General features: G+C 71.2%; 109 protein-coding genes, 1 tRNA gene and 1 other RNA gene (2 of these 111 cut by a window edge). 70 read left to right on the top strand and 41 right to left on the bottom strand.

Features of this window, described 5'->3' with window-relative positions; all coding sequences use genetic code 11:
• The 5 genes from mtrA to raiA form a co-directional block, all read left to right on the top strand.
• Nucleotides 1-503: the 3' portion of an MtrAB system response regulator MtrA gene (gene mtrA / locus ABZ406_RS02185; protein WP_030331519.1), read on the top strand. It extends 187 nt beyond the left edge of the window; only the last 503 of its 690 coding nucleotides appear in the window; its start codon lies beyond the left edge, outside the window; its stop codon occupies nucleotides 501-503.
• 12 nt (nucleotides 504-515) lie between these two features.
• The gene (mtrB, locus tag ABZ406_RS02180) at nucleotides 516-2,270 is read left to right on the top strand and encodes an MtrAB system histidine kinase MtrB (RefSeq protein WP_357755408.1); all 1,755 of its coding nucleotides are present in this window, start codon (nucleotides 516-518) and stop codon (nucleotides 2,268-2,270) included.
• Nucleotides 2,267-4,078, top strand: a complete 1,812-nt coding sequence (locus ABZ406_RS02175) for an LpqB family beta-propeller domain-containing protein (RefSeq protein WP_357755407.1) — start codon at nucleotides 2,267-2,269, stop codon at nucleotides 4,076-4,078. The genes mtrB and ABZ406_RS02175 overlap by 4 nt, the downstream gene beginning before the upstream one ends.
• 4 nt (nucleotides 4,079-4,082) lie before the next feature.
• Entirely contained in the window at nucleotides 4,083-4,781 is a 699-nt protein-coding gene (locus ABZ406_RS02170; protein ID WP_357755406.1) for a ComF family protein, read from the top strand.
• Nucleotides 4,782-5,027: 246 nt separating this feature from the next.
• The gene (raiA, locus tag ABZ406_RS02165) at nucleotides 5,028-5,663 is read left to right on the top strand and encodes a ribosome-associated translation inhibitor RaiA (RefSeq protein ID WP_357755405.1); all 636 of its coding nucleotides are present in this window, start codon (nucleotides 5,028-5,030) and stop codon (nucleotides 5,661-5,663) included.
• A 54-nt stretch (nucleotides 5,664-5,717) separates the two neighbouring features.
• Here the strand turns inward: raiA and ABZ406_RS02160 are convergent, their stop codons facing one another.
• Nucleotides 5,718-6,830 (bottom strand): GNAT family N-acetyltransferase, encoded by a 1,113-nt coding sequence (locus ABZ406_RS02160; RefSeq protein ID WP_357755403.1) that lies wholly within the window; start codon nucleotides 6,828-6,830, stop codon nucleotides 5,718-5,720.
• Nucleotides 6,827-7,978, bottom strand: a complete 1,152-nt coding sequence (locus ABZ406_RS02155; RefSeq protein WP_357755402.1) for a GNAT family N-acetyltransferase — start codon at nucleotides 7,976-7,978, stop codon at nucleotides 6,827-6,829. The genes ABZ406_RS02160 and ABZ406_RS02155 overlap by 4 nt, the downstream gene beginning before the upstream one ends.
• Nucleotides 7,979-8,146: 168 nt before the next feature.
• Here ABZ406_RS02155 and secA point away from each other — a divergent pair, with 168 nt between their 5' ends.
• Nucleotides 8,147-11,074: a preprotein translocase subunit SecA gene (gene secA, locus ABZ406_RS02150; RefSeq protein WP_357755400.1), complete on the top strand. Its 2,928-nt coding sequence runs from the start codon at nucleotides 8,147-8,149 to the stop codon at nucleotides 11,072-11,074.
• Between the two features lie 766 nt (nucleotides 11,075-11,840).
• On the opposite strand, the gene ABZ406_RS02145 is transcribed toward secA, so the two are convergent.
• Complete coding sequence (locus ABZ406_RS02145) at nucleotides 11,841-12,443, bottom strand: Rv3235 family protein (protein ID WP_357755399.1); 603 nt, start codon at nucleotides 12,441-12,443, stop codon at nucleotides 11,841-11,843.
• 325 nt (nucleotides 12,444-12,768) lie between these two features.
• Complete coding sequence (locus tag ABZ406_RS02140; RefSeq protein ID WP_091393976.1) at nucleotides 12,769-12,996, bottom strand: helix-turn-helix domain-containing protein; 228 nt, start codon at nucleotides 12,994-12,996, stop codon at nucleotides 12,769-12,771.
• A gap of 217 nt (nucleotides 12,997-13,213) precedes the next feature.
• Between ABZ406_RS02140 and ABZ406_RS02135 the strand changes: the two genes are divergently transcribed.
• Nucleotides 13,214-13,723 carry a hypothetical protein gene (locus ABZ406_RS02135; protein ID WP_357755398.1) on the top strand — a complete coding sequence of 170 codons (510 nt, stop codon included), beginning with the start codon at nucleotides 13,214-13,216 and terminating at the stop codon, nucleotides 13,721-13,723.
• A gap of 131 nt (nucleotides 13,724-13,854) precedes the next feature.
• On the opposite strand, the gene ABZ406_RS02130 is transcribed toward ABZ406_RS02135, so the two are convergent.
• Complete coding sequence (locus ABZ406_RS02130; protein ID WP_357755396.1) at nucleotides 13,855-15,021, bottom strand: hypothetical protein; 1,167 nt, start codon at nucleotides 15,019-15,021, stop codon at nucleotides 13,855-13,857.
• Between the two features lie 383 nt (nucleotides 15,022-15,404).
• Between ABZ406_RS02130 and pruA the strand changes: the two genes are divergently transcribed.
• From pruA to ABZ406_RS02080, 10 genes are all read left to right on the top strand, one after another.
• Nucleotides 15,405-17,033 (top strand): L-glutamate gamma-semialdehyde dehydrogenase, encoded by a 1,629-nt coding sequence (gene pruA / locus ABZ406_RS02125; RefSeq protein ID WP_357755394.1) that lies wholly within the window; start codon nucleotides 15,405-15,407, stop codon nucleotides 17,031-17,033.
• Between the two features lie 176 nt (nucleotides 17,034-17,209).
• Nucleotides 17,210-17,725, top strand: coding sequence for a PadR family transcriptional regulator (locus ABZ406_RS02120; RefSeq protein WP_354941392.1), 516 nt, complete (start codon nucleotides 17,210-17,212; stop codon nucleotides 17,723-17,725).
• Nucleotides 17,726-17,846: 121 nt separating this feature from the next.
• On the top strand, nucleotides 17,847-18,968 hold the full coding sequence (gene prfB / locus ABZ406_RS02115; RefSeq protein ID WP_357755393.1) for a peptide chain release factor 2: 1,122 nt from the start codon (nucleotides 17,847-17,849) through the stop codon (nucleotides 18,966-18,968).
• Between the two features lie 118 nt (nucleotides 18,969-19,086).
• On the top strand, nucleotides 19,087-19,767 hold the full coding sequence (gene ftsE, locus ABZ406_RS02110; protein WP_357755392.1) for a cell division ATP-binding protein FtsE: 681 nt from the start codon (nucleotides 19,087-19,089) through the stop codon (nucleotides 19,765-19,767).
• Between the two features lie 67 nt (nucleotides 19,768-19,834).
• A complete protein-coding gene (gene ftsX, locus ABZ406_RS02105; protein ID WP_357755390.1) occupies nucleotides 19,835-20,710 on the top strand; it encodes a permease-like cell division protein FtsX in 876 nt (291 codons plus the stop codon).
• Between the two features lie 148 nt (nucleotides 20,711-20,858).
• Nucleotides 20,859-21,338, top strand: a complete 480-nt coding sequence (smpB, locus tag ABZ406_RS02100; RefSeq protein WP_357755389.1) for an SsrA-binding protein SmpB — start codon at nucleotides 20,859-20,861, stop codon at nucleotides 21,336-21,338.
• Nucleotides 21,339-21,442: 104 nt separating this feature from the next.
• Nucleotides 21,443-21,818: a transfer-messenger RNA gene (gene ssrA / locus ABZ406_RS02095) on the top strand.
• 463 nt (nucleotides 21,819-22,281) lie between these two features.
• Complete coding sequence (locus ABZ406_RS02090; protein WP_357755388.1) at nucleotides 22,282-22,428, top strand: hypothetical protein; 147 nt, start codon at nucleotides 22,282-22,284, stop codon at nucleotides 22,426-22,428.
• Between the two features lie 163 nt (nucleotides 22,429-22,591).
• Entirely contained in the window at nucleotides 22,592-23,101 is a 510-nt protein-coding gene (locus ABZ406_RS02085) for a hypothetical protein (RefSeq protein WP_357755387.1), read from the top strand.
• A 44-nt stretch (nucleotides 23,102-23,145) separates the two neighbouring features.
• Nucleotides 23,146-24,081 (top strand): hypothetical protein, encoded by a 936-nt coding sequence (locus ABZ406_RS02080; RefSeq protein WP_357755385.1) that lies wholly within the window; start codon nucleotides 23,146-23,148, stop codon nucleotides 24,079-24,081.
• A gap of 6 nt (nucleotides 24,082-24,087) precedes the next feature.
• On the opposite strand, the gene mdlC is transcribed toward ABZ406_RS02080, so the two are convergent.
• Nucleotides 24,088-25,683, bottom strand: a complete 1,596-nt coding sequence (gene mdlC / locus ABZ406_RS02075; RefSeq protein WP_357755382.1) for a benzoylformate decarboxylase — start codon at nucleotides 25,681-25,683, stop codon at nucleotides 24,088-24,090.
• A 322-nt stretch (nucleotides 25,684-26,005) separates the two neighbouring features.
• On the opposite strand from mdlC, the gene ABZ406_RS02070 reads away from it, so the two are divergent.
• Both ABZ406_RS02070 and ABZ406_RS02065 read left to right on the top strand, forming a co-directional pair.
• Nucleotides 26,006-26,596, top strand: a complete 591-nt coding sequence (locus ABZ406_RS02070; RefSeq protein ID WP_030490862.1) for a YqgE/AlgH family protein — start codon at nucleotides 26,006-26,008, stop codon at nucleotides 26,594-26,596.
• An 88-nt stretch (nucleotides 26,597-26,684) separates the two neighbouring features.
• Nucleotides 26,685-26,757, top strand: a tRNA-Ala gene (locus ABZ406_RS02065).
• A 97-nt stretch (nucleotides 26,758-26,854) separates the two neighbouring features.
• Here ABZ406_RS02065 and ABZ406_RS02060 read toward each other — a convergent pair.
• The 3 genes from ABZ406_RS02060 to ABZ406_RS02050 form a co-directional block, all read right to left on the bottom strand.
• Complete coding sequence (locus tag ABZ406_RS02060; RefSeq protein ID WP_357755379.1) at nucleotides 26,855-27,295, bottom strand: DUF4913 domain-containing protein; 441 nt, start codon at nucleotides 27,293-27,295, stop codon at nucleotides 26,855-26,857.
• A 90-nt stretch (nucleotides 27,296-27,385) separates the two neighbouring features.
• Nucleotides 27,386-28,681, bottom strand: coding sequence for a hypothetical protein (locus tag ABZ406_RS02055; RefSeq protein ID WP_357755377.1), 1,296 nt, complete (start codon nucleotides 28,679-28,681; stop codon nucleotides 27,386-27,388).
• 178 nt (nucleotides 28,682-28,859) lie between these two features.
• Entirely contained in the window at nucleotides 28,860-28,982 is a 123-nt protein-coding gene (locus tag ABZ406_RS02050) for a 50S ribosomal protein L36 (RefSeq protein ID WP_030490864.1), read from the bottom strand.
• Nucleotides 28,983-29,344: 362 nt separating this feature from the next.
• Between ABZ406_RS02050 and ABZ406_RS02045 the strand changes: the two genes are divergently transcribed.
• Complete coding sequence (locus ABZ406_RS02045) at nucleotides 29,345-30,256, top strand: lytic polysaccharide monooxygenase (RefSeq protein ID WP_357755375.1); 912 nt, start codon at nucleotides 29,345-29,347, stop codon at nucleotides 30,254-30,256.
• A 26-nt stretch (nucleotides 30,257-30,282) separates the two neighbouring features.
• Here the strand turns inward: ABZ406_RS02045 and mgrA are convergent, their stop codons facing one another.
• Nucleotides 30,283-31,278, bottom strand: a complete 996-nt coding sequence (mgrA, locus tag ABZ406_RS02040) for an L-glyceraldehyde 3-phosphate reductase (protein WP_357755373.1) — start codon at nucleotides 31,276-31,278, stop codon at nucleotides 30,283-30,285.
• Nucleotides 31,279-31,348: 70 nt separating this feature from the next.
• Here mgrA and ABZ406_RS02035 point away from each other — a divergent pair, with 70 nt between their 5' ends.
• From ABZ406_RS02035 to ABZ406_RS02000, 8 genes are all read left to right on the top strand, one after another.
• Nucleotides 31,349-32,329 (top strand): aldo/keto reductase, encoded by a 981-nt coding sequence (locus ABZ406_RS02035; protein WP_357755371.1) that lies wholly within the window; start codon nucleotides 31,349-31,351, stop codon nucleotides 32,327-32,329.
• Nucleotides 32,326-32,832 carry a hemerythrin domain-containing protein gene (locus tag ABZ406_RS02030; RefSeq protein WP_357755369.1) on the top strand — a complete coding sequence of 169 codons (507 nt, stop codon included), beginning with the start codon at nucleotides 32,326-32,328 and terminating at the stop codon, nucleotides 32,830-32,832. Before ABZ406_RS02035 ends, ABZ406_RS02030 begins: the two co-directional genes overlap by 4 nt.
• Nucleotides 32,833-32,887: 55 nt before the next feature.
• On the top strand, nucleotides 32,888-34,132 hold the full coding sequence (locus ABZ406_RS02025) for a histidine kinase (RefSeq protein WP_357755366.1): 1,245 nt from the start codon (nucleotides 32,888-32,890) through the stop codon (nucleotides 34,130-34,132).
• Nucleotides 34,129-34,779 (top strand): response regulator transcription factor, encoded by a 651-nt coding sequence (locus ABZ406_RS02020; protein WP_350861883.1) that lies wholly within the window; start codon nucleotides 34,129-34,131, stop codon nucleotides 34,777-34,779. Before ABZ406_RS02025 ends, ABZ406_RS02020 begins: the two co-directional genes overlap by 4 nt.
• A gap of 75 nt (nucleotides 34,780-34,854) precedes the next feature.
• Nucleotides 34,855-35,931 carry a hypothetical protein gene (locus tag ABZ406_RS02015; RefSeq protein ID WP_357755364.1) on the top strand — a complete coding sequence of 359 codons (1,077 nt, stop codon included), beginning with the start codon at nucleotides 34,855-34,857 and terminating at the stop codon, nucleotides 35,929-35,931.
• 63 nt (nucleotides 35,932-35,994) lie between these two features.
• Nucleotides 35,995-37,455, top strand: coding sequence for a sigma 54-interacting transcriptional regulator (locus ABZ406_RS02010; protein ID WP_357755362.1), 1,461 nt, complete (start codon nucleotides 35,995-35,997; stop codon nucleotides 37,453-37,455).
• A gap of 2 nt (nucleotides 37,456-37,457) precedes the next feature.
• On the top strand, nucleotides 37,458-39,410 hold the full coding sequence (locus ABZ406_RS02005) for a VWA domain-containing protein (RefSeq protein ID WP_357755359.1): 1,953 nt from the start codon (nucleotides 37,458-37,460) through the stop codon (nucleotides 39,408-39,410).
• 28 nt (nucleotides 39,411-39,438) lie between these two features.
• Complete coding sequence (locus ABZ406_RS02000) at nucleotides 39,439-39,903, top strand: hypothetical protein (protein WP_357755357.1); 465 nt, start codon at nucleotides 39,439-39,441, stop codon at nucleotides 39,901-39,903.
• 369 nt (nucleotides 39,904-40,272) lie between these two features.
• Here ABZ406_RS02000 and ABZ406_RS01995 read toward each other — a convergent pair whose 3' ends face one another.
• Nucleotides 40,273-41,280, bottom strand: a complete 1,008-nt coding sequence (locus tag ABZ406_RS01995; RefSeq protein ID WP_357755354.1) for a helix-turn-helix domain-containing protein — start codon at nucleotides 41,278-41,280, stop codon at nucleotides 40,273-40,275.
• A gap of 53 nt (nucleotides 41,281-41,333) precedes the next feature.
• On the opposite strand from ABZ406_RS01995, the gene ABZ406_RS01990 reads away from it, so the two are divergent.
• Nucleotides 41,334-42,638, top strand: coding sequence for an MFS transporter (locus tag ABZ406_RS01990; protein ID WP_357755351.1), 1,305 nt, complete (start codon nucleotides 41,334-41,336; stop codon nucleotides 42,636-42,638).
• A 48-nt stretch (nucleotides 42,639-42,686) separates the two neighbouring features.
• Here the strand turns inward: ABZ406_RS01990 and ABZ406_RS01985 are convergent, their stop codons facing one another.
• Together ABZ406_RS01985 and ABZ406_RS01980 are read right to left on the bottom strand one after the other, a co-directional pair.
• Nucleotides 42,687-43,400 (bottom strand): RICIN domain-containing protein, encoded by a 714-nt coding sequence (locus ABZ406_RS01985; protein WP_357755348.1) that lies wholly within the window; start codon nucleotides 43,398-43,400, stop codon nucleotides 42,687-42,689.
• A gap of 97 nt (nucleotides 43,401-43,497) precedes the next feature.
• Nucleotides 43,498-43,968: a YbaK/EbsC family protein gene (locus tag ABZ406_RS01980; protein WP_357755345.1), complete on the bottom strand. Its 471-nt coding sequence runs from the start codon at nucleotides 43,966-43,968 to the stop codon at nucleotides 43,498-43,500.
• Between the two features lie 93 nt (nucleotides 43,969-44,061).
• Between ABZ406_RS01980 and ABZ406_RS01975 the strand changes: the two genes are divergently transcribed.
• The 8 genes from ABZ406_RS01975 to ABZ406_RS01940 all read left to right on the top strand — a co-directional run bounded on the left by ABZ406_RS01975 (nucleotide 44,062) and on the right by ABZ406_RS01940 (nucleotide 52,932).
• On the top strand, nucleotides 44,062-45,459 hold the full coding sequence (locus ABZ406_RS01975; RefSeq protein WP_357755342.1) for an FAD-binding oxidoreductase: 1,398 nt from the start codon (nucleotides 44,062-44,064) through the stop codon (nucleotides 45,457-45,459).
• Nucleotides 45,456-46,802, top strand: a complete 1,347-nt coding sequence (locus tag ABZ406_RS01970; protein WP_357755339.1) for a class I SAM-dependent methyltransferase — start codon at nucleotides 45,456-45,458, stop codon at nucleotides 46,800-46,802. The genes ABZ406_RS01975 and ABZ406_RS01970 overlap by 4 nt, the downstream gene beginning before the upstream one ends.
• 100 nt (nucleotides 46,803-46,902) lie before the next feature.
• Nucleotides 46,903-47,460, top strand: coding sequence for a helix-turn-helix domain-containing protein (locus tag ABZ406_RS01965; protein ID WP_030490876.1), 558 nt, complete (start codon nucleotides 46,903-46,905; stop codon nucleotides 47,458-47,460).
• Nucleotides 47,453-48,322 carry an SRPBCC family protein gene (locus ABZ406_RS01960; RefSeq protein ID WP_357755335.1) on the top strand — a complete coding sequence of 290 codons (870 nt, stop codon included), beginning with the start codon at nucleotides 47,453-47,455 and terminating at the stop codon, nucleotides 48,320-48,322. Before ABZ406_RS01965 ends, ABZ406_RS01960 begins: the two co-directional genes overlap by 8 nt.
• Nucleotides 48,323-48,495: 173 nt before the next feature.
• Nucleotides 48,496-48,729, top strand: a complete 234-nt coding sequence (locus tag ABZ406_RS01955; protein WP_030331435.1) for a zinc-ribbon domain-containing protein — start codon at nucleotides 48,496-48,498, stop codon at nucleotides 48,727-48,729.
• A gap of 315 nt (nucleotides 48,730-49,044) precedes the next feature.
• On the top strand, nucleotides 49,045-51,300 hold the full coding sequence (locus tag ABZ406_RS01950; RefSeq protein WP_357755331.1) for an EAL domain-containing protein: 2,256 nt from the start codon (nucleotides 49,045-49,047) through the stop codon (nucleotides 51,298-51,300).
• A gap of 50 nt (nucleotides 51,301-51,350) precedes the next feature.
• The gene (locus ABZ406_RS01945; RefSeq protein WP_357755328.1) at nucleotides 51,351-52,109 is read left to right on the top strand and encodes a MerR family transcriptional regulator; all 759 of its coding nucleotides are present in this window, start codon (nucleotides 51,351-51,353) and stop codon (nucleotides 52,107-52,109) included.
• A gap of 52 nt (nucleotides 52,110-52,161) precedes the next feature.
• Nucleotides 52,162-52,932 (top strand): hypothetical protein, encoded by a 771-nt coding sequence (locus ABZ406_RS01940; protein ID WP_357755324.1) that lies wholly within the window; start codon nucleotides 52,162-52,164, stop codon nucleotides 52,930-52,932.
• A 7-nt stretch (nucleotides 52,933-52,939) separates the two neighbouring features.
• On the opposite strand, the gene ABZ406_RS01935 is transcribed toward ABZ406_RS01940, so the two are convergent.
• Complete coding sequence (locus ABZ406_RS01935; RefSeq protein WP_357755321.1) at nucleotides 52,940-54,307, bottom strand: serine hydrolase; 1,368 nt, start codon at nucleotides 54,305-54,307, stop codon at nucleotides 52,940-52,942.
• Nucleotides 54,308-54,536: 229 nt separating this feature from the next.
• On the opposite strand from ABZ406_RS01935, the gene ABZ406_RS01930 reads away from it, so the two are divergent.
• Nucleotides 54,537-54,821 (top strand): antibiotic biosynthesis monooxygenase, encoded by a 285-nt coding sequence (locus ABZ406_RS01930; RefSeq protein ID WP_357755317.1) that lies wholly within the window; start codon nucleotides 54,537-54,539, stop codon nucleotides 54,819-54,821.
• A gap of 22 nt (nucleotides 54,822-54,843) precedes the next feature.
• Here ABZ406_RS01930 and ABZ406_RS01925 read toward each other — a convergent pair whose 3' ends face one another.
• The gene (locus ABZ406_RS01925; protein ID WP_357755314.1) at nucleotides 54,844-56,385 is read right to left on the bottom strand and encodes a gluconokinase; all 1,542 of its coding nucleotides are present in this window, start codon (nucleotides 56,383-56,385) and stop codon (nucleotides 54,844-54,846) included.
• A 223-nt stretch (nucleotides 56,386-56,608) separates the two neighbouring features.
• On the opposite strand from ABZ406_RS01925, the gene ABZ406_RS01920 reads away from it, so the two are divergent.
• From ABZ406_RS01920 to ABZ406_RS01890, 7 genes are all read left to right on the top strand, one after another.
• Nucleotides 56,609-57,742: a hypothetical protein gene (locus ABZ406_RS01920; RefSeq protein WP_357755311.1), complete on the top strand. Its 1,134-nt coding sequence runs from the start codon at nucleotides 56,609-56,611 to the stop codon at nucleotides 57,740-57,742.
• Nucleotides 57,743-57,787: 45 nt separating this feature from the next.
• Entirely contained in the window at nucleotides 57,788-58,321 is a 534-nt protein-coding gene (locus ABZ406_RS01915) for a hypothetical protein (protein WP_357755308.1), read from the top strand.
• A 59-nt stretch (nucleotides 58,322-58,380) separates the two neighbouring features.
• Complete coding sequence (locus ABZ406_RS01910) at nucleotides 58,381-59,655, top strand: RNA polymerase sigma factor (RefSeq protein WP_357755305.1); 1,275 nt, start codon at nucleotides 58,381-58,383, stop codon at nucleotides 59,653-59,655.
• A 145-nt stretch (nucleotides 59,656-59,800) separates the two neighbouring features.
• The gene (locus ABZ406_RS01905) at nucleotides 59,801-60,481 is read left to right on the top strand and encodes a DUF998 domain-containing protein (protein WP_357755302.1); all 681 of its coding nucleotides are present in this window, start codon (nucleotides 59,801-59,803) and stop codon (nucleotides 60,479-60,481) included.
• Nucleotides 60,482-60,500: 19 nt separating this feature from the next.
• Entirely contained in the window at nucleotides 60,501-60,884 is a 384-nt protein-coding gene (locus ABZ406_RS01900; RefSeq protein WP_357755299.1) for a YciI family protein, read from the top strand.
• A gap of 185 nt (nucleotides 60,885-61,069) precedes the next feature.
• A complete protein-coding gene (locus ABZ406_RS01895; RefSeq protein WP_357755296.1) occupies nucleotides 61,070-62,200 on the top strand; it encodes an epoxide hydrolase family protein in 1,131 nt (376 codons plus the stop codon).
• Nucleotides 62,201-62,374: 174 nt separating this feature from the next.
• Nucleotides 62,375-63,577, top strand: coding sequence for a hypothetical protein (locus ABZ406_RS01890; protein WP_357755293.1), 1,203 nt, complete (start codon nucleotides 62,375-62,377; stop codon nucleotides 63,575-63,577).
• Between the two features lie 22 nt (nucleotides 63,578-63,599).
• Here ABZ406_RS01890 and ABZ406_RS01885 read toward each other — a convergent pair whose 3' ends face one another.
• Nucleotides 63,600-64,028, bottom strand: a complete 429-nt coding sequence (locus tag ABZ406_RS01885; RefSeq protein WP_357755290.1) for a VOC family protein — start codon at nucleotides 64,026-64,028, stop codon at nucleotides 63,600-63,602.
• A 31-nt stretch (nucleotides 64,029-64,059) separates the two neighbouring features.
• On the opposite strand from ABZ406_RS01885, the gene ABZ406_RS01880 reads away from it, so the two are divergent.
• Together ABZ406_RS01880 and ABZ406_RS01875 are read left to right on the top strand one after the other, a co-directional pair.
• Nucleotides 64,060-64,530 carry a type II toxin-antitoxin system RelE/ParE family toxin gene (locus tag ABZ406_RS01880; protein WP_357755288.1) on the top strand — a complete coding sequence of 157 codons (471 nt, stop codon included), beginning with the start codon at nucleotides 64,060-64,062 and terminating at the stop codon, nucleotides 64,528-64,530.
• Nucleotides 64,527-64,826 carry a helix-turn-helix transcriptional regulator gene (locus ABZ406_RS01875; protein ID WP_357755286.1) on the top strand — a complete coding sequence of 100 codons (300 nt, stop codon included), beginning with the start codon at nucleotides 64,527-64,529 and terminating at the stop codon, nucleotides 64,824-64,826. The genes ABZ406_RS01880 and ABZ406_RS01875 overlap by 4 nt, the downstream gene beginning before the upstream one ends.
• Before the next feature lie 17 nt (nucleotides 64,827-64,843).
• Here the strand turns inward: ABZ406_RS01875 and ABZ406_RS01870 are convergent, their stop codons facing one another.
• The 4 genes from ABZ406_RS01870 to ABZ406_RS01855 all read right to left on the bottom strand — a co-directional run bounded on the left by ABZ406_RS01870 (nucleotide 64,844) and on the right by ABZ406_RS01855 (nucleotide 71,012).
• Nucleotides 64,844-67,927, bottom strand: a complete 3,084-nt coding sequence (locus tag ABZ406_RS01870) for a DUF3427 domain-containing protein (RefSeq protein ID WP_357755284.1) — start codon at nucleotides 67,925-67,927, stop codon at nucleotides 64,844-64,846.
• Nucleotides 67,928-67,954: 27 nt separating this feature from the next.
• Nucleotides 67,955-68,896, bottom strand: a complete 942-nt coding sequence (locus tag ABZ406_RS01865; protein WP_357755471.1) for an aminoglycoside phosphotransferase family protein — start codon at nucleotides 68,894-68,896, stop codon at nucleotides 67,955-67,957.
• Nucleotides 68,897-68,919: 23 nt separating this feature from the next.
• Complete coding sequence (locus ABZ406_RS01860) at nucleotides 68,920-70,266, bottom strand: XRE family transcriptional regulator (RefSeq protein ID WP_357755282.1); 1,347 nt, start codon at nucleotides 70,264-70,266, stop codon at nucleotides 68,920-68,922.
• A gap of 227 nt (nucleotides 70,267-70,493) precedes the next feature.
• On the bottom strand, nucleotides 70,494-71,012 hold the full coding sequence (locus tag ABZ406_RS01855) for a flavoprotein (protein ID WP_357755279.1): 519 nt from the start codon (nucleotides 71,010-71,012) through the stop codon (nucleotides 70,494-70,496).
• Between the two features lie 215 nt (nucleotides 71,013-71,227).
• On the opposite strand from ABZ406_RS01855, the gene ABZ406_RS01850 reads away from it, so the two are divergent.
• Both ABZ406_RS01850 and ABZ406_RS01845 read left to right on the top strand, forming a co-directional pair.
• Nucleotides 71,228-72,334, top strand: coding sequence for an FAD-binding oxidoreductase (locus ABZ406_RS01850; protein ID WP_357755277.1), 1,107 nt, complete (start codon nucleotides 71,228-71,230; stop codon nucleotides 72,332-72,334).
• Nucleotides 72,334-72,534: a DivIVA domain-containing protein gene (locus ABZ406_RS01845; RefSeq protein ID WP_357755469.1), complete on the top strand. Its 201-nt coding sequence runs from the start codon at nucleotides 72,334-72,336 to the stop codon at nucleotides 72,532-72,534. Before ABZ406_RS01850 ends, ABZ406_RS01845 begins: the two co-directional genes overlap by 1 nt.
• Here the strand turns inward: ABZ406_RS01845 and ABZ406_RS01840 are convergent.
• Nucleotides 72,488-72,916: a hypothetical protein gene (locus ABZ406_RS01840; RefSeq protein WP_357755275.1), complete on the bottom strand. Its 429-nt coding sequence runs from the start codon at nucleotides 72,914-72,916 to the stop codon at nucleotides 72,488-72,490. The genes ABZ406_RS01845 and ABZ406_RS01840 overlap by 47 nt on opposite strands.
• A gap of 235 nt (nucleotides 72,917-73,151) precedes the next feature.
• Between ABZ406_RS01840 and ABZ406_RS01835 the strand changes: the two genes are divergently transcribed.
• Nucleotides 73,152-73,544, top strand: coding sequence for a hypothetical protein (locus ABZ406_RS01835; RefSeq protein WP_357755272.1), 393 nt, complete (start codon nucleotides 73,152-73,154; stop codon nucleotides 73,542-73,544).
• 239 nt (nucleotides 73,545-73,783) lie between these two features.
• On the opposite strand, the gene ABZ406_RS01830 is transcribed toward ABZ406_RS01835, so the two are convergent.
• Nucleotides 73,784-74,665, bottom strand: coding sequence for a cellulose binding domain-containing protein (locus tag ABZ406_RS01830; RefSeq protein WP_357755270.1), 882 nt, complete (start codon nucleotides 74,663-74,665; stop codon nucleotides 73,784-73,786).
• A gap of 198 nt (nucleotides 74,666-74,863) precedes the next feature.
• Here ABZ406_RS01830 and ABZ406_RS01825 point away from each other — a divergent pair, with 198 nt between their 5' ends.
• From ABZ406_RS01825 to ABZ406_RS01815, 3 genes are all read left to right on the top strand, one after another.
• Nucleotides 74,864-75,211: a beta/gamma crystallin domain-containing protein gene (locus ABZ406_RS01825; protein ID WP_357755268.1), complete on the top strand. Its 348-nt coding sequence runs from the start codon at nucleotides 74,864-74,866 to the stop codon at nucleotides 75,209-75,211.
• Nucleotides 75,212-75,426: 215 nt separating this feature from the next.
• Nucleotides 75,427-76,332 (top strand): hypothetical protein, encoded by a 906-nt coding sequence (locus ABZ406_RS01820; protein ID WP_357755266.1) that lies wholly within the window; start codon nucleotides 75,427-75,429, stop codon nucleotides 76,330-76,332.
• A gap of 139 nt (nucleotides 76,333-76,471) precedes the next feature.
• Nucleotides 76,472-77,095, top strand: a complete 624-nt coding sequence (locus ABZ406_RS01815) for a hypothetical protein (RefSeq protein WP_357755264.1) — start codon at nucleotides 76,472-76,474, stop codon at nucleotides 77,093-77,095.
• A gap of 4 nt (nucleotides 77,096-77,099) precedes the next feature.
• Here ABZ406_RS01815 and ABZ406_RS01810 read toward each other — a convergent pair whose 3' ends face one another.
• Nucleotides 77,100-77,468: a DUF4180 domain-containing protein gene (locus ABZ406_RS01810; RefSeq protein ID WP_357755262.1), complete on the bottom strand. Its 369-nt coding sequence runs from the start codon at nucleotides 77,466-77,468 to the stop codon at nucleotides 77,100-77,102.
• Entirely contained in the window at nucleotides 77,461-77,913 is a 453-nt protein-coding gene (locus ABZ406_RS01805) for a helix-turn-helix domain-containing protein (RefSeq protein ID WP_357755260.1), read from the bottom strand. Before ABZ406_RS01805 ends, ABZ406_RS01810 begins: the two co-directional genes overlap by 8 nt.
• 158 nt (nucleotides 77,914-78,071) lie before the next feature.
• On the opposite strand from ABZ406_RS01805, the gene ABZ406_RS01800 reads away from it, so the two are divergent.
• Nucleotides 78,072-81,383, top strand: coding sequence for an AAA family ATPase (locus ABZ406_RS01800; RefSeq protein WP_357755258.1), 3,312 nt, complete (start codon nucleotides 78,072-78,074; stop codon nucleotides 81,381-81,383).
• A 109-nt stretch (nucleotides 81,384-81,492) separates the two neighbouring features.
• On the opposite strand, the gene ABZ406_RS01795 is transcribed toward ABZ406_RS01800, so the two are convergent.
• Genes ABZ406_RS01795 through ABZ406_RS01785 form a run of 3 tightly spaced genes read right to left on the bottom strand, consistent with a single transcriptional unit; the run spans nucleotide 81,493 to nucleotide 83,945 of the window.
• Nucleotides 81,493-82,353, bottom strand: a complete 861-nt coding sequence (locus ABZ406_RS01795) for an ABC transporter permease (RefSeq protein ID WP_357755256.1) — start codon at nucleotides 82,351-82,353, stop codon at nucleotides 81,493-81,495.
• The gene (locus ABZ406_RS01790) at nucleotides 82,350-83,363 is read right to left on the bottom strand and encodes an ATP-binding cassette domain-containing protein (protein ID WP_357755254.1); all 1,014 of its coding nucleotides are present in this window, start codon (nucleotides 83,361-83,363) and stop codon (nucleotides 82,350-82,352) included. Before ABZ406_RS01790 ends, ABZ406_RS01795 begins: the two co-directional genes overlap by 4 nt.
• Nucleotides 83,364-83,390: 27 nt before the next feature.
• Complete coding sequence (locus tag ABZ406_RS01785; protein WP_357755252.1) at nucleotides 83,391-83,945, bottom strand: NAD(P)H-dependent oxidoreductase; 555 nt, start codon at nucleotides 83,943-83,945, stop codon at nucleotides 83,391-83,393.
• A gap of 131 nt (nucleotides 83,946-84,076) precedes the next feature.
• On the opposite strand from ABZ406_RS01785, the gene ABZ406_RS01780 reads away from it, so the two are divergent.
• A complete protein-coding gene (locus ABZ406_RS01780; protein ID WP_357755249.1) occupies nucleotides 84,077-84,592 on the top strand; it encodes a GNAT family N-acetyltransferase in 516 nt (171 codons plus the stop codon).
• A gap of 25 nt (nucleotides 84,593-84,617) precedes the next feature.
• On the opposite strand, the gene ABZ406_RS01775 is transcribed toward ABZ406_RS01780, so the two are convergent.
• On the bottom strand, nucleotides 84,618-85,604 hold the full coding sequence (locus ABZ406_RS01775) for an aldo/keto reductase (protein ID WP_357755247.1): 987 nt from the start codon (nucleotides 85,602-85,604) through the stop codon (nucleotides 84,618-84,620).
• A gap of 81 nt (nucleotides 85,605-85,685) precedes the next feature.
• On the bottom strand, nucleotides 85,686-86,438 hold the full coding sequence (locus ABZ406_RS01770) for an SDR family oxidoreductase (protein ID WP_357755245.1): 753 nt from the start codon (nucleotides 86,436-86,438) through the stop codon (nucleotides 85,686-85,688).
• 102 nt (nucleotides 86,439-86,540) lie between these two features.
• Between ABZ406_RS01770 and ABZ406_RS01765 the strand changes: the two genes are divergently transcribed.
• Nucleotides 86,541-87,383 (top strand): helix-turn-helix transcriptional regulator, encoded by an 843-nt coding sequence (locus ABZ406_RS01765; RefSeq protein WP_357755243.1) that lies wholly within the window; start codon nucleotides 86,541-86,543, stop codon nucleotides 87,381-87,383.
• Nucleotides 87,384-87,497: 114 nt separating this feature from the next.
• Here ABZ406_RS01765 and ABZ406_RS01760 read toward each other — a convergent pair whose 3' ends face one another.
• Nucleotides 87,498-88,349, bottom strand: coding sequence for an aldo/keto reductase (locus ABZ406_RS01760; protein WP_357755240.1), 852 nt, complete (start codon nucleotides 88,347-88,349; stop codon nucleotides 87,498-87,500).
• A gap of 100 nt (nucleotides 88,350-88,449) precedes the next feature.
• Nucleotides 88,450-89,415 carry a LysR family transcriptional regulator gene (locus ABZ406_RS01755; RefSeq protein WP_357755238.1) on the bottom strand — a complete coding sequence of 322 codons (966 nt, stop codon included), beginning with the start codon at nucleotides 89,413-89,415 and terminating at the stop codon, nucleotides 88,450-88,452.
• Nucleotides 89,416-89,467: 52 nt separating this feature from the next.
• Between ABZ406_RS01755 and ABZ406_RS01750 the strand changes: the two genes are divergently transcribed.
• Entirely contained in the window at nucleotides 89,468-90,376 is a 909-nt protein-coding gene (locus tag ABZ406_RS01750) for a serine hydrolase (protein WP_357755235.1), read from the top strand.
• Between the two features lie 154 nt (nucleotides 90,377-90,530).
• A complete protein-coding gene (locus ABZ406_RS01745) occupies nucleotides 90,531-91,508 on the top strand; it encodes an MBL fold metallo-hydrolase (protein ID WP_357755233.1) in 978 nt (325 codons plus the stop codon).
• 43 nt (nucleotides 91,509-91,551) lie between these two features.
• Here ABZ406_RS01745 and ABZ406_RS01740 read toward each other — a convergent pair whose 3' ends face one another.
• Genes ABZ406_RS01740 through ABZ406_RS01730 form a run of 3 tightly spaced genes read right to left on the bottom strand, consistent with a single transcriptional unit; the run spans nucleotide 91,552 to nucleotide 93,943 of the window.
• A complete protein-coding gene (locus tag ABZ406_RS01740; RefSeq protein WP_357755231.1) occupies nucleotides 91,552-92,091 on the bottom strand; it encodes a DUF1697 domain-containing protein in 540 nt (179 codons plus the stop codon).
• Between the two features lie 29 nt (nucleotides 92,092-92,120).
• A complete protein-coding gene (locus ABZ406_RS01735; RefSeq protein WP_357755229.1) occupies nucleotides 92,121-92,789 on the bottom strand; it encodes a response regulator transcription factor in 669 nt (222 codons plus the stop codon).
• Nucleotides 92,786-93,943, bottom strand: a complete 1,158-nt coding sequence (locus ABZ406_RS01730; RefSeq protein WP_357755226.1) for a sensor histidine kinase — start codon at nucleotides 93,941-93,943, stop codon at nucleotides 92,786-92,788. Before ABZ406_RS01730 ends, ABZ406_RS01735 begins: the two co-directional genes overlap by 4 nt.
• Before the next feature lie 169 nt (nucleotides 93,944-94,112).
• Here ABZ406_RS01730 and ABZ406_RS01725 point away from each other — a divergent pair, with 169 nt between their 5' ends.
• From ABZ406_RS01725 to ABZ406_RS01715, 3 genes are read left to right on the top strand one after another with little or no spacing between them, the layout of a single operon-like run.
• On the top strand, nucleotides 94,113-94,862 hold the full coding sequence (locus ABZ406_RS01725; protein ID WP_357755223.1) for an ABC transporter ATP-binding protein: 750 nt from the start codon (nucleotides 94,113-94,115) through the stop codon (nucleotides 94,860-94,862).
• On the top strand, nucleotides 94,856-97,282 hold the full coding sequence (locus ABZ406_RS01720; protein WP_357755220.1) for an FtsX-like permease family protein: 2,427 nt from the start codon (nucleotides 94,856-94,858) through the stop codon (nucleotides 97,280-97,282). The genes ABZ406_RS01725 and ABZ406_RS01720 overlap by 7 nt, the downstream gene beginning before the upstream one ends.
• A gap of 42 nt (nucleotides 97,283-97,324) precedes the next feature.
• Nucleotides 97,325-98,311 carry a hypothetical protein gene (locus ABZ406_RS01715; RefSeq protein WP_357755217.1) on the top strand — a complete coding sequence of 329 codons (987 nt, stop codon included), beginning with the start codon at nucleotides 97,325-97,327 and terminating at the stop codon, nucleotides 98,309-98,311.
• Between the two features lies 1 nt (nucleotide 98,312).
• On the opposite strand, the gene ABZ406_RS01710 is transcribed toward ABZ406_RS01715, so the two are convergent.
• The 4 genes from ABZ406_RS01710 to ABZ406_RS01695 are packed head-to-tail and all read right to left on the bottom strand — an operon-like array spanning nucleotide 98,313 to nucleotide 101,342.
• Nucleotides 98,313-98,873 (bottom strand): heme-binding protein, encoded by a 561-nt coding sequence (locus ABZ406_RS01710; RefSeq protein ID WP_357755215.1) that lies wholly within the window; start codon nucleotides 98,871-98,873, stop codon nucleotides 98,313-98,315.
• A gap of 32 nt (nucleotides 98,874-98,905) precedes the next feature.
• Nucleotides 98,906-99,649 carry a hypothetical protein gene (locus tag ABZ406_RS01705; RefSeq protein ID WP_357755213.1) on the bottom strand — a complete coding sequence of 248 codons (744 nt, stop codon included), beginning with the start codon at nucleotides 99,647-99,649 and terminating at the stop codon, nucleotides 98,906-98,908.
• 2 nt (nucleotides 99,650-99,651) lie between these two features.
• Nucleotides 99,652-100,449, bottom strand: a complete 798-nt coding sequence (locus ABZ406_RS01700; protein WP_357755211.1) for an ABC transporter permease — start codon at nucleotides 100,447-100,449, stop codon at nucleotides 99,652-99,654.
• Nucleotides 100,446-101,342 (bottom strand): ATP-binding cassette domain-containing protein, encoded by an 897-nt coding sequence (locus ABZ406_RS01695; protein WP_357755208.1) that lies wholly within the window; start codon nucleotides 101,340-101,342, stop codon nucleotides 100,446-100,448. Before ABZ406_RS01695 ends, ABZ406_RS01700 begins: the two co-directional genes overlap by 4 nt.
• 133 nt (nucleotides 101,343-101,475) lie before the next feature.
• Between ABZ406_RS01695 and ABZ406_RS01690 the strand changes: the two genes are divergently transcribed.
• From ABZ406_RS01690 to ABZ406_RS01675, 4 genes are all read left to right on the top strand, one after another.
• Nucleotides 101,476-102,729, top strand: coding sequence for a histidine kinase (locus ABZ406_RS01690; RefSeq protein ID WP_357755206.1), 1,254 nt, complete (start codon nucleotides 101,476-101,478; stop codon nucleotides 102,727-102,729).
• Nucleotides 102,708-103,490, top strand: coding sequence for a response regulator transcription factor (locus ABZ406_RS01685; protein WP_357755467.1), 783 nt, complete (start codon nucleotides 102,708-102,710; stop codon nucleotides 103,488-103,490). The genes ABZ406_RS01690 and ABZ406_RS01685 overlap by 22 nt, the downstream gene beginning before the upstream one ends.
• A 145-nt stretch (nucleotides 103,491-103,635) precedes the next feature.
• Nucleotides 103,636-105,012, top strand: coding sequence for a DUF234 domain-containing protein (locus ABZ406_RS01680; protein WP_357755204.1), 1,377 nt, complete (start codon nucleotides 103,636-103,638; stop codon nucleotides 105,010-105,012).
• Nucleotides 105,013-105,157: 145 nt separating this feature from the next.
• The gene (locus ABZ406_RS01675) at nucleotides 105,158-105,511 is read left to right on the top strand and encodes a hypothetical protein (RefSeq protein ID WP_357755202.1); all 354 of its coding nucleotides are present in this window, start codon (nucleotides 105,158-105,160) and stop codon (nucleotides 105,509-105,511) included.
• A 103-nt stretch (nucleotides 105,512-105,614) separates the two neighbouring features.
• Here the strand turns inward: ABZ406_RS01675 and ABZ406_RS01670 are convergent, their stop codons facing one another.
• Nucleotides 105,615-106,394, bottom strand: coding sequence for a D-Ala-D-Ala carboxypeptidase family metallohydrolase (locus ABZ406_RS01670; RefSeq protein WP_357755200.1), 780 nt, complete (start codon nucleotides 106,392-106,394; stop codon nucleotides 105,615-105,617).
• Between the two features lie 304 nt (nucleotides 106,395-106,698).
• Here ABZ406_RS01670 and ABZ406_RS01665 point away from each other — a divergent pair, with 304 nt between their 5' ends.
• Nucleotides 106,699-107,337, top strand: a complete 639-nt coding sequence (locus ABZ406_RS01665; RefSeq protein ID WP_357755197.1) for a hypothetical protein — start codon at nucleotides 106,699-106,701, stop codon at nucleotides 107,335-107,337.
• A 42-nt stretch (nucleotides 107,338-107,379) separates the two neighbouring features.
• Entirely contained in the window at nucleotides 107,380-107,844 is a 465-nt protein-coding gene (locus ABZ406_RS01660) for a PPOX class F420-dependent oxidoreductase (protein ID WP_357755194.1), read from the top strand.
• A 14-nt stretch (nucleotides 107,845-107,858) separates the two neighbouring features.
• Here the strand turns inward: ABZ406_RS01660 and ABZ406_RS01655 are convergent, their stop codons facing one another.
• Nucleotides 107,859-109,091: a serine hydrolase domain-containing protein gene (locus ABZ406_RS01655; protein ID WP_357755192.1), complete on the bottom strand. Its 1,233-nt coding sequence runs from the start codon at nucleotides 109,089-109,091 to the stop codon at nucleotides 107,859-107,861.
• A 97-nt stretch (nucleotides 109,092-109,188) separates the two neighbouring features.
• Here ABZ406_RS01655 and ABZ406_RS01650 point away from each other — a divergent pair, with 97 nt between their 5' ends.
• From ABZ406_RS01650 to ABZ406_RS01640, 3 genes are all read left to right on the top strand, one after another.
• Nucleotides 109,189-109,782 (top strand): pentapeptide repeat-containing protein, encoded by a 594-nt coding sequence (locus ABZ406_RS01650; protein ID WP_357755190.1) that lies wholly within the window; start codon nucleotides 109,189-109,191, stop codon nucleotides 109,780-109,782.
• Between the two features lie 270 nt (nucleotides 109,783-110,052).
• Entirely contained in the window at nucleotides 110,053-110,922 is an 870-nt protein-coding gene (locus tag ABZ406_RS01645; RefSeq protein WP_357755187.1) for a hypothetical protein, read from the top strand.
• A 117-nt stretch (nucleotides 110,923-111,039) separates the two neighbouring features.
• A complete protein-coding gene (locus ABZ406_RS01640; RefSeq protein WP_357755185.1) occupies nucleotides 111,040-111,369 on the top strand; it encodes a hypothetical protein in 330 nt (109 codons plus the stop codon).
• 45 nt (nucleotides 111,370-111,414) lie between these two features.
• Here the strand turns inward: ABZ406_RS01640 and dacB are convergent, their stop codons facing one another.
• Nucleotides 111,415-111,697: the end of a D-alanyl-D-alanine carboxypeptidase/D-alanyl-D-alanine-endopeptidase gene (dacB, locus tag ABZ406_RS01635; protein ID WP_357755183.1), read on the bottom strand. It continues 1,301 nt past the right edge of the window; the window shows 283 of its 1,584 coding nt (coding positions 1,302-1,584); its start codon lies off the right edge, out of view; it ends in the stop codon at nucleotides 111,415-111,417.

Raw genomic sequence — 111,697 nt, 5'->3', positions numbered from 1 at the left:
ACGTCGCCCGGTCGATCCGGGCCGAGTCCGGCGTGCCCATCGTCATGCTGACCGCCAAGAGCGACACCGTGGACGTCGTCCTCGGCCTGGAGTCCGGCGCCGACGACTACGTGGTCAAGCCGTTCAAGCCCAAGGAGCTGGTGGCCCGGATGCGGGCCCGCCTGCGCCGAGGCGAGGACGTCGCCCCCGAGATGCTCACCATCGGGCCGCCCGACAACCAGATCACCATCGACGTGCCGGCGCACACCGTGAGCCGCAACGACGAGGAGGTGAAGCTGACTCCGCTGGAGTTCGACCTGCTTGTCGCGCTCGCTCGCAAGCCGCGTCAGGTCTTCACCCGTGAGGTGCTGCTCGAGCAGGTCTGGGGCTACCGGCACGCGGCCGACACCCGCCTGGTCAACGTGCACGTCCAACGGTTGCGGGCCAAGATCGAGCCGGATCCGGAGCGACCGGAAATCATCCTCACCGTGCGGGGCGTGGGTTACAAGGCGGGGACCGGATAGCCTGGTCGCACTGTGTCGACCTCGCCGCCCCCACCCTCTGCGAACATCACCCGCCGGCTCAGCGCCGGCGGGGAGTTCTGGCGTGCGGTCAGCGGCCGGGTCGCCCGGGTCGTGGGCCGGGCGCACCAGACCTGGCGCCGCTCCCTCCAGGTCCGGGTCGTGACCATCACGCTTGTCGCGTCCAGCCTGCTCGTCGGCGGGTTCGCGTTCCTGATCGCCGACAAGATCACCACCATTTTGCTCGACAGCGCCCGCAGCGACGTCCGGCAGCGGGTGACGAGCGGTGCCAGCTACGCGGCCAAGCAGGTCTCCTTCTACGGGCAGCCGCAGGAGGCGCAACTCCAGGAGACGATCGACGGCACCGTCAACTACCTGGCCGGCGGCGACCCGCAGCAGACCAGCGGGGTGGTGGTGGCGGTCACCGCCGACGACTACCCCAACGACATCCAGACCCGCACCTCGCCGTCCGCCAACGTCCAGTCGCTGATCAGCCCCGAGCTGCGGGCCGCGATCGCCGACGGCAAGGTGGCCAGCCAGATCCGCACCGGGCGACTCACCGGTGAGACCACCAAATACCTGGTGTACGGCTCGCCGGTGCCCACCCGCTTCGGCCAGATCGAGCTGTACTACCTGGTGCCGCTGGGCCGGCAGGACGTCACCGCCGCCGACGCCCGAGCCACCGTGGTGGCCACCGGGGTCGCGCTGGTGATCCTGCTCGGGTTGCTCGCGGCGCTCGTCACCCGGCTGGTGGTCAACCCGGTCCGGGTCGCCGCACGGACCGCCCAACGGCTCTCCGCGGGCCTGCTCGACCAGCGGATGGTGGTCAACGGCGAGGACGACCTGGCCCTGCTCGCGGCGTCGTTCAACCAGATGGCCACCAACCTGCAACGGCAGATCCTGCGCCTCGAAGAGATGTCCCGGTTGCAGCGCCGTTTCACCTCGGACGTCTCCCACGAGCTGCGTACCCCGCTGACCACGGTCCGGATGGCCGCTGACCTGATCTTCGCCGAGCGCGACGAGTTCGACCCGGCGGTCGCCCGCAGCGCCGAGCTGCTCCAAGCCGAGCTGGACCGATTCGAGGAGTTGCTCACCGACCTGCTGGAGATCAGCCGGTTCGACGCCGGCTTCGCCATGCTCGATTCCGAGCCGACCGACCTGGTGCCCGTGGTGCACCGGGTGGTCGACCGGCTGGCGGGCCTGGCCGAGCGGGTGGGCGTACCCATCGAACTGGACCTGCCCGGCACGCCGGTGATCGCCGAGGTCGACCCCCGCCGGGTCGAGCGGGTGCTGCGCAACCTGGTCGGCAACGCGCTGGAGCACGGTGAGGCCCGCCCGGTGCTGATCACCCTCGGCATCGACGACACCGCCGTGGCGATCACCGTCCGCGACCACGGGGTGGGGCTCAAGGTGGGCGAGGAGAAGTTGGTGTTCAACCGGTTCTGGCGGGCGGACCCGTCCCGGGCCCGGCAGACCGGGGGCACCGGTCTGGGCCTGTCGATCAGCCTGGAGGACGCTCGGCTGCACGGCGGCTGGCTGGAGGCGTGGGGCGCTCCCGGGCAGGGCGCGCAGTTCCGGCTCACCCTGCCGGCCCGTGCCGGCGACCGGCTGACCACCTCGCCGCTGCGGCTGGTGCCGGCGGACGCCGCGCTGCCGTTCGGCGGCCCCCGCGACGGTGGCCCCCTGGCCATCGGGCCCGGCACCGGCGGGGCACTGGCGATCGGCCCGGCTCCGGCCGGGGACGGGCAGCGGACGGAGGTGCACTCGTGAGACGACCGACTCTGCTCGGCGCCCTCGGCGTGCTGGTGCTGCTGGGTGCCGGCTGCGGCATCCCGGCGGCGTCCGACGTGCGGGTGGACGGCAAGGGTGGTGCCGCGACCGAGGCCGGTGTGATTAGCCGCGGCAGTGAGCCGCCCACGAGGGCGGCCAGCGGCAGCGTCAACGAGGCGTTCGTCCGCAACTTCCTGTCCGCCGCCGCCGGCGAGCCGGATCGGGCGTACGAGCGGGTCAAGGCGTTCATCGCTCCGGAGGACAAGATCCGCCTCCAGGACAAGAAGGGCAGCGAGGTCGCGCTGAACGTGGTCCGGCTGCGTGAGGCGGTCTACACCCTCAACAGCGACTCGACCACGACCGTGAAGATCTCCGTACAGCAGATCGGTGTGCTGCGGGCCAACGGCACGCTGGCTCCGCCGGTGGCGACCGAGACGGAGTACGAGTTCGGCGTACGCAGCGCGTCGTTCAACGGCGGCGTCAACGACGATCGGGCTGGCCTGTACGTCATCAACCCGCCCAACGTGCTGCTGCTCAGTGACACCGCCCTTCGGCAGTATTACCAGGACGACACGATCTACTTCTGGAGTTCGGACCGCACCCGGCTCGTGCCCGACCAGCGTTACCGGCCGCAGGCGGTGCCGGTGGAGCGGCGGGTCAACGAGGTGGTGAAGTGGCTTGTCGGCGGCCCCTCCGACTGGCTGCGCCCGGGGGTCGTCGGCCTGCCGGATCGCACCGAGCTGATCAACAACGCCACCGGTGGTAACGGCCGGTGGGAGGTCAATCTGGACATGTCCGGTGACGACCAGAACGGCATCGAGCAGTTGATCACGCAGATCGCCTGGTCGTTGGGGGACCTGCCCGGTCAGCTGGAGTTGAAGATCCGGAACAACGCGCAACCGGTGGTGGACCTGGACGAGCGACGGGGTTCCGTGGCGCTCTACCCCCAGGCCGTCAGCCCGCAGCGGTTCGGGGTGTACGACGGCGCGATCCACCCACTGGACTTCGAGGGTGAGCTCAGCGGCACTGTCCCGTTGACTCCCGAGGTCAACCGCAACGTCGTCTCGGCCAGCCTCGGGCTGGCGAAGGACCAGCGGATTCTCGCCGCGATGGTCGTGGGCAGCGGCAAGAACCGGTACCGCCTCGCCGTGGGCGCGGGCGCCGATCCGATCTCCGTGCTCAGCCGCAGCAGCACCGAGTACTCCTCGATCAGCCGGCCGGTCTGGCTGCGTACCGTCGACTCCCGCCCCGGCCGCGGCCTGGTGGTGGCCGACGGGCGGCTCTACCGGTTCGACGAGGCGGCTCGGATGTACCAGGTGCCCCTCAATCTGCCCTCCGCCGGGGTCACCGCGGTGGCCGCGGCGTTCGACGGCCAGCGGGTCGCGCTGATCGCCGGCGGCCGGCTCTACGTCGCAGCGGTCAACCTCGACGGCGGCGGGGTCTCCATCGGCCCGCCGCGAGAGTTGGTCACCTCGTTGACCAGCCCCACTGCTGTCGACTGGGGCAGGGAGGATCAGCTGGTGGTGGCGGGGTCGGTCGGTCAGCCGGCGATCTACGAGATCAGCGTCGACGGCGCCCTGGAGACGCCGTTGCGGACCGACCTCGGCGCCAAGGTCAACCACCTGACCGCGTACCCGACCAACCGCAGTGTGCGGGTGCCCAGCGGGGCCTACATGTACGAGGCGAACGGGGTGGCCTACCGCAGCAGCCCGTTCGAACGCATCGAGCCCGGCCGGGTACGCGACATCGCGCCGGTGCCGGCCGGGGTGCGACCAAGTAACCCGTCGGCGCCGTTCTTCCTCTACTGACACGGTGAGCGGGCTCTGGGCGGACCTCGCCGACCTGGTGCTGCCCGCCGACTGCGCCGGCTGTCGGGAGCGCCGACCCGGGCTGCGGCACGGGGTCTGCCCGGCCTGTGTGGCGGCGCTCGGCGAGCTGCGGCCACTGGCGGTCCGTCCCACCCCCGCTCCGCCGGGTCTGCCGTCCTGCGTCGCCCTCGGCCCGTACGCGGGTCCGCTGCGGGAGGCGCTGCTGGCGTACAAGGAACACGGCCGGCACGGGCTGGCCCGCCCGCTCGGTGCCCTGCTCGCCGAGGTCGTCGCGGCGGCGGTCGGTGCGGCTCGTCCGCTGACCTTGGTGCCGGTCCCGGACACCGCGGCGGCGGCCCGTTCCCGGTACGGGGATCACCTCGACCGACTGGCCCGGCACTGCGCGGCCCGGCTCAACCGGGGCGGTTGGGCGGTGCGGGTGCGTCGTCCGCTGCGGGCGCTGCCCCGACCCGACTCGGTGAGCCTGGACAGCGCCGGGCGGGCGGCGGCGGCCGAGGCTGCCTTCCAGCCCCGCTCGACGAGGCCGTTGCAGGGTGGTGCGGCGCCGGTGGTGGTGCTGCTCGACGACATCGTCACCACGGGCGTGACGCTCGCCGCCGCGAGCAGGGTGCTGACCGCGACGGGATGGGCACCGAGTGTCGCCGCGGTGCTCGCGGCGACCGAGAAAAGACGCCAGTCGTAACCGATTGTGTTTCCGTTTCACCCGTTGGTGTATGAGCTGCGAAAAATCCTGGCCCGTCTCGGCAACATGGGGTGACTGTCGGGCAAACAGGAGTTAGCGTTTCGCTGTCGGGGGTAGGAGGCAGTTCCCACCACCCTCGGTGGCGAGAGGAGGCGTAGCCGTACCAACCGGTCGACGCCAGCGGGTCCCCCCACGGCGCGCGGCCGGGTAAACCGGATCGAAGACCGTCCGAAAAAGGGAGGTCACGTGGACATCGTGGTCAAGGGCCGAAACGTCGAAGTGCCGGACCATTACCGGGTACACGTAGCCGAGAAACTCGCGAAGATCGAACGCTACGACCACAAACTTATTCGCGTTGATGTCGAGCTGTTTCACGAGCGCAATCCGCGCCAGGCCGACCACTGCCAGCGGGTGGAGATCACCTGCGTTTCCCGGGGCCCGGTCATGCGGGCCGAGGCCTGCACGAACGACTTCTACAGCGCGCTCGACGCGGCCATCGCGAAGCTCGACAACCGGCTGCGTCGCGCGGCCGACCGCCGCCGCGTACACCGGGGTCGGCACGCGCCGATCTCCGTCGCCGAGGCCACCGCGGGCCTTCCGGTCGCGGACCTCGTGCCCACCGCGCTGAGCGCGCCGAGCGACGGCGCCCGCGCCGGCACCGCCGTTGCCGAACGGGTCGACGAGGAACACGACGACCAACCGTGGCACATCGCCCGGGAAAAGGTGCACCCGGCGGAGCCGATGACCATCGACGACGCGCTGTTCGAGATGGAACTCGTCGGCCACGACTTCTACCTGTTCCAGGACAAGGAGTCCGGCCGCCCCAGCGTCGTCTACCGGCGCCACGCGTACGACTACGGCATCATCTCCCTCGACACCTGAGCGCCAGCTCGTGGGGTTGCGGTGGGCGTTCCCGCCGCAACCCCACGATCGCGCTCAACGCAGGTCGGTGGGGAGCAGCGCGAACGTCAGGTCGTCCAGCCGGGCACCCTCCAGACCGGGCAGCCGGCCGCGCTGAAGGGCCTCACGCCGAAAACCGACCCGCTCCAGCACCCGGTGCGACGCGGTGTTCTCCGGCACCGTGCCGGCCGAGATGCGTGCGACACCTGTCGCGCCGAACGCCCAGGCCGCGAGCAACCGGACCGCCCGGGTCGCGTACCCCCGACCGCGCCACTCGGGCAGCAACGCGTACCCCACTGACGCCTCACCGGCGGCCACATCGGTGTACGACAGGCCGCAACTGCCCGCCAGCTCCCCGCTGGCCACGTCAACGATCAGCAGCCGGGCGATATCGCCGGTCAGCCACCCGCTCTCCGCGAGACGACAACGCCGTTCCATCGCGTCGCGCGTCGGCGGCACCGGGGGCGCCTGGTTCGCCACCACGTCGGGTCGGCTGTGCAGCCGGTACGCGAGCGCCGCGTCGTCGGGAGCGAGTGGGCGCAGCGCCACCACCTGATCAGTGAGCACCCCGCCGGGCAGGTCGGGCAGCAGCCGGGCGGTCGGACCGGCCGGGTCGCCCGCGACGCGTACCCAGGCCAGCAGGTCGTGCCGGCCCCCGTCGCCTGACGCACCGGCCGACCGGCGCAGACCCTCGTAGCGGAAGCCGGCGGCCAACGCGACCCGCTGGCTCGGGCCGTTCTCCGCATCGGTGAGCAACTCCAGTCGGACCGTCCCGGCGGCGAACGCGTGCTCGCTCAGCGCGCGAGTCGCCGCGGTGGCCAGACCCCGCCCGCGCGCCGCCGGCCGCAACCAGTAGCCGATCTCCACCTGACCCCGGGCGGGAACCGGGTTGTTCAACCCCACCGCCCCGAGCAGCCGATCGGTGGCGGGGTCCGCGACCGCGTACGCCGCGCCGCCGCCGGTCCAGGCCGCCGGGGCGCCGACGTCGATCCACCAACGGGCATCGGTCACTGTGTACGGAGTCGGCAGGTTCGACACGAACCGTTGGGTCAGCGGGTCGGCACAACCGTCCACCACGTCGGCGCTGTCCTCGGCGCGGAACGGGCGCAGCCGCACCCCGTACGCCTCGACCACCGGCTGCGGGATCATCCGAGATCCTTGGCGAGCAGCGCCCCGACCCAGACGTCCACCCGTTCGCCCCGGTGCTGCACACCGCCCCGGGCGGTGCCCTCGACACGGAAGCCTGCCTTCTCCGCAGCCCGGCGGGAGGAGGTGTTGCCCACGTTCGCCCTCCATTCGATCCGAGCCAGGCCCAGGGTGCTGAAGCCCCAGGCGCCGAGCGCGACAAGCGCGGCGGGCAGATAGCCCCGGCCCCGAGCCGCCGGCGCGGTCATGAAGCCGACGTCGGCGAGCAGCGGGTCGGCCGGGGAGAGCCGGATGTCCAGCGAGCCCGCGTACCTGTCGTTGGAGTCGGCGAACACGAAGCAGGCGGCGTCCCCCCGGGCCCACGCGTCCCGGCCGTAGGCCTGGTAGCCCTGCGCGTCGGCGCGCTCGTACGGGTCCGGCACCGTCGTCCAGCGGATGGTCTCCGGGTCACGGCAGGTCTGCACCACAGCGTCCAGGTCCTGCTCCTCCATGGGCCGCAGACGCAGCTCGCCGGCCCCGGTGTCGGCGAACAGCACGGGCTGCGGACGGCCGAACACGGCGGCCCGGCGGGCGGCGAGGGTGCCCGGCCCGGCCGGACCGGTCGACCCGGCGGCCGGCACCTCGCCCGGCAGCAACGAGCCGACCCAGCAGTCCGCGCCGCCGTGCGCCGCCGCGTCGGCCAGCCGCAACCGGCCGTCGATCCGGAAACCGGCCCGGAGCGCCACCAGCCGGGAGGCGTGGTTGCCCACCTCGGCGTGCCAGATGAGCCGACGAAGCCCGAGGGTGTCGAAGGACCAGCGGGCCACCGCCCTGGTGGCCCGCACCATCACGCCCCGACCGCGCGCCCAGGGAGCCGTCCAGTAGCCGACCGCACCGGTGCCGTTGCCGTCGATCGAGGTCAGTCCGCAGGAACCCAGCAGCTCCCCGGTGCCCGGGTCGCAGACCGCGAACGGTGCCCCGGTGTCCTCGGCCCAGGCCCTCCGGTTCCCCTCGGTGACAAATCCGTGCGCGTGTTCCGGCCGGTATGGGCGCGGTACGGTGGTCCAACGCTGAATGTCCGGGTCCTGGCAGGCTCGGTGCACGGCCTCGGCATCCGCCTCTTGCCAGGGCCGCAGCAGCACACCGTCCTCGATGATCTCCACAGGCTCCACTCGTGCATCCTGCCGCAGCGTTCGCCGACGGCGTAACCGGATAACGTTTGGGGCGTGTGCAGGACGCGAGTTATGTCGGGTTCAGCGGGGTCGAGCACCGCCACCAGTGACCATCGCGCCGACGGAGCGCCTACGATGGTTCGAGACTGTCTAGGGGAGCGTTGATCCGTGTCGATTCTGGAAAAGGTCCTTAACGCGGGCGAGGGCCGCATGGTGCGCCGGCTCAAGGCCATCGCCGCCGCCGTCACCTCGATCGAGGACGACTACGTCAACCTCACCGACGAGGAACTGGCCGGCATGACCGAACAGTTCCGGGAGCGGCTCGACGAGGGCGAAACCCTCGACGACCTGCTGCCGGAGGCGTTCGCGGTGGCCCGCGAGGCGGCCGCCAGGGTGCTCGGTCAGCGCCCGTACGACGTTCAGGTGATGGGCGGCGCGGCGCTGCACTTCGGCAACATCGCCGAGATGAAGACCGGTGAGGGTAAGACGCTGACCTCGGTCATGGCCGTCTACCTCAACGCGCTCTCCGGCAAGGGCGTGCACGTGATCACGGTCAACGACTACCTCGCCCAGCGTGACGCGGCGTGGATGGGCCGCGTGCACGAGTTCCTCGGGCTGACCGTCGGCGTGGTGCTGCCCAACCGGCCGGCCACCGAGCACAAGGCCGCCTACGAGTGCGACATCACCTACGGCACCAACAACGAGTTCGGCTTCGACTACCTGCGCGACAACATGGCCTGGTCGAAGGACGAGCTGGTGCAGCGCGGCCACAACTTCGCCGTGGTCGACGAGGTCGACTCCATCCTGATCGACGAGGCCCGCACCCCGCTGATCATCTCCGGGCCGGCCGAGCACTCCGCCCGCTGGTACGGCGAGTTCGCTGGCGTGGTGGCCCGGCTCCAGCCCGGCACCGACGGTGAGGGCGACTACGAGGTCGACCACTCCAAGCGCACCATCGCCGTGACCGAGCGGGGCGTCGCCAAGGTCGAGGACCGGCTCGGCATCGACAACCTGTACGAGTCGGTGAACACCCCGCTGGTCGGCTACCTCAACAACGCCATCAAGGCCAAGGAGCTCTACAAGCGCGACAAGGACTACATCGTCAGCGACGGTGAGGTCCTGATCGTCGACGAGTTCACCGGTCGCATCCTGCACGGCCGCCGCTACAACGAGGGCATGCACCAGGCGATCGAGGCCAAGGAGGGGGTGGAGATCAAGCAGGAGAACCAGACCCTGGCCACCATCACCCTCCAGAACTACTTCCGCCTGTACGAGAAGCTGTCCGGCATGACCGGTACGGCGCAGACCGAGGCGAGCGAGTTCAACAAGGTCTACAAGGTCGGCGTCGTGACCATTCCGACCCACCGCCCGATGGTTCGCGAGGACCGGCCGGACGTCATCTACAAGACGGAAAAGGCCAAGTTCAACGCCGTCATCGAGGACATCGCCGAGCGGCACCAGATGGGCCAGCCGGTGCTGGTGGGCACCGTCTCGGTGGAAAACTCCGAGATCCTCTCCCAACTGCTGCGCCGCCGCGGCATCCCACACAACGTGCTGAACGCCAAGTTCCACGCGCGGGAGGCCGAGATCGTCGCCCAGGCAGGGCGTAAGGGCGCGGTCACCGTGGCGACGAACATGGCCGGCCGAGGCACCGACATCCTGCTCGGCGGCAACCCCGAGTTCCTCGCCGCGAACGAGCTGCGCCAGCGCGGCCTCGACCCGCTGGAAAACGAGGAAGAGTACGCCAAGGCGATGGAGGAGGTCCTTCCCACCTGGAAGCAGGCCTGCGACACCGAGGCGGACGAGGTCTCCGCCGCCGGCGGCCTCTACGTGCTGGGCACCGAGCGGCACGAGTCCCGGCGGATCGACAACCAGCTGCGCGGTCGCGCCGGTCGGCAGGGTGACCCGGGCGAGTCCCGTTTCTACCTGTCCCTCCAGGACGAGCTGATGCGGCGCTTCCGGGCCGGGGCCGTCGAGGCGGTGATGGAGCGCTTCAACATCCCGGAGGACGTGCCCATCGAGTCGAAGATGGTCAGCAAGCAGATCAAGAGCGCCCAGGCCCAGATCGAGGGCCAGAACGCCGAGATCCGCAAGAACGTGCTCAAGTACGACGAGGTGCTCAACAAGCAGCGCCAGGTCGTCTACGCCGAGCGACTCCGGGTGCTCAACGGTGAGGACCTCTCCGACCAGGTCCGCAACATGATCGACGACACCGTCGAGGCGTACGTGCGGGGTGCCACCTCCGACGGCTACGGCGAAGACTGGGATCTTGAGCAGCTCTGGTCCAGCCTCAAGCAGCTCTACCCGGTCGGTGTGACGATCGAGGAGTTGGAGGAGGAGGCCGGCGGCTCCCGGGCCGGCATGGACTCCGACTTCCTGGTGGCCCGCCTCAAGGAGGACGCCAACGCCGCGTACGACCGGCGTGAGGAGGAGCTCGGCACCGAGGGGGTGCGCCAACTCGAGCGGATGGTGCTGCTCCAGGTCATCGACCGCAAGTGGCGCGAGCACCTCTACGAGATGGACTACCTCCAGGAGGGCATCAACCTCCGGGCGTACGCCCAGCGCGACCCGGTGGTGGAATACCAGCGCGAGGGCTTCGACATGTTCGCCACCATGATGGACGGCATCAAGGAGGAGACCGTCGGGTTCCTCTACAACATCGATGTCCAGGTGACCGAACCGGAGCCGGAGGCGGGCGCCGACGAGGTCACGCTGCTCGACAAGCCGGTGGAGATCCGGGCCAAGGGCCTCAACCAGGCACCGCGTCGGCAGGGGCTGCAATACTCGGCTCCCACCATCGACGGCGAGGCCAGCCCGGGTGCGGTCGCCGTCGAGCAGGCCGAGCAGCAGGCTCCCGCACTCGGTGTGGGGCGGCCGGCTCCGGGTGCCCCCGCGGCACCGGGGCAGAGCGCACCGTCCGCTCCGCAGCGGCCCGCGTCGGGGCTGCGTGGCCCGACCGTTCCGTCGGCCGCTGCCCGTCGGCCGGCACCGAACCAGGCGGAGGCGAGCAACGGCCCGTCCCGCAACGCCCCGTGCCCGTGTGGCTCGGGCCGCAAGTACAAGCGCTGCCACGGCGCCCCCAACGGCGGCAACTGACCAACGGCAGCTGCACCGACAGCGTCTGCACCGACGGGTCCCGGCCGAACAGGCCGGGGCCCGTCGGCGTCTCCCAGCTCCGCCCGCCCGAGGGATCGCCCACCCTCGGCGCTGTCTCCCCTGATACCGACCGGCCGCAGCAATGATCAGCTCGCCTTGCAGGAAGTCGGGCCATCACCTAAGCCCGGATGGCCCGGTGTCCTGAAACCAGAGTGGATCACGCAGCTCGGCCTTGGTCCGGCCCGGCCTTGGTCCGGCCCGGCCCGGCCTTGGTCCGGCCCGGCCCGGCCTTGGTCCGGCCCGGCCCGGCCTTGGTCCGGCCCGGCCCGGCCTTGGTCCGGCCCGGCCTTGGTCCGGCCCGGCCCGGCCTTGGTCCGGCCCGGCCTTGGTCCGGCCCGGCCCGGCCTTGGTCCGGCCCGGCCCGGTCCGGCTCGGCTCGGCTCGGCTCGGCTTGGTCCGGCTCGGCCTGGCTTGGTCCGGCTCGGCTCGGCCTGGCTTGGTCCGGCCTTGGTCCGGGTCGGCTCGCTCGGCGTGGTCCGGCCCGGGTTGTTCGCTCTGGACAGGGCCGGCCCGCCGCTCCGGCGCCCCGCGCAAGCCCGACAACCTCCCCGCCCGCGCCGATCTTGCACTTTCGGTCGTCGAGATGCGTGGAATGCCTGCTATGCCGCGACAGCAAGTGCAAGATCGGCGCGGGAGGGCACCTCGACCCCGTCGATCATGGCGTGGTGGTGCCTGGGGAGTGACCGCCTGAACGGCGGGCGTCTGGTCAGAGGACGTGTAGGGCGGTGCAGAGCCAGCGGCCCCTGCGATGCTCGAGGCGCAGGGCCATTGCCCAACTTCGACCGCCCGCGCCGGCAAGAACCGCTGCCGCCTCTACCGCGGTCTCCCGTGGCTCGCAGACTCGCAGGCGTAGCAGTCGGACCAGTGGTCGGCCGGTACGGCGGCGCGCTGTCCCGGCCCGGCCGGATGCGCGCGCGAGTTCGGTCAGCAGGTCGCCTGCTCGGGCTGGGTCGAGCAGCGCTCGTACCTGAGTCGGCGAGCGGTAGCCGTTGACCACCTCCAGGCAGGTGCCGACGAAGCGGTGCGCGGCTCGGGTGGCTTCCGGAGCAGTCGCTGGGGGCAACGAAGCGGGCGGATGGTTGGCGGTGATGGTGGACCGGCCGGTTACTGGGCGCGGTGCTGCCCGCCGCTCCGTCGGCCGGACCGGGCTGGGTCGGGTGGCGGCGAACAGGTCGAGGGCGAGCTGACCGTCGGTCGGTGCGGGCCAGTACGACCCGTCGGCCTCGTCGACGTACGGCGGGTCGAAGGGCGGGACGGGACGCAACCGTACGGCCGGACGTGATGGCCCGGATCGCGCTCCGCTCATCATGGCCCCCTTGATCTTGCGTTTGCCTTCGTTTGCCTCCGACAAGCTCGATTCTGAGCCACAAAGCGGCACCGGTCAATGGCTTGAGGGTGGCCGCCCTGCGGCAAAGCGCCTGATCAACTCGCGTTCCTTGATGTCGCGGTATCCCGGCGGCCCCAACACCCCGACTTCCGCAAAGCCGAGTGGATCATGCGCAGGCGGGGCGGGGCGGGGCGGGGCGGGGCGGGGCGGGGCGGGGCGAGCGGGCGAGGCGGGCGAGCGGGGCGGGCGAGCGAGGCGGGGCGGGCGAGCGGGTAGGGCAAAGAAGCGGCGGGCGGGCTGGGCCTAGCTACTCGGGGTCGCGGTCGACCAGCGGGTTGCTCTGCACCCAGTCGGCGGTCTCATCGTATTTGCGTGCTATGTACTCTTCCAGGCGAGCGCGCTCGACGCGCCACTGGCCTCGCCCGCCGATCTTGATCGCCGGCAGTTCGCCGCTGCGCACCATGTGGTAGACCTGCGAGTCCGACACGTTGAGCTCAGTCGCCACGTCGGAGAGCAGCAGGAACCTTGGCTCCACAGAAACTCCCGGGGTTGATGTCGTTTGGCTCAGTTTGCCACCGACAGCCCCGACCGCCCAGCCTCACACAGTGGTCGTTGGTGGACCGACCCTGCGGGACACACCGGCTGGGAACTTCCTCCGGCCGGAGGCGGGGTGTATGACGGTCACGGCGTGCGGCATGATCGGCGCCCGTGCCGGCGGCCGCCGGTGGAGGACTACGCGGGGGAGACGACAGGTGACCGACCAGATTGTCCGGGTGTACGTGCCGGCGACCGTACCGATGCTGGCCCGGCTGCGCGAGGAAGGGCTGTCCGCCGAGCAGGCGCACGCCGTGACACCGGCACTGCGGGAGTGGTACGCCGAGGGCGACGAGGAGGAGTTGGAGTACGTGGCGTTCACCCGCGCTGCCCAGGACGCTCTGCACCTGCTCCGGGCCGATCCGAAGGCTCCCCGCCGTCGTGTCGTCGTCTCGGTCGACCTGCCGCCGGGTGCGGTTGGGCGCGGTGACAGCGAGCTGGGCTCCAGCACCGTGATGTTGGTCGGCACCGTGCCGGTGGGTGCCGTGGCGGCCATCCACGTGGACGGTGTGGACGCGGTCGAGGAGGTCGGCGCGGCGGCCGACGTGGTGGCCGAGGCGGCGGCTGGTGACCCGGACGCCCAGTTCACTGTCGATGGTGCCGAGGACCACGAGCTGGAGTGGTACGACGTGACGGAGCTGGACGAACTGCTCCGCGCGAGCGACTGAGCCCGACCATACGGAGCCGGCCGCGCGAGCCGACCACACGGAGCCGGCCGCGGGAGACGACCACACGGACCCGGCCGCGCGAGCCGACCACGGAGCCGGGAGCGCGAGCCGACCTCGGACCCGGTCCGACGTCAGCGGCTCGGATCCGCCTTGGCGGGGTTCGCCTCGACCGGCTCGGCCTTCAGTGCCTTGGCCGGTTCCGCGTCGACCGTCTCAGCGTCGTCGAACGTGTCGACCGCGTCCGCGTCGAACGCCTTGGCGTAGCCCGGCTTGTCGTTTTCCAGGTCGACCTGGTCCACGGCAGGGGTCGGGCCGGCGGCCGGTTCGTCGTCGTCGGTGTGGGCCGGGCCGAGCGTGCGGCCGAAGGCGATGAGGGCGGTCAGCGCCCCCACGAAGAGCACCCAGATGCCGTTGTCGACCCGTGAGGTGCCCAGCGAGGTCTGCGCCACGGCGTCCGCCTCGCTGAGGGCGCTGGCGAGGTCGAGCAGCGACCGGCCGCCGATCCGGATGATCACCTCGGCGAGCAGCAAAAGGAGCCCCGGCCCGGCACCGGCGAGCAGGTACGCCGGCCAGCGCAGCGCCGGGGTCTCGGGGTTGCGGCGGCCGGCCCTGCGCCGTGCCCAGGTCAGGTATCCGAAGGCGAGTAGGCCGGCCAGTATCCCGGCGACGAGCGATTCGGTGCGGGACACCCACTTGGCCGCGTTGACCAACGATTCCTGGCTGTCGCCGGCGCCGAAGAGGTCGAACAGCGGGTCCCGGGCTTGGCTGAACGCGACCACGAAGATCAGCGTGCCCAGCGCGGCGGTGATCACCGCGCCGATCGCCGGGGCGGTCCGCGCGCCGGCCAGTGCGCCCCCGATGATCGCCGCGGCGGCCGTGGTGCCGGCGATCACGTTGGTGGTGGACGTGTCGAAGTAGGTGAGGTTGATCGCCACCGCGGCGGCGAGCCCGACAAGCATTCCGCCGCCGATCGCCCCGGCGAAGCGCAGGGTGGCCCAGTCGCCGTACCGGCGGGCCAGCAGGTTTCCGCCGGCCAGCGCGACGGCCGCTCCGGCCACCAGCGCGGCCGAGATCACGCCGGGCAGGGCGAACGCGGAGAGACTGATCGCGGTGACCCCGGCCGCCGCCGAGGTGGTGGCCTCCCGGGTGGACCAGAGCATGGCGGCCAGCCAGCCGAGCGCCAGCAGCGCGAGCACTGCGGCGCCGGGCGCGGGCAGCGGCCGACTGCCGGCGTTCACCGCGTCGACCGCCGGCTCGTCCGACTCAGCGGCCGGGACGCGGCCGGGCTGCTTGGTCATCGTCTCCCCTTCGAGGCGGCAGGTCACCGACCATTCAGGGTACGCGGGCCCGCTGAGCGGCCCGCCGCCCCGGGACGGCCCGGGGCGGACCGTGCTCGCCGAGCGGTTTCTCGTGTCCCGTAGGCCTGCTGCCCCACGCGCGGGCCCGTCATCGGATCGAGGGCGGTCGGTAGCAGCGGAAAGGTGGGGTCGGTAAGGAGAGCAAGGGTGGGTCGGTCCTTGGGGGAGGGCGGTGGCCGAGGTGGAGCGTGCAGCCCGTCATGGGAGAATCATGGGAGGTCCCGCCGCTGCTCGGCCTCCCGTGCGGCGTCCGGTGTCCGGCCGTCCGGTCGGTGCCCGCGGGGCCGGTTTCGCCACTGCTGTCGAGATCGCCAGGAGCCTTGATGGATGCCGTGTTCTCCGTTCCCGAGCCGCGCAACGAGCCGGTTCGCAACTACGAGCCGGGCAGCCCCGACCGGGACCGGCTCCAGCGGCGGCTGACCGAGCTCGCCGCCGAGCGCATCGAGCTGCCGATGACCATCGGCGGTGAGCAGCGGATGGCCGGCGGTGACCCGATCGACGTGGTGCAGCCGCACAAGCACGCCCACGTGCTGGGGGTGACCGGGCACGCCACCCACGACGACGCGCGGGCCGCCACCAGGGCGGCCAAGGCCGCCGCGCCGATGTGGCGGGCGCTGCCCTTCGAGGAGCGCGCCGCGATCTTCCTGCGCGCCGCCGAGCTGCTCGCCGGCCCTTGGCGCGACACCCTCAACGCCGCCACCATGCTCGGCCAGTCGAAGACCGCGATCCAGGCGGAGATCGACGCGGCCTGTGAGTTCATCGACTTCCTGCGGTTCAACGTGCACTTCGCGCGTCGCCTGCTGGAGGAGCAGCCGGCGTCCTCGCCCGGCGTGTGGAACCGCTTCGACCACCGCCCGCTGGAGGGCTTCGTCTACGCGGTGACCCCGTTCAACTTCACCGCCATCGCCGGCAACCTGCCGTCGGCGCCGGCCCTGTTGGGTAACACGGTGGTCTGGAAGCCGGGCCCGACCCAGCAGTTCGCCGCGCACTTCACCATGCGGCTGTTCGAGGCCGCCGGCCTGCCGCCCGGCGTGATCAACATGGTCACCGGTCGGGGCGAGGAGGTCTCCGACGTCGTGCTCGCCGACCCGGACCTGGCCGGCATCCACTTCACTGGTTCGACGAAGGTCTTCCAGCAGTTGTGGCGGACGGTGGGCGACAACATCTCCCGTTACCGGGGCTACCCGCGCCTGGTCGGTGAGACCGGCGGCAAGGACTTCGTCGTCGCGCACACCAGCGCCGACGTGGACGCCCTGCACACCGCGCTGATCCGCGGCGCGTACGAGTACCAGGGCCAGAAGTGCTCGGCGGCCTCGCGGGCGTACGTGCCGCGCTCGATCTGGGAGGGTGGGCTCCGGGACCGGCTGGCCGCCACCGCCGACTCGCTGACCTACGGCGACGTGGCCGACTTCGGCAACTTCGGCGGTGCCGTCATCGACGACAAGGCGTTCGCCAGGCACACCGCCGCGTTGGAGCTGATCGCCGGCGACGACAGTTGCCGGGTGCTGGCCGGCGGCACCGCCGACGACTCGGTCGGCTACTTCGTGCGCCCGACGCTCTTCGAGTGCGGCGACGCCGCCCACGAGACCTTCACCACCGAGTACTTCGGGCCGATCCTGGGCGTGCACGTGTTCGACGACGCTCGTTTCGACGACGTGGTCGCGCAGGCCGAGTCGATCGCCCCGTACGCGCTCACCGGCTCGGTGTTCGCGACCGACCGCCGGGTCGTCGAGTCGGTCGGCGAGCGGATGCGGTACGCGGCCGGCAACTTCTACATCAACGACAAGCCGACCGGCGCCGTGGTCGGGCAGCAGCCCTTCGGTGGCGCCCGCGCCAGCGGCACCAACGACAAGGCCGGCTCCTGGCTGAACCTGGTCCGCTGGGTCTCCCCGCGGACGATCAAGGAGACCTTCGTGCCGCCGACCGATCACACGTACCCCCACATGGGCTGACCGGTGACGACCCGCCGGCGGCGCGCGGGGCGCCGCCGGCGGACGCCCGGAATGTCGCAACCCATCGATAGTCCTCAACGGACAGTCTGTCGCCGACAGTGCACTTAGGAAGTCCTGTGGGGTGGCAAACTGGCAAATCCTGGACGCCGGGTGCGCAAAGTGGCAGCGTAGTGGGCATGGCGGATTCCGGAGTCAACCCTACGGCGGCGGCCCTGCTCGGCCTCCTCCACGAGGGCCCGATGACAGGCGGTCAGTTGATGGCCGCCGCTGAGCGCCGTCTGGCGCCGTACTGGTCGATGACCCGCAGTCAGGTGTACCGCGAGTTGCCGGTCCTGGCTGAGCGGGGTTTCGTGCGGCTCGGCAAGCCGGGCCCGCGGATGAGCCAGCCGTACGCACTCACTGCCACCGGAAAACGGACGTTTTCCCGCTGGCTCGCGGAGAACCCGGGGCGGGACACCATCCGCAACCCGATCGCGCTCCGCATGGCGTTCGGCAACCTGCACTCCGCCAGCCAGCTCAAGGGCCTGTACGCCTCGGCGAACGAATACCACACCGAGGCCCTCGCCCAGGTCCGCGAGCAGGTGAAGAACGCCAAACGAGACGGCGAGACGTACGACGCCAGCGCGCTGGAGTTCGCCGTCGCCTACCACCGGGCCGCCCTGTCGTGGCTGAAGTCCGCCCCCGTCGGGTGACATTCGGCAGATTCGTCGACAGCGAACGTGCTGCTCCGGCAGCACTGACGCAGAGCTGTTTCGGCGCGGACCTGCGGGGCTCGCAAGCTCACTCCTCGTCCGCGCAGTACGCTTGTCTGTCGTGACCGCTGCCGATTACGCCGAACAGCTCAAGGAACTCGACGCGACCCTGCGAAACATCGAGGCCGTCCTCAACATCGACCGTCTGCACGAGGACAAGGCCCGCCTTGAGCAGGAGGCCTCCGCCCCCGACCTGTGGGACGACCAGGCCAAGGCCCAGCAGGTGACCTCGCAGCTGTCCTACGTCAACGGCGAGATCAGCAGGCTGGGCAGCCTGCGTTCCCAGCTCGACGACGCGAAGGTGCTGCTGGAGCTGGCCGAGGCGGAAGCCGACCCGGGCGTGCTGACCGAGGTCGAGTCGGAGATCACCGGGCTGACCAAGGCCATCCAGGAGATGGAGGTCCGCACCCTGCTCTCCGGCGAGTACGACTCCCGGGAGGCGCTCGTCGCCATCCGGGCCGGCGCGGGTGGTGTGGACGCCGCGGACTTCGCCGAGATGCTGCTGCGGATGTACCTGCGCTGGGCGGAGCGGCACGGCTACCCGACCGAGGTCTACGAAACCTCGTACGCCGAGGAGGCGGGCCTGAAGTCGGCCACCTTCGCGGTCAAGGTGCCGTACGCGTACGGCACGCTCAGCGTCGAGTCGGGCACCCACCGGTTGGTCCGGATCAGCCCGTTCGACAACCAGGGCCGTCGGCAGACCAGCTTCGCGGGCGTCGAGGTCCTGCCGGTCACCGAGCAGACCGACCACATCGACATCCCGGAGAACGAGGTACGGGTCGACGTCTACCGCTCGTCCGGCCCGGGTGGGCAGAGCGTCAACACCACCGACTCGGCGGTGCGGCTGACCCACATCCCGACCGGCATCGTGGTGACCTGCCAGAACGAGAAGTCCCAGTTGCAGAACAAGGCCTCCGCGCTGCGGGTGCTCCAGGCCCGGCTGTTGGAGCGCATGCGCCAGGAGGAGCAGGCCAAGCTCGAAGGGCTCAAGGAGAACGCGGCCGGTTCGTGGGGCGACCAGATGCGTTCCTACGTCCTGCACCCGTATCAGATGGTGAAGGATCTCCGAACTGAGCAGGAGACCGGCAATCCGAGCGCCGTTTTCGATGGCGAGTTGGACGGTTTCATCGAGGCGGGCATCCGTTGGCGCAAGCAGCGGCAGCTCGCCGGCGACGGTGCGTAACGACGTGTGGGCGGAGCGCGTCGTCGATCTCCAGGTAGAAGCCTGATTCGACGACTCGCGCCCGTTCGACGGGGCGTGGGGCTTGGCTCAGTTGTTACACCGCGTAGACTCACCACCCGTGATTCAGCTTGAGCAAGTGACGAAGACGTACCCGAAGGCGTCCCGGCCTTCGCTCGACAACGTGTCCGTCTCGATCGAGAAGGGCGAGTTCGTCTTCTTCATCGGTCCATCCGGCTCCGGCAAGTCCACGATCATCAAAATGCTGCTGCACGAGGTGGCCCCCAGCAAGGGGCGCGTCGTCGTCAACGGCAAGGACGTCACGTCGATGCGCTCCTGGAAGCGACCCCACTTCCGGCGTTCGATCGGCTGCGTCTTCCAGGACTTCCGGCTGTTGCCCAACCGCACCGCCTACGAGAACGTGGCGTTCGCCCTCGAGGTGATCGGCAAGACGAAGGCGGTTGCCCGCCGGGTCGTGCCGGAGGTGCTGGAGTTGGTCGGGCTCGGTGGCAAGGAGCACCGCTACCCGCACGAGCTGTCCGGTGGTGAGCAGCAGCGGGTCGCCGTCGCCCGGGCGTTCGTGAACCGTCCGCTGATCCTGCTGGCGGACGAGCCCACCGGAAACCTGGACCCGGACACCTCAATCGAGATCATGCGTCTGCTGGACCGGATCAATCGCACCGGCACGACCGTCGTGATGGTCACCCACGACTCCAACATCGTGAACCAGATGCGCCGCCGCGTCGTTGAGATCGAGAGCGGTCGCGTCGTGCGTGACCAGGCCCGCGGCGTCTACGGGTGAGCCGGCGCTCCACCCCTGCGCAGCCTGACGACGAACACTTCATGCCGGAGACCCGGAGGAAATCCCGATGCGCGTGAAATACGTCCTGTCCGAGGTACTGGTCGGACTGTGGCGCAACGTGACCATGTCCATCGCGATGATCATCACGATGGCGGTCTCGCTGACCATGCTCGGTGCCAGCGGTCTCATGTACCGCCAGGTCGACGACATGAAGGACCTCTACTACAAGAACATCGAAGTTTCGATCTTCTTGACCCAGGAGGTGACCGAGCAGGAGCGCACCGAACTCCAGACCAAGCTCGACAGCGACCCCCTGGTGAAGGACGTCCTTTACGTCAACAAGGACGAGGCGTACAAGCGCTTCAAGGAGATGTACCAGGACGCGCCGGACCTGGTGAACGCCGTCAAGCCGGACCAGCTGCCGGAGGCGTTCCGGCTCAAGCTGAACAACCCGGAGCAGTACAAGGACGTCTACGACCAGTACAAGGACACGGCGGGCGTCGAGGAGATCATCGACCAGAGTCGACTGCTCGACAAGATCTTCAACATCCTCACCGCGATCCAGAACATCGCACTGGCCGCCGCCATCGTGATGGCGATCGCCGCCCTGCTGCTCGTCGCGAACACCATTCAGGTCGCCGCGTACAGCAAGCGGCGTGAGGTCGCGGTCATGAAGCTCGTCGGCGCGTCCAACTGGTTCATCCAGGCGCCGTTCGTGCTGGAGGCCGTGGTGGCCGGCCTGATCGGTTCACTGCTCGGTCTGGTCGCCCTGGTCGCAGCGAAGTATCTGCTCTTCGACGGGTCGTTGAGCGCGTTGCAGGGTCTGCTCTCGCCGATCACCTGGGGCGACATCCTGTTCATCTTCCCGTTGATGGCGGGCGTCGGTGGTCTGGTCAGCGCGGGCACCGCCTGGATCACCCTGCGCTTCTACCTGCGGGTCTAGGCACCGTACGGGTCGTCCCGTCGTCTCCCGAGGACCCTCCCGCGGCCGGAAATAAACGGCGCGGGAGGGTCCTTGTCGTTCAGGTAGCATGATCGGTTGTCCGGCCGGGGTGAACCCGGCCGGTGACGAAGGAAAGGGGGTGGCACCGATGCCACGGGAAAAAGGGCGCAAGGTGGTCGCCTCCAACAAGAAGGCGCGTCACGACTACGCCATCCTCGACACGTACGAGGCGGGCATGGCGCTGACCGGCACCGAGGTCAAGTCGCTGCGGGCCGGGCGAGCGTCGCTCGTCGACGCGTTTGCGCAGGAACGTGACGGCGAGCTGTTTCTGCACTCGATGCACATCCCGGAGTACACGCAGGGCACCTGGACCAACCATGAGCCCCGGCGTACCCGCAAGCTGCTGCTCAACCGGGGCGAGATCGACAAGCTCCTGGGCAAGACCCGCGAGGGCGGCTTCACCATCGTCCCGTTGCAGGTTTACTTCTCGGACGGCTGGGCCAAGGTCGAGATCGCCCTGGCCAAGGGTAAGAAGTCGTACGACAAGCGTCAGGACCTCGCCAAGCGGGACGCGGACCGGGAGATCGCCCGGGTGTCCGGTCGACGCGGCAAGGGAATGGACGACTAGTTCATCCCGTTTGTCCGGGTCGGCGCGCCGGCCCGGGGCTCGGGATGAAAGCTGTTGCGGCAGGCGTTAGTCTTGTCAGTGCCGCCACATCGGCGGCCTGTCGAGGGGGTGACTGGTTTCGACTTCGTACGCAGCGACAGGGGAAGCGAGCCGAGGAAGCCGACGTCGTCTCGAGAATCGGTCGTCGGAAACTTATAAGCGCCAAGCAAAATCGCGCTGACTTCGCTCTCGCCGCCTGAGGCGAGTAGCTAAGTCTGTCGGCCTGGGAACGCCTTCGTCCCAGTAGCCGGCATCAGCTAGGAGGCTGGCCAATCGGACCCGGTCGCGGGGTCCGTGCGGCGAGATTAATCAGCGACTGGGCCCGTCACACCAACTTGCTCGCGTGAGCGGTGGGGCCGAGTAGAGGCACAGCGAGCTGCGCTCGGAGAAGCCCTGACAAACCGGCGAAGGACCCGGGTTCGATTCCCGGCACCTCCACCACCTCGAACGACGCGCCCCGGCCCACCAGCCGGGGCGCTTCGTTGTTCGCGGGGGACGACAGGCGACGCGACTCGCCTACGCTGCCTCCTGTGACCAACCAGGAGCTGCGCCTGTCGGTCGGGGCGTCGCCGGGGCAGCGCATCGTGGCGGTGCTGGCCGGCGTCCTCGTCGCGGTGGTCGGTGCGGCGTTCGTGGTGCTGCCCCTCGTCGCCGACGGGCTGCTGCGTCGGCTGACCGGCCCGGGTGACGCGTTCGCCTCCTATGAGGAGGCTCGCGATCTGCCTCCGGGGTTGCTGCCGCCGGGTCTACGCGACTCCGCTGATCCGCACCAGTCCGGTCCGAGCCCGCTCATCGGCCTGTGTGGTCTGCCCTTCGCCCTGCTCGGCCTCTACCTCGTGCTGCGGGTGCTCCGCTCGGCGGCCTGGCTGGACGGCAGCCGGGTGCGGGTACGCGGTGCGCTGCGATGGGGCTGCCCAACCTGCCGCCCGCCGAGCTACTGGCGCTTGCCGAGGCGATCACGACCGGTCGGCCGGGCGACGGTCGGGACGCCGACGCGTCCGCGATGGCCGACCACCTGCACCGCCTGGCGGAGCGTCCGTCGGGTGACTGACACCGGCGTACGTCGCGCGGGGCCTGTGCGGCGCACAGGGCGCCAAGAACGGGGCTGGCGGGGTCGATGTGGCAGCTGGGGCGCTTCTGGGCCCTGGACAGGGTGGGCCGGGCAGCCTCACCATCGCGGTATGGGATAGCAGCAGTAACGCGCGGGAGGTGCCATGGTCACTGGTCCGGTCCAGCAGCCGTCACTCGTCGGCCGGTCGCGCGTCGCGCCGTCGGCGGGGCTTTCCGCCGACGCGCATCCCAGCGGTCTACCCGGCGTGCCGCAGCCGGCTGGCCTTGCCGGCGACGTGCACGCCCTCGGCCGGGCCGTCGCCGTCGCCACCACCGAGCCGCGCTGGCGCGAGGGCGTTCTCCGGCGGCTGCGTCCGCTGCGGCACGGCTTCGCCGAGCACGTCCGGGTCACCGAGGGCCCCACCGGTCTCTACCGGGAGTTGCTCACCCAGTCGCCGCGACTGGACCACGGTGTGCGGCTGCTGACCGGGGAGCACGCGGCGATCGTCGCCGCGATCCTGGCGGTCCAGCAGATCGCCGAGCGGTCCGAGTCGCACCCCGACGAGCTGCGGCATCGGGCCGGGCAACTGCTGCGGAGGTTGGCCCGGCACCGGCGGCGCGGCGCCGACCTGCTCTGGGAGGCGTACCAGAGGGATCTGGGTGGGGAGACCTGAGCCCAGGTCGGAACCTGCCGGTCGGCGGACGCGTCGAACCGTGCATGCGTCGACCGGCTCTCCTGCTCGTACTCCCGTTTCTGCTCACGGCGGGCTGTGCCGCTACCGACGCCGGCAGCCCCACGCGCGACGCGGAGGCGTTCGACGAGCGGGCCGCTCAGGTCGCCGAGGCGTGGCGGCCCGGCCCTGACTGGCGCACCGGCTACGTGCCGTTGGAGGGGCCGACACTGCTCACCGGCGACCCGGGCTTCACCCCCGACACCGAGGCGGCCTTCCGGGCCGGGTGGTATCGCGCGCAGGTCGGGATACCGCCCACCCGGGTCGGCGGCGTGATCCAGTTCCCGGACGGACGGTTGACGCTGCCGTTGGTCAGCGCCGCCGAGGCGTACCGGCAGCTCGACCAGGGCGATCCACTGCCCTGTCCCGGGCGGCCGAAGCGGGAGGGGAGGCCCACCCCGGGTGGCCCCACTGTCGAACCAGGACCCGACGGGTGGGGCACGAGCAGCACGCAGACCGCCTGCCTCCCGCTCACCGTCACCGCTGTCACGTTCGGTGCCGTGCCGGTCCGCACGAGCCGTGGGGTGGCGCAGGTCCCGGCCTGGCTGTTCACCGTCAAGGAGTTGGCCACGCCGGTGGTCCGGCTCGCCGTCGCGCCGACCGCGGTCACCCCCGTCCCCGAGCCCACCGCGCCGGCCCCGCCGCTGCCGGACGGGCTGGTGGCGGCCCAGAACCTGGCCGCCGTCGACGGCACCCGGCTGACAGTGCGACTCGGCGTCGGCGCGTGCGACACGGGGATCACACCATTGGTGTGGGAACGACCGGACGTCGTGGTCGTCGGTGGCGGCGTCACCAGGGCCACCGGCGAATGTATCGACCTGCTGAAACTGGAGCCGGTCACCGTCACCCTCGCGGCGCCACTGGGCAACCGGCCGGTGCTTGACGTCTTCACCGGTGCCCCGCTGGCGATCACGCCACGCTGACCCGGTTCAGAGGATGCTCGGCACGTCGGTGCTGATCGGCACCGGCAACACAGTGGGACGGTCGGCGCGCAGCCCGGCGGCGAGCGCCGCGCCGAGTTGGTCGGGGGTCTCCACCACCTGGGTGGCACAGCCGTAGCCGGCCGCGATCGCGATGACGTCCAACCCCGGCAGGTCCAGGCCGGGCACCCCGGGAGTGTGCTTCAGTTCGGCGAACGCCTTGAGGATCGCGTACTGCTGGTTGACCGGGACGACGACCACCACCGGCAGGGCCAGGCGCGCGGCCGTCCAGAGCGCCTGCACCGAGTAGTGGAAGGAACCGTCGCCGATCACCGCCACCACCGGTCGACCGCGTCCGGTGTCCCGTTCGGCCAGCGCGACGCCGATCGCCGCCGGCAGGCCGTAGCCGAGGCCGCCGCTGGCCATCGTGAAGTACGACGCCGGTCTGGTGATCCGCAGCTGACGACGCAGCGCGGACAGGTTGGACGGGGACTCCTGGACCAGCACACCGTCGGTCGGCCAGTGCGCGGCCAGGGCGGCGAACAGGGCGTCGGCGCTCAGTGGGGTGCCGACCTCCGGCGGTGGCAGACTGTCCCGTCGCGTGGGTGGTGACCGGTCACCCGGCGGCACCCGTTCGACAAGAGCGGCCAGGGCCAGCCCCGGGTCGCTGAGCAGGCTGTCGCCGACCGGGGCTCGCGCGGCCTCGTCGCTGTCGTCGGTGACGTGCAGCAGTCGGGCACCGTCGGGCAGGTGCCCGCCCGGCACGTACGGGTAGTAGCGGAACACCGGGGCGCCGATGACCAGCACCGTGTCGTGCCCGCGCAGCGCCTCGGCGAGCGGACCTATCGCGTACGGCAGCACGCCGCGGAAGTGCGGATGGTCCTCGGGGAACACAGCCCGCTCGGTGGCGGGCGCCGACCAGACCGGCGCGGCGAGCCGCTCCGCCAGCGCGACAGCCGTCGACCAGCTTCCGGAGCGGTCCACCCCCGGCCCGTACACGAGCACCGGGTTGCGGCTGTCGGCCAGCACCCGAACGAACTCGTCCAACCGCTCGGGGTCCGGCGCGAACCGGGTGGCCACCGTTCGCGGGGCGGGCGGCGGGTCGGCCGGCTGGGCCCAGTCGTCCATCGGCAGGGAGAGGAAGACCGGCCCGGCCGGTGGCTGCACCGCCGTCGCGTACGCCCGCAGCATCGCCGCGGGGATGTCCTGCGCGCGGGCCGGCTCGTAGGCCCACTTCACGTAGGGCTGGGGAAGCTCGGTGGCCCGGCGGCTGGCCAGCCGGGGCTCCAGGAGCAGCATCTCCCTGGTCTGTTGGCCGGCGGTGACGATGAGCGGGGTCTTGTTGTGCCAGGCGGTCACCAGGTTGCCCATGCCGTTGCCGGTGCCCGGGGCGGTGTGCAGGTTGACGTGGGCGGCCACTCCGGCGGCCTGGGCGTAACCGTCGGCCATCGCGACGGCCGTCGCCTCGTGCAACGCGTGGACGTAGTGGAAGTCGGCGGGAAAGTCCTGAAGGAACGTCTCTTCGGTGGAGCCGGGGTTGCCGAAGACAGTCGTCATGCCGAGCGTACGGAGCACGTCGTACGTCGCGTCCCGGACAGTTGCCATCGCCACCCGCCTCCGTGTCGCGGGCAGGGGCAACCGCGGTCGCCCTCCCGATCAGCCGAATCTATCGGGATGTGACGGACCTTTCGGGCGTTTCGCGGGCGTCGGTGGTCCCGATCCGGTGATCTCCGGGAGGTTCGCCGCCGGGTGCGTCAAACCTCCGTCGCAACTGTCCGATCACCCGCCGGTCAGACCTTAGCCACCGCCCAGCACGCAGGCTATGGTGCCAGGCATGGCGTTGACAGCGCGGCTGAACCCGATGCGGTGGGCGGATCCGGTCGATGACCGGCCCCCGGCGCGGGTTCACGGTTGACGGGTGTGTGGCATGCAGGGAGAGGGCCAGGCGATCGGCGGACGAGCGATGGAGTCGATGACCGGGCGGCTGCTGGTCGCGACTCCGGCGCTCAAGGACCCGAACTTCGACCGTACGGTGGTGCTGCTGGTCGCCCACGAGCCGGGCGGCGCGCTCGGCGTGGTGCTGAACCGGGCCACCGAAGTGCCGGTGGCCGAGGTGCTCGGTGACTGGAGCGACCTGGCCCGCCACCCGGCTGTGCTCTTCGAGGGTGGGCCGGTGCAGCCCGACTCGGCCATCTGTCTCGCCCGGATGCGGCATCCGATGCGCCGGTTGAAGGGCTTCCACCAGGTGTCCGGGGCGGTCGGCACGATCGACCTGTCGGTCGACCCGGAGCGGCTGCGGGAGAGCATCGGCGGCATCCGGGTCTTCGCCGGCTATTCCGGCTGGGGCAGCGGCCAGTTGGAGCAGGAGATCGCCGACGGGTCCTGGTTCGTTCTCGACGGGCTGCCCGGGGACGCCTTCGTCGACCGACCCGACGACCTGTGGCCGATGGTGCTGCGTCGGCAGGGCGGCATGATGGCGGCCGTCGCGCACTTCCCGCCGGACGTGGCGCTCAACTGACCCGTCCCGGCGGGGGACCCCGCGAGATGACCATGCGGGCCGCTCTGTGTATAGTTTCCCAGTGCCCGGGCGACCGGGAAAACAGCAAGGGGCCGTGGCGCAGCTGGTAGCGCACCACACTGGCAGTGTGGGGGTCAGGGGTTCGAGTCCCCTCGGCTCCACCCTTGTTCAGCACGGAGGGTCCACCGACAGAAGTCGGTGGACCCTGTTTCTTTCGTTGGTCACAGTCGTGCTCGCGGAGCTCCCTCCCCGCTCCGCTCACCTCGCGGACAGGAAGCCGTCGTCGTCGACGAACGGCCGCTCCTTGACCCGGTGAGCACCCCGCTTGCACCCGGCGAACGGCCCGTCCGGGCTCCCCAGCGCATCCATGATCGGCCGGAGATGGTCCCGGTGCCACTCCAACGGCCCCAGCATGGTCGCCCTGGGCCCGGTCTTGTCCTGCCAGGCGAGCCAGAGCGCGTGCAGGTACCCGATGGCCTCCGGATGCTCCCGCCACCGTGGGCACCAGGGCGACGCCGAGGTCACCTCCCGGCCGTAGACCGGAAGCAGCAACTGCTCGACCCAGCGCGACAGCCGCCGAAGCTCCTCGACGTACTCCGGCCCGTTCAGATACAGGATGAAGAACGGCCTCGGAGCGTCGTTCGCCGCGTCAGCAGACTCCTCGGCGCTCTGCACCTCCTGCGTGACCTCTTGCGTCATCGTTCTCGCTCTCCAGGGATTCGCGACACCGGGACGGCGCACGGCTGGCCGGTGGGCGCCGTCCCGGCGCCGATCGTCAAACGTCGAGGATCAACTGCCCCCGTGTGCGTGAACCTTCGCGCGGCGCGGCCGCGTGATGTGTGGCTCGCCTGCTTCGTTCCCACCCCGCCGGATCCGGTCTCTTCCCTGGGACTCCAGGTTCGACCCGGTCGCATACAGGTTCTGGTCGGCCGGGCCGCCGCCGACCGCCTCGCGTCGTGCGTTTCTCTGCTGGAGATGGGTGTCGTGAAGGTTCTCGGTGATCTGCGTGACAACCTCCGCGCCGGGCTGGACGAAGCCCTTGAAGGCGCCGGAGACGGCGCCGAGAATTGGTTGCTTGCTGAACATCGTGGCGTAGTCGAGGCCGACGCCTATCGCCTGGGCGGAATTCTTCGACGCATCCAGCCCGGACCTGCCCTGGGCTGCCGACTCCATGAAGTTGCCGATTGCTGCGGTGCTCTGGTACGCCTGCGTTACGTGGGCCATGTAGCGGATCGCGGTCGCGGTCGCGGAATTTGATCCGCTGAACGCGGCATCTGCTGTCGTGAGTGCGGTAGAAATGTTATCTATGGCGGCCTTGGGAATCTTCGCCCAGTTCTCCGCCAACCATTCCTTGCGCTCCGGGTTGAGCATGGCGTATGCCAAGCCCTTACCGGCCCACTCGTTCGTGTACATGATGATGTTCTGCATCGACTGCTGCAGCTCAGTTTCGGGTGCGGGGTATCCATACTTCGTCCGAAGCACTTCGACTTCCGTCGGCTGATACGCCGATGGCTGCCACTCGTAGCCTTGGGATTCCCCTACGGGGCGGGGGGAGGAGCGACTCGATCGGCTGTCCGACGGAGCGATCTCGCTGGCTGGGGCGTCGCTGCGAGAGGGTGATGACTGGTTGAAGGCAGCCCTGCGATCCCGGTAATCCTTGTACGCTGAGGTTTTCTTGTATTTTTCGTAATCCTTCTTTGCCGCCCTCTGTGAGCGCCCGTCAGTGTTCTCAATCGCCGCCCGCATCTCGTCGATCTTCGCCTTCTCGGCGGCGAGCCACTGGCGTTCCTTCTCTCGCGCGGTCGGGGCGAGGTCTTCCCCGTCGCTGGCCGAAGAGAGCGAATAGTAGACCGTGTCCGGGCTGGCCGAGCCAGAGGTGCCTCCCGGTTGTGCGGCCTGGCTGCTGCTGCCCGCGTACTGGGTGCGGTAATCCGGGTAGTACTGGCTGGTGCTGACCGTGTACGGCGTCTGGTCATCCTGCTGGTACGGCGACGGTGCGGTCTGATCCGAATAGACGATGTTCGTGTCCTGATAGACAACGCGCTGACCCTGATACTCGTCCGGAGGGCTGTCGGTTCTGGGCATTCTCGAACTCTCTTCTCTCGGGAGCGGCGTTCCTGGGGGAACGAGGATGACGGCCTTACGGGCCACCCGAGGTGCCGGTTCACCGGTGCACCAAGATTTCTTGGTGGGAGACGCGGAAACGCCCCGACCGGAAGACCCGGTCGGGGCGTTGGTGACTGTATGTCCGGTAAGGGCTAGATCAGCCCTGGCGGCTCTTCCACTGCGGGTTGGCGCGGTTCACCACGACCACCCGGCCGCGACGGCGGACCACCACCGAACCCGGCTTCTGCTTCAGCGCACGCAACGAGCTACGTACCTTCATCTCTGCCTCCTCGGTGCAAGCGGTTCCGAGTATCGAAACGCCACACCCACCCGCAGGATTCCCGGGTCAGCGAGACACGGCGTCACCCCGGTGCCGCCTCGTCGCTCCCCGTGCCCCATGTCGATCAAGGAGTTGTGGTGGGCGACAAAGCACGTACATGTTCCCAAACCAGGCACCACAACTCCTTGATCGACAAGTCCAGGTAGCCAGCGCGCCGATCTTGCACCTTCGGTTGCCGGTTAGCGACTTATGCCCCTTTCGCCGGAGCAGAAAGTGCAAGATCGCGGGCGCGGGTGCAGCCGGCCGCCGAGCGTCGAACCTTTGCCGTCCCTCAGCCGTACCACTGGGCGGAGGTCATCCTCATGCCCGTACGCCGGCTCCTCGCCACGGTGCTGGTCGCAGCCGCGACAGTGCCAGTGGCCGCCACGCCCGCCGCCGCCCACGGTGCCCCGACCGACCCGATCAGTCGCGCGGCGGCCTGCGGCCCCGAGGGTCGGTACGCGGCCACCAGCGCCTGCCGGGCGGCGATCCAGGCCGGCGCGGCGGTGCGCGAATGGGACAACGTACGCGTCGCCGCCATCAACGGGCGAGACCGGGATCGAATCCCGGACGGTGAGTTGTGCAGCGGCGGGCTGTCCGCGTACCGGGGGTTGGATCTGCCCCGCTCCGACTGGCCGAGCACCGAGCTGACCAGCGGTGCCACGTTCACCTTCCGGTACCGGACCACCATCGAGCACCGGGGCACCTTCCGGCTCTACGTCACCACCCCCGCCTACGACCCCCGTAGGAAGCTGACCTGGGCAGATCTGGAGTCGCGTCCGTTTCTGACGCTCACCGACCCGCCCGTGCGGGACGGGGCGTACCAGTTGGCGGGGCGGCTGCCGGCGGGCCGCAGCGGCCGACACCTGATCTACACGATCTGGCAGAACTCCAACACCCCGGACACCTACTACTCCTGCTCGGACGTGGTGTTCCGGGGCGCCAAGGCCCCCGCCGCGCCGTCGAAGGCCGCAGCGAAGAAGAGCGCGCCGCGTACCGCCGCGAGTGGGCCGGCCGCCACCGAGCCCGTCGTGGCGTCGGCGGCCGACCCGGGCGTGCCGGTGGCGTCGGTGACCGACCTCGGCCGCCGGTGGCCGGTGCTGGCCGGCGTCGCCGCCGTGCTGGTCCTGGCGCTGCTGGTCGGCGCCGGACGGCGACGCCGCAGCGCCGCCGCGCCGGTGGGCCGGCAGTGCGGGGTGCGCAACCACCGGGCCGGGCGGCGCCGGATCTGGTGACCCGACCCGTCCGGGCCCGGCGGTGCTCAGCCCAGGTGGCGCTCGATCTCGGCCAACTCGTCGGCGGTGAAGTCGAGGTTGCCGAGCGCGGCGATGTTCGTCTCCAACTGCTCCACGCTGCTCGCCCCGATGATCAGGCTGGTCATCCGCGGGTCCCGCAGGGCCCAGGCCAACGCGAGCTGCGCGAGGGACTGACCGCGCCCCTCGGCGACCGCGCCGAGCCCCCGGATGGTGGCCATCTTCTCGTCGCTGAGGTCGCTCTCGTTCAGGAAGACGCTCGTGCGCACCCGCGAGTCGGCCGGGATGCCGCCCAGGTAGCGGTCCGTCAGCAGGCCCTGGGCCAGCGGGCTGTACGCGATGCAGCCCGCGCCGACCTGCTCCAGCGTGTCGAGCAGGCCGTCGGACTCGGTCCAGCGGTTGAGCATCGAGTACGACGGCTGGTTGATCAGCAGCGGCGTACCCAGGTCACGCAGGATCGCGGCGGCCCGCGTGGTCTGCTCCGAGGTGTAGTTCGAGATGCCGACGTAGAGCGCCTTACCGGAGCGGACGACGGCGTCGAGCGCCCCCATCGTCTCTTCGAGGGGGGTGTCCGGGTCGAACCGGTGCGAGTAGAAGATGTCGACGTAGTCCAACCCCATCCGGCCCAGCGACTGGTCCAGCGACGAGATGAGGTTCTTGCGCGAACCCCACTCGCCGTACGGGCCGGGCCACATCAGGTACCCGGCCTTGCTGGAGATGACCAGCTCGTCCCGGTACGACCTGAGGTCGGTGGCGAGCATCCGGCCGAAGTTCTCCTCCGCGGAACCGGGCGGCGGGCCGTAGTTGTTGGCCAGGTCGAAGTGGGTGACGCCCAGGTCGAAGGCGCGGCGCACGATGTCGCGCTGCCGTTCGAACGGGCGGTCCGGGCCGAAGTTGTGCCACAGGCCGAGCGAGACGGCGGGCAGCCGCAGGCCACTGCGTCCGCTGCGCCGGTAGGTCATGGAGTCGTAGCGGTCATCCGCGGCGAGGTAGGTCACGATCATGAGCCTAGCTGCGGCTCGGCCCGGCGCGGATCGCGCGTGGAAACCGGGACATCGGGGTAGTTTCGACGCCATGCGTTTCCTTGCGCTCGACACCCCCAAACCGCTGTCCAAGATCGGGTTGGGCACCTGGCAGTTCGGCTCCCGGGAATGGGGGTACGGCCCGGACTTCGAGCGGCAGGCGGCGCAGATCGTCAGGCGGGCCGTCGAGCTGGGCGTGACGGTGTTCGACAGCGCCGAGGTCTACGGCTTCGGGCGCAGCGAACGCATCCTCGGCGCGGCCCTCGGCGATGACCGGCCGAAGGTGGTGGTCGCCAGCAAGATGCTGCCGGTGCTGCCGGTGGCCGCTGTGGTGCAGCAGCGGGCGGTCGCCTCGGCGGCCCGGCTCGGCGTGACGAGCATCGACCTCTACCAGGTGCACCTGGCCAACCCGCTCGTCGCCGACCACACCACGATGCGCGGCATGCGCTCCCTTCAGGACGTCGGGCTGGTCGGCGAGGTGGGCGTGAGCAACTACGGGCTGCGCCGCTGGCAGGTCGCCGAAGCGGCGCTCGGTCGGCGGGTGCTCAGCAACCAGGTCCGCTACAGCATGCTGGACCGCGCCCCCGAGCAGGACCTGCTGCCCTACGCGCGGCAGGCCGGTCGGGTGGTCATCGCGTACAGCCCGCTCGCGCAGGGCTTCCTCTCCGGCCGCTACGACGCGAAGAACCCGCCGACCGGCACGGTCCGGCGCGCCAACCCGTACTTCCTGCCGGAGAACCTGGAACGCGGCGCGGCGCTGATCGACACCCTGCGTCAGGTCGCCGCCGCCCACGACGCCACCCCCAGTCAGATCGCGTTGGCCTACCTGCTGCGCCACCCCAACGTGCTCGCCATCCCCGGCGCGTCCGGGGTCGAGCAGATGGAACGCAACGCCGCCGCCGCCGACATCGACCTCGCCGACGACGAGTACGCGGCGCTCGCCGAGGCCGCGAAACGCTTCCGCCCGATCACCGGACTCGCCGCGATGCCGGCGATGCTGCGTGCCCGGTTCGCCACAACAACCGAGAAGTGAGCACAGTGGACGACATCACCGCGCTGATCCTGGACGACCACGCCGCCTTCCGCCGTGGCTTCGCCCGCCTCGACGACGCCCGCGACGAGCAGGAGATGCTCGCGATCTGGGACGCCCTCGCCCTGCACCTGGACATCCACGCCGAAGCGGAGGAGGCGATCCTCTACCCGCACCTGGTCAAACACGGCGACGACGGCGAGGACGAGACCGCCGACGCGATCGGCGACCACAACAAGATCCGCGACGCCATCGCCGAGGCGAAACTGCACCCGGTCGGCTCGGATCAGTGGTGGGAAGCGGTCGGCACGGCCCGCCGGGAGAACAGCGAACACCTCGCCGAGGAAGAGGACGAGGCGCTTCCCGACTTCCGCCGGCACGCCAGCACCGAACTCCGCGCCGAGCTGGGCCAACGCTGGCTGACCTTCTACGGCGAGCACAAGTTCGGCCGCAACCTGGCCTTTCGCGACAAGGACCCGCAGCAGTACGTGGCCGACCACCGCTGACATCTCCCCGACGCGGGGGAGTCGCCGGGACCGAACCGGGCAGCAGAATGACGCTGTGACTCTCCGAGCGGTGCTGGCCCCACTGGTCGCCGGCACCACCTGGCGGCGCGGCGTGTTCCTGCTGCTCGGCGGGGTGCTGGCACTGCCGTACGGGCTGCTCGCGGTGACCTTCGCCGAACTGCTCGCCGACTCGACGATCCCCCGCCCACTCGTCTACGTGCTGCTCGTCATCGCCCTGCTGATCGCCGTGGTCCCGTTGCTGGTGGACGGCAGCCGGGCCCTGGAGATCGCCGCCGTTCGGGCCCTGCTCGGTGTCGACCTGCCCGACCCCGCGCCCGAGCACCACGGTGACCGGGAGACCCGGCTGCGCAGCGCGCTCTGGATCGCCACCCACCTGATCGTCGGCGCGCTGGTGATGATCGCGCTGTTCAGCGCCCTGCCGATGGCGCTGGCGTTCATCGCCCAACAGTTCGGCGTCGGCACCGAGCTGACCAGCCGCGAACAGTTCGGGCCGCTGGACGGGCAGGACAGCGGATGGCTGACAGTGACCGGGGTGCTCCTGCTGGTCGGCCTCGGCTACGCCGTCGCCGGGCTCGGCGCGCTCGCCGGGTCCATGGCACCGGTGCTGCTCGGCCCGGCCCAGGCAGAACGGATCGCCGCCCTCGAAGCGCAGGCCACCCGGCTCGCCGAACGCAACCGGCTGGCCCGCGAGCTGCACGACTCCGTCGGCCACGCCCTGACCGTGGCGACCCTCCAGGCCGGGGCCGCCCGCGAGGTCCTCGACACCGACCCCGAGTTCGTCCGGCGGGCGCTCACCGCCATCGAGGACGTCGGGCGGACAGCCATGGACGACCTCGACCACGTGCTCGGGCTGCTCCGGGAGAACGGACGCGACAGGCCGGTGGTGGCGCCGCAGCGTACCCTCGCCGACCTGGACCGGTTGGTCACCGACGCCCGCGCGGCCGGCCTGGCCGTGCACGCGCACCGCGCCGGCGACCCGACCCGGGTGCCCGCGGCGGTCTCCCGGGAGGGCTACCGGATCGTCCAGGAAGGACTGACGAACGCGGCCCGGCACGGCCACGGGCCGGTGACGGTACGCCTGGACCTGCACAGTGACGCGCTGGAGCTGGAACTGGTGAACACTGTGAGCCACCCCCGACGGGCCCGGCTGGGGCGCGGCGGTCGAGGTCTGGACGGCATGCGGGAGCGGGTGCTGCTGCTCGGCGGCCGGCTCTCCGTGGGCCCGGACGGCGACCGGTGGCTCATCCGGGCCCGCCTGCCCTACGAGGAGTCACGATGACCACTGGGGTGCTCATCGTCGACGACGACGAGCTGATCCGGATCGGGCTGCGGGCGATCATCGACGCCCAACCCGACCTGCACGTCCTCGCCGAAGCCGCCGACGGTGCCGAGGTGCCGCCGCTCGTCGCCCGGCACCGGCCCGACGTGGTGCTGATGGACGTCCGGATGCCCGGCATCGACGGCATCCAGGCCACCCGGCACCTGCTGGCCACCTCCGCCGACCCGCCCCGGGTGTTGGTGGTCACCACGTTCGCCAACGACGAGTACGTCTACGAGGCGCTGCGCGCCGGCGCCTCGGGTTTCCTGCTCAAACGGGCCCGGCCCGCCGAGGTGGTGGAGGCGGTCCGGGTGGTCGCCGCCGGTGAGTCGCTGCTCTTCCCGGCCGCGATCCGTCAGCTGGTCGGCGCGTACGGACCGGCGGGCGGCGACCGACTGACCGCCGCCCGGCTCACCGAACGGGAGGCCGAGGTACTGCGCTTGATGACCACCGGCCGGTCCAACCCGGAGATCGCCGCGCACCTCGTGGTCGGGGTGGAGACGGTGAAGACCCACGTCGGCAACGTCCTGGCCAAGCTGGGCGTCCGGGACCGTACGCAGGCGGTCATCGCCGCGTACGAGTCCGGCTTCGTCACCCCGTCGGGCTGATCGGTCCCTCGACCGGGGACCGGGTTCACCGCTCTCCGGGAGGGAACCGACGGGCCGTCCGGCCAGGCTGGGAGCATGACGACGATCACTGCCCCCCGACCGCGTACCGACTCCCGCTGGCCGGACCGGCTCGCCCCACTGGCCGCCGGTTGGCTCGGCCTGTGGGGCGTACTCGCCCTGATCGGCACCCTCACCGGCGCGGGCTACCCGTTCGGCCCGAACGACAGCCACGGCGGCGACGTCAGCCTGCTGCGCCTGATACCGGTGGAGGTGGCCACCCCGCTCTTCGCCGGCGTACTCCTCACCGCCGCGGTGGCCGCCCTGGCCATGAGCCGCCCGGCGGCACGCCCACCCGGCCCGCTGCGGGCACTGCTCGCCGGCTACGCCTGGGCTGTCGCGTTCGTCCTCATCCTTGTCGTACCGGACGTCCGGGTGCTCATCGTCCTCGGCTACCTGCCGATCCTCATCGTCGGGGCGCCGTTCGGCTGGCCGCCGATCGACTACTCCGACGTCTTCACCTGGGCCTTGTTCGCCCGGTTCGCGGCACTGATCGGCGGGCTGCTGCTGGTCGGGGCGGTGCTCACCTGGCAGCGCCGCACCGCCGGGGCCTGCGTCGGCTGCGGCCGCGCCGACACCGGCCAGCGGTGGACCACCCCGGCCGCCGCCACCCGCTGGGGTCGACGGGCCGCCGGCATCGCCGCGGCCATCCCCCTGACGTACGCGTTCACCCGGTTCGCCTGGGCGGCCGGCATCCCGCTCGGCATCTCCCGCGAGTTCCTGACCGAGATGCAGGACACCGGGCTGGTCTGGGCCGGGTTCGGGCTGGCCGCCTTCGCCACCGTCGGCGCGATCCTCACCCTCGGCCTGGTGCAACGCTGGGGCGAGCGGTTCCCGCGCTGGATGCTCGGTCTCGCCGGCCGTCGGGTGCCGGTGAAGCTGGCAGTGGTGCCGGCCACCCTTGTCGCCATCTCCGTGACAGCGGCCTCGCTGGGGCTGCTCAGCAATCCCCAGTTCTGGCGGCTGACCGGCGGGTTGAGCATCACCGGGGCGCCGATGCTGCTCTGGCCGGTGTGGGGCGTGGCACTCGGCGCGGCCGCCTACGCGTACCACCTGCGGCGGCGTGACACCTGCCGGCGCTGCGACCAGGGCTGAGGGTGGTGGTGGGAGTGGGGGTGCCCCCGGATGCCCGGGGCGCCCCTGCAAACGTGAGCTAGCGTGGGTCGGGTGACTGCGCCTAACCCGGTAATCCCGGTTCCACCGGCCGACCTGCCCGGCACGCTCGGCGCGCTACGGGCGGCCGGTCACCAGTACCGCACCGTCAAGCAGGAACTCCGCGACAACCTCCTCGCCCGGATGCGGTCCGGCGAGACCCGTTTCCCCGGCATCGTCGGCTACGACGACAGCGTGCTGCCCGAGGTCGAGCGGGCTCTGCTCGCCGGGCACGACATGGTGTTGCTCGGCGAGCGCGGCCAGGGCAAGACCCGGCTGATCCGTTCGCTCGGCGCGCTGCTCGACGAGTGGACCCCCGTCCTTCCCGGCTCGGTGCTCAACGAGCACCCGATGCACCCGCTCACCCCGGCGTCCCGCGCCCAGGTCACCGAGGCCGGCGACGACCTGCCGATCGGCTGGCTGCACCGCTCGATGCGGTACGGCGAGAAGTTGGCCACCCCGGACACCAGCGTCGGCGACCTGATCGGTGACGTCGACCCGATCCGCATCGCCCAGGGCCGTACCCTCGGCGACCCGGAGACCATCCACTTCGGGTTGGTGCCACGCACCAACCGGGGCATCTTCGCCGTCAACGAGCTGCCCGACCTGGCCGAGCGCATCCAGGTGGCGCTGCTGAACGTGCTGGAGGAGCGGGACATCCAGGTGCGCGGCTACCAGCTGCGGCTGCCACTGGACCTGCTCCTGGTGGCCAGCGCCAACCCGGAGGACTACACCAACCGGGGTCGGATCATCACCCCGCTCAAGGACCGGTTCGGCGCGGAGATCCGCACCCACTACCCGGTCGACCTGGAGTTGGAGCTGGCGCTGATCCGCCAGGAGGCCGACCTGGTCGCCGATGTTCCGGAACACGTCCTGGAGGTGCTGGCCCGCTTCGCCCGCGCCGTCCGGGAGTCGCCGTCGGTGGACCCGCGCTCCGGTGTCTCCGCCCGATTCGCCATCGCCGCCGCCGAGACGGTCGCCGGTGCCGCGCTGCGTCGGGCCGGGCTGCTCGCCGCCCCCGGCACCCCGGAGGGACGCCCCGAGGCCGCCGTCGCCCGCGTCGGCGACGCGGTGTCGGTGACCAGCACGCTGCGGGGCAAGGTCGAGTTCGAGAGCGGCGAGGAGGGTCGGGAGACCGAAATCCTCGCGCACCTGCTGCGTACCGCGACAGCCGAGACGTTCCGGGCCCACCTGGCCGGGTTGGACCTGTCCGGGTTCACCGCGCTCGTCGAGGACGGCGCCGCGATCGAGACCGGCGAGTTGGTGAGCGCCGCCGAGCTGCTGCGCCAGGTCGGCACCGTACCCGGATTGGCGAAGGTCCTGGACCGGCTCGACCTGGGTGACGCGCCCACCTCGGAGGAGGCCGCCGCCGCCGTCGAGTTCGTGCTGGAAGGGCTGCACCTGACCCGCAGGCTCGGCAAGGACGTCACCGACTCGGGGCGCACCGTCTACGGCGGCCGGGGCTGACCGTGGCCGGCAACCGGTTCCGTTACGGGCAGTGGAACGGCGGGCCCGACCCGCTCGCACCCCCGCACGACGTGCGCGAGGCGGTGGACGCGGTCGGCGCCGAGGTGCTGGCCGGCGGCAGCCTGCGGGAGGCGCTGCGTGACCTGTTGCGCCGGGGCCCGCAGGGGCGGGGTGGCCTTGACGACCTGGCCGCCCGGGCTCGGCGGCTGCGCCGGGAGGCGCTGCGCAGGGGCGATCTGGACGGCGCGGTGACCAGGGCCCGGGCGCTGCTCGACCAGGCGCTCGCCGCCGAGCGGGACGAGCTGCGGGGTCGCGACGACGACGCCGCCCGGTTCGCCGAGGCGGTGCTCGACAATCTGCCCCGCTCCACCGCTCGGGCGGTGGAGGAGCTGTCCGGTTACCAGTGGGCCAGCGACGACGCCCGCCGCTCGTACCAGCAGATCCTCGACCAACTCCGTGACGACGTGCTCGGCCAGCGTTTCGCCGGGCTGCGCGACGCGGTTCGCGCCTCCGCCGACCCGGCCGCCCAGCAGCGGCTCGCCGAGATGATGAGTGACCTGAACGACCTGCTGGCCCGGCACGGTCGCGCCGAGGACACCACCGACGCGTTCGCCGAGTTCATGCGCCGGCACGGTGACTTCTTCCCGGAGAAGCCGGAGACCGTCGACGAGTTGATCGACGTGTTGGCCCGTCGGGCGGCGGCCGGTGAGCGGCTGATGAACTCGCTCTCCGAGCGGCAGCGCGCCGAGCTGGCCGGCCTCATGCAGCAGTCGCTGGGCGACCGCCTCGCGGGGGAGTTGTCGGCGCTCGACGCGAACCTGCGGGCACTGCGACCCGACCTGCGGTGGGGGAGGGGCGAGCGGGTCCGCGGTGACCAGCCGCTCGACTACGCCGACGCGGCCGGCGCTCTCGGTGAGATCGGTGACCTGGACGACCTGCTGGACCAGCTCGAGCAGGAACACCCCGGGGCGACGCTCGACGACGTGGACGTCGACGCGGTGTCCCGCACGCTGGGCCGGGACACGGCAGACGACGTTCGCCGGCTGCGCGACCTGGAACGGGAGCTGCGCCGCCAGGGTTGGGTGAGCCGGGACGCGGAAGGGCTCACCCTGAGCCCGAAGGCGCTGCGCCGGCTCGGCGGGACCGCGCTACGGCAGGTCTTCGCCGAGCTGACCGCCGGGCCACGCGGCCAGCACGACCTGCGCTCGGCCGGTGCGGCGGGCGAGGTCAGTGGCGCGTCCAGGCCCTGGGAGTACGGCGACGAACAGCCGTTGGACGTGGTCCGGACGCTGACCAGGGCGGTCAGTCGGGCCGGGCCGACGGTCCCGGTGCAACTCGCCGTGGACGACTTCGAGGTGGTGGAGACCGAGAAGCGGGCCTCGGCCGCTGTGGTGCTCTGCGTGGACCTGTCGTACTCGATGATCTCGCAGGGTCGTTGGGGGCCGATGAAGCAGACGGCGCTGGCGCTGGCGCACCTGATGGAGACCCGCTTCCCGCAGGACGCCCTGCAGATCGTGGGCTTCGGCCGGGAGGCGATGACGCTCACCCAGCTGGAGTTGGCCGCCGTGGAGCCGGACATGGAGCAGGGCACCAACCTTCAGCACGCGCTGCGGTTGGCGGGCCGGCACCTGCGCCGCCACCCGGACGCCGAGCCGATCGTGCTCGTGGTCACCGACGGCGAGCCGACCGCCCACCTGGACCCGGAAGACGGGGAGGCGCTGTTCCACTGGCCGCCACTGCCGGAGACGATCGAGGCGACGGTCCGCGAGGTGGATCGGTTGAGCCGCTACGGTGCCACGCTCAACCTGTTCATGCTCGGCGACGACCCGGGCCTACGGCGCTTCGTCGACGCGGTCGCCCGCCGCAGCCGGGGCCGCATGTTCACCCCGGACACCGACGACCTGGGCGAGTACGTGGTCAGCGACTATCTCCGCTCCCGCCAATCCCGCCGCTAAGCCGCCGTGGGGCGGGTTGACTGGGGGGATGGAGAGCGGGGGATTGCGGCGGGCCTACGGTGCCCTGTTCGCGGAGGTCGACGCCGGCGGGTTCGGTCCGGCTCCGGAGGGGCAGCTCAGCGCCGAGCAGATCGTCGCGCATCTGGTCGCCAACGACGAGCTGATGATCCAGGCCACCGAGGCGTTGCTGGCCGGGTCGCCCTTCGCCTACTACGAGTTGGAAGAGGGCATGCACCGCCCGCAACTCGACGCGCTCGCCGCCGAACAGGGTGGCCTGCGTGGCCTGACCGCGCTGCTGCACGGCACCAGCGACCGGCTGTGCGGGCTGGTCGACCAGCTCGGTCTGGCCGCGGAGACCCCGGTCGAGACGCACCTGCGCGAGGGCTTCGACCTCATCGTCGACGAGCCGTTGCCCTGGTCGCGGACGCTTGACCTGCACACCCGTGTGCACCTACCCAAGCACCAGTCCCAACTGCACCAACTCCGCCCCTGAGCGGCCAAAGACACTCGGCCCGAACGGCCCCGAGAAGCCCTCGGCCGGCCGGCGTGGCGGTGTGGCGGCGTGGCGCAGAGTGTCGGGGGTCTTGCCATATTGAGCGTGATGTCTGTGAGTCATCGTGATGACTCACAGACATCACGCTCGTTGCCCCACCCACTCTCACTCCAAGCTCTCCGTCGATCTTGCACTTTCGGTGCCGGAAAAAGCGGCTTAACCGGGCATTTGAACGACAGTAAATGCAAGATCGCCGGGCCGGGCCGGGCCGGGCCGGGGCGGGCCGGGGCGGGGCGGGCCGGGGCGGGGCGGGGTGGGTGCGGGGTGTCGGGTGTGGCGTGGGGGTGGGGGTGTGGGGTAAGGCGCGGGTCAGGGTTTGGCTAGGGCGGGGCGAGGGTGGAACGTGCGGCGGTAGGTGGACGGGGCCACGCCGATGCGCTGATGGAGTTGCTGGCGCAGGGCGGCGGTGGTGCCGAAACCCGAGCGGTGGGCGATCTGGTCGATGGTGAGGTCGGTCGTCTCCAGCAGCAGCCTTGCGTGGTCGGTGCGCTGCTGGAGCAGCCACTGGGCGGGGCTCAGGCCGGTCTCCAACCGGAAGCGCCTGGTGAAGGTGCGCACGCTCATCCGCGCCTGTTCGGCCAGGTCGCGGAGCGCGATCGGCTCGTGCAGCCGCTGCCGCGCCCACTCCCGGGCGCCTGCCGTGCTGGTGTCGGTCGCCTTCGGCACCGGCTGCTCGATGTACTGGGCCTGACCGCCGTCGCGCCACGGCGGCATCACGCAACGGCGGGCGGCCCGGTTGGCCACCTCGCTGCCGTGGTCGAGGCGGATGACGTGCAGGCACAGGTCGATGCCGGCGGCGACTCCGGCCGAGGTGAGCACCCGGTCGTCGGCGATGAAGAGCACACCCGGGTCGAGGTCCACCCGGGGGTGCAGGCGGCGGAACTGCTCGGCGTACGCCCAGTGGGTGGTTGCCCGCCGCCCCTCGAGGAGCCCGGCGGCGGCGAGCACGAACGCCCCGGTGCAGATCGACATGATCCGGGCACCCCGCTCGTACGCGGCGCGCAGCGCGCCGGTCACCTCCGGGTCGGCGGTGCCCGACGTCAGGGCGGTGCCGTCGTGGATGCCCGGGACGATCACGGTGTCGGCGGTGTCCAGCAACTCCAGTCCGTGGTCGGGGACCACCTGGAAGCCGGCGGTGCTGCGTACCGGCAGCCCGCCCGGTGTGCAGACCCGGACGTCGTAGAAGTGTGTGCCGTCGGCGGCTCGGGCGGTGCTGAAGACCTGGGACGGGGTGCCGAGGTCCAGGCCGACCACCTGGTGCAGCGCGAGGACGGCGATCCGGTGCGGGCGAACGCTCATGGCCCGATTATTGCGCATCATGGCTTTCCGGCCACTCGTCGAGGTGGGTGGGCCGGCTCAGACTGATTCCCGTGACCAAGAACCGCCGTCTGCATCCCGCCTGGCTGGTCGCCGCCGTCGCCTTCGTGGCGCTGGTCGGCGCTGCCGGTTTCCGCGCCACCCCGTCGGTGCTGCTGCACCCGCTGCACGAGGAGTTCGGCTGGCCGCTGGCCACGATCTCCGCGGCCGTGTCGGTCAATCTGCTGCTCTACGGGCTCACCGCGCCGTTCGCGGCCGCCCTGATGGACCGGTTCGGCATCCGCCGGGTGGTGTCGGTGGCGCTGCTGCTGGTCGCCGCGGGCAGCGGTCTGACGGTCTTCATGACCGCCAGCTGGCAGCTTCTGCTCTGCTGGGGTGTGCTGGTGGGGTTGGGCACCGGCTCGATGGCCCTGGCGTTCGTGGCCACCGTCACCGGACGGTGGTTCGTCCACCGGCGGGGCCTGGTCACCGGAGTGCTGACCGCCGGCGGGGCGGCCGGACAGTTGGTGTTCCTGCCACTGATCGCCATCCTGGTCCGCGACCACGGGTGGCGTACGGCAGCGCTCGTGGTGGCCGCAGCGGCGCTGGCGGTCGTACCCCTGGTGGTCTGGTTGCTGCGCGAGCACCCGGCGGATCTCGGGCTGCCCGCCTACGGTGCGACAGATGTCGTCGCGGCCCCGCCGCCGACGGGCGGCGCGGCGTCCCGGGCGCTCGGCGCGCTGACCACAGCGGCCCGGACCCGACCGTTCTGGCTGCTGGCCGGAGGGTTCGCGATCTGTGGGGCGACCACGAACGGCCTGGTCGGTACGCACTTCGTGCCGGCCGCGCACGACCACGGCATGGCCCAGACCACGGCGGCCGGCCTGCTCGCCCTGGTGGGTCTCTTCGACATCGTCGGCACCATCGCCTCGGGCTGGCTCACCGACCGGGTGGACAGCCGCCTGCTGCTCGGCATGTACTACGCGCTGCGCGGGTTGTCCCTGCTGGTGCTGCCGAGCCTCTTCTCCGGCACCGCCGAGCCGAGCATGCTGGTGTTCATCATCTTCTACGGCCTGGACTGGGTGGCCACCGTGCCGCCGACCGTGGCGCTGTGCCGGGAATACTTCGGCGGCGCCGGAGCGGTGGTGTTCGGCTGGGTGTTCGCCGCGCACCAACTCGGCGCGGCGATCGCCGCGACCGGCGCGGGGCTGGTCCGGGACCGCCTCGGCGACTACGCGATGGCCTGGTACGTGGCGGGCGCGCTGTCGATCGGCGCGGCCGGGCTGTCGTTGCTGCTGCGCCGACGACCGGGTCGACCGGCGCCGGAGGCCGTGCTCGTCGCCGCGACCGCGCCCCGGGCGTGGAGCTTCCGGGGCTGAACCGCGCTGAACCTGACGGCCGCACGGGACGTGCGACGCGTCGGCCGGTCAGCTCACCGTCCACTGCTGGGCCGGCCGGCCGTCGCACTGTCGCTGCCGGATGTCCTCGCCGGCCTCGACGGCGTCGTCGTCGGCCTGGGCGCACCTGCCGCTGTGCGCGGCGACGAGGAGCACCGGGCCGGTGCCGGTCGCCGCGAGTCGCCACTGCTGGTTGGCCTGGCCGTGGCAGGGGAACTGCTGCAACCGCGCGCCGTCGTCCCGGCTGCCGCCCTCGACGTCGAGGCACTGCCCGTACGCGGCGTTCTTCAGTGACACCACGTCCGCGCCGGCCGGGTTGACCACCCACTGCTGCTCCGGGGCGCCAGTGCACACCGCCAACTCGGCCTTGGCCTTCTCGCCGTCACCGTCGAGCCCCAGGCAGAGCCCCGAGCCGGCGCGCAGCACCCGGGGCCCGGTGGGCGGGGCGGCCGGCGTGCTGGCCGACGGGGTCGGTGACGGCTCGGCCGCTGCGGTAGGGGTGGGCTCGCCGGCCGGCGCGGTGGGCTGGGCCGGGCTGGACGGCGTACCGAGTGACGCCGGCACGGCCGGCTCGTCGCCACCGTCGAGCAGCCCGGTGGCGAAGACGACCCCCAGGAGTACGCCGACGACCCCGACCGCCACCGCGACCCGCAGCAACGGGTCGGCCAGCATCCCGGAGCGCGGTGCCCGGTGACCGCCGTAGACGGTGCCGGCGGGGTCGGGGCGTTCCTCGGGCGCGGACATACCCGTCATCCTCACTCACGAGGTCGGGCCGGAGCCAGCCCGGCGGTGCGGCGGCCGGGCGCGGCTCAACTGGTGGCGTGACTCCGGGTGGCGCGGCTCAACGGGTGGGCTGCGGGTCGGTGACGTCAGCCACTGTGGCGTCGAGGGCGGCGATCGCGGCGTCGGCGTCGACAGCGATGGCGAGACCCCGCTCGCCGGCGCCCAGGGTGATCTCCCGGCCGCGCAGCCGCTGGTCGGCGACCACCGGCCAGGCAGTGCTCGCGCCGAACGGGGTGATGGTGCCGCGTTCGTAGCCGGTGGCGGCCAGGGCGCCCGCCGCGTCCGGCATGGAGAGCCGGTGCACCCCGAGCAGGGCGCGCAGCTTGGGCCAGGAGATGACCCGGTCGCCGGGGGTGAGCACGAACAGGTGATCGTCTTCACTCCGCCGTACGACGATCGTCTTGACCACGTCCGGGACGGCCACGCCCCGGACGGCGGCGGCCTCCGCGAGACTGCCGACGGCACCGTGGCTGACCAGCCGATACGGGAGTTGCGCGGCGTCCAGGGCGGTGATCGCTGGCGATGGCATGACCGCCAGGGTAGCCGTCGGGCCTGCTACCGGACGGGAAACTGCCACGGCCGACATCCCACGGTTTCCGAAAGGCGAGCGTAAGGTGATCACATGCGCGCTGAGCGTGTGGATCACCCCATTGACCATGATCAAGCGGTGGACACGCTGCGACGGTCGTACGCCGCGGTGCCCACTGGCGAGCCTGTCCGGCTGGCCAAACGGACCTCCAACCTGTTCCGCCCCCGGTCCGCTCTCCGAAGCCCGGGGCTCGACGTGAGTGGCCTGAACGGTGTGCTGTCGGTCGACCCGGTCGGCCGTACCGCCGACGTGCAGGGTATGTGCACCTACGAGGACCTTGTCGACGCGACGCTGCCGCACGGGCTGATGCCGCTGGTGGTGCCCCAGTTGCGCACCATCACGCTGGGCGGCGCGGTGACCGGCCTCGGGATCGAGTCGACCTCGTTCCGCAACGGCCTGCCGCACGAGTCGGTCCGGGAGTTGGACCTGCTCACCGGCTCCGGTGAGATCGTCACCGCCCGTCCCGACGGCGAGCACGCCGACCTGTTCACCGCGTTCCCCAACTCGTTGGGCAGCCTCGGCTACGCCACCAGGCTGCGCATCGAGCTGCAACCGATCGGTCGGTACGTGGCGCTGCGCAACGTCCGGTTCACCCAGCTGGAGGCGTTGACCGACGCCATAGCGGAGGTGACAGCGAGCGGGTCCTGGGCCGGCGAGCCGGTGGACGCGATGGACGGGGTGATGTTCAGCCCCGGCGAGGCGTACCTGGTCCTCGCCACGTTCACCGACACGGCCGACCCGCCCAGCGACTACACGGGTCAGGCGATCTACTACCGGTCGTTGCGCCGACGCACCAGGGACGTGCTCACCGCGTACGACTATCTGTGGCGCTGGGACACCGACTGGTTCTGGTGCTCGGCGGCGTTCGGTGCCCAGCACCCGGTCGTGCGCAGGCTCTGGCCGGCGCGTTACCGGCGCAGCGACTTCTACCACCGACTGGTCCGGATGGAGCACCGCCACCAGGTGGCGGCCCGGGTCGACCGGCTGCGCGGGCAACCGGCCCGGGAGCGGGTCGTGCAGGACGTGGAGATCCCGCTGAACCAGACTGCCGACTTCCTGCGCTGGTTCGCCGGCGCGGTGGGGATGAACCCGGTGTGGCTGTGCCCGTTGCGACTGCGTGAGCCGGCGGGGCCCGGCTCGGCGCGGTCCTGGCCGTTGTATCCACTCCGGCCGGGCGAGGACTACGTCAACATCGGGTTCTGGGGGAGCGTGCCGATCGCGGCGGGCGCCGCCGACGGCGACGTCAACCGCACTATCGAACGCAGGGTGTCGGAGTCGGGCGGCCACAAGTCGCTCTACTCCGACGCGTACTACGACCGGGACGCCTTCGATCGCCTGTACGGCGGCGACACGTGGCGCGCGGTGAGAGACCGCTACGACCCGGACCACCGGCTGACGGGACTGTACGAAAAGGCGGTAGCACGAGCATGAGCCTGACCGACAGAGATCAGGGGGCGGCGAGCGGTTCCGCCACCCCGCCGCCGGCGGGAGGCCGGCACACGGGTCCGACCGTCGCGGATGTCGTCCGCGCGGTCACCGCGGGGCCGCTGCCGGTGCGGATCACCGGGTACGACGGCAGCGCCGTCGGCCCGTCCGACTCCGGCATGACCCTGGCGATCCGTTCCGAGCGTGGGCTGTCGTACCTGCTCACCGCACCCGGCGACCTGGGCATGGCCCGGGCGTACGTGAGCGGTGACCTGGAGTTGCGGGGCGTGCACCCGGGTGACCCGTACGAGGCGTTGCGGGTGCTCAAGGACGAGCTGCGGTTGCGCCCACCGTCGCTGACCGAGGGGCTGGCGTTGGTCCGTGGGCTGGGCTGGGAGCGGCTGATGCCGCCACCTGCGCCGCCGCAGGAGGCGCAGCCCCGCTGGAAGCGTGTGGTGAACGGGCTGCGGCACTCGCGGGTGCGCGACGGCGCGGCGATCTCGCACCACTACGACGTTTCCAACGCCTTCTACGAGAAGGTGCTCGGCCCGTCGATGACGTACACCTGCGCGGTCTTCCGTTCTCCGGACGACACGTTGGAGCAGGCCCAGGCGGCGAAGTACGACCTGGTCGCGGGCAAGCTGGCGCTGAAGAAGGGGATGCGGCTGCTGGATGTCGGTTGCGGTTGGGGTGGCATGGTGCGCCACGCCGCCCGCGAGTACGGCGTCAAGGCGCTCGGGGTGACCCTGTCGAAGGCGCAGGCGCAGTGGGCGCAGGCCGCCATCGAGCGGGAGGGGCTGACCGGGCTGGCGGAGGTGCGGCACCTGGACTACCGGGACGCGCCGGCCGAGCAGTTCGACGCCATCTCCTCGATCGGGTTGACCGAGCACATCGGGGTGCGCAACTACCCTGCCTACTTCGGGGCGTTGCGCAGTCGGCTGCGGCAGGGCGGGCGGTTGCTCAACCACTGCATCACCCGGGCGGACAATCGGGCGCCACACCGCTCCGGCGCGTTCATCGACAGGTACGTCTTCCCGGACGGTGAGCTGGCCGGTCCGGGCCGGTTGATCAGCGAGGTGCACGACGCCGGGTTCGAGGTGCACCACGAGGAGAACCTGCGCCAGCACTACGCGCTGACGCTTGCGGCGTGGTGCCGCAACCTGGTCGAGCACTGGGATTTCTGCGTCTCGGAGGTGGGCGCGGGCACCGCCCGGGTGTGGGGGCTGTACATGGCCGGGTCGCGGATGGCGTTCGAGCGTAACGGCATCCAGTTGCACCAGGTGTTGGCCACCCACAACGGCCCGAACGGTGTGAGCGGCTACCCGCTGCGACCGGACTGGTTGCCCTGATCACCTGCTGACCGCCGCCTGAGGCCGCGTCGAGAAAGTCGGCGCGGCTTCTCGCGAAGCGATTGACAAAGAAGTTTTGTACGTACAAACTGATTTTGCCATGAGAGACGTCCTGTACCTGGAGCAGATCGAGCAGGCCGAAGTCCTGCTCAAGCCGCAGCGCGTCGAGGTGCTGCGGCAACTGGCCGAGCCGCGCACCTGCACCGAGGTCGCGGCCCGACTCGACCAGACGCCACAACGCGTCTACTACCACGTCAAGCAGCTCGTCGCGGCCGGCCTCGTCGAGCTGGTCAACGAACGCAAGGTCCGCGGCATCACCGAAGGCATCTACCAGGCCGCCGCCCGGTCCTACTGGCTCTCCCCGCGGCTCGTCGGCCGCATCGGTCTGCGCCGGGCCCGCGACGAGCTGAGCCTGGGCTACCTGCTCGACCTGATGGAGGAGGTCCAGGCCGACATCGCCGGCCTGGACCGGGCCGCACCCGAGCTGCCCTCGATCGGGGTGTCCGGCGAGATCCGGGTGCCCGCCGAGCAGCGCCAGCAGTTCCTGCACGACCTGCAAACCGCACTTCAGGACCTGTTCACCCGCTACGGCGGCAGCGAAGGGGATGCCTTCAAGCTGGCCGTCGCCTGCTATCCGAAAGGGAACGACAATGAGTGAGCCGATGAAGGTCAAGGCCCGTCTCTCCGCGCCGGTCGGGCGCGTCCGCCAGGCCCTGACCGACCCGGCCGAGCTGCGTCTCTGGCTGGCCGAGCACGCCGAGGTCGAGCTGCCCCGGCGGTACGAGTTCTGGGGCCGTTACACGCCCGAGGGCGACGCCCCGCACCAGCGGCTGCTGCACGCCGACGACGACACGCTGCGCTTCGGCTGGCTGCTCGACGGGGTGGAGACCACCACCGAGTTCCAGTTGACCGCCGAGGGCACCGACAGCACGGTGCTCACGCTCACCCAGAGCCACTTCGACTTCGCCGAGGCGATGAGCGGCTCCACCATCCGGGGGGTGCTCCAGACGTACTGGGCGTTGTCCATCGCCAACCTGGCCGCCCACGTGGAGGGCAAGCCACTGCTGCCGCGGACGGACTTCACCTCCGCCGACCTGCGCGGTGAGCTGGTCATCGCCGCCCCCGCCGACAAGGTGTGGGAGTCGCTCACCAACTCCGAGCAGGCCAGCGCCTGGTTCGGCTACCCGATCGGCATCGAGCCCTGGGTCGGCGGCCGGTACGCCATGGGAGGCTTCGAGCACGGTTACGCGGCCAAGGTCGTCGACCTGGAGCCCGGCCGGCGGATGTCCGTCGACTGGGGACCGACCGGCGTGTCGAACTGGGAGCTGGCCGAGTCTGACGGCAAGACCACGCTCACCTTCGTGCAGAGCGGCTTCGACGAGTCCAACCCCCCGTACGGGGCCTGGAGCGGCTCGGTTGCCGGGCTGTTCGAGCTGCGCCGCTTCCACGAGGTGCCGAACTGGCAGCCGATCTGGCTCTCCGAGGAGATCCCCGGCCTGGAGCCCGCCCCGGCCAGCTGACGCTGATCGTCCGCCCTTACTCATGTCAGGCGGGCTCAAGATCCGAGCAACATCGGGGAAACTGCTGCCTCCAACCGCGTGGAGGCAGCAGTTTCCCCGTACTTGAGCAGATCTTGTGACGTCCACCGGTGAGATGTGGTGACTTTTCGCGGTTGGGTGGGTACTGGCTGGCGATGTTCTTCATCTTTGGTCTGCGTACCAAGGTCGACAGGTCCGGTGTCGTGCAGCAGGTCTGCCGCCACTGCGGCAACCAGGCCGCACAGGTGATCACCCGCCGTTCGACGAAATTCACCCTTTTCTTCATCCCTCTCATTCCGATCCGCACCCGGTACGCGCAGCAGTGCACGTTCTGCGGGGCGGAGTACGAGATTTCCAGGTCCGACGCCGAGCGCCTCCCGGTCGGCTGATCCGACGATGGAACGCTTCCTCTGCTGGTTGATCGGCCGACAGACGTCCTCGGTCGACGTGGCGGTGCACACTGTTGCCCGCCCGCCCTGCACCCCTGGCCGGCGCAGACGCCGCCGCGCACGCCGTCCGGTGGCTGGCACCGCGCTGCCTCGTTCACCGTGGAACCGATCTGCGGGCCGCTGAACGGAAGCCGGGGCCGGGGCGTGGTGAACGTTCGGCTCTGGCGGCGTTTCTGGGCGCTGGTTAGGCTTTCGGGGTTTGCCGTGGACCGGCGCCGCCGAGGGTGCACGTACGACGAAAGAGCCGGAGCGACCGTGTCCCGACAGGACGGAAAGCAGGCTGCGGGGGCGCTCAACCCCGCTGGTGCGTTCGTCGCGGCTGCCGTCATTCTGCTGGAGGCGGGTTGGCTGGTCGCCGCGTTGCCCGGTGCCGCGCTGGTGAGCGACGTCGGCGCGATGCTCGTGGCGGGGTGGGCGACGTTCGCCTGTGTCGGGGTGGCCCGTCGGCATCCCGCGCCGCTGCGCCGGTTCTGGACGCTGCTCGCCGTCACCATGGCCCTCGCCGCTGTCGGCCGGGCGATCTGGACGGCGCAGCGGCTCGTCGGCGGTGACCTGCCGCACACGCCCCTGGTCGGGGTGGTCTTCACCGCGGGCATCCTCACCGGTACGGCCGCGCTGCTCAGCTCTCCGTCCGCGCCGCGGACCGCTGTCGGGCGGGCCCGTACGTTGCTGGACGGGGTGATCGTCGCCCTGGCTCTGGTGCCGATCGGGTGGGTGCTCGTCTTCCGGGGGGTCGCCGCCGCCGAGTTGGCGGACCCGGCGCGCACGCTGGGGTTGCTGTTCCCGATGTTCGACCTGATGCAGCTCACCATCCTGGTCGCGGTGTCCGGGCCGGCCCGGCCGATGTGGCGGCCGATGAGCATCCTGGCGGCGAGCCTCACCCTGCGGGTCGTCGCCGACGTCGTCTACGTGTCGCTCGTCGCCCGCGCCGACTACGCGGCCGGTCACCCGATCGACCTGTGCTGGCCGTTGAGTTACCTGCTGATCGGTCTGGCCACCCGGAACCCGCCGCCGCCGGACTGCGACGGCACCGACGACACCGCCGAGTCGCCGCTGCCGCCCTGGTGGCGGGTGGCGTTGCCGTACCTGCCGGTGGGTGGGGCGATCATCGCGGTGGTGCTGGCCCGTCGGCCCACCGGGCAGACCCCGCAGTTGGTGTTCGTGACGATGATGGTGTTGCTGGGGGCCCTCGCCGTCCGGCAGGGGTTGGCGGCGAACGAGAACCTCCGGTTGGTGGCCCGGTTGCGTCGGCTCGCGTACGGCGACCAGCTCACCGGCCTGCCGAACCGGCTGTTGTTCAACCGGCGGCTGCGCCTGGCCCTGCGTGACGGGCGGCCGGTGGCCGTGCTGCTACTCGACCTGGACGGGTTCAAGCAGGTGAACGACAGGTTCGGGCACGCCACTGGTGACACCCTGCTGACCGGGCTCGCGGCCCGGATGCACACCGCGGTGAACGGCGACGGCACCATCGCCCGGCTCGGCGGTGACGAGTTCGCGGTGCTCGTCGACGGCGACCGGCCGGTGTCACCGGAACGACTCGCCGAGCGGCTGTTGGACGCGTTGCGGCCCTCCGACGACGAGGAGGACGTCGGCGTGCACCCGTCGGCGAGCATCGGCATCGCCGAGTACGGCCCGCAGCACGCCTCCCACACCGACCTGCTGCGCGACGCCGACATCGCCATGTACGCGGCGAAGGCGGCCGGGAAGTCCGCGTACCGGACGTGCACGCCGGCGCTGCGGGAGTCCGCCGTGTCCCGCGCCGAGTTGATCGCCGACCTGCGCCGCGCGGCCGACGAGGACCAGTTGCACCTGGAGTTCCAACCCATCGTCGACCTGGCCACCGGTGCGGTGCGCAGCGCCGAGGCGTTGGTGCGCTGGCGGCACCCCAGGCTGGGGATGTTGCCGCCGTCGAGGTTCCTGCCGCTGGCCGAGGAGACCGGGCTGATCCTGCCGATCGACCGCTGGGTGATCCACGAGGCGTGCCGGGCCGCCGCGACCTGGCGGGGTCGGATGCCGGAGGCGACAGTCGCTGTGAACATCGCCGCGGCGCACCTGCGTCGGCCGGACCTGATCGCCACCGTCACCGCGGCCACCAGCGCCGCCGGGTTGGCACCGCGGGCGTTGACCCTGGAGTTGACCGAGTCGGCGCTGATCGAGGGCACCGAGGCGGTGCTGGAGCGGTTGCACCAGCTCCGGGAGTTGGGCATCCGGATCGCCATCGACGACTTCGGCACCGGCTACTCGTCGCTGAGTTATCTGCACCGCATCCCGGCCACCGAGCTGAAGATCGACAGGTCGTTCGTGGCCCGGCTGGGCACCGACGACCGGGCGTACGCCACTGTCGAGATGGTCACCCGGCTGGCCGGCGCGTTCGACCTGGCGGTGGTCGCCGAGGGGGTGGAGACCGAGCGTCAGCACGAGGCGGTCACCGCGATCGGTTGCCCCCGCGGCCAGGGCTATCTGTACGGGCGGCCGGACGGCCCCGCCATGGTGGGCCAGAATCGGGTTTGACTCTCACGTAACGGCAGGCAGGAGCCTGGTTCCCGGAAGGGAGGGAAACCATGGCGTACACGGTGGGTCAGGTGGCGAAGGCCGCCGGCGTGACGGTGCGGGCGTTGCACCACTACGACGAGATCGGGTTGCTCTCGCCCAGCGGGCGGACGTCGGCCGGTTACCGCCGCTACGACGACGCGGACCTGCAACGGCTGCAACTCGTCAGGTACTACCGGGAGCTTGGTTTCCCGCTTGAGGAGATCACCGCGATCATCGACGACCCGGCGGCCGACCCGGCCGCGCACCTGCGCCGGCAGCACGAACTGCTGACGGTACGGCTCAAACGGTTGCAGGAGATGGTCGCGGCGATCGAGTTCGCGTTGGAGGCGAGCACGATGAACATCCAACTGACGCCCGAGGAGCGGTTCGAGGTCTTCGGCGACGTCGACCCGGAGGAGCACCAGGCCGAGGCGGAGCGGCGGTGGGGTGACACCGACGCGTACCGGGAGTCGAACCGGCGGGTCGCCCGCTACACGAAGGACGACTGGCTGCGTCACAGGGCGGAGACCGAGGACTGGGGCCGGCGGATGGTCGCGGTGCTGGCCTCGGGCGTGCCGGCGGACAGCCCGGAGGCGATGGACCTGGCCGAGGAGCACCGGCAGATCATCAGCCGCTGGTTCTACGAGTGCTCGTACGAGATCCAGACCGGGCTGGCCGACATGTACCTGGCCGACGAGCGGTTCACCGCGTACTACGAGGCGATCGCTGCGGGGCTCACCGCGTATCTGCACGAGGCGATCCACGCCAACGCGATCAGCCGGGCGTGACAGGGTGCGGTCCGGCTAGTCTGGCCGGACCGCACCGCCCGGGGAGATGACAGTGCAGAAACCGAAGCTGATCGCCGCTGTCGCCGTGCTCGTGGTGGCGGCCGGCGCCGGGGCGTGGGCGCTCGTCGCCGCCGTCGACGACGAACCGGACGCGGGCCGCCCGGCGGCGTCGGCGAGCGCCGACCCGGTGGGTGTGCTGAAGGCCGCCGCCGCGAGGGCCGACGAGCAGCCGTACAAGCTGACGGTGGGCACCGGCGGCACGGACGGGGACGCCACGGTGCTGCTGTGGGATCCGAAGGCGAAGCGTGGTCTGGAGACCACGTCGTTGAAGGTGCCCGCCGGAGTGGTGAAGATCGAGCGGTTGACCACCGGGCCGGACGTGTACGTGCGGGTCAGCGCCCCGGACCGCCGCGTCCCGGTCTGGGACGGCAAGACCTGGTGGCATGTGGGTGCGCCGGGCGACCCGGCGGCCAAGCAGGGCCTGGACAACACCCGACTGGCCAGCACGCTCGGGGCGCCGGCCGGGGTCCGGCAGACGGCCGCCCGGGAGTACGCGGGCACGCTGGACCTGCGCCAGAGCGGCGAGGTGCTGGGCAGCGGCGTCGGCAAGGTGCTCGGTGACCGGGCCTCGGCGGTGCCGTTCACCGCGGCGGTGGACGAGCAGGGTCGGCTGGTCCGTTACCGCATCGAGTTGGCCAGCGAGCAGTCGCAGACCGCCCAGCTCGACCTGACGTACTCGGACTTCGGGGTGCCGGTGTCGGCGGACCCGCCGGCCGCGGACCTGGTGGGCGAGGACCCGCCGGCGAACATCCCCGGCGCCTGAGGTCGGTTCACTCCTCGACCGCCCCGTCGACCGGGGGGACCAGGAAGTCGTAGACGGTGCGGGCCATCCGCCGGACGGTCTCGTCGCCGGTGGCCATGGGTCCGGCGGTGAGGAACGCGACGGCGGTCTCGGTGCCGGGGATCAGGTAGTAGCCGACGTCGTGTGAGGCGTCCGGCAGGTCACCGGTCTTGTGGGCCACCGGGACGCCGAGTGGCAACGCCGCCGGGATCTTCGTGTTGAGGGTCTGCTCCCGCATGAATCCGATCATCAGGTCGCGGGAGGCCGGGGTGAGGATCTCGCCGTCCCAGACCGCGCCGAGCAGCGACACCACGTCGTCCGGGCTCGTGTAGTTCTCCTCGCCGCGTTGCGCGGCGGCGCTGTCGAGCATCCGGCGGGCCAGGATGGTGGACCGTTGGTTCATGGAGTCGATGAGCGCGTTCACCGGGGAGAACCCGCCCAAATAGGTGATCAGCACATTCGCGGCCACGTTGTCGCTGTACTTGATCAGGTATTGGGCGAGTCGGTGCAGTGTGACCACCTGCGGGAACGTCTCGAACTGGAGTTGACCGGTGCCGCCGACCACGTCCTCGGGGGTGACCAGCACCCCGTCGTCGAGGGCGACCTGTCCACAGTCGACCCGGCGCAGCAGCTCGACGAGGATCCACAGTTTGATGACGCTCGCCGCCTTGGGGCGCAGTGAGCCGTTGACGGCGATCTGCTGGTCACCGTAGCGGCCGGACAGGTCACGGACGGTGACCCCGGCCGGGTTGAGGCTCGCGTCGGCGACCACCCGGGCGAGTTGCCCGCTGAGCGGGAACAGTTGGGCCCCGGCGACCGGGTCGGTGGGCGGCTGCGGGCTGGTGACCACCACACCGGTGAGCGTCATCAGCGGGCGGTGCCGCTGGATCACCTCGAGCGTGCCCTCGCTGCGCCCGACCAGCGGCACCCGGTAGCGGTAGGCGGTCCCTCCGACGACGACAGCCCCACTGGCCACCCCGGCGGCGACTCGCATGCCGGGGTCGGCGACCCGACCGGTGTCACCGTCGCAGGCGCGGTAGCGCACCGTGTGCCCGAGCGAGTCCACAGCGAACACCCCGCCGGGAAACGACAACCAGGACACCTCGCTCGTCGGCGGGCGCTCCGGCGTCGGGTCCACCCCGGGCTCGTGGCCCTGACCGTCGCCGGGCTCCACCCCGTACCCCGGCGTGGTCGTCGGGGCCGGGTCCGCGACGGGCGCGCGGCCCGGGCCGTCCGCGGTGGCCGGCCCGGTCGTCGCGAGCACCGCGAGCGCCACCGCCGCCGAGAGCACCTTCAGGGGTACGCGGACAGAGCCTCCCAGGAGGGAAGATGAGCGCCTCTTGTCGCTTTTTCTCACGTTTGCACGATATGAAGCGCCGGGGGCTGGTGAGACCAGCGGGACCGGCGTCACCCGTCCGGGCAGCAATGTCCCCCCAGCGCGGTGATCCGCAGGTATAACTGTGACCTCACAGGCGCTTTGCTCTGCACCCGCGGATGCGCCGGTTACGGACCGTGCATGGCGCATCCGCGGGTGCAAAGCAAAGGTCAGCCACTCGGCCAACGAGCCACTCACCCCGGAGGACCCCATGCTGATCATCGCCGGCAGCCTGACCGTCGAACCGGCCACCCGCGAGGCGTACCTGTCCGACTGCCACCAGGTCATGGCGCGAGCGCGCGCCACCGCCGGCTGCCTGGACTTCCTGCTGGCGGCCGACCCGTTGGAGCCCGACCGGATCCACGTCTACGAACGCTGGGAGTCCGCCGAGCAGCTTGCCGCGTTCCGTGGCTCCGGCCCGGACGACGCGCAGGAAGCGGCAATCCTCGACGCCGACGTGCAGCGCTACCTGATCAGCGGCGTCGAGGCGGCCTGACCCGCGGGTGCGCCGGCACCGCTCACGCGGGTGGTAGGGGGCTGGTGGGCAGGCCGGGTGCCATCCGACGGATCGAGGTGAAGGCGGGAGTGAGGGCCTCGTACAGCTCGGCGAAGAGCGGCAGCAACGCCGCGTAGGTGGCGGCGGCGGCCGGGTCCGGGCGGATCGTCTCCTCGATGCGCACCAGATCGGCTGCGACGTCGATGCTGGGGATCAGCCCGAGCGCCTCCATGCCGAGCAGTGCCGCGCCGAAGCTCGACCCCTCGTGTGCGGCGGGGAAACTCACCGGCAGCCCGAGGGCGTCGGCGAGCATCTGCCGCCACAGGCCGCTGCGGGCGAAGCCGCCACCGGCCCGGACCTCGCGGACCTCGTTGCCTGCCGCGCGCACCGAGCTGAGCACCAGTGCGAGCTGCTGGCAGACGCCCTCCAGCGCGGCCCGCACCAGGTGTTCGCGGCGGTGTGCGTGGGTCAAGCCCACGTAGGCGCCGCGCGGCAGAGCGCTCCAGTGCGGTGCCCGTTCGCTGTGCAGGTACGGCAGCATGATGAGCCCACCCGAGCCGACCGGCGCGCGGGCCGCCAGCGCGACCAGTTCCTCCTCGGAGTGCTCGCCCAGATCCGGCGCGAGGGCGGCGCCGGCCCACTTGAGCACGATCCCGCCGTTGTTGATCGCGCCGCCGACCGCCCAGCGGTGCTCGGTCAGCGCGTAGCAGAACACCCCGCCGAGCGGGTCCACGCCGGGCCGTTCGACCATCACCCGCATCGCGCCGCTGGTGCCGATCGAGCAGGCCACCATGCCGGGGTGCACCGCGCCCAGGCCCAGGTTCGCGAGTGGTCCGTCGCCCGCGCCGACCACCACCGGGGTGCGCTCGGGCAGCCCGGTCTCGGCGGCGGCCTGCGGGGTGAGGTGGGGGAGCACGGCGGTGGTGGCGACCAGCTGTGGGAGTTTCTCCTCGGTGATCCCGGCGATGCCCAGCGCCTCGCGGTCCCACTCCAGGGTGTGGATGTCGAGCAGGCCGGTGGCCGAGGCGATCGAGTGGTCGGTGACCAGCGTGCCGCAGAGCCGCAGCAGCACCCAGTCCTTGATGCCGACCCAGTGCGTCACCCGCTCGAAGAGCTGCGGCTCCTGCTCGGCGAACCAGAGCAGTTTGGGCAGCGGCGCCATCGGGTGCATCGGCGTGCCGGTGCGCCGGTGCAGGGCCAGCCCCGACGGCACCGCGCGCAACCGTTCGGCCTGCCGGGTCGACCGCGAGTCGGCCCAGGTCACCGACGGGGTGAGCGGATTGCCGTCCCCGTCCAACCCGATCAGGCTGTGCATCGCGGAGCCGAACGACAGCCCCGCCACCGGTTGGACCAGCTCGGCCACGACCAGGCTGATCGACCGGAGCACCGCCTGCAGGATGAGCTGCGGGTCCTGCTCGGCGTAGCCGGGTTGCGGGTTGTTCAGCGGGTAGCCGACCAGGTGACTGCCGAGCTGTCGTCCGTCGGTGTCGTACGCGACGGCCTTGGTGCTCGTGGTGCCGATGTCGACCCCGATCACGACTCGGGGCAGCGTGTTCGCCGGCACCACCGCCACCCCCTTCGAGAACGTGAACCTGCGACGATGATTCCGCCTCCGCGCCGTAAGGCGGCACTTCGGCCGAATGAACGTCGGCAACACTATCCCCCTATCGTGCGGGTTGCTCCACCGATCGGGCACTTCGCCCCGTTTCGGCGTGTCCGGTCGCCGCGCCGCACCCGTTAAACCCCGTGACACCCTGATTGGTGGCCTGCGCGGCGAAGGAGTCGGCGTGGCAAGGACTGAATCGACGGGTTCCACGTGGCGGTACCGGTGGGCGCACCGGCAGAACGTGCGGCGGGTCAGCACGTACCGCGGCGCCGAGACGGCGTGGCGGCGACGCGACGACGAGTTACGGCGGCTGCGCGCCCTGGCCGCCGACTTCCAGGGCTCGGCAGCCGCCGGCGCCGGTCTGGCGTTGGAGTTGGCCGCCGACGAGGTGGTGCTCTGGGCACTACCCGCCGCACAACTGGTCGAGGTGCGGCACACCACTGTGCTACCCGCGCCGGACCTCACTGTCGCCCCGCCCGCCGAGCCACTGCGCCCACGCCGCCCGGATGGCGTCCGCGTCACCGACGCCGGCCTGGCCGTGATCACCAGCCGTCGACTCGTGCTGCTCGGCGGCCGGGGCCGGCGCGACTGGGCGTACGGCCGCATCACCGGCCTCGCCCACGACCCGGCGGCGCCCGTCACGCTGATCCAGGTGTTGGACCGGCGGCGCACCTCAGGGTTGTTGCTGCCCACCGACGCCGCGCCGGACTTTCGGTTCAAGCTCACGCTCGCCTTCGCCGACGCGATCGAGCAGCGCGCCGCGGTGATCGCGCAACTCGACGAGCTGATCGCCGAGCACGCCCAGCTCAAGCCGTTCCGGTCGGCCGCGGCCACCCCGGGGCAGGCCAAGCTGTCGTCGTTCGTGCCAGGTGGCCGCAGGAGCATCGCGGTGGCGGCGGCCATCGCGTTGCTGGTCCCGGCGGCGCTGATCGAGTCGAACCCGTCCGACCCGAGGGAAGTCGCAGTGGCCGCCACCCCGGCACCCACTGCCAGCGCCGCACCCGCGCGAATCGGCCCGGCCCTCGCCCTGAGACCTCCCCTGCCGAAGCCGTCGACGTCACCCCGCCCGTCGCCCAGCGCGACCCAGGGCCCTCGCTGCGGAGCGCCGGAAAACCCGCTGGGGTACGGCTTCTGCGGCGGCACGCGCATCCGCAGGCCAGCAGCGGAAGTGTGCGACTGGTTCGACTGCGTACCGCAGTTCTGGGCCGGACGCGGTTACCTCGTGCAGTGCCGCGACGGCTCGGTCAGCCTGGCCGGCGGCCGGTCCACCGCCTGCGACGAGCACCGGGGCGTACGGCGAACCATCACGAAGTGACCGATTCGGGGTTTAAAGTCCGCTTCGCTCGGCCAGAATGATCGAGTGGAGATCCGGTCTGACGATGGCGCGCGGGTGCGGATACGCCCCGTCGGCTATCAGCCCGGCGTCGACCCGCCCGACGACCTCGACGCGGCCGCACCCGGCTGGCACGACTGGTTGCTCATCGAGGTGGACGCCCGCACCGCCGACGGTCAGACCTGGTCCCACCACTACCCGAGCCTGATGGTCGAGGAGGCCCGCGCACTCGGCGGCTGGCTGCACGGGCAGGCCACCGCAGCCCTCGGCCTGAGCGCGCCACCGGCGATGGTCCGGTTCACCGAACCCAACCTGGCAGTGCGCAGCCGGGTGCTGCGCCGCCGCCGGCTGGAGTTGATCGTGGAGTTCTCCGCCGAGTCGCTGCCACCGTGGATGCGTCGCCCGTCCACGGCGATCTACCCGCTGATCCTCACCGTCTCCGCGGACGCCCTGGCCACCGCCGCCGAACACTGGGCCGAACACTGCGAGGCGTACCCGCCGCGTACCCAGTCGCGGTTCCCGACCCACGGCCCGCAGCCGTACCGACGGCAGGCCGGCTGACCGCCGGGCCGTGCCAGCATCCTTGTCCCGACGGGACCGGCCTGCTGTGATGGGCGGTCATGGGGGACGAGCAGGTGCACCGCACTGTCGCGGCGGTCTGGCGGATCGAAGCCGGACGGGTGATCGCCGCGCTGGCCGGCCTGGTACGTGACGTCGGCTGGGCCGAGGAGTTGGCCCAGGACGCCCTGGTGGCCGCACTGGAACAGTGGCCGCGCGACGGCGTGCCGGCCAACCCGGGCGCGTGGCTGACCACCGTCGGCAAGCGGCGGGCGATCGACGCGTTGCGCCGCCGGAACCTGCTGGAACGCCGGGTCGCCGACCTGGGGCGCGACCTCGGCGACGAGCAGTTCACCCCCGACTTCGACGCCGCCTTCGAGGACCGGATCGACGACGACCTGCTGCGGCTGGTCTTCACCGCCTGCCACCCGGTGTTGTCGCCGCAGGCACGGGCGGCGCTGACCCTGCGCATGCTCGGTGGTCTGAAGACCGAGGAGATCGCGCGGGCCTTCCTGGTGCCCGAGACGACAGTCGCGCAGCGGATCACCAGAGCCAAGAAGACCCTCGCCGAGGCGAAGGTGCCCTTCGAGGTGCCCGGCGTCGCCGAGCGTGGCGAACGGCTCGCGTCGGTGCTGGAAGTGATCTACCTGATCTTCAACGAGGGCTACTCGGCTACCGCCGGAGACGACTGGATGCGCCCGGCCCTCTGCGCTGACGCGCTGCGCCTGGCCCGCGTCCTGCAGGGGCTGATGCCCGACGAACCGGAGGTGCACGGGCTCGCCGCGCTGCTGGAGATCCAGGCATCCCGCACCGCCGCGCGGGTCGACCCCACCGGTGAACCGATCCTGCTCCTGCAACAGGACCGGGGGCGTTGGGACCGGATGCTGATCCGTCGGGGCCTGGCCGCCCTCGACCGGGCCCGAGCAGCCGCTGGCGCACCCGGCCCGTACACCCTCCAGGCGGAGATCGCGGCCTGTCACGCGCGGGCGCGTACCCCGCAGGAGACGGACTGGGCGCGGATCGCGGCCGGCTACGCGGAGCTGGCAAGGGTCGTGCCGTCGCCGGTCGTGGAACTGAACCGGGCCGTCGCGGTCTCCTTCGCCGCCGGCCCGGCCGCCGGCCTGGAACTGGCCCAGGCGCTGGCCGACGAGCCGGCGTTGGCCGGCTACCACCTGCTGCCGAGCGTGCTCGGCGACCTGCTGGCCAAGCTGGGCCGCCACGACGAGGCGCGCGCCGAGTTCGAGCGGGCCGCCGAGCTGACCGGCAACGAACGCGAGCGAGCGCTGTTGCTCGCCCGCGCCGCCGACTGCGCCCGAGGTGTCGCACCGACCCGCTGAAAAAATTTCCGGCCTTCATGTCGTATCCCGCGCCGGCCGCTCGACGCGTCAGTGACAGGCCGGCTCGCACCGGCGCGCGGGACCGGCTTTCCGCCGGCAGAGCTGCCGGACCCGGCTTCCAGCCGGCAGGGACGAGGAGAGCGACATGACGACGACCGCTGACGAGACGAGCGCGGGGTCCGCGGTGGCGGGCGTCGACTCCCGGCGTACGAAGACCAGGGCGCTACTGGCCGGTGGAGTCCTCGCCGGCCCGCTGTTCGTGGTGGTGGCCACCGCCCAGGTCCTCACCCGGGACGGGTTCGACCTGAGCCGGCAGCCGCTCAGCCTGCTGGCGCTGGGTGATCTCGGCTGGATTCAGATCGCCAACTTCGTGCTGACCGGGCTGCTCGCCCTGGCCGGCGCGGTCGGGCTGCGCCGGGCGCTGCGCGGTCAGCCGGGCGGATCGTGGGGGCCCGCGTTGATCGCCGTGCACGGCATCGGGCTGATCATCGGCGGGGTGCTGGTCTCCGACCCCAGCATGGGCTGGCCGGCCGGTGCGCCCGAGGGTGCGCCCGACACGCTGAGCTGGCACGCCGTCGGGCACGGCGTCGGCGCGGGGCTGGCGTTCGGCTCGCTGCCCGTCGCCTGCCTGGTCTTCGCCCGCGCGTGGTGGCGGGCCGGGCAACGCGGGTGGGCGGCATTCTCCGTCGGCAGCGCGCTGGCCGTCGTCGCGATCCTGGCCTGGCCCGACCAGGACACCCTCAGCGTCCGGATGGCACTCGCCTGCCTCGTCACGTTCGGCTGGCTCACAGCGCTCTGCACCCGACCGCTGACCCGCACTCACTGATCACGAGAGGACCACACCGATGCGGTACATGCTGATGCACAAACTCGACGAGACCCGGACCGAGGCGTTCAACCCGAGCCCCGAGTTCATGGCCCGGATGGACGGCTTCATGAAGGAGGTGGCGCAGTCCGGGGTGCTGCTCGCCGCCGAAGGGCTCTGCCAGACCTCCGACGGCGCCACCCGGATCACCGTGAGCGGCGGCAAGACCACGGTCACCGACGGGCCGTTCACCGAGACCAAGGAGCTGATCGCCGGGTTCGCCCTGCTGGACGTGCGCTCCCACGGGGAGGCGGTGGAGTGGGGGCAGCGGTTCGTCCAGGTCTTCGCCGACACGGTCGGTGACGTCGAGGTGGACGTCCGCAGAGTCTTCGAGATGCCGGAGGAGGGCATGCCGCCAGCCTGATCCGACCATGCCGCGCCGCCACCTCAGCGTTCGGGTGGCGGCGCGGGCCTGTGTAAGGTGATCGTCGTCAGCCATGAGAGGAGGTGAGCCCGGTGACCACCCATCGTCATTCCTGGGCGCTCCTCCCGGCCGTCCCCCTCAGCTGACCTCTCGCGTCGGGGAGCGCCCTCCTTACCGGAGGACAAATGTCTGTCTCCTCATTCCGCATCGACGTCTCCGCTGCAGTTCTCGACGACCTGCGGGCTCGACTGGCCCGTACCCGCTTCACCGACCGCAGCGGCACCCAACCGTGGCAGGGTGGCGTCGATCCCGACTACCTGCGGGACCTGGTGTCCTACTGGCACGACGGGTTCGACTGGACAGCTCGCCAAGCCGAGCTCAACGCGTACCCCCAGCACCTGGCCGTCGTCGGCGCCCGGAAGCTGCACTTCCTGCATGTCCGGGCCGCGCGCCCGGCCGGCGCGCCCGCGCCGTTGCCGTTGCTCCTCAGCCACGGCTGGCCCAGCAGCTTCGTCGAGATGCTGCCGCTGGTCGACCGACTCACCAGCCCCGCCGGCGGCGCGTTCGACGTGGTGGTGCCCTCACTGCCCGGCTTCGGCTTCTCGGAGACACCGAACGAGCCGGTCACCCGGGCGTTGCTGGCTCGGACGCTGCACGAGCTGATGACCGACGTGCTCGGCTACGAACGGTACGGCGCCTTCGGCGGCGACGTCGGGGGAGTGGTCACCGGCTGGCTCGGTGCCGTCTACCCGGAGCAGGTGGCCGGCATCCACATGATCCATCCACCGTTCCCGGCCAGCTTCGACGCCCACCCGTTGTCCCCGGACGAGCAGGCGTTCCTGGACGCCGAGGCCGCGTACGACGAGACCGACGGCGGCTACAGCGCCATCATGGGCACCCGCCCGGACACCCTGGCGGCGGCGCTCGCCGACTCACCCGCCGGGCTGGCCGCGTGGATCGTCGACAAGTACCGGGACTGGAGCGACAACCACGGTGACCTGGCGAACAGCATCGACCGGGACACCCTGCTCACCATCATCACGCTGTACTGGGTGACGGGCACGATCGGCTCGTCCTTCCGGCAGTACGCCGACTTCGACCACAACACGCCACGACCCGACATCACAGTGCCCGCCGCGTTCACGGTGAGCACCGAACCCTCGCAGGCACACTTCCCCCGCTCGATCGCCGAGCGGGCCTGCACCGACATCCGGCACTGGAGCGAACCGGGCCGGGGCGGGCACTTCATGCCGCTGGAGGAGCCCGATCTGCTGGCCGCTGAGCTGACCCAGTTCTTCACCTCGCTGCGCCCGTAGCCACTCCCCTGTGCTGTCGGCGGCCGCTCTGGTCTCACCGGAGCGGTCGCTGGCAGCGGGCTTTGCGTGGTGTCCCGTCAATACTCTTCTTTCGGGCACAACGGGATGCATCGATCCCGGTCGCGTTGCCTGTCACGTACGTGAGCGGTTGTACCGCGTGTGACCGTGACCTCTGTGGCCAACGCCCCCTGGCGGACCGCCTGGGCCGAGCGCGAAAACGAGCGCCGGCAACGCGCGCACCGCGACGCCACCGACGCCTGGCAGCGCCGCGACGACCACCTGGTCCGGCTCCGCATCGAAGCCGCCAGCTTCCTCGGGTGTACGCAGCCGCGCGCCGGCCTACCGGTGGAGCTCGACGACGACGAACTCGTCTTCCGCGTCCTTCCCGGCGCCACGCTTGTCGAGGCCGAGGCGCGGCACGTTCCCGGGCTACCCGGGCCGGGCTTGTGTTCCTTCGCTGAGCCCACTTCCGAGGCCCTGCCGGCGGGCCTGCGGGCCGTCGACACCGGCCTGGCCGTGGTGACCAGTCGACGGGTGGCCTTCGGCGGTCGGGAGCACCGGCGCGAGTGGCGGTACGACGACCTGATCGGCCCCGCCCACCACCCCGACGTCCCGGTCACCCTGCTGCCCGACCGCCGTCGACGTGATGGGCTGCTGGTTCCGGTCAACGCAGTGGTGAACTTCCGCTTCTATCTCGCTCTCGCCGCTGCCGACGATCGCGCTGCCCTTCTTGCCCACCTGGACGCGTTGCTGACCGCCCACCGGGCCGCCCCGCCCGCGCCTCTTCTGTTGGTGGGGCCCGACGACGCGCCGCTCACGGCGGTACGTCCCGACCGGAGGGCGGTTGGTGCTGCCGCCGTCGCCGCAATGGTGTTCGTGACGCTCGGACCGGGCGCTCTGGGTCCTGGCGCGTCAGGTCCGGTCGGCCAGGTGCCCTCGGCGGAGATCGTCGCGTTGGGCCCGCCAAAGGCCGGGGTAACTCTCGTGCCGATCGGGCTCGTCGGACCGGTGGTACCCAGGACGCGGGTCGGCTCGGCGGTGAGTGCCGTATGGAGCGCCCCGTCCGCCTCGACTGTCCGGCCGTCAGCCCCGGCAGATGTCCCTACAGTGGTGGCCCCTGTCGTGGCGGTGGCCCTGCCACCGGCCGCCGCGCCGCCCGTCGTCCCAACCCCGTCGGCGAGTCCGGTGCCGACGCCGGTTCCCAGCACGGACCCGCCCGCGTCAGCACTGCCGACGCCGCCCGTCGCGTCGGCCTCACCGACGCCGACGCCGACCGCAACGGCTACGCCTTCACCTTCACTGGATCCGGGGTTGCTGGCTACTTGTCTGGACCCTCTTCAGCCGGACCCGCTGCTCTGCCCGTCCCCGGCGCCCTGATCGGCGTCTGCCTGCGTGCAGCTCAATTCATGGCGCTGAAGTCGGGGACGGTGAGAGTGCCGTCCTCCGCGAGGGTGAAGCCCGGGTTCCAGGCGATTTCCCACAGGTGACCGTCCGGGTCGGCGAAGTAACCGGCGTAGCCACCGTAGAAGGTCTCCCGGGCCGGCTTGGTCACCGTCGCGCCAGCCTTGGTCGCGGTGGCGATCACCTCGTCGACCTCGGCCCGGGAGCGAACGTTCTGGGCGAGGGTCATCGCGCCGGTGCCCGGCCCTTCGATGCCCGCGTCGTCGGCCAGCTTGTCGCGGCCCCAGAGGACGAGGGCCAAGCCGCCGGCCTGGAAGAAGACCGTCTCCTCGACCTCCTGGCCTCGCCAACCGAGCTGCTCGTAGAACGCCTTCGCGCGGGCCACGTCCGCGACTCCCAGGGTGATGAGGCTGATCCGCTGCTCCATAGCCTTCAACCTAACGCGCAGTTTCGCAGTGGTGCGGCAGGCTGCCCGACGTTGTGGCCGCCCGAGCGGCAAGCGCAGCGCCCAAATCATCGCCGACACGCGTTCGATGGAGTGCGGTGAGATCGTCCCAACTTATAGCATCGATGCAATGGGTTGGGGTAGTGTGGAGCTGGAACCAGAGGTCCGAGACTGGCTGGAGGAATTACCAACTGCCGACTTCGCCCGAGCGGCGTTCTACATCGATCTTTTGGCTGGCCGAGGCGTCTTGCTCGGGGAGCCGCACAGCAGACAGCTTGACGGCAAATTGCGTGAGCTGCGGTTTTATCTGGAGCGCGACGCAGTCCGCGTGACGTACTGGATAGCCTCCGACCGGAGGATCATCCTGCTCACGGTGTTCCGCAAGACGCGGATGCAGGAGCACCGGGAAGTCGAGCGGGCTCGTCGCGCATTCGAGCGATGCGTGGCGGAGCGGCACATCGTGAACGAGGGGGCAGAGCGATGAGTGATCGCCTGGACTGGAACGACTTGCGTGAGCGCCGGATGGCGGAGCCGGGAGCGGCCGAGACCTACGAGGCCACCCGGATTGCCTTCGAGCTTGGGCAGGAGGTGCGCCACCTGCGCGAAGGGCACGGCTGGAGTCAGAGCCAGTTGGCGCGCGCCGCCAGCATGACTCAGTCCGCGGTGGCACGCTTCGAGGCAGGCGGGACCGTGCCGACCCTGCCGGTCCTGGAGAGGCTAGCCCGGGCGCTGGACCGACGGTTGGACGTCAGGTTCGCCTCAGACGCGGACGCAGCCTGACCAGCCGCCGGTGAGGGCTAAGCGGCGATTGTTCGGGCGGTGGCGTAGACGTCGGCGGGTAGGGCGTGGTGAAGCTCCCACAGGACGCGCATGGGTCGGTCGCCAGTGTGGGACTTGTACGTCATGGTGCCGGCGTAGAGGTACGGCGGTGCGCCGAGGTCGCGGTCGGCGATGCGGGTCTCGCGAATGAAGAGGTGCACTGTCGACCCACCCGACGTGTAGCGCTGCCCGGTGATCGACGCCGCCGACGTGGTGCTCTGCGACTCCCACTGGAAGAGGGTGTCGGTGATGGCCCGGTCGGCGTACATGGTGGTGGGGGAGTAGTGCGCCTCCGACTTGACCAGGGTGACGAAGAACAGGTCGGCCTGGGCGTCCGGCAGCCACTTCACGCCCTCGCGCAGCGACCCAGGATTGGTTATTCCGAAGGCGGCGCATGCCTCGTTGCGGCTGTACCGAGCGTGCACCCGCAATGGCACCGCCCCGGCAGCGAGCGCGGGCGTGACCCGGTGGATGCGGTCTCGCAGCACCTCGGCGACCTGCCGTAACTCGGCGCAACGGGCCGGCTCCTTCCACAGCCGTGCCAAGCGTTCGTCGCGCGTCGCCAGCGGGGCGTTCGGCCCCCAGAGGCTGAAGTGCAGCATGTCCAGTAGTCGGCTGTTGCCCGCGTACACCTGCTGACCTGGCGTGGGCGGTCCGGCCGTGACTTTCGTCAGCAGCTCCAGCCGGTCGGTGTCGTCGGTGTGCAGCATGCGACCGATGGCCCGGGCCAACTCGCGGTCGTCGGGGCCGGGCGCGGCCGTGTCGATGCCGGCGAGCCGTCGCAAGCCTGTCCAGCCGCCGATGCTGGCCGATCGGTACACGTCCTCGATCTCCAGGCCGGTCTCGCGGAGGAATGTCGCCAGGCTGACATCGCCGAGTTGCCGCAGCTCAGAGACCAGGCCGGCCTTCGAGGTGGGCAGTGCCGATCGCAGGTTGGCGAGCACGATCTCCTTCGCCACCCGGTCCAGCTCGATGTGGCAGCCGCTCGGCAGGCTCGGGAAGTCGTCGCGGACCGCCTCGGTGATCGCCCGCCGGCTCACCCCGGTCAGGGCACGCCACCGCAGGTCGAAGCGGAAGTTGGCGTTCTGCCCGCCGATGAAGTCGAGCACCGTGAGGCAGGGCTTGTCGTCGTCCAGCCGCAGACCACGGCCGAGCTGTTGGAGGAAGATCGTGGCGCTCTCGGTGGGTCGCAGCATCAGGATCGTGTCGACCATCGGCAGGTCGACGCCCTCGTTGAACAGGTCCACTGTGAAGAGCACCCGCAGCTTGCCAGCCTTGAAGTCCCGCAACAGCCCGGCCCGATCGGTGCTGGCCCGCGAGGTCACCGCCGCCGCCTCGACACCGTGCTTCCGGAACCGGGCCGCCATGAACTCGGCATGCCCGATGCTCACGCAGAAGCCGAGCGCCCGCATTCGCCCGACGTCCACCTTCTCGCGGATTGCGCGCAGCACCGTCAGCGCTCGAGCATCGTTGGCGGTGTAAATGGTGCTCAGCTGCGTCAGGTCGTAACCCTGGCCACGTTTCCAGGTGACGTGCGACAGGTCTTCGTTGTCGTGCAGCCCGAAGTACTGGAACGGCGACAACAACTGCCGCTCCAACGCGTCCCACAGGTGCAGCTCAACTGCCGCGCGCCCGTCGAACCATCGGCGCACGTCGCCGCCGTCGGTCCGGTCGGGGGTCGCGGTCAGTCCAAGGAGTACGCGGGGACGCAGCCGCTCCAACAGCCGCGTGTACGTGGGCGCTTCGGCGTGGTGGAACTCGTCCACGATCACCATGTCGTACGCCTCGGGGTCGACCTCCCGCCGGTGCAGCGACTGGATGGAGGCGAAGACGTGCTTCCAACCATTGGGCTTCTCGCCGGCGACAAGCATCTCGCCGAAGCTGCCATCGCCCATGACCTGCCGGAACGTGGACAGGCTCTGCCGCAGGATCTGTTCCTGATGAGCGACGAAGAGCAGCGAGTCTGCTCGTTTCGCCTTGTTCAGCCGGCGGTAGTCCAGGGCAGCGACGACGGTCTTGCCGGTGCCCGTCGCCATCACCACCAGATTGCGCCAGCGCCCATGCACCAGTCGCTCGGCGTCCAGGTCGGCAAGGATCTCCGCCTGGTACGGGTAGGGGCGCACGTCCAGGTTCGAGATCGCCGTCGGTGCGTCGTCGCGGCGTTCCCCGCTCAACGCATGTCGAAGCCGCTCGGCGTCCCTGGTCGGGTCGTACGCCTCGAACGCCGGGTCGTTCCAGTAGTCCTCGAACGTCGCCGTGAACGTGTCGATGACGTGCGGCTGCTCGATGTTGGAGATGCGGACGTTCCACTCGACGCCGTCCACCAGTGCGGTCTTCGAGAGGTTCGATGAGCCGACGTACGCGGTGGTGGTGCCGTTGTTGCGGCGGAACAGCCATGCCTTGGCGTGCAGCCGGGTGGTCCGCGTCTCGTACGACACCTTGACCTCGGCGCCCAGCTCTTTGAGCCGGTCCAGCGCCCGCTGATCGGTTGCACCGAGGTAGGTGGTGGTGATGACCCGGACCCTGCCACCTCGGTCGATCAGGTCGCGGATGGCGTGCTCGACGATGCGCAGGCCGTACCACTTGATGAACGCGCAGAGCAGATCGACGCTCTCGGCCGACGCCATCTCGTGGTTGACCTCGTGGCCGATGCGGGGTTGGTGGCGGCCGTTGACCAGCAGCGCGCCGGCGGAGAGCGGAGTGGTGGGGCGCTGCGGGAATGCTGGTAGCGCCGGTGGTGTCGGCGGGGCGGCGATGGCATGGAGCAGGTGCTTGGCGTCGGTGACCTGGTCCTGGTCCGTCGCTGCATTGGGGCTCAGGGTCGTGATGGCGTCGGCGATCTGGTTCGCCATGGCGATCTGGTGGTGGAGCTTGTCGTCGCCATTGGGGACGGACTGGAGGGCTCGGGCGGCCAGTGTGGCGATGTGGCGGGCGAGGGCGGTGTGCGCGTCGGCCGGGTCGAGATTGTGGCGTTGGATCAGGGCGGGGTCAACGTGCTGGAGGCGATCGGCCAGCTCACGAGTGATCAGGTGCTCGTACACACCCCGCTCAAGATCCGTCATCCACGCAATCTAATCGTCCGTGACCTTCTAAGACCGCTCTCGGCTTACGTCATTTCGCGTGTGTCGGTTCGCCGACAGCTGTTCCGCGGCGGGTTGGGGCGAGATCGACGCGAAAGGCCTCCAACGGGCTTTCGGGTCATTTCTTCGCACTGACAGGAGGCGGCCTGAGAACTCTCCCGCGACGCTAGGCGACTTATGAATCAGCGGCACGGCGGCTGCAATCATCTTTAACTCGCGTGCTTCTCGCAGGACTGCCCATGACTGATCTGAGGTCACGTCGTAGCCGTAGGCGCTTGCCAGCCCGTGATGTAGGCCCGTGCCTCCGAACCGCGCCTCGCCTACCGCCACCGCCGCCAGGTCAACCTGCCACGGCCCGATGCACGTGGCATCGAAGTCACACATCACCGTCCGGCCCGACGCCTCTCGCAGCAGGTTGCCGACATGTGCATCCCCATGGACGAGCTTTGGCTCCTCTCGGTGGCTGAGCGCAACGAGCTGCGGCTCCAACCGGTCGCACCATTTCACCAGGAACTCGCGATCATTCGGGTCGAGACCTTCGGCGTCAGCAAGGCGCCGTCGCGCGTCGCCAACCGGATCCCAAGCCGGCAGTGCAGTGGCGGCCACGTCGAGAGCATGGAACTCGCGAAGCACAAGGCCGAGATCCCTCACCGTCGGAGCAGGCCGTTGCGGCTGAACGTAAGACCAGACCGAAGCAACATGGTCGCCTATCCGGATCGGCTGCTCGACATCGGGCGCGAGCCGTATCGTCGGCGCGTCGATCTGAGTAAACCAACGCCCCAGCCGGACCACCTTGGTCACCCGGTCGAGAAGCTGATGGGTTCGTGCAATCCGAATGACGATTCCAGATCGAGGCAAAGCGAAAACGGCATTATTGGTGAACTGCAACAACTGGGCAGCGTCGGGAGAGACGCCAAGGGTAGCGGCGATTTCCCGCATGGCCGTCGTCATGGCGGCCTCGGAGAACTGGTCGCTCACGCGCTCGCCGTAGCCCGAGCGGCCAGGACACGCTCGAATGCGCTCACCTCGGGACGCTCCCGGTGCCGATTGAGATCACGACGCAGATTAATTAGTCGGTCTATGACCCGCTTGGAACTCATCTCCTGCGACTTCTCTAGCACTCGATCGCCGATTGCGATCGCCTGCTCGGGCTCGTCGGCGAGGAACAGCGCGCTGCAAAGCCCGACCTCGTTGAACACGGTGCTCCGTACGTTCGCCGCGCCGAATGCCGCGATGGATGCCCTGCACCAGCGAACCGCCTCGGCCGCGTACCTCCGGTCTCGCCGTGCCATGTCCCGGTACACCCGCCCGTACTGAGCCAACAGTTCACCGTGGTCGTAGAAGCCCATCCAGTCTGGCTCGCGCTCCTTGTCGATCCGCTCGAACTGGTCGCTCGCTTTCCCGAGGGTTCTCATCGCGCTCTGGTGGTCGCCGAGTGCCGCGATCGAGGCTGCCTGCGCGCCCCAGAGCAGGGCTCTTACCGCTGGCGTTGCGTTTGACCCGAGCTGTGCGAATGTGAGTTGCAGTGTCGCGAGGGCATCCCTGTTGTGCCGAAGGTGTTGAAGCTGCTTGGCCTGCGCGTATCGAATCATCGCGACGAGCGGCGCGTTGTCAGAAGTCAACGCCGCGCGCTCCCCGGCAACGAAGTGCCGCTGAGCGTCGGCATGCCTACCCGCATCTAGGGCGGTCCACCCGGCCAACTGTCGAGCTGTCGCGACCGCCGCGATGAGTGGCGGAGTGAGCCCGGTCGGGTGCGACCAATCAAGCATCCGGTACACCGACTCCGCGAAACGGGCCACCTCCCGATACAGCAAGCCGCCGCCAGACTCCCGGTCCACCGACCGGTACAGCTCCAGCACCGCGTTCAGCCGAGCGATGTCCGCCGTGCCAATTCGCCGAGGCTGAACAAGCTCGCTGCCGCCGAGCAGACCGGCGCCCGCAGCGACAGCGGCGATGCCGGCCAACAAAGCCCGCCGACCCTCGTCCGGCCCAGCACCCGGTAAATCGGTGGAGGCGTAGGCGGTCTCGGCTTTCCTGGTCGATCGCCGGGGCTGTCCAGGGAGAGTGAACCAGAGACTGCCCGCCGGCACCCGAAGGAGTTGCGCCCAGTGCGCCAGCCTGTCCAGGTGCACGAGAGGCGGGCCGTTCTCCACCCGACTCAACTGCGCCTGCGTGATCCCCAGCCACCCCGCCACCACGCTCTGCGGCAATGCGACCCGCCCGTGGTACGGATGGCAGCGGTACGCCCGGATCACCCGCCCCAGATGCCGCTCGGCGAGCGCGAGCCGCACCGGCTCGTGGTCCCAGAAGCTCGCCGGCACCACCGGAGGCGCACTGAGCCGGTCCCGCTCGGCGGTCTGGCACGGCGTACACCGTCCGCTGTCGTTGTCCCGGGCCAGCCGTCCGCCGCACCGAGGGCAGTTCGCGTGTGTCACCGGCGGCTCCGTCCGTCTCGCCTCATCGAGCGTATCCATTGAACACGCTGCGTGGAGCGCTGGTATACGCGCGACGCATATTGTCGAAGGACCGCCCAATACGCGGCAACCCTTCAGGACGGGCGAGCCGCCCGCAGCGCCTCGACGACCACGTCCCAACGCCCCGGCCCGTTCACCGAGTCCAGCGGCTTCCCGTCAGCCACGGTCACTCCGGCAGCACGCAGAACCGCCACGTGACCCGCATAAGCGGGATGCGCGGCCAACTCCGCCTTGGTGTGCGGGAACGCGATGATCGGCAGCCCCGCGCCCAGTGACTCGTTGAGGACGCCGAGCGCCAGCGTGTCGTTGATGCCCAACGCCCACTTCGTCACCGTGTTGAACGTGACCGGGGCGGCCACCACCACATCGGCCGGCGGGTGCGGCTCGGGGTCGCCGGGCATCCGCCACTCCACGCGTACCAGATAGCCGGTCTTGTCCTGCAATGCCTGACGGTCGAGCCACGTCGCGGCGGTCGGGCTGACGATCATGCACACCTGCCACCCGTCGGCGACCAGGAGGTCGACCAGCTCGTCGATGTGTTCCGCCGGACCCGCGGCGCAGACGACCAGATACAGCACCGGACGTTCCGTCATGCCCGCAGTCTGCCCGATTCGACAGTCGCCGGGTGGAGCGCATGCCGATCGCGCATGCCGTGAACGATCACCGTGACATGCCGTTGTGCCTGGTCAGGCGCGACAGTCGACGCCTGGCCCGGGGCGGGTGCTCGGCCCCGGAACTGCGCCGGCCCTCAACGGCGCAGCTCTTCCCGCCCCGGTGCCAGCCCATGAGTCAACGACTTGGAGCCGGTATGCCCACCGTGATCGACGACGACCACCCGCCGAGCGTGAGTCTTGCCGCCGCCTGGGAGTCGGTCGACGTGCGGGCGGCCGCCGACTTCTGGTGCACAGTCGAAGATCGCCGCGCCGTGCTGCTCCCAGAGCGTGACGCGCCGCTGTTCTTCACCGCGTTGGGCCGCCTCGTGGCCGGCGGTGACGCCCCGGCGAACCGGGCGGCGCTGCTCCGGGTGCTCGGCCACGCGTACCGTCACTTCGACCTGCTCCCGCACGCCACCACCATCGGCGACGCGTTGCTCGCGACGGTGGCCCGCCACGCCCAGCCAGTGTGGACGCCGCAGCTCACCGTCGCCGCCGAGCGCGCCCTGTGCCGTGCCACGCACGCCATCCGCCGCGCCGCTAAGCACGCCGGCGACGGCCGGGCCTGGTGGCACGTCGAGGTGATCGGCCACGATCGGCCTTCGCCCGACGTCGCCATCCTGACGGTACGTCCCTGGCGACGCCTGCCCTTCCAGCCGGGTCAGGCCGTGCCGGTCTGCACACCGCGCCTGCCCGGGCACTGGCGTTGGCTCTCGCCGGCCAACGCCCCCCGCGCGGACGGCACCGTCGAGCTGCACGTCCGCGCCGTACCCGCCGGCACCGTCTCTCACAGCCTGGTCAATCGGGTACGCCCCGGCGAGCTGCTCTGGCTCGGCCCACCCGTCGACACCGGGCTGAGCCTCGACATGGCGGGCACCAACGATCTGCTGCTCGTCGCCGGCGGCACCGGCCTGGCGCCGCTGCGCGCCCTGGTCGAGCAGGTCGCCGCCGCACCGGGCGGTCGGCGGGTGACGCTGGTCGTCGGCGCGCGCACGTTCACCGACCTGTACGACGCGATCGCCCTCGACAAGCTGCAGTGCGCCAACGACTGGCTGACAGTCGTGCCGGCCCTGTCGGCTGACCCCTGCGCCGAGCCGGCCGAGCAGGGCGACGCCCTGACCATCGCCCTCGACCATCACCAACCCGGGCAGGACATCTACCTCTGCGGCCCACCCGCGATGCTGGCCGCCGCGCGGCCAGGGTTGTGCGCCTTCGGCATCCCCGCCGCGCGCATCCACCTACCCGGAAGCTTCGCTCGGTGATGGCTGTTTACCGCAGCCGTAACGCGCTGGCTGGTCCGCTCACCCCGACTGGCCTGCGCGACGTGGCGCTTACTCGTACTCGGCTCGGCCAGCGGGGCTACCGGCCCGACGACGTGCATGCGCTTCTGGACCGCCTCGCCTTCGAGCACCGCACTAGCCCAGTAGCGTGCGCGCTCGCTGGCTCGGCTTCAAGGTGGTGACCTTGAAGGGGCAGCTCTTGTCGGTCAGTAAGGTGTACGCCTGGATGGCCCGCTCGGCGGCATCTCGCGCTTGCTCGGTGGGCGTCATTCCTCTTCCGCGATTGCGAAAGAGTGCGCCGTAGAACGCGGAGCAGAAGACGCCGTTCTCGTGCCAGCCGATGATGGCGGACGTGCCGATGTAGGTCACCTCTCCCTGAAGGCAGTCCCGCACCGCCTTTTGCCACACGCCAGTACCGGTCTTGCAGCCGTCCGCGATGATGGCACTCGTCGAGATCCCCTGGCCCTGGCTTGCCGCAGTCTCGCCGAGCTGTTCAAGTGAAATCTCGACGTTACCGTCCGTGCTACTGAACGTCGGCGTGATCGTGTGGTCGCCGTGGGCCATGACGTGCAGGACGTCGCACGACCCGGTGAAGGCCGAGAGTACGGTGCCCGGGTTGCGCGATCGGACAAAATCGCCGGCTGTCGCAGAGTGCCGACCGTACGGGCTTGTTCCTCGCCGTGTCGTTCGGGCAAGTGCCTCTCTGACCGCACCCATTCGGTATGCGTCAATACCCAATCGGCCGAGTGGTGGTTCAGACGCTCGCGGGCTTCGGCAAAGGGGTGTGTAGGGTTCGACGATGACCGACGCCCGGCGGCAGGATCTGCTCGCCGATTTCACGCCTCCCTTTCCGTACACCAGGGGGGCCGCCAGTCGCGCTCCAAGTGCGCCGGGGGTGCACGTGATCCTCGAACGCGGCACGGTCCTCTACGTCGGTTGGACAGGAGACTTGCGCCGACGGCTGCATCAGCATCTGACCGGCAACCGCGGCTCGTCAGTGCTGCACGACCAGGTCGGGCAACGCCTCGACGAGCCCGGTCGGGAGGCGTCGGCGAACGAGATCGCGGATTGGTTGGGACAGCGCGAAGTTCGTTGGAAGGAGGCCGAATTCCCCCAGCCCCTCAGGGATGCCATGGTCTTGGCGTTGCGGCCGCCCTTCAACCGGAGCGTGCCAGTTCAGCCTGGCAGTTGACGTAGGCGCGCGCTGCTTGTCTTGGCTCTCGCGCTCCCGCATCACCGGCCCGACCACCTCGGCATCCCCGCCGCCCGCATCCGCCTGCCCAGCACCCGGGGCGCCAGAAGGTCGGGAGTAGTTCCCCGAGAAGCGTGATGCCTGTCAGTCATCGTGATGACTCACAGGCATCACGCTCGTCAGGGAAAAGGCCACCCGGACCCGGGGCATGCCGGTCGCCCGCCGCGTGGTCAGGAAGGTCAGGAGGAGGTGTCGCCGAACTCGCGTACCCCGTTGACGTCCAGTGTGATCCGCCCGTTCTCGGTCCACTGGCCGGTGGCGGTGAGCCAGCTCGGGTCGTCGCGTTCGTCGATGGTGCTCCAGCTCTGCCGGTGGTGCCGTAGCTGGATCGGCCCGGTCGACTGGCCCGGCGCGAGCGTGCCACCGGTGAAGGTCAGCTCCACCCAACCGGGAACGGCAGTGCCCGGCGGGGGATTCGGCGGTGCCGGCGTCGACAGCGCGGACGGCGGCCCGCCCGGCGGGACGAAGAACTGCACGGTCTGCCGAACCCGGTCACAGCCCACCGCGGCCCAGTCGCAGTTCGGCACCAGTGAGGTGTTGCCGCCCTCGAAGCGCAGGTGGTAGCGCACCCGCACGGTGCTCAGGTCCAACGGCCCGGTGCCGGTGTTCGTCACCTTCAGGAGGTACTGGATCTGGTTGTTGGTCGGAGACCAGTCCAGGTTGAGGTAGCTGACAGTCGCACGGCCGCTGGCCGTCCGCACCGTCGTCGTGGGCGAGGTGTCGGAATAGCCGCCGAGCGCGCGGGCGGCAACAGCGATTCGGTACGTCGTGCCGGGCGCGAGGTCGGTCACCGTGATCGTGGTGTCCGTGGTGGAGCCGAGGAAACGGTACGTGTTGGGCCCCAGCGGCACCTGCACCTCGTAGTTGATCGGTTGCTCGGCCCCGGGCTCGACCCAGACGGAGGGCGCCCAGCTGAGCGTGAGCTGATGTGGATCGTTGGACACCACCGTGGGGGTGCCGGGGGTGCTGATGGCCGGGCCGTCGGCACGGGCCACACCGACGGCGAGCAGGCTCGCCAGCGCGGCGAGGGCGATGGCGGCGGTGACGCGGCGAGCGGGCATGCCCGAATGGTAGCCGCCATCTATCAACATCAATGAAATATCTCACTCGTTGGCGAGGCGCGGGCGGTCAGGCTCGAACGGCCCCCGGCAGGGTTCCCGGAATCGGAAGCAGATCGAGGTGAACCACCCTGTCGTCCCGGTCGTAGTGGTGGCGCGTACGACACCACTCCCACCGGAACAGAAAGGACCCCTGCGTAGATGAAGACGCACGTCAAGAAGATCGCCCTCGGTGCGGTGGTGGGCCTGGCCCTGACCATCGCGCTCCCGGCCAGCCCCGCCCTCGCCATCAACTCCGTCACCTGTGGCACCCGGACGGACTTCCTCAAGCTCGACATCACGCTCGGCTCTGTCGGCATGGCCAAGTGCTTCGCCAGCCGGGGCGTCACGGCCGTGAACATCGGCGGCGTCTTCCACTACACGTCGGGCAACAACAAGGTGACTGTCAACTACGAGGCCGACGGCCGCTATCACACGAGCACTGTCGACAAGTGGCACGGAGTGGACTTCGGCCGCACGGTCCGGGTGTACGAGGTGCGGATCTGGTGACCCCCGGCCGACCACCTCGGCCGCGTCGGTGATCAAGGGCGTCCTCCGCGTCACGTCAGGGCTTCGGGAGGACGCCCTTCCGGTCCGTAACGCGACGTAGTCGGCTTGGAGATAATGCCTGGTCAGGTGGCTACCTAGCGTGAACCCGTCATCACGAACGGCCTCGACGTCGGCGTCGCACTGCCGCCCCGTCCGGCCTCAGACGGGAGAAACACATGCGTACCCAGAACACACCCCGCCGGTTCGGCGCTCGCGCCTCCGTACTCGTGCTCGGTCTTCTCGCGACCGGAGCGGTGCTCGCCCCGGCGAGCCCGGCATCCGCCGCGGTCCCCGGTCTGGTGCGGGTCGCCGCGACAAGCGTCAGCAACTCGGCCGACTATCACAGCGTCACGGCGGCGTGCCCGGTCGGGAAGGTGCTCACCGGCACCGGCTACGAACTCAACGGCGTCACCGGCGAAGGCATCGTCGACGACCTGCGCCCCAACGGCGGTGTCGCCACGGCACCGACAGCGGTCACCGTCGGCGCCTACGAGACCGAGGCGTTCGCGGGAAACTGGTCGGTGACGGCGTACGCGATCTGCGCCAACCCGCTGCCCGGCCTGGTCCGGGTCACCACTGCCGGCGTCAGCAACTCGGTCGACTACCGCAGCGTCACAGCGACGTGCCCGGTCGGGAAGGTGCTCACCGGCACCGGCTACGAACTCAACGGCGTCACCGGCGAAGGTGTCGTCGACGACTTCCGCCCCAACGGTGGCGTCGCCACGGCACCCACAGCGGTCACCGTCGGCGCGTACGAGTCGGACGCCACGGCCCTGAACTGGTCCGCCACCGCGTACGCCATCTGCGCCAACCCCCTCGCGGGCCTGGTGCGCGCCTCCACTGTCGGGGTCAGCAACTCCCTCGACTTCCGCAGCGTCACGGCGACCTGCCCGGTGGGGAAGGTGCTGACCGGCGCCGGCTACGAGCTGAACGGGGTGACCGGCGAGGGCATCGTCGACGACTTCCGCCCCAACGGCGGCCCCGCCACCGCCCCGACGTCCGTCGCGTCCGGCGCGTACGAGGAGGACGCCTTCGCCGGCAACTGGTCCGACACGGCGTACGCCATCTGCGCCACCCCGTAACACCGACGTGCGGTGGGCCGTCCCGAAGCCAGGGGCGGCCACCGTTCGTGTTCGTTCCCCCGATATGGCGTCAGCGGGCTGTCGTGGGTGCGCCTCGGCCATAGCGTCCGGACAAGGATGCGAGTCGAGGGAGGACAAGATGAGTACTCCTGTTTCGGAAGAGCGAGCCCCGGTCACGGTGCGGGTGGATCGCTGGCGGAAAGGGTTGCCACCTGACGCGTGGCCCGACGCCTTCCCGGCGAGTGGCGAGGTCTGGCGTCGCGACGTCTTCGCGGTGGCCGAGGCCTGCCGTGCTGGCGCCGCGGGTCCACGTCACCTGCTGACGGCCGTGCTGGCCTGGGCTTACGGCCCCATCGGGTACGGCCCGTGGCGCGCCGCCAGGTCACTCGCCGCCGACCCCGACGGCAAACGCCTGGCGTACGCGCTGGAGGAGGTGTCCGCCCCAACGCCCGCCGAGGAGGCGTTGCGCACGGCGTACCGCCGCTTCAGCAACCCCGACGACGCTCGTCTGCCGTGGTTGGGGCCCGGTTTGTTTACAAAGGTCCTCTACTTCGCCGGTTACCGGCGCGGGGCGGGCGGTGTGCAGCCGTTGATCCTCGACCGTGTGGTGGCCAGCCAACTCCCGGCCGAGGCGGGTGTCGGCCGCCGCAACGGGTGGTCGTGTGAGGAGTGGCTTGCCTATCTGCGCTGGGCGGCCGAGCGGGCTCGGGTCAGGGCGGTGGAGCCGGACGCGGTGGAGATAGCGATCCGGCCCGACCGCTGACCTGCTATCGGGCGGTGCGGAGGCGGGTGTCCAGCGCGTCGAGGTCGGGCACGAACCAGATCTGCCCGCCCTGGTTCGACTCGTGCACCAGTGCGCGCAGCGCGGAACTCTGCGCGAGTTGCGCCGAGATGTCGCCGACGACGGCCAGCCGCACCCGGTAGTTGACGAACTTCTGCATCACGTCGCCGGCGAAGCGGGTGCCCAGCGAGAAGAATCGCTCGTCGAGCCGGTTGGCCGGCACGGCCACCACCTGGGCGCCGAGGAACGCCGCGCCGATCAGGTCCAGCGCGTCCTGCTCGGTGGCCACCGGTGGCCCCGCCGGGTCGCAGACCAGCACCGGCACCCCGGCGCGTTCCTGGATCTCGTCAGACATCGCGAACCTCCTGGTTGAGCAGGCCGTTGTCGGCGTTGAGCACGGCGTCGAGCAGGTTCAGCAACTCGGCGGTGGCGGCCAGGTCACCCAAAATGATGATCTTCAAGCGGTGGCGTTGTTCGTCGTGCACCGTCTGCACGCGTAGCGGGTGGGCCTGGTCGTGGGCGGTGTTGGCGCTGGTGAGCACGAGCGTGCCGAGCCGGTCGGCGGCGGCCCGGTCGACACCGTCGATCTGCACGATGCTCGACACCTCCGCCTGCCCGCCGGCGGTGACGGCGGGCGGGGCCTGCCCGGTGAGGGCGTCGAGGTCGCTGGCGGCGATCCGGTACTGCTTGCCGATCCGCACCGCCCCGAGACGGCCCGAGCGGATGTAGCCGCGCACGGTGCGCACGTGCAGGTTGAGCCGGTCGGCCACCTGCTCAACAGAGAACATTTCTTCCGTCATCGCTCCCTATACTAGCCGGATAGGGAAGTATAAGGAACAACGGGATCGACTCGTTGACGACATCAGCTCCAAAGGACCCGAACCCCGCCCGGCCACCAGGCGCCGTCGTCCGGCAACTCCCTGGCGCTGTCGGACAGTTCCAGTACCGTCTGGAAACCATGGACGCGCGGCGCGACGACGCCATCATCGGGCGGGACCACCCCGCGAGCCTGCTGCGCGCCGAGGTGGATCGGGCCACCACCAGCCACGGCGGCCTCGTCCTGGTCACCGGCGAGCCGGGCATCGGCAAGACCACTCTCGTCACGTCGGCGGCCCGGGAAGCCCGACAGCGCGGCGCGCTCGTGCTCGGGGCCGCCTGCTGGGATTCCGACAGCGCCCCCGGCTACTGGCCGTGGACGCAGGTGTTGCGTGCCCTGCGGCGCTCGGCCGACGACTGGGCGGTGGCGCGGCAGCCCGCCGAGCCGGCCCTCACGGCTCTGCTCGGCCAGTCCGGCGCCAGCGGCGAGCCGGCCGGTCGCCTCGTCGGTTGGTCCGGCGTGGACAGTGGCCCGGACGTCGCCGACCAGGAGGCGTTCGCGCTGTACGACGCGGTGACCGCCGCGCTGGTCGCCGTCTCCCAACACCGGCCGGTAGTGGTCGTCCTCGACGACCTGCACTGGGCCGACCCGGCCTCCCTGCGGTTGCTGAGCTTCGCCGCGCAGCACACCTGGTTCGAGCGGCTCCTGCTGGTCGGCACCTACCGCGACGCCGAGGTCGAGTCAGGCGAGCACCCGCTGCGACCGCTGCTGATGCCGCTGGTGGCCAAGGCCACCACGATCACCCTCACCGGTTTCTCCCGCGATGAGGTGGCCGCACTGATGACCCGGACCGCGGGGCGGGAGCCCGAGCCCGGCCTGGTCGACGAGGTGCACCGTCGCACCGGAGGCAACCCGTTCTTCGTCGAGCAGACCGCGCGGCTGTGGCACGCCGACGACGCGGTCGGCGCGATCGCACCCGGCGTACGCGAGGCGGTGCGCCGCCGCCTGGCCCAACTGCCCGCCCCCGTGGTGGAGGCGCTCACCGTCGCCGCCGTACTGGGTCGCGAGTTTCACCGTCAGGTCCTGGCGGCCTGCGTGCCCGCCCCCGCTGCGCAGGTCGACAGGCTCCTCGACCGTGCGGTGACCGCCCGACTGGTGGTCGCCCGGGGCGGTGGCCGCTTCACCTTCGCCCACGACCTGGTCCGCGAAACCCTCTACGACGGGCTGACCGACGACGACCGGCGGGCCCGGCACGGCACTGTCGTCCGGGCGGTCGACGATCTTCAGGAGTTGACCGACCGACTCATCCCGGCCGACCTCGCCCGCCACGCCTACCTCGCCGGCCCCGCGCTCGACCGGGCCCGCGTGGTCACACTGCTCGTCGCCGCCGGTCGGGACGCCTTCGCCCGGCTGGCCGGGGACGAGGCGGCGCTGCACTTCCGTCGAGCCCTCGAGGTCGTCGACGACCCCGTTCAGCGAGTGCGGGTCCTCGTCGAGTTCGCCGAGTCGCACTACCACCACGCCGCCCGGGAGGAGGTCACGAAGCTGCTGGCCGAGGCCGCGAAGCTGGCCCGTTCACTCGACGACCCGGTGCTCCTGGCCCGGGTCGCGCTCACAGTGAACCGCTCCCGCCAGGTCGACACCGCCCAGTCGACCGACGCGGCGGAGTTGGTGCGCGAGGCGTACCGCAGATTGATCGGCGAACCGGACGCCACCGCGACCGTCGGCGCCCTGGTCGCTGACCTGATCACCGCCAGCGAGACGATCGCCCGTCGAGGGCAGGACGACGAGGCGCTCACCTTCAGCCTCTGGGCCCGCCACGACACGACCTGGGGGCTCGGCACCGCCACGGCCCGCGCCGCGCTCACCGCCGAGATCCGGGACGTCGCCCGGCGGACCGGCGACCGGGAGACCGAGCTGTGGGCCACCTCGCTGCGCTGGGTGGCACTGCTGGAACTGGGCGACCCACGCTTCGTCGATGAGCTCACCACGTTTGTCGACGCCGAAGGTCAGGGCCACTTCGCCCGCCACCGGATGGCCGCCGCCGTCGACAGCGGGATCATCGCGGCGTTCCGGGGCGATTTCGCCACCGCCGACGAGCGGTTCGCCGTCCTCACCCACCAGGCCGATCCGAGCCAGGCCGATCCGAGCCAGGCCGAGTTCGGGTTCATGGGCCACCACCTGCGCTGGTCCCGGTTGCTGCTCCAGGGTCGGGTCGCCGAGGCCGCCGCCCTGGTGGAAGGGCTCGCGTCGACCGACTACCCCTACCGGGAGCTGCTGCGGGCGATCACCGCCGCCGAGGGAGGCGACGGCGAGACGGCGGTCCGGCTGACCGCCGGCATCGAGGCCGCCGCCATCCGCTACCCGCGCCCGGTGTCACCGCTGTGGCTCCGACTCCGCGCGCAGGCCGCCGCCGCCTCCGCCGACCCGCAGCGCTGCGACGCCGCGCGGGCCGCGCTCCTCCCACACCGTGGGGAGTGGACGGTAGGGCTGTTCGGCTGCGACATCAGCGGCCCCGTCGACCACTGGTCCGCGCTGGTCGACGCCGCCCAGCATCGCTGGAACGACGCCATCGCCGGCTTCACCGCCGCCCGGGACTCCGCCGACCGGCTGGGCTCCCGACCCTGGTCGCTGCTCGCCCGCACCGGCCTCGCGAACGCCCTCGCCAGCCGCGGCCACCCCGGCGACCTGACGACGTCGACGGCGTTGCGCGCTGCCGCGGTCCAGGAGGCGACCGCCCTCGGTATGACGCAGGTGCTCCGCCGACTCGCCGCCCCGACAGTCGCCGACACCAACCACCCGGACCAGACCGTCGGGTCGGGTCAGGTTGCTGGGCTGGGCCAGGCCGTCGGGTGGGGTCAGGTTGTCGCGCCCGGGCGGGCTGCGCCGGTCAAGGCTGCGATCGAGGGGTACGAGTTTCGGCGCGACGGGCCGGTCTGGCAGCTCGCGTACGACGGTGCTGTGGTGCACCTGCCCGACGCCAAGGGCCTGCACGACCTGCACCTGCTGCTCAGCCGACCGGGCAGCGACGTGCCGGCCGTCGAACTGCTCGACCCGGCGGCCGGGCCGGAGCTGGTCGCCGCCCGGCGGATGGGCGCTGACCCGGTGCTCGACGACGAGGCGAAGGCACGCTACCGGCGACACCTGGCCCGACTCGACGAGGAGATCGACCGGGCCGCCGCCCGCGACGACGACCGGAGGGTGTCCAAGCTGGACGCCGAGCGGGGTGCGTTGCTCGACGAGCTGCGCGCCGCTGCGGGCCTCGCCGGTCGGAGCCGTCGCCTGGGCGACGAGGCCGAACGGGCCCGCAAGACGGTGACGGCGCGAATCCGCGACACGTTGCGCAAGCTCGACGACCGACACCCGGCGCTGGCGAGTCACCTGCGCGATTCCGTCTCCACCGGCACGACCTGCCGCTACCTTCCATCCGACCCGCCACCCTGGCGCCTCTAACGAACCCCCGAGCCCCCGCCCCGCCCAGCCCTCCGCCCCCAGCCCGCGTCGATCTTGCACTTTGTGTCGGTGGGAGGGCGGGAGGGTGGAGGGGTGCGGGGTGCGGGGGTTAGCGGCGGTTGTACCTGTACATCGTCAGGGTGCCGAAGACCAGGACGAAGCCGGCGCTCCACAGCAGCAGCCACATGGTGGCCGACGGGTCCGACTCGCCGCTCATGGCTCCGCGGATCGCCGCCACCAGTTGCGTCACCGGGTTGACCTTCACGAACGCCTGGAGCCAGCCGGGCATGGTGCTCGGCTCGACGAAGACGTTGCTCAGGAACGTCAACGGGAACAGCACCATCATGCTGACCCCCATCACCGACTTCTCGCTGCGCAGGATCAGCCCGAAGAACGTCCACACCCAGGAGAACGCGAACGAGAAGATCACCAGCAGCCCGATCCCGGCGACGACCCCGAGCACCCCGCCTTCGGGGCGGAACCCGAGTGCCAACCCGAGGCCCAGGATCACCACGGCGGCGAGGATGTAGCGCAACACGTCGCCGAAGATCATGCCGACCAGGGCGGCCGGACGCCAGACGGGGAGCGTCCGGAACCTGTCGAAGATGCCCTTCTCGATGTCGGTGTTGAGGCCGATGCCGGTGTACATGGTGATCATGACGACGCTGGTGACCATGATGCCGGGGAGGAAGAACTGGAGGTATTCGCGTGGGCTGCCGGCGAGGGCGCCACCGAACAGGTACGTGAACATCAGCACCATGATGATCGGGAACGCGGTCACGTCGAAAAGCTGCTCCGGCACGTGTTTGATCTTCAGCATGGCTCGCCAGCCGAAGGTGAGCGACGCGCCCAGCGCGCTCGGTCGGGGCGGTCGGGCACCGGGGGCGAGCACTGTCGCCAGCGCCTCGGCGGACGGAACGTAGACGGACGGCGCCCGTTCGGTGGTGGCGGTGGTGGTGGTGTCGCTCATCGGGCTGCCTCCAGTTCGTCGTCGCGCTCGTCGGTCGGCACGGCGGGGTGGTCGGTGAGGGCCAGGAAGACTTCGTCCAGGCTCGGCTGGCCGAGGGAGAAGTTGTCGACCACGATGCCGGCGCGGGCCAGGTCGCCGAGCACGCGAGCGGCCTGGGCGCTGGCGTCGAGGTCGGTGCCGGCTTCGCCGACGCGGGCGGTCAACGCGACCGGGTCGGCGGCGAGCTGCACCGGTACGTTCAGCGCCTCCCGGAGCACCCGTTCCGCCTCGGGGCGCTGCGCGGGGTCGCGCAGTCGCAGGTGGACGGTGCCGGAGCCGATCGACGACTTCAATTCGCCCGGGGTGCCCTCCGCGATCACCCGGCCGTTGTCGACGACCGCGATCCGCCCGGCGAGCTGGTCTGCCTCGTCGAGGTACTGGGTGGTCAGCAGCACCGTCGTGCCGTGCGACACCACCGCCCGGACGATCTCCCACACCTGGTTGCGGCTGCGCGGGTCGAGGCCGGTCGTGGGCTCGTCGAGGAAGAGCAGGTCCGGGGTGTTCAGGATGCTGGCGGCGATGTCGATGCGTCGCCGCATCCCACCGGAGTACTTCTTCACCTGGCGGTCGCTCGCCTCGGTCAGCCCGAACGCGGCCAGCAGGGCCGCGGCGCGATCCCGGGCGGCCGGTTTGCGCAGGCCGAGCAGGCGGGCGAGGAGCACCAGGTTCTCCGTACCGGTGAGGTCCTCGTCGACGGAGGCGTACTGGCCGGTGAGGCTGACCCGGGAGCGGACCTTGTCGGCCTCGGTGACCACGTCGTGCCCGAAGACCCGGGCCGAGCCGCCGTCTGGTCGCAGCAGCGTGGCGAGCACCCGGACCGCCGTGGTCTTGCCCGCGCCGTTCGGGCCGAGCAGGCCGTAGACCGTGCCGGCGGGCACCTGCAGGTCGATGCCGGCCAGCGCCCGGGTGTCCCCGAACGAGCGGGTGAGGCCCTCGGCCTCGATGGCCGGGCCGGTGGTGCGTCTACTCATGATCCTTACCTTTCGTGGTGGACGTGTTCAGGAGACGTAGGGTCGTGCCGCCCGGCCGTCCCGTAGCGCCAGACCCCACCAGCGCAGTTGGTCGAGCAGGGCGTCGAGGTCGCGGCGCAGCTCGTCGGTGCACCGGGCGGTCGGTTCGCCGGCGAGCAGGTCGATCCCGACGACGTCGCGCACCGTCGTCGCGTGCAGTGCGGTGAAGACGGTACGTAGTTGGTCGACAGCGTGCTGTCCGGTCGACCGGCAGCCGTACGACACGAAGCCGACCGGTTTGGCCTGCCACTCGTCGTACGCGTAGTCGATGGCTTCTTTCAGGGGTGCCGGGAAGCTGTGGTTGTACTCGGGGGTGACCACGACGAACGCGTCCGCCCGGCCCACCTCGCTGACGAACGCTCGGATGGACGTGGTCGGCTCGGCGGGGTAGGTGGCCGGAAAGTCGTACCCGGTCAGGTCAACGACAGTGACCGCCAGGTCGTCGTGCCGCGCGGCCTGCTCGACGAACCAGTGGGCGAGCCGGTCGCCGACCCGACCCTCCCGGGTGCTGCCGACGATCACGGCGATCCGTAACCGTGTCATGGCCACCCCCTTCCAGCATGAAGGCGCGAGGTGGCGGCGGGAAGCCCGCTAGATCCGATCTAGCGGACACCGATTCGGGGCGAAATGTCGCACGGGTCGGCTCTACTGGGGTCGACGAACAGGGGAGTGGGATGACACACGTGCGCATCGAGCCGTGGCACGAGGACGACCTCGACCTGCTGCGGCAGCTCAACTCACCGGACACGCGCCGGCACACCGGTGGCCCGGAGACCGACGAGCAGGTGCTCGCCCGGCACGACAGGTACGTGCACTTCTCCGACACCGGGCAGGGGTGCATGTTCACGTTGGTGCTTACGGACGGCACCCGGGCGGGCAGCGTCGGCTACTGGGCGCGCGAGTGGCGCGAGCAGCAGGTGTACGAGCTGGGCTGGGCGGTGCTGCCCGCGTACCGGGGAAAAGGGCTGGCGACCGCGTCGGTGCGCGCGGTGCTCGACGTGGCGCGCGCCCGACGGGACCGGCGCTACGCCCACGCATACCCCTCGGTCGACAATCCCGCCTCGAATGCGGTGTGCCGCAAGGCTGGTTTCACTTTGCTCGGCGAGACCGGTTTCGAATACCCGCCGGGGCAGATGATGCGGGCCAACGACTGGCAGCTCGACCTGACCGCCCCGCCGACCGGGGCCTGAGGTCGGCGGGGCGGCTGGTGACGGGTCACCAGGTGGTGTCGAGGCGGTGCCGTTGCTCGGCGGTCAGCTCCAGGTCGACAGCTGCCAGGCTCTCCTCGAGCTGCGCCACCGACGAGGCGCCCACCAGCGGGATGGACGGCAGCTCACCGCCCAGCAGCCAGGCGAGCACCACCTGGTTGACAGTGGCGTCACACTCCCCGGCGACCTCCCGCAGCGCGGCCAGTCGCCGGGGAGCGCTGGGCAGGTCGTACGCCGAGCCGAGCGGCTTGTCCGCCCGGGTGAGCGCACCCTTGAGCAGCGGCGAGTAGGCGACCAGCGTCAACGTGGGCTCGGCACGCAGGTAGCTGAGCAGGTCACCGCCGACCCCGCCCGGCTCGCCGTCCGGGTCCAGTTCGCTGGCCAGGTCGGTGCGGTTCGGCAGGTAGCTGCGGTGGTACTGGAGCACCTCGTACCCCGGCAGGCCGGCGGCGGCGGCCAACGCGCGGGCCCGCTCCACCCGCCAGGCCCGGTGGTTGCTGGCGCCCAGCAGTCCCACGGTGCCCTCGGCCACCAGCTCGGCGAAGCCCTCCACGGTCTCCTGGAGCGACACGGCCCGGTCCTCGATGTGCGCGTAGAGCAGGTCCAGCCGGTCCACCCCGAGCCGGTCCCGGCTGCGTTCCGCGGACTCGCGGATGACCTTGGCGGACAGTCCCTCGGCGTTGTCCAGGTAGCTGGTCCCCGGTGCCAGCGGGCGTGCACCCAGCTTCGTGGCGATGACGATCTCGGCACCGACGCCCCGGCTGCGCCGCCACCGGCCGAGCAACTCCTCACTCTGGCCGCCCTGCCCGTCGCCCACCCAGAACGCGTAGTTGTCCGACGTGTCGACGAACGTGCCGCCGGCCTCGACGTACCGGTCGAGGATCGCGTACGAGGTGGCCTCATCGGTGATGCTGCCGAAGAGCATCGCGCCGAGGCTGAGCACGCTGACCTCGCGCCTCGTTGCCGGGTCGGCGCCGATCGTGCGGTACCGCATGGGTGTCTCCTCTCGTGCGCCCTACCGGTGGGCGCACGAGTCACAGTGCCGGCTGGAGCGCACTCCAGGTCAAGCGCTCGGTCACCAGGGCAGCACGCCGTACCCACCGCCGGCGTCCATCTGGAAGCCCCAGAGCAGCCCGTTCGGCCCGTCGGCCGGCAGCGTCGCCAGGTGCACGCTCACCTCGGCACCCTGCTCGGCCGTGCGGAAGCCGCTGTTGCCGTTCAGGTCGGTGGCGCAGTAGCCCGGGTTCGCCGCGTTCACAGTGATCGTGGTGTCCCGCAGCTCCTTGGCGTACATCGCGGTGAGCATGTTCAGCGCCGCCTTCGACGACGGGTACGGCACGGAGGTCAACTCAAACAGCGCGCCGTTCGGGTCGGTCATCACCGCTATCGAGCCGACCTCGCTCGACACGTTGACGATTCGGGCGGCCGGTGCCCGGCGCAGCAGTGGCAGCAGCGCGTTGGTCACCGTCACCACCCCGAAGACGTTCGTCTCGTAGAGCCGGCGCATCGTCGCCATTGTCGTCTCACTGGGCAGCCCTCGCGCGCCGTCGGCGAGGACGATGCCGGCGTTGTTGACCAGCACGTCCAGTCGGCCGTACTCCGCCTCCACCCACTTCGCGGCGGCCGTCACCGATTCGGCGTCGGTGATGTCGAGCGGCACGAACACCGCGTCCGCGCCACCGTCGCGCAGCTCCCGTTCGGCTGCTCGACCCCGCTCGGCGTCCCGCGCGGCCACCAGCACTGTCATTCCGAGGGCGCCGAGCTGCCGGGCGGTGGCGAAGCCGATCCCCTTGTTGGCCCCGGTGATCAGGGCGATCATGTTCGTCATGCCGTCGAGCCTGTCCCCGCCGGAGCCCTCCGGGGAGAGACGGCCCGAGGCTGGGACCAGCGGTACCACCTTCGCCGGCCCGGACCGGGGCATGCTGGAGGCATGATGAGCAGCGGCCTGCGGCGCCACGAACTGGCGGCGTTTCTGCGCACCCGCCGCGCCCGGCTGCGCCCCGCCGAGGTCGGACTCCCCGAGGGCGAACGCCGACGTACCCCCGGGCTGCGCCGGCAGGAGGTCGCCCAGCTCGCCGGAATGTCCATCGACTACTACATCCGGCTGGAGCAGGGCCGCGGACCGCACCCGTCCCGGCAGGTGCTCGCGTCGATGGCCCGAGCGCTGCTGCTCAGCCGGGACGAGCGCGAGTACCTGTTCCGGATCGCCGGGGAAAATCCGCCACCGGTCGGCGGGCCGAGCCGGGAGGTGACCCCCGGGTTGCGGCACCTGCTCGACGCCATGACCGAGACCCCGGCGTACCTCGTCGACGCCGCGTACCAGGTGTTGGCCTGGAACCGGCTCGCCACGTACTTCATGGGCGACCTCGCGGCCGTGCCCGACGCGGACCGCAACATGATCCGCTGGACGTTCCGGCAGCCGGTGACCAGCGCCCGCTGGACCGATGCCGAGGTGATCCGATTCGTGCGAAGCACTGTCGCGGACCTGCGGGCCGCCTACGGGCGCTACCCGGCCGACCCGGCGGTCCGCGAGCTGGTCACCGAGCTGCTCGGCACCTCACCCCGGTTCGCCCAGCTCTGGGCCGAGCACGATGTCGAGGAACGCCGCCCCATCGTCAAGCGGGTGCCGCACCCGGAGCTGGGGCCGTTGGAGTTCGAGTGCCGGGTGCTGCACGTTCCGGAGACCGACCAGCGGATGATCGTCTACGTCCCCGAGCCCGGAGCGCCCACTCAGGCGGTGTTCCGCCGGCTCGCCGAGCGCGTCGGCTCCTGAGCGCCGGGAACAGCGTGATTGACCGCCGGGAACAGCGTGATGCCTCAGGGTCATCAAGATGACTCTGAGGCATCACGCATTCAGGAGACCTGCCCGCCGAGCAGCGGACCCAGGTCAGTTGGGCAGGTAGGCGAAGGTGTCCGGGTTCGGGCCCTGCCGGCCGGCCTCGCCCTTGTCCAGGGCGGTGATCCGCTCCATCGCCGTGTCGTCGAGCTCGAAGTCGAAGATCCGGGTGTTCTCCTCGATCCGCTTCGGGGTGGTCGACTTCGGGAAGATGATGTCGCCGCGCTGCACGTGCCAGCGGAGCACGACCTGCGCCGGGGACCGGTCGAGCTGCCCGGCGATGTCGACAACCGTCGGGTCGTCGAGCACCTTGCCCTGCGCGATCGGCGACCACGCCTCGGTGAGGATGTTGTGCGCACGGCCGTAGGCGCGAACCTCGTCGTTGCCGAAGTACGGGTGCGCCTCGATCTGGTTCACCGCCGGCACGACGCTCGCCTCGTCGGCCAGCCGCTCCAGGTGCGACACCTGGAAGTTGGAGACGCCGATCGAGCGGGCCCGGCCGTCGCGCTGGAACTCCTCCAGCACCTTCCACGTCGACACGTAGTCGCCGTCGTACAGGGTCGGCAGCGGCCAGTGGATCAGGAACAGGTCGATGTAGTCCATCTTCAGCGCCGCCAGCGTCGAGTCGAACGCCTGACGGGCGTCGTCGGGGCGGTGGAAGCCGTTGTTCAGCTTGCTCGTCACGTGGACCGAACCCCGGTCGAGGCCGGACACGCGTACCGCCTCGCCGACCTCGGCCTCGTTGCCGTACATCTCGGCGGTGTCGATGTGCCGGTAGCCCACCTCGAGGGCGGTGGTCACCGCGGCGACGGTGTCCTTCGGCTCGATCTGGAACACGCCGAAGCCGAGCTGCGGAATGGTGGTGCCGTCGTTCAGGCTGATGTCGGGAATCGTGAGTGCCATTGCGGCTCCTTCGCGTCGTCTTCGTTGCGTGTCCTCCATACCCGGGCAACCCGCCGAATCACCGCACGACGCGGGGTGACGAGCGCAACGTCGGACCGATTCACCCGGTCGTGTCGAACAGCACCGGCCACGGCCGCGCCGCCGGCACCGACGTCGCCGGCGGCACGGGCACCGTGGGCTCGGCCTCGGCCAGCACCTCCGCGGCGAGTTGACCGAACATCGCCGCCGCCGGGTGCGCCGACCGGTCCGGCCAGGCCGCCGAGGTGCGCCTGGTCAGCGGCGCGTCGGTGATCGGCCGCCAGGCCATCCGGGGCTCCCGGCGGGCCACCGCCGCCGGTTCCACCGCCACGCCACCCCCGGCCAGCACCAGCCCGCACAGGAACTCCGGGTTGCGGGCCGGGCGCACCCTGCCCGGCCGCCAACCGTGCTGTCGGCACACCGTCAGCAGGTGGTCGTGCCAGCCGGGGGCGGTGGCGCGGGGCGCGGCCACCAGATCCAGACCGGCCAACGACGCGAGCCCCACCTCGCGGCCGCGGGCCAGCGGCGAGGTCCGCGGCAGCAGCACCCCCAGGGGTACGTCGACCGGGGCGCCGAACCGCAGCCCGTCCGCCGCCACCGGGTGGTGCACGAGCCCCACGTCCAGGGTCCGCTCGCCGAGCATCCGCACCTGCTCGGCTGTGGTCAGCTCGTGCAGTTCGACGTCCAGGCCGGGCGCCCGGGTGGTGAGCCCGTCCAGCAGCGAGCGCAACGTCACGGCGGGCGTCTCCGGTGGCACCCCGGCCCGGAGCACGCCCAGCTCACCGGCGCGGATCTGGCCCATCAGGCTGCGGAGTCGACCCTCACCGGCGAGCAGTTCCTCCGCCTCGCCGAGCAGCAGTTCACCGGCGGTCGTGAGGCGTACCTGGCGGCGGGACCTGTCGAACAGCTCGACTGTCAGTTCCCGTTCCAGCCGTTGGATCGACTGGCTCAGCGGCGGCTGGGCCATCCCGAGCAGCTCCGCGGCCCGCCCGAAGTGCAGTTCGTGTGCGACCACCACGAAGTGCCGCAGATGCCGGAGCAGGTCCACGGCCGGGACCCTACGCCAGCGCCGACACGGTGGCCCTGGATAGCGTGCTGGGGTGGACGTGGAGGAACGGATCGCTGCCATCTTCGCCGCCGTCGGGGTGACGGCGAGCCTGCACGTCGTGGACCTGGACGCCGTCGACCTGACCGCCGAGGGAGGCGGCGGACGCGAGGTCGGGGTGCGGGCCGACGAGCAGGTGGTGATCGCCTCGATCTTCAAGATCCTGCTGGTGGTGGAGTTCGCCAGGCAGGTCGAGGCAGGTCAGCTGGACCCGACCGAACGGGTGCTGGTCACCGCCGCCGACCGGCTCGGCGGGTGGGGTCTGGCCGGTTGCACCGACGACGCCGAGGTGTCGCTGCGCGACCTCGCGTACTTCGCCATGTCGGTCACCGACAACACGGCAGCCGACCTGCTGCTGCGCCGGGTCGGCCCGGACCTGCTGCCGATGCTCGCCGTCGAGCTGGGGTTGACCCGTACCCGCGTCCTCGGTGGTCCTCGGGAACTTGTCGAGATGATGCTCGCCGACGTGGGCGCCCGGACCGAGGCGGAGTTCGCCCGGATCTTTCCCACGCTGCCGGTGGACCGGGTCCGGGCCATGCGGGTCTTCGACCCCGCGCACACCACGTCCAGCACCGCCCGGGACATCACCCGACTGCTCACGCTGATCTGGCGGGACGAGGCCGGGCCGGCGGCGGCCTGCGCGATGGTGCGCACCTGGATGGCACAGCAGATCTTCTGGACCCGGCTGGCAGCCGGTTTCCCTCCCGGCGTCCGGGTCGCCGGAAAGACCGGCACCCTGCCCGGGTTCCACCTGGAGGCCGGTGTCGCCGAGTACCCCGACGGCGGCCGATACGCGATAGCCGTCTTCGCCCGCGCCGAACAGCTCACCCCCCGCCGCATCGACGTGGACCTGGCCATGGGGGAGGCCGCCCGTACTGCCGTCGAGGCGCTGCGCGGCAACTGATTTCGCGTACCCCAGAGCGCTTCCGCACCCCCGGTGACCCGGTCCGATATCCGTTGGCGTATCGAAGCCCACCGCCCTTGATCTTGGACCGGGCCCCGTTTCCGCTGGTTGGGTCGTGGTCGACACATCGCCCGACCACGGGGAGCAGATCCGCATGCCCAGTCTCGACCGCCGGCGCTTCCTGCGCGACGCCGCCGCCACCACCGCAGTGGTCTCCGCCGGTGGCCTCGCCGCCGGAGTCGCCACCCCGGCCCAGGCCGCACCCTCGGCCACCGCCCCCACGCCGACCACTCGCCGCAGACAGGCGGTCAGCTTCCGCTGGTGGGGTACCGCCGGCTGGCGCGTCGACATCGGCGACCGCACCGTTCTCGTCGACCCGTACCTCAGCCGGATCGACACCGGGCTCTTCGCCGGCCCGTTCCGGACGGACACCCCGTTGACGGTGCGCACCGACGTGATCGATCCGCGCGTCGACAGAGCCACGACAGTGCTCGTCACGCACACCCACTGGGACCACTTCATGGACGTGCCGTACATCGCCGGGCGCACCGGCGCAAGGGTGTTCGGCACCCTTACCGCGTACCACCTCGGGTTGGCCTACGGGCTGCCGTCGACGCAGCTCAGCGCCGTGAAGGGTGGGGAGGTGCTCGACTTCGGCGACCACAGCGTCGAGGTCGTCGGCTCGCTGCACAGCCGCAACCCGTCGTACTCGGTGGCCTTTCCCGGGGTGCGGGTCAGCCCGCCCCCGCGGCCGGCCACCATCGCGGACCTGCCGGAGGGCGACACGCTGGGCTACCTGCTGCGGGTCGACGGCGGCCCGTCGGTCTACTTCACCGGGGCCAGCGACGTCGCCGAACGGAACCTCACCGGCCTCGCGCCCGACGTGGCGATGGTGGCCATGCAGAACGCCACCACCACGGGCGACTACCTGCCCCGGCTGCTGGCCGGTCTCGACTACCCGAAGGTCGTGGTGCCGGTGCACTACGACAACTTCGAGACGGCGTTGCGGAACCCGCCGCCGGTCGCCCCGACCGACCGCACCCGGCTCAACGAGATGATCGCGGCGGTGCGCCGGATCTCGCCGCGCAGCCGGGTGCTGGTGCCCGAGTACGAGACTGCCTACCACTTCTGAGCGGCGTCGGTGGGGGTCGCCGAGCCGCGACCCCCACCCGAGGTCAGGAGGCGGTCATCTCCGCCAGGGCCCGCACCGACTTCCAGTTGCGGGAGGTGGCCGCCACGCCGAGCTTCTTCTCCAGGTACGCGTTGGTGAACTTCGACCGCCCGTAACCGCCGTCGACGTAGTGCAGGAACACCTCCCGGCCGGTCACCGTGAACGACACGTTCTCGGCGCCGGGCACGGCCAGCGCGTCCACAAGGGACGTCTTCGGTGCGGTGGCGAGGAAGGCCACCAGCAGTCGCGTCGGGTCGTCCTCCCGGTCGGCGTACGGGTTGCCGCCGGCGACCGCCGCCAACTCCCGACCGCTGCGCACCAACACCGGCACCGTCAACGCCAACTCGTCGGTGAGCGCCCGCCCGATCCCGGCGGCCAACGCCTCCGCGTCGCGCACCGAACTGCTGAAGGCCACGTTGCCGCTCTGCAGGTACGTCGTGACGTCCTCGTGCCCGAGGTCGCTGACGATCCGGCGCAGGTCGGCCATCGCCAGCCGGGTGGCGCCGACGTTCACCCCGCGCAGCAGGGCAACGTACCTGGTCATGGCTCCTCCTCGGGTGCGGGTCGACCGGCTCAGCGTAGGCTGCCCGGCCCCACCAGGCCCGTCTCGTACGCGACGATGACCAGTTGTGCCCGGTCGCGTACCGCCAGCTTGGACAGCAGCCGCCCGACGTGCGTCTTGACGGTGGCCTGACTGAGGTTGAGGTGCGCGGCCAACTCCGTGTTGGACAGGCCCCTGGCGATCAGCGCGAGCACCTCCCGTTCCCGATCGGTCACCCCGTCGAGCCGCCGGGGCAGCGGTCGGGTCGGCTCCGGCTGCCGGGCGAACTCGTCGATCAGCCGGCGGGTCACCGTCGGCGCGAGCAGCCCCTCCCCGGCGGCGACCACCCGGATCCCGGTCAGCAGGTCCGCCGGTGGGGTGTCCTTGAGCAAAAATCCGCTCGCTCCGGCGCGCAGCGCCCCGTAGACGTACTCGTCCAGGTCGAACGTGGTCAGGATGATGACCCGCGTGTCGGCGGTCGCCGGGTCGGCGCAGATCCGCCGGGTCGCCTCGATGCCGTCCATCTCCGGCATCCGGACGTCCATCAGCACCACGTCCGGCCGGTGCTGCTCGGTCAACTCGACGGCCTGCACGCCGGTGCCCGCCTCCCCGACCGTCGTGCAGTCCGGGCTGAGGTCGACGAGCAGCCGGAAACTGCCGCGCAGCAACGCCTGGTCGTCGGCGATCAGCACCCGGATCACGCGGTCACCCGGTAGGGCAGGCTGGCCGTCACCGCGAAGCCACCGCCGGACCGTGGGCCGGCGCGGAACTCCCCGCCGTGCAACGCCACCCGCTCCCGCATGCCGATCAACCCGTGCCCCTCCCCGCCGATCACCACCGGTCGCTCACCGTCGTCGGTCACCTCCACCCGAACCTCGTCGGGCAGCACCGTCACAGTGGCCCGGCAGGCCGCCGGTGCCGCGTGTTTCACCACGTTCGTCACCGCCTCCTGCACGATCCGGTACGCCGCGAGGCCCACCGACTCCGGCACCGTGCCGGCCGGCTCGTCCCGCCGCACGTCGAGCTGCACCTCCACGCCGCCGATGGCCGCCTGCCGGGCGAGGGCCGGCAACTCGTCCAGCCCGGGCGTCGGCGCGTACGGGCTGTCCTGCCGCAGCACGCCGAGCACCCGCCGGACGTCGGTGAGCGCGGTGCGGCCCGTCTGCTCGATGACCCGGAGCGCGGCGCCCGCCTCGCGGGGATCAGCCTCGGCGACGTGGTTGGCCACTGCCGCCTTCACCACGATGAGGCTCAGCGTGTGCGCGACCACGTCGTGCAGCTCACGCGCCACCCGCAACCGCTCCTCGGTGGCGGCCTGGAGGACCAACTGGTCGCTCTGCCGGGTGGCGAGGGCGCGTCGTTCCCGGATCAGCCAACCGATCACCCAGGCCGGCGCAACCATGACGGCGGCGTAGACGACACCGCCGGTACGCGACCAGAGGTCACCCGCTGTCAGCACCAGGCCGACGCTGACCAGCGCGAGACACCCGGCGGCGCAGAGCATCGACCGGCGGGTGGGCGTCGCCACGGCCACCGTGTAGAAGGACAGGCCGATGGCGAACGCCGGCGCGGCGGCCGCGAAGTTGGGTATCACCCCGGTGATCAGGGCGACGGCGGCGATGAAGCTGATCACGACGGCCACCGCCATCGGCCACCGTCGCCGGACCGCCAACGGCAACCCGAGGGTCATCCCGACCAGCACCGACACCCAGAGCGGCTCCCGTACGCCGCCGTGCAGCGGCGACTCCAGCGCCGCGTACGGGCAGAGCAGGCCACCGACGGCCACCGCCAGCAGAGCATCCACCCGGTACAGGTCCACCGGCCGCATCCGTCGGGTCAGCAGGAGAGCGGTCATCCGTCGAACGGTAACGGGCGGCCGGGTCGGCCGCGTCCGCCTGCGGGCGGTCATCCCGCAGGACGACGTACCGGCGTGTGCGGGTCGTCGACTCCACCCGGGGGAGGACCGCAAAGAGCCCGCTCCGGCCCGACGCGCCGTACCCGCCGTGTTCGGCAGCGTAACGGTCATGACCACAGACACGGTGACAGTGACGGGGTTGCGCGCGGTGTACGGCACCGGAACCCGGCGGGTGACGGCGCTCGACGGCGTGACCACTGGCTTCGCCAGCGGCACGTTCACGGCGGTGATGGGCCCCTCGGGCTCCGGTAAGTCGACGCTGCTGCACTGCGCGGCGGGGCTGGACCGCCCGACCGAGGGGGTCGTCACGATCGACGGCACCAGCCTCGACGACCTCGGTGAGGACGAGCTGACCCGGCTGCGACGGGACCGGATCGGCTTCGTGTTCCAGGCGTTCAACCTCGTGTCCACGCTGACCGCCGCGCAGAACGTCGAGTTGCCGTCGCGCCTGGCCCGTCGGCGTACGCCGGCCGGGGACGTCGCCGCCGCCCTGGACGCCGTCGGGCTCGCCGACCGGGCCGGGCACCGGCCGAGTGAGCTGTCCGGCGGGGAGCAGCAGCGCGTCGCGGTGGCCCGAGCGTTGCTCACCCGTCCGGCGGTGGTCTTCGCCGACGAACCCACCGGGGCGTTGGACAGCGCGTCCTCCCGGCAGGTGCTCCGGCTGCTGCGGGCGCTCGTCGACGACCACGGGCAGACCGTGGTGATGGTGACCCACGATCCGGCCGCCGCCGCGTACGCCGATCGGGTCCTCCTGCTGGCCGACGGCCGGGTCGTCGACGACCTGACCGGCCCGATCACCGCCGCCGCCGTCGCGGCCCGGATCGCCGCGCGGGAAACCGTCGTGGAGTCCTCGTGCTGAGCGTCCGGCGGTCGGCGAGCGCATTGGCGGCCGTCGCCATCGGGGTCACGCTCGTCGCGGCGGCCACAGTGCTGCTCGCGTCCGGGCGTCCGCAGGTGCCGGACCGGCTGGCGCGGGCGGCGGTCGTGGTGCAGAGCCCCGAGGCTGGCGCGTCCGCGGACCAGTTCGTGCCGAGCCGGCCCTGGTCCGCCAGCGTGGCGGCGGACCTCGCCGGCAGGCTGGCCGGTCTGCCGGGCGTCGCGAAGGCGGTCCCGGACCGGAGCTTCTACGCGCAGCCGCTCGTCGACGGCCGGCCCTCGGCCGCCGACACCGGGCGGGAGGACTCCTACCAGGGGCACGGCTGGGCCAGCGCTCAACTGGGTGGGCTGCGTCTCACGGCCGGTGAGCCGCCCCGCCGCCCCGGCGAGGTGGTCGTCGACCGGGCGCTCGGGCTGCGCGCCGGCGCGCCGGTCACAGTGCTGACCGCTGTGGGCCCGGAGCCGTACACCGTCACCGGTCTGGTCGACGGGCCCGGCGTCCATGTCGCGGACGAGGTCGCCGCGGCACTCGCGCCCGGTGTGCGGGCCGTCGGGTTGGTGCTCACGCCGGGCGCAGATCCCGAGCGGGTCGCCACGGCGGCTCGCGGAGTCGTCGGCGACGACGGGCGGGTGCTGACCGGTGACGCCCGTGGTGCGCTGGAACCGCGCGGCGACGCCCGCACCAGGTGGATCGGCATGCAGGTGCTCACCGCCACGGCGGCCCTGGCCGGCTTCGTCACGGTGTTCGTGGTCGCCTCGACCTTCGCGTTCACCGTCGCGCAGCGCCGCCGTGAGTTGGGCCTGCTCCGCGCCGTCGGCGCAACCGGGCGTCAGGTCCGCCGCATGGTGTACGGGGAGGCCCTCGCCGTCGGCGCCTCGGCGGGGCTCGTCGGTCTGCTGGTGGGCGCGGCGCTCGCCCCGTTGCTGGGTCGGCTGCTCGTCGACGTCGGCTACGAACCGTCGACCTTCCGGGTCCGCTACGAACTCTGGCCGATCGCCGTCTCGCTCGCCGCCGGGCCGGTGATCGCGTTGCTGGCCGTCTGGTCGGCCTCCCGCCGGGCGGCGCGGGTCCGCCCGTTGGAGGCGTTACGGGACGCCGCGGTGGAACAGCGACCGATCGGGCGGCTGCGCGCCGGCACCGGGGTGCTGCTCCTCGCGGTGGGGGCCGCGCTCAGCCTGGGCACGGCGACCGCCGACGAGGCACGGGTGGGAGCGCAGTACGCGCTCTACGCGGTGATGGCGCTGGTGGCCGGCACCACGGTGCTCGCGCCGGTGGTGGTCGGGCCGCTGGTGTGGCTGCTGCGTTTCCCGGTGCGTCGACCCGGTGGCGCGATCGGGATGCTGGTCCGCGGCGCGGCGTCGACAGCGACCCGACGGACCGCCGCCATCGCCGCGCCGGTCCTGCTCACCGTCGCCTTCGCGGTGCTGGTGTCCGGGATGGTGCGCACCACCACCGCCGCGTACGCGGCAGGTCGGGCGGACACCGTGAACGCCGGCTGGATCATCGTGCCGGACCGTGCGCCCGGCCTGTCCGACCGGGCCGTCGCCGCGACCGGTGGCACCGCGCTCCTGCCGACCACCGTCTACCGCACCGATCCCGGGACGTCTCCACCGGACCGGCCGATGACAGCGCTCGGCGTGGATCCGGAGGGCTTCGCCGCCGCGAACCGGGTGCTCACCGTCGTCGCCGGCGCACTGGACGACCTGAAGGGCGACTCGGTGGTGGTCACCGCCTCGGCGAACCGGCTGCCGTCCGAGCCGTACCCGGTGGTCTTCGCCGACGGGACGTCGGTGTCGTTGCGCGTCGTCGCCGTGGTCACCGACACGTCGATCCCCGGCGACCTGCTGGTGCCCCGGGCGGTGGTACGCGCGCACGACCCGTCGGCGCTGACGTCCACCGTGTACGTCACCGACCGGATCGATCCACCGGTCGGCGCGCGGATCCTCGACGTCCCGGGCTGGGCGGCCGAGGCGGACGCCGCCGAGGATCGCCTCGTCTGGCTCTTCACACTGCTGCTGATCGGGGTGTCCGCCGGCTACGGGGCCATCGCGGTGGCCAACACGCTGCTGCTGGCATCCGCCGGCCGCGCCGCCGACCTGCGGCTGATCCGGCTGGCCGGGGCGACCCGACGGCAGGTCGTCTGGCTGGTCACGGCGGAGTCCGCCCTGGTGGTGCTGATCGGCGCGCTGCTGGGTGGGGCCGTCGCGTTCGTCGGTCTGCTCAGCATCAGCGCCGGCCTCGCCGAGCAGGTCGGCGCCCCCGTCGACCTGGTCGTGCCGTGGCCGGTGGTCGCCGGGGTGGTGGGGTTGTGCCTGCTGCTGGCGGTGTTGTCCAGTGTGGTGCCGACATGGCGGGTGCTGCGTCACCGTCCCGCCCGATCACCTGTCGGCCTCGTCGGATGACAGTGCCCCCCGCTCGGGCGTTTGGGCCGCTACCGTCCAGGGATGCGATTCGCGCGCCCGGCCGGGCTGCTCCTCTCCGCCGTCGCAGTCGCGCTGTGGGCGTACGGCATGACCACCTGGCAACCGCTCACCGAGCCGCTCGGGCCGTGGTCGGAGCACCTGCCGGGCAACAACGCCTACTGGGCGCGCGACCTGCGGTTCATGGCGATCATGGCGGTGCCGCTCGGGTTGGTGCTGGCCGGGCGGGGGCAGGTGCGGTGGAGCGGCCCGGCGGTGGTGCTGGGCGGCTGCTGGATCGCCGCCGACGTGGCGATCGACCGGGCCGACCTGATCGGCGTCGGCGCGACGGTGCGGCTCGCCGTCGCCGGCTACGCCGTGCTCGGTGTGGTCGCGGCGGTTCTGCTCTGGTGGGAGCGTGGCAATCAGTCGGCGGCCGACCGCCGGGTGCTGACCGGCGCGGCCTGCGTGGCCGGGGTGTTGACGCTCGTGGCGGCCGGCATCGAGTCGCCGACCGACCGGGAGCCGGAGCTGAACCAGGGCGCCCTGGCCACCGGGGTGCTGCTGGTGGCCCTGGCTGTCGGTGCCGCGTTGGCGGCGGCTCCGGCGCGGACCAGGGCCCGGGTCGGGCTGGCGGCCGGTCTCACCGGGGCGGCGGTGCTCGGCGTCGGGCTGGTCCGCGTCGCCGCGCCCGGCGAGCGACTCCTGCCGGAGGCCGCCCTCGGGGCGGCGCTGCTCACCGGGGTCACCCTGCTGTCCTGGGACTGGCCGGACGGCCGCCCGATCTGGCGGCACCACGCCCTGGCCGCTCTCACCGCGTTGGTGGGCCCGCTGGTGTTCGTGGTGGCCACCGGCATCACCATGATGATGATGCTGCCGATCGGCGCGGCGTTCACCTCGCTCGCCGGCAACAGCCCGATCAACGCCGCCGACTCCGATCTGCTGCTCTCCCTGGCCGGGCTGCTGTCCGGGCTCGGAATGGCGGTGCTGCTGGCGCGCCCGAGGGTCGAGGACCGTCGACAGCTCAGGTAACTCACTCGACGACGGGCAGCACTACCTCGTTGCGGCGCAGGAACCACGGCTTCCACGGCGGGTCGAAACGCGCGTACCGGATGGCTCCTGTCGGTTGCAGGCCGGCCGCTGTCACCGACCGGCCGAGCATGGTGGCCCGCTGGCTGAACGCCTGCTCCGTCCACCGCCCGGAGAACCGCATCGCCGCCGCCAGGCGTGCCGGAACCTCGCGGACCCGGACCCGGGCGTCCACCGGCTCGGGCACCGTGGCGGTGGTGACGGTGGCCGGCATGACGAACTGGATCAGGTACGCGCCCGGCCACTCACCCTCGATCTGCACGACCGGCACCGTCATGGCGATCTTCTCCGAGCCGGCCGCCGCTGTCGCCGGCGCGGCGGAGCCGATCGGGTGCCGGGCCCGATTGGCGCCACCGAGGTACGCGGCCAGCGGCCGGAACGCCTCCAGCGGCGCCCGGGTGAACGACGCCTGGATCTGCATCTCGGCCACCAGGTGGGAGGGGTACCGACGCAGCTCGAAGCCGGGGTGTCGGGACACCACCCGGTACGGCTGCTGTTCGGTCATGGCACGGCTCCCAGGGTCTGCTGGGTCAGACGCTACCGCCCGTCCGCCTCGCGCTCGGCCGAAGTCGGCCGCTCCGGCCCGACGGCCCCTGTGGTCAACCGCCAGTACTGCCGTCCGCCCTCGTCGCGCAGCACCACCCCGACGCGACCCAGCTCGCGGCGCAACTCCCGGGCGTCGTCGCGGCGGTCCCGTTGGATCGCGCGTTCCCGGGCGCGCAGCAACGCGTCCGCCCCGGCCGGCAACCCGGGCAGGTCCGGAACCCACAGCCGGTACGCCGACAGGTGCGGGTCGCCGTCCGCCCAACCCCAGCCGTGCGCCCGGAACGCCGCCGCCAGGTGCGCGGCCGACAGGTCAGTCGACTCCCGGACGAGTTCCGCGCCGTCGGCGTCGAGCAGGACCAGATGCTTGTCGGCGAGGAAGACCACCCGGGCGTCGACCCGGGCGATGGTGCGGTTGTCGTCGGCGCGGCGAAGCTGGACCTGCGCCGCGTCGACGGTGACGATCAGCCGTTCGGCGGTGCCGATCCCGGCGATGACCAGCCCGGCCAGCACACCCACCCCGACCGTGCCGAGGGTGGCCTGCGGTTCGGGCAGCCGGTCCAGCCACTCGACCAGGTCGCCGAACGGCACCCAGGGCAGCCGGGCGAGCCAGCCGGTCGCCGCCGCGAGCAGCCATCCCGCGCCCGCACCCAGCAGCGGAAAGCCACCCCACAGGACGACCAGCTCCAGCGGGCCGCCGCTGACCACTGTGCGCGGACGGTAGGCGGACACGTCCATGGTCAGGACACCTCGCGGCGCAGCGTCCGGAACAGCCCGGCGGCCAACGGGAGGACCATCCAGACCAGCAGGGACACCGCGATCCGCCCCCACTGCCCGCCGGTGACGGCGTCGCTGCTGAACAACGGTTCCATCGTCTTGCTGGTGTCCAGCCACTCGGACGGCCCGCGCAGCGGCTTGACCATCTCGCCGAGCACACCCCACAGGGTGGGCAGCAGCAGGTAGCCGACGATCGCCAGCGGCGGGTTGAGCAGCAGCAGACCGAAGGCCGCGCCCATCAACACGCTGGTGACCTGGAGGACAGCCGCGTTCAGCACCAGCGACCAGTCGAACTGCCAGGTGCCCGCACCGCCGGTGGCGGACGCCACGAGCGTGCCGACGGCCGCGACGGCGAGACTGGCAAGCACCGAGGCGAGCGCGGTGAGCGTCACGGCGACCAGTTTGGCGGCCACCACCCGCTCCCGGCGGGGCACCAGGGCGTACGTGGTGAGGGCGGTGCGCTGCGACCACTCACTGGTGATCGACAGGATGCCCAACACCGGTAGCAGCACCGACACCGGCAGCAGCGAGGGCACGAAGAAGGTGAGGAAGGTCTGGTCGGCGTCCTCGGCGTAGATCAGTTGCAGTGTGACGATCGCCGCGGTGGCGAGGCCGATGGTGATCAGCAGCCAGCGACCGGCCCGGGTGTCGACGAGCTTGCGTACCTCGACGGTGCCGAGGCGGAGCAGCGACGGTCGGCGTACCGGTGCCTGGTGCCGGGGCGCGACGGCTCCGGCGGCGGGCGTGGTGGTGGTGGTCATCGGACGGCCTCCTTGGTCGACTCTCCGGCGGTCAGGGTGAGGAAGAGTTGTTCGAGGCCACCGCCGTTGGCGGGGCGCAGCTCGGCCAGCGCGACGCCGGCATCGGCGGCGGCCTGGCCGACCGCCTCGGCGTCGGCCTGCACGAGCAGCCCCTCCGAGCTGTCGGCGGCGGTCAGGTCGGCCGCGTCCAGCGCCCGACGCAGCGCCGCGTCGTCGCGGGCCCGGACGACTGTGCCGCCGCCGGCCAGCAGCTCGTTCTTGTCGCCCTGGGCCACGATCCGGCCGCCCCCGATCACCACCAGCCGGTCCGCGACCGCCTCCACCTCCCGCAGCAGGTGGGAGGAGAGCAGCACGGTGCCGCCCCGGTCGGCGAAGTCGCGCAGCAGGCCGCGCATCCAGAAGATCCCCTCCGGGTCCAGGCCGTTGGCCGGCTCGTCGAGGATCAGCACCCGGGGGTCGCCGAGCAGCGCGTGCGCCAGCCCGAGCCGCTGACGCATGCCCAACGAGTACGCCCGGACCCGACGCTTCGCGGCCACCGCGTTCAACCCGACCAGGTCGAGCTTCGCGGCGACCTCGCGCCGGTCCAGACCCATGGTGTACGCGGACAGCGTCAACGCCTCGCGGCCGGTGCGCCCGGCGTGCTGGGCGGAGGCGTCCAGCAGCACCCCGACCTCCCGCCCCGGGTTGGGTAGTTCCCGGTACGGGTGCCCGGAGACGGTGGCGCGACCGGCGGTCGGTGCGGTGAGCCCGCAGATCATGCGCATGGTGGTCGACTTGCCGGCGCCGTTGGGGCCGAGGAAGCCGGTGACGGTGCCCGGCTCGCACTGGAACGACACGTCGTCCACGGCGGGGTGTGGCCCGTATCGCTTGGTGAGGTTCTCCACGGTGATCATGTGGTTGAGCGTGCCCGCGCCGCCCGGCCATCCGCTGCGGCCACCGGTCGGTGCCGCGTCGACCTTGGTCGATCATCGGATCTCGACTTTGGTAGCTGGTCGTGTCGCCCGTCGGCTGCCTAGCATGGGTGCCGTGACCAGCCTCGCCGTCCCGGAGCATCCCTGGCTGCTGCCAGGGGAGCTGGTGGTGCCGGCGGAGCGTGACCGGGCGCACCCCCGCCGCACCACCCGCGACTGGGTGGTGGACAGCCTCGCGTTCCTGGTCTCCTTGTTCTGGGTGCTGTTCGCCACAGCCGACGCCCTCTCACCCGACCCGGCGATGGCCGCCCCGCTCCCGCACGACTGGATGAGCGGCGCGGACGCCCTGATCGGCCTGGTCTGCTGCGGGCTGCTCTGGTGGCGCCGCCGATGGCCACTCGGGTTGGTGGTGGCGACGACACCGCTGACCCTGTTCTCGCTGGCCGCCGCCGTCCCGCTGTTGATCTTCTACTTCACTGTGGTGGTGCACCGACGAACCGCGGTGGCGATCGCGGTCACCGGTGCCGGTCTCGTCACCAACCTGGTCTTCAGTTGGGCGCGCCCGGACCCGAACTGGCCGTACTGGGCCACCGTGTCGTGGGGTGTGGTGATCAGCTTTGGCGTGCTGGCCTGGGGGATGTTCGTCCGGGCCCGCCGACAGTTGATCGTGTCGCTGCGCGAGCGCGCCGAGCGGGCCGAGGCCGAGCAGCAACTGCGGGTCACCCAGGCCCGCCACCTCGAACGCACCCGGATCGCCCGGGAGATGCACGACGTGCTGGCCCACCGGATCTCGCTGCTCAGCCTGCACGCGGGTGCGCTGGAGTTCCGCCCGGACGCGCCGGCCGACGAGGTGGCCCGAGCCGCCGGGGTGATCCGGGGCAGCGCACACGCCGCCCTGCAGGACCTGCGGGAGGTGATCGGAGTGCTCCGGGCCGAGGACGACGGTGCCGGCGACGCCCCCGAGCCGCCCCAGCCCACCCTCGGTGACCTGCCCGCCCTGATCGCCGAGTCGCGGGCGGCCGGGGTGCGGGTGAACGTCAGCGACAGCGTCACCGACCCGGGGGAGGTGCCGGCGGCGCTGGGCCGGGCCGCGTACCGGATCGTGCAGGAGGGGCTCACCAACGCCCGCAAGCACGCGGCCGGCGCGGCCGTCACTGTCGACGTGGCCGGCGGGCCGGGCGCCGGGCTGACGGTGGCGATCGGCAACCGGTGGCCGGTCGGCGCACCGGCCGGCGACACACTGCCGGGTGCGGGCACCGGCCTGGTCGGCATCAGCGAACGGGTGACCCTGGCCGGCGGGCGGCTCGCCTACGGTCGGGACGACAGCGGTGACTTCCGGCTGGCCGCCTGGCTGCCGTGGCCGGCGTGACGGGGCCGGCCGGGGCTGCCGGGCCTTCCGGCGTGGCGGGGTCTGCTGGCGGGGCGGGCACGTTCGGCGCGGCCGGGTCCGGGGCGGCCGCGCCGCCGGTGCGGGTGCTGATCGTGGACGACGACGCGTTGGTCCGGGCCGGGCTCTCCATGATCCTCGGCGGTCTGCCCGACCTGACAGTGGTCGGCGAGGCGGCCGACGGTGGCGAGGTGCCGGCGGCCGTCGCCGCGTACGCCCCGGACGTGGTGCTGATGGACATCCGGATGCCCCGGGTCGACGGGCTGACCGCCACCGAGGCGCTGCGGGCCCAGCCGCACCCGCCGGAGGTGCTGGTGCTGACCACCTTCGACGCCGACGAGCAGGTGCTGCGGGCGCTGCGCGCCGGGGCGGCCGGGTTCCTGCTCAAGGACACGCCACCGGCGGAGATCGTGCGCGCGGTGCGGCGGGTGGCCGCCGGTGAGGCGACGCTCTCGCCGACGGTGACCCGGACGCTCATCGCCCACGTGACCGCCGCCGCTCCCGGCCCGGTCGGCCCCGACCCGCGCCGGGAACGCGCCTTGCGGCTGCTCAGCGGGCTCAGTGAGCGGGAGCGGCAGGTGGCGGTCGCGCTGGGGCGGGGCCAGACCAACGCGGAGATCGCTGGGGAGTTGTTCATGAGTGTGGCGACGGTGAAGGCGTACGTCTCGCGGTTGCTGACCCGGTTGGAACTGAACAACCGGGTCCAGGTCGCCCTGCTCGTGCACGACGCCGGCCTCGTCTGACGGGCGGTTTCGCCATGCCACATGGTCGAGCACATCAAATCGGATGAGGTTACACTCATTTTTGGTTGTTCCACCGTTGGTTGTGTCAGGAGTGATCGTGGACGGCTTTGTCGGACGGGACCATGAGCTCCATCTCCTGGGCGGCATGCTCTCTCGGGTGCAACGGGGTGGCCGTGCCGGGCGGCCTGGGCGCGCCCTCCTGATGCGAGGTCGCCGACGGGTAGGAAAATCCCGACTGGTCGAGGAGTTCGTGGAGCGTGCCGGGGTGCCGCACCTCTTCTTCACCGCCTCCGCGCAGCCGACCGTCGCAGCCGAACTCGCCCTCTTCGTGGAGGAGGCAGCCGCGTCGACGCTGCCCGGCGCGCAGATCCTCCGCGAGCAGCAGCCACGTACCTGGGACGCCGCGCTGACCCTGCTCGCCGCCGCGCTGCCGACCGACCGGCCGAGCGTCGTCGTCCTGGACGAGATGCCGTACCTCGTCGCTGGCGACCCGGGCTTCGAGGGAACGTTGCAGAAGGTCTTCGACCGTGAGTTGTCCCGGCGGCCGGTCCTCCTGATCTGCGTCGGATCGGACCTGGCCATGATGGAAGCCCTCAACGACTACGGCCGGCCGTTCCACCAGCGGGCCACCGAGATGGTCATTCCGCCCTTGAGCCCGGCCGACGTCAGCGACATGCTCGGCCTGTCCGCCGCCGACGCGTTCGACGCCTACCTGGTGTCCGGCGGGCTGCCGCTGATCCTCGACGAGTGGCCGACCGGCGCATCCGTCCACGACTACCTGACCGACGCGGTACGGGATCCGACCTCCGCCCTGCTGGTGAGCGGCGAGCGGGCGCTGGCGGCGGAGTTTCCGCCCCAGTCCCAGGCAGGTCTGGTGCTGCGGGCCATCGGCTCGGGAGAGCGGACCTTCTCGCTGATCTCCCGCGCGGCGGGGGATCTTCCGCAGGCGTCTCTGAACCGTGCCCTGCGCCTGCTGACCCAGAAACGGGCAGTGGAGGTCACCGTTCCGCTGTCGACCAAGCCCTCGCGGGAATCCCGGTACGCGGTGGCTGACCCGTACCTGCGGTTCTGGCTGTCGTTCCTGGGGCCGTATCTATCCGAGATCGAGCGGGGCAGGGGTGACCTGACCCGGGACCGGATCGGCCGGTCGTGGGCGTCCTGGCGAGGGCGGGCCATCGAGCCTGTCGTCCGGGAAGCGCTGCGCCGGCTGCCCGGTGACCAGTTGCCGGCGGAGGCGGCGACGATCGGCGGCTACTGGACCCGGACCAACGACCCGGAGATCGACATCGTCGGCGCCGACCGTGCACCCGTCGCTCAGCGGATCAGTTTCGTCGGATCGGTCAAGTGGCAGGAGAGCCGGCCCTTCGACGCGCATGACCTGGGCCGTCTGCTCCTGCACCGATCCCGGCTCCCCGGTGCCGACGAGTCGGTGCCGTTCGTCGCCGTGTCCCGCAGCGGCACTGCGGTGGACGGCATCCGGGTGTTGTCGGCAGACGATCTCCTTACCGCGTACCGGAATTGAACTTTCGTCAGGTGTCCGCCGTACCCATGGCCGAGGATGTCGGTGCGGTAGGTCCGCCGTACCGCTGCCGAACTGCGGGAGGCCTGCCGTGCGAGTTGGTGAGCAGTCGACGGATCCCATCGATCAGGTACTGGGTGAGGTGCCGATGCCGGCATCGTTGACCCCGGAGGATGTTCGGCTCGCGGTCCGGGCGGTGGTGGTGCACACCGCCGAGGAGTGGCCCACCGGGCCGCTGTGCCGCAACGACGGCGCCTCCTACCCGTGCCGGCTGCACCGGTGGGGGCGACGGGTGTTGGAGACACACGGGCTCAACGAACGCCAGATCGAGGCGTTGATCCGGCACGGAAATCCGTTCGTGCACGTGCCGTTCCCGTTCACGGCCACCGGGCCGTCGCGGCAACAGGCCGCGCGGGCCGTTCCCCAGGGGGTACGCCCCACCGCTGCTGGCCGGTCGGTGACTCCCCCCGTCACCGCGCCGCGCTGGCCCCGGGCGAGCTGAGCGCGCTGTCCCCTCCGCCCGCCAGACCCGGGGCGACACGACGTCGGCCCGACGCGGGGATTCCCCCCTCCGCGTCGGACCGACGTCGCTCTCGGCGTGCTGTTCAGTTGCCGACGCCGCAGTCCGGTGCGGACCAGCTCGTCGTGTTCGAGCTGCTGTCGCTGTTGTTCTCTCGACGCGAGTCGACGTGAACGTGGTCGTCGTGGTCGGGATAGCCCGGCCCGTAGATCCCGCTGAAACCGTTGCTCCGGGCGTTGCGGGCCACCTGGCACAGCGATGACGTCCGTGAGGTCACGTCGGCGGCGTTGCCGTAGAGGTGTTGGCTGTCGGACGCACCGCCGACCTGGTTGTTGCAGGCGCGACTGCGGAAGCCACTGGACACGTTGAGTGGCTTGTCACCGAGGCTCTTGCGCAGGGCCTCCAGCTTCCACATGGTGCGCAGCGCGTTCTGCTTGGTCTGTGACGCCGACAGCGGGCCGCCGCTCCACCCGCTCCCGCCGCACCCGTTGTCCAGTTCGCCGTAGGTGAAGTGCGCGGGCGTGCAGTCGTTGTCCTGGAGCTGGTACAGCTTGGCGAAGGTCTGTGGGCCGGCGATGCCGTCGGCGCGCAGCCCGTAGGCCTGCTGGAACCGCTTGACCGCGGCGGCGGTCTTCGGCCCGTAGCGGCCGTCGTTCTCCACGATGTCCCGGTTGCCGGCCCAGCCGGCGACCCGGATCTGCAACTGGCGGACGTCGTCGCCGGAGCGGCCCTGGCTCAGGGTGCGGTTCCAGGTGTAACAGCCGTCCGCGTACGCCGCCGGTGCGGCGATCACCGTCGCGATCGCGGCCCCGGGCAGGGCCAGGGCGAATGCGACGGCGGCACGCTTCAAGGTGTTTACGCGCACTGAAGTCCTCCCGATAGGAGAGCGAATGGGGTGGCTCCGGGACATCGACCGACAAGTCCCGTGATTTCCACCCTCGCACTGATCGGTGCGGTTGGAGGCAGTTAACGAGAATCGTGCTCACAATCCGCTGCCGCTGGGTGTTCCCTGGGAATTCGGCTGATTTGCGAAACAGCCATTTCCCGCCGATCACCCCTTCTGCGGGCAAGCACACCGAACGTCGCAATCTCCCACACTGAGGGTGATGTTCCCGCGATGAGAGCGGCCGGTAACGTCAGCCGCGAGCGGTGGACTGGCGGAGGTGCACGTGGCACGCGGTGGCGTCTTCTGTGTCGAGGGTCAGTGGCACCGTGACCTCAACGAGCGGGGCTCGGTGCTGCCCACCCTGGAGCTGCTGGAGCGGCTGGGCAAGATCCGCTTCATCCACAAGGACGCGGCCACCCGGGACGAGTTGTTCTACTTCCTGGACCGTTGGCTGCTCAAGCAGTACGCCGACCACCGGGTCGGCTTCTTCGCCATGCACGGCGAGCCGAGCCGGCTCTGCCTCACCGACTGGCAGTCGGTGGAGTTGAACGAGGTGGCTGAGCTGATGGCCGGCCGCGCCGAGGGACGCCGACTCTACTTCGGCAGCTGCTCGGTGCTGCGCGCCTCGGATGCGGTGCTCCGCGAGTTCCTGGAGGTCACCGGAGCCGCACTGATCTGCGGCTTCACCCGCGAGGTCGACTGGGTCGAGTCGGCGGCCTTCGAAACCGTCCTCCTCGACGTGCTCGCCAACGGCCAGCGGCACAATGCCGCCGAGCTGAGGATGGGCTCCGCCCACTGGGCGCCGCTCGCGTCGTACCTCGGTTTCCGGGTGATCTACGCGAACGGCCGGGCCTGGCGTCCGTCCGGTCGGCCCCGGGTGCCGACCCAGGTGGGGCACCGCGCCGCGGCCCGACCCCGCTGACCCGCCGCCACCGTCGCGCCCGCGCCCTGGTAGGAACGGGGGATGGCACGCAGCATCGCAACGAACAACCGGGTTGACCGGGACGGCCTGCTCGACTTCGTCCGGCCGCGGCACCGCGTCCTGCTGATGACAACCCGGGCGGACGGGCGCCCGCAGTCCTCACCGGTCTCCGCCGGGGTCGACGCGCAGGGGCGGCTCGTCGTCTCCACCTACCCCGAGCGGGCCAAGGTGAGCAACATCCGCCGCGACCCCCGGGTCTCGGCCTGTGTGCTCAGCGACGACTGGAACGGCCCCTGGGTGCAGGTCGACGGCACCGCCGAGGTGCTGGACCTGCCCGACGCGCTGGAGCCGCTCGTGGATTACTTCCGCAGCATCTCCGGCGAGCACCCGGACTGGGACGACTACCGGGCGGCCATGGTGCGTCAGGGCAAGTCGCTGATCCGGGTCACGATCGACGCCTGGGGTCCGATCGCCACCGGCGGCTTCCCGGCCCGCCTCGCCGACTGAGCGCCGGACGGCTCTCAGTCGACAAGTGCGGCGTAGACGAGTCGGCGCAGCTGGGCGCGGAGCGGGTAGGTGCTGGACGGCATCAGCTGCGTGAACAGCAGCGCGGTGATCTCCTCGGCCGGGTCGACCCAGAACGCGGTGCTGGCCACCCCGCCCCAGTAGTACTCGCCGACGCTGCTCGGCACCCGACTGGGAACCGGGTCGTCGACCACAGCGAAGCCGAGGCCGAAGCCGACCCCGTCCAGGGTGCTCTCGGCGAAGCCGCCGGTGGAGAGGGCGCCCAGGTCCTGACCACCCGGCAGGTGGTTGCGGGTCATGAACTGCACAGTGCGCGGCCCGAGTAGCCGGACGCCGTCCAACTCGCCGCCGCGCAACAGCAGCGACGTGAAGCGGTGGTAGTCGGCGGCGCTGGAGATCAGCCCGCCGCCTCCGGAGAGCAGTGCCGGCTTGCTGAACGCGAGCGACCCGAGGGTGTCGTGGCGGACGGCCCGGCTGCTGCCCGGGTCCGGGACGTAGAGCGCGGCGAGCCGGTCGGCCCGGTCGCCCTCCACCCACCAGCAGGTGTCGGTCATGCCCAGCGGGTCGAAGATCCGGTCGGCGAAGAACGCGTCGAGACTCTGCCCGGAGATCACCTCGACGAGTCGGCCGAGCACGTCGGTGGCGACGGAGTAGCCCCACGCCGAGCCGGGCTGGAACAACAGCGGCAACTCGCCGAAGGCCGCGCAGGCGCCAGCCAGGTCGACGTCCGCCGGCGGGTACAGGTCGTAGCCGGCGGCCCGGTAGAGCCCGTCGACCACCGAGGTCTGCATGAAGCCGTACGTCAGCCCGGCCGTGTGGGTGAGCAGGTGCCAGACCCGGATCGGCTCGACCGCCGGCACGGTGTACGGATTGAGCGCCGACCCCTTGGAGTAGACCCGCATGTCGGCGAACTCGGGCAGCCAGCGGCCGATCTCGTCGGTCAGCTCGAACCGGCCCTCCTCCCACAGCATCATCGCCGCGACCGAGGTGACCGGCTTGGTCATCGAGTAGATCCGCCAGAGGGTGTCGGCCTCGACCGGTGCGCCCGACTCCCGGTCGCGCAGCCCGTACGTCGAGGAGTGCGCCACCTCGCCACGACGGGTGACCACCACCTGCCAGCCGGCGAGCCGGCCCACGTCGACGTAGCGACCTAGGTGCTCGTCGATCCGCGCCAGCCGCGCCGGGTCGAAACCGATCTGATCCGGGTCTTGAGTCCGAGCCACGCTCACGACGCCGAACCTACCCGCCGGTAAACCGGTACCGGAAGGGGGCCGGCACCTGCCACGTCGGCCGCCGGCTGTCGGCGGCGCACACTAGCCTGGCCGGATGCCGGAATTGACCGAGGACGTGACCTTCCGCGACGAGGACTGGTACGGCGAGGAGTTGACCGACCGGCACTTCGTGGGTTGCGAGTTCTTCCGGGTGGACCTGACCGAGGCGCTGAGCCGAGGCGCGGTCTTCACCGGGTGCACCTTCGGCAACGTGGCGTTCAACGCCTCCCGACACGTCGACTCCGCCTTCACCCGTTGCGTCTTCCGGCGGTGCAACTTCTTCGAGGCCGAGTTCACCGGCTGCAAGCTGGTCGGCAGCACCTTCAGCGAGTGCGATCTCCGCCCGTTGACGGTGGACGGCGGTGACTGGTCCTTCGCCGCGCTGCCCGGTGCGGACCTGCGCGGCGTTCGGCTGACCGGGGTGCGGATGCGCGAGGTGGACCTCACTCGGGCCAATCTCACCGGTGCTACCGTCACTGGTGTCGATCTTTCCGGCGCGCAGTTGACGAACGTTCGCCTCGGCGGCGCCGACCTGCGGGGCAGCGATCTCACCGCGCTCGACCCGACGGTCGTCGAACGGGCCGGTGCGATCATCGACGTCGAGCAGGCAGTGGTCGTCGCGCAGTTGCTCGGCTTCCGGATCGGTTGACGCGAAACGCACCTGTGGTCTGCCGAAGTGTCCGTTCGAGCGGGCCGAGCCGTTCGACAGCGTCCCATTGTGGGCTGGACACGTCCGGCAGTCCGGATCTAGCGTGTCGTCCACGCCCGGATAAACGTGAAAGGGCCCACAGTGGACGGTGTGGTCCGCGACAGTCCAGAACGGCCGGGAGGTGGAGGTGGAGGGTCGGTGGCGGACGAAGACCGCGCGCGGGCTGGTTCGAGGGCTGGCGACGCGCCGCCCCGGCACCGTCCGCCTGCCATGACCGCCAGGGTGACCCGCAGCGTGTTGCGCCGGGCCCGACAGCGGCGACGCTGGGCGGTGGAGGGAGCCGCCGTCCTCGCGTGCCTGGTGGTGTTGATCTCGTACCTCGGCACCCGCTCGGGCTCGGACCCGGACGACGGCCAGTCCGGCCCGGATGGCCGGTACGCCGGGGCCGCCCGTTCCCCTGGCCTCCCGGCTGCCGACGGGCGCACCGGCGAGGCCGGGCCGGCGACGCCCGGCCTGCGCCCGCGTCAGCGCCCACCCTCGCCGGAACCGACGCCGTCGGCGAGTGAACCCGCCCCGCCGCCGGTCAAGCCTGGCGCGCCGACGCTGTCGGTGAGCCGGGGGGAGATGCCCGCCGCCGTCGACCTCACTGTCGCGGGCACCCGGGACTGGGTGCACTGGGGCGAACGTGGCAGCAGGTCGACGAGTCGCAAGCGCTCCGGCTCCGGCGAGATCACCGACGCCGGTGGCACCGGCCGGCGGGTCGGCTGGGACGGCAACCAGGAGTACGTGCGCTGGTCCGACGGCACGCCGGAACGGTCGACGAACGGCAGCTCCAACGGCGTCTACACCTGCGGTGCCGGAAACGGGTTCAGCCTCGCCGTCGCCGGCAACGGTGAGCCGCGCACCGTCCAGCTCTACGGCGGCATCTGGATGGCCCGGGGGCGGCTGGAGGCGCGGCTGTCCACCGGCGGGCCGGCCAGCACCGTTCGACTGGAGGACCCCTACACCAGTCAGAGCGCCCAGTTCACCATCCGCTTCACACTGCCGAAGGGTGCCCGACTGCTGCTCAACTGGACGGTCGAGAAGGTGTTCACGCCGCACTGCGGCAACGTCGGCCTTCAGGCCGTGGCGGTGCGCTGACTGACCGGCCGGTCGCTGCGCCAGTGAGCTGCGGGACAGTTTGTCCGTCGCGGAACGTCGAATGCGTCGTAACTTTCTGCTGTCCCCATCCGACCATCCAGTGTGGAGGCAGCGGAGATGAGTAGCAGTACCGCCCACCGCGTCCGTCGTGCCGCTCCGTCCGGCACCGGTGAAGCGTCCGGGGAGGTTCTTCGCGACATTCCCCTGCCGCCGTACGTGACGGGCGAGGACACCCAGTTCGCCGTACGGGCGGTGGTCGTGCACGCCCCCCGGCGGTGGTCCGGGGGTGTCGTCTGCCGCAACGATGCCAGCCCGCACCCGTGCCGCCTGCACCGCTGGGGCACCCGGGTGTTGGCGCTGCGCGGGCTGCGGGCCGCTGAGATCGCCGCGCTCATCGAGCGTGGTGACCCGACGGCGGTGGTCCCCCCACCGGACCGTCCGGCCTGAGTGCTCGCCCGGCCGGGAGGCACGTGTGCGCCTCCCGGCCGCCGCTCAGCAGGTGATCGGTTTGACCCAGGAACACTCGACGCCCTCCGGGGTACGCGGCGTCTCCGGCACCGTCGGCCTGGCCACCTTCGCCGTCGACGTCGCACCCTCGCGGAAACCGGCGAGCGCCACCGCGATCTGGTCCTCCAGTGGCTTCACCGACGCCGTCAGGTAGTTGTTGAGCAGGATGGAGAACGCCAGCAGTCGACCGTCGGCGCTCGTGACGTAGCCGGAGAGCCCGGAGACACCGGTCAGGCTGCCGGTCTTGGCGTGCACGTTGCCCGCGGCC

The organism is Micromonospora sp. NPDC005710 (assembly GCF_040630995.1).
GTDB lineage: Bacteria > Actinomycetota > Actinomycetes > Mycobacteriales > Micromonosporaceae > Micromonospora.
This window is presented reverse-complemented; position numbering and strand designations above follow the sequence as displayed.

Bases quoted from the DNA above. Each gene is read 5' to 3' on its own strand.
- ABZ406_RS01975 (WP_357755342.1), top strand. From the start codon at position 44,062: ATGCGCGCTGAGCGTGTGGATCACCCCATTGACCATGATCAAGCGGTG.
- ABZ406_RS01705 (WP_357755213.1), bottom strand. From the start codon at position 99,649: ATGGACGTGTCCGCCTACCGTCCGCGCACAGTGGTCAGCGGCGGCCCG.
- ABZ406_RS01845 (WP_357755469.1), top strand. From the start codon at position 72,334: ATGGCTGTTTACCGCAGCCGTAACGCGCTGGCTGGTCCGCTCACCCCG.
- ABZ406_RS01850 (WP_357755277.1), top strand. From the start codon at position 71,228: ATGCCCACCGTGATCGACGACGACCACCCGCCGAGCGTGAGTCTTGCC.
- pruA (WP_357755394.1), top strand. From the start codon at position 15,405: ATGGATGCCGTGTTCTCCGTTCCCGAGCCGCGCAACGAGCCGGTTCGC.
- ABZ406_RS01740 (WP_357755231.1), bottom strand. From the start codon at position 92,091: ATGACCAGGTACGTTGCCCTGCTGCGCGGGGTGAACGTCGGCGCCACC.
- ABZ406_RS01960 (WP_357755335.1), top strand. From the start codon at position 47,453: ATGAGTGAGCCGATGAAGGTCAAGGCCCGTCTCTCCGCGCCGGTCGGG.
- ABZ406_RS01840 (WP_357755275.1), bottom strand. From the start codon at position 72,916: ATGGCCCACGGCGACCACACGATCACGCCGACGTTCAGTAGCACGGAC.
- ABZ406_RS01810 (WP_357755262.1), bottom strand. From the start codon at position 77,468: ATGTCTGACGAGATCCAGGAACGCGCCGGGGTGCCGGTGCTGGTCTGC.
- ABZ406_RS01715 (WP_357755217.1), top strand. From the start codon at position 97,325: ATGCGATTCGCGCGCCCGGCCGGGCTGCTCCTCTCCGCCGTCGCAGTC.
- ABZ406_RS01695 (WP_357755208.1), bottom strand. From the start codon at position 101,342: ATGATCACCGTGGAGAACCTCACCAAGCGATACGGGCCACACCCCGCC.
- ABZ406_RS01785 (WP_357755252.1), bottom strand. From the start codon at position 83,945: ATGACACGGTTACGGATCGCCGTGATCGTCGGCAGCACCCGGGAGGGT.
- ABZ406_RS02070 (WP_030490862.1), top strand. From the start codon at position 26,006: ATGCAGGGAGAGGGCCAGGCGATCGGCGGACGAGCGATGGAGTCGATG.
- ABZ406_RS02055 (WP_357755377.1), bottom strand. From the start codon at position 28,681: ATGCCCAGAACCGACAGCCCTCCGGACGAGTATCAGGGTCAGCGCGTT.
- smpB (WP_357755389.1), top strand. From the start codon at position 20,859: ATGCCACGGGAAAAAGGGCGCAAGGTGGTCGCCTCCAACAAGAAGGCG.
- ABZ406_RS01905 (WP_357755302.1), top strand. From the start codon at position 59,801: ATGACGACGACCGCTGACGAGACGAGCGCGGGGTCCGCGGTGGCGGGC.
- ABZ406_RS01835 (WP_357755272.1), top strand. From the start codon at position 73,152: ATGACCGACGCCCGGCGGCAGGATCTGCTCGCCGATTTCACGCCTCCC.
- ABZ406_RS01965 (WP_030490876.1), top strand. From the start codon at position 46,903: ATGAGAGACGTCCTGTACCTGGAGCAGATCGAGCAGGCCGAAGTCCTG.
- ABZ406_RS01710 (WP_357755215.1), bottom strand. From the start codon at position 98,873: ATGACCGAACAGCAGCCGTACCGGGTGGTGTCCCGACACCCCGGCTTC.
- ABZ406_RS01945 (WP_357755328.1), top strand. From the start codon at position 51,351: ATGGCGTACACGGTGGGTCAGGTGGCGAAGGCCGCCGGCGTGACGGTG.
- ABZ406_RS01895 (WP_357755296.1), top strand. From the start codon at position 61,070: ATGTCTGTCTCCTCATTCCGCATCGACGTCTCCGCTGCAGTTCTCGAC.
- ABZ406_RS01830 (WP_357755270.1), bottom strand. From the start codon at position 74,665: ATGCCCGCTCGCCGCGTCACCGCCGCCATCGCCCTCGCCGCGCTGGCG.
- ABZ406_RS01745 (WP_357755233.1), top strand. From the start codon at position 90,531: ATGCCCAGTCTCGACCGCCGGCGCTTCCTGCGCGACGCCGCCGCCACC.
- ABZ406_RS01765 (WP_357755243.1), top strand. From the start codon at position 86,541: ATGATGAGCAGCGGCCTGCGGCGCCACGAACTGGCGGCGTTTCTGCGC.
- ABZ406_RS01930 (WP_357755317.1), top strand. From the start codon at position 54,537: ATGCTGATCATCGCCGGCAGCCTGACCGTCGAACCGGCCACCCGCGAG.
- ABZ406_RS01955 (WP_030331435.1), top strand. From the start codon at position 48,496: ATGTTCTTCATCTTTGGTCTGCGTACCAAGGTCGACAGGTCCGGTGTC.
- ABZ406_RS01725 (WP_357755223.1), top strand. From the start codon at position 94,113: ATGACCACAGACACGGTGACAGTGACGGGGTTGCGCGCGGTGTACGGC.
- ABZ406_RS01780 (WP_357755249.1), top strand. From the start codon at position 84,077: ATGACACACGTGCGCATCGAGCCGTGGCACGAGGACGACCTCGACCTG.
- ABZ406_RS02080 (WP_357755385.1), top strand. From the start codon at position 23,146: ATGCGTCGACCGGCTCTCCTGCTCGTACTCCCGTTTCTGCTCACGGCG.
- ABZ406_RS01855 (WP_357755279.1), bottom strand. From the start codon at position 71,012: ATGACGGAACGTCCGGTGCTGTATCTGGTCGTCTGCGCCGCGGGTCCG.
- ABZ406_RS02015 (WP_357755364.1), top strand. From the start codon at position 34,855: ATGACGACGATCACTGCCCCCCGACCGCGTACCGACTCCCGCTGGCCG.
- ABZ406_RS01640 (WP_357755185.1), top strand. From the start codon at position 111,040: ATGAGTAGCAGTACCGCCCACCGCGTCCGTCGTGCCGCTCCGTCCGGC.
- ABZ406_RS02045 (WP_357755375.1), top strand. From the start codon at position 29,345: ATGCCCGTACGCCGGCTCCTCGCCACGGTGCTGGTCGCAGCCGCGACA.
- ABZ406_RS02130 (WP_357755396.1), bottom strand. From the start codon at position 15,021: ATGACCAAGCAGCCCGGCCGCGTCCCGGCCGCTGAGTCGGACGAGCCG.
- ABZ406_RS02160 (WP_357755403.1), bottom strand. From the start codon at position 6,830: ATGATCCCGCAGCCGGTGGTCGAGGCGTACGGGGTGCGGCTGCGCCCG.
- ABZ406_RS01970 (WP_357755339.1), top strand. From the start codon at position 45,456: ATGAGCCTGACCGACAGAGATCAGGGGGCGGCGAGCGGTTCCGCCACC.
- ABZ406_RS02050 (WP_030490864.1), bottom strand. From the start codon at position 28,982: ATGAAGGTACGTAGCTCGTTGCGTGCGCTGAAGCAGAAGCCGGGTTCG.
- ABZ406_RS02060 (WP_357755379.1), bottom strand. From the start codon at position 27,295: ATGACGCAAGAGGTCACGCAGGAGGTGCAGAGCGCCGAGGAGTCTGCT.
- ftsX (WP_357755390.1), top strand. From the start codon at position 19,835: ATGCGCGTGAAATACGTCCTGTCCGAGGTACTGGTCGGACTGTGGCGC.
- ABZ406_RS01795 (WP_357755256.1), bottom strand. From the start codon at position 82,353: ATGAGCGACACCACCACCACCGCCACCACCGAACGGGCGCCGTCCGTC.
- ABZ406_RS02090 (WP_357755388.1), top strand. From the start codon at position 22,282: ATGGGGCTGCCCAACCTGCCGCCCGCCGAGCTACTGGCGCTTGCCGAG.
- ABZ406_RS01900 (WP_357755299.1), top strand. From the start codon at position 60,501: ATGCGGTACATGCTGATGCACAAACTCGACGAGACCCGGACCGAGGCG.
- ABZ406_RS01885 (WP_357755290.1), bottom strand. From the start codon at position 64,028: ATGGAGCAGCGGATCAGCCTCATCACCCTGGGAGTCGCGGACGTGGCC.
- ABZ406_RS01730 (WP_357755226.1), bottom strand. From the start codon at position 93,943: ATGACCGCTCTCCTGCTGACCCGACGGATGCGGCCGGTGGACCTGTAC.
- ABZ406_RS02085 (WP_357755387.1), top strand. From the start codon at position 22,592: ATGGTCACTGGTCCGGTCCAGCAGCCGTCACTCGTCGGCCGGTCGCGC.
- ABZ406_RS01700 (WP_357755211.1), bottom strand. From the start codon at position 100,449: ATGACCACCACCACCACGCCCGCCGCCGGAGCCGTCGCGCCCCGGCAC.
- ABZ406_RS02145 (WP_357755399.1), bottom strand. From the start codon at position 12,443: ATGATGAGCGGAGCGCGATCCGGGCCATCACGTCCGGCCGTACGGTTG.
- ABZ406_RS01995 (WP_357755354.1), bottom strand. From the start codon at position 41,280: ATGCGCAATAATCGGGCCATGAGCGTTCGCCCGCACCGGATCGCCGTC.
- mdlC (WP_357755382.1), bottom strand. From the start codon at position 25,683: ATGGCAACTGTCCGGGACGCGACGTACGACGTGCTCCGTACGCTCGGC.
- ABZ406_RS01825 (WP_357755268.1), top strand. From the start codon at position 74,864: ATGAAGACGCACGTCAAGAAGATCGCCCTCGGTGCGGTGGTGGGCCTG.
- ABZ406_RS02120 (WP_354941392.1), top strand. From the start codon at position 17,210: ATGGCGGATTCCGGAGTCAACCCTACGGCGGCGGCCCTGCTCGGCCTC.
- ABZ406_RS01650 (WP_357755190.1), top strand. From the start codon at position 109,189: ATGCCGGAATTGACCGAGGACGTGACCTTCCGCGACGAGGACTGGTAC.
- ABZ406_RS01775 (WP_357755247.1), bottom strand. From the start codon at position 85,604: ATGCGGTACCGCACGATCGGCGCCGACCCGGCAACGAGGCGCGAGGTC.
- ABZ406_RS01790 (WP_357755254.1), bottom strand. From the start codon at position 83,363: ATGAGTAGACGCACCACCGGCCCGGCCATCGAGGCCGAGGGCCTCACC.
- ABZ406_RS01980 (WP_357755345.1), bottom strand. From the start codon at position 43,968: ATGCCATCGCCAGCGATCACCGCCCTGGACGCCGCGCAACTCCCGTAT.
- ABZ406_RS01875 (WP_357755286.1), top strand. From the start codon at position 64,527: ATGAGTGATCGCCTGGACTGGAACGACTTGCGTGAGCGCCGGATGGCG.
- ABZ406_RS01805 (WP_357755260.1), bottom strand. From the start codon at position 77,913: ATGACGGAAGAAATGTTCTCTGTTGAGCAGGTGGCCGACCGGCTCAAC.
- ABZ406_RS01820 (WP_357755266.1), top strand. From the start codon at position 75,427: ATGCGTACCCAGAACACACCCCGCCGGTTCGGCGCTCGCGCCTCCGTA.
- ABZ406_RS01815 (WP_357755264.1), top strand. From the start codon at position 76,472: ATGAGTACTCCTGTTTCGGAAGAGCGAGCCCCGGTCACGGTGCGGGTG.
- ABZ406_RS01985 (WP_357755348.1), bottom strand. From the start codon at position 43,400: ATGTCCGCGCCCGAGGAACGCCCCGACCCCGCCGGCACCGTCTACGGC.
- ABZ406_RS02000 (WP_357755357.1), top strand. From the start codon at position 39,439: ATGGAGAGCGGGGGATTGCGGCGGGCCTACGGTGCCCTGTTCGCGGAG.
- ABZ406_RS01660 (WP_357755194.1), top strand. From the start codon at position 107,380: ATGGCACGCAGCATCGCAACGAACAACCGGGTTGACCGGGACGGCCTG.
- ABZ406_RS02035 (WP_357755371.1), top strand. From the start codon at position 31,349: ATGCGTTTCCTTGCGCTCGACACCCCCAAACCGCTGTCCAAGATCGGG.
- ABZ406_RS01800 (WP_357755258.1), top strand. From the start codon at position 78,072: ATGGACGCGCGGCGCGACGACGCCATCATCGGGCGGGACCACCCCGCG.
- ABZ406_RS01760 (WP_357755240.1), bottom strand. From the start codon at position 88,349: ATGGCACTCACGATTCCCGACATCAGCCTGAACGACGGCACCACCATT.
- ABZ406_RS01870 (WP_357755284.1), bottom strand. From the start codon at position 67,927: ATGACGGATCTTGAGCGGGGTGTGTACGAGCACCTGATCACTCGTGAG.
- ABZ406_RS02020 (WP_350861883.1), top strand. From the start codon at position 34,129: ATGACCACTGGGGTGCTCATCGTCGACGACGACGAGCTGATCCGGATC.
- ABZ406_RS01645 (WP_357755187.1), top strand. From the start codon at position 110,053: ATGACCGCCAGGGTGACCCGCAGCGTGTTGCGCCGGGCCCGACAGCGG.
- ABZ406_RS01675 (WP_357755202.1), top strand. From the start codon at position 105,158: ATGCCGGCATCGTTGACCCCGGAGGATGTTCGGCTCGCGGTCCGGGCG.
- ABZ406_RS01680 (WP_357755204.1), top strand. From the start codon at position 103,636: ATGCTCTCTCGGGTGCAACGGGGTGGCCGTGCCGGGCGGCCTGGGCGC.
- mgrA (WP_357755373.1), bottom strand. From the start codon at position 31,278: ATGATCGTGACCTACCTCGCCGCGGATGACCGCTACGACTCCATGACC.
- ABZ406_RS01770 (WP_357755245.1), bottom strand. From the start codon at position 86,438: ATGACGAACATGATCGCCCTGATCACCGGGGCCAACAAGGGGATCGGC.
- ABZ406_RS01865 (WP_357755471.1), bottom strand. From the start codon at position 68,896: ATGACGACGGCCATGCGGGAAATCGCCGCTACCCTTGGCGTCTCTCCC.
- ABZ406_RS01910 (WP_357755305.1), top strand. From the start codon at position 58,381: ATGGGGGACGAGCAGGTGCACCGCACTGTCGCGGCGGTCTGGCGGATC.